Source organism: Sorangium sp. So ce295, assembly GCF_051527405.1.
GTDB lineage: Bacteria > Myxococcota_A > Polyangia > Polyangiales > Polyangiaceae > Sorangium > Sorangium cellulosum_B.
In genome coordinates this window covers 4,983,602-5,098,944 of the sequence record NZ_CP150324.1, presented here as the reverse complement: position 1 = coordinate 5,098,944, position 115,343 = coordinate 4,983,602, and the positions used below count along the sequence as shown (strand labels likewise).

The following is a 115,343-nucleotide window of genomic DNA, read 5'->3' as shown; positions in this document are numbered from 1 at the left end:
GCGCTGCGATGAGCGGCTGGACTGGTGGGCGCGCAAGGTGCTCGAGGACGCGGACGTGGATCTGGTGGTGCGCGGGCGCGAGCACGCCTCGGGCACACGGCCGTTCGTCGTGATGTCGAACCACCAGAGCCTCTTCGACATCCCGGTGGTGTTCCGCGCGATCCCCGGCCGGCTCCGGATGATCGCCAAGAAGGAGCTGTTCAACGTGCCGATCTTCGGCCAGGCGATGAAGGCGGCGGGGTTCATCCGGATCAACCGGAGCGATCATGTCCAGGCCAGCGCGAGCCTGCAGGTCGGCGCGTCCATGCTGCAGGACGGGACCCGGGTCTGGATCGCGCCGGAGGGGACGCGGAGCAAGACCGGCGCGCTCCTCCCGTTCAAGAGCGGCGGCTTCCGGATGGCGATCGAGACGAACACGCCCATCCTCCCGGTGGCGATCGACGGCACGCGGCACGTGCTCCGGGCCAAGGATTTCGTTGTGCAGGAGCACCACCGGGTGGTGGTCACGATCATGCCGCCGATCGATCCTGCGCCCTACGGCGCCGGGGGCCGCAACCGGCTGATGCGCGACGTGAGGGCGGCGATCGCAGGGGCGCTCGGCCACGATCCTGGGCTGATCCACCGCGGCGCGGGCGTGGCGACGTCGGCGGCGTAAGACGCCGGCCGGTCAGCTCGGAATCACTCCGCCCGCCGCTCGGATGCCTGCTCGCCTCGCTGGACGGCGCTCTCCGGGGCGTCCGCCCGGGAGCGGTGCTCCTCCGGCGGAGACGGCCGGAGCGCCCAGGGGCTGTGCGCCGGCGCCGCCTCGCCGGCCGGAAGGTGCTCCGCCGTGAGCCAGCTCCAGAAGGCCTCGGCCCAGCGCGCGCCGCCCACCTCGTTCGGGTGGATCTTGTCCTTCTGCCGCGGGAGGGGGCCCGGCACCAGCGCGTCGGAGTCGAAGAAGCGGCACGGGGCCGAGTTCGTCCGGATCACGTCGATGATGCCGGTGTCCTTGCGCCAGAGCGGCGGCGACACCCACACGCACGGGCGACCGCCGATCGCCTTGACGATGCGGCGGATCGCCCCGGCGTGGGCCGGCGGGTTGACGTTCTCCACCTCGTTGGCGCCCAGGCTGATGATCACGAGGTCCGGCTGGTAGTTCGCGACCAGGAGCTCCATCCTGGAAGCCCACGTCACCGTGTACGAGCTGGTCTCGGCCTTCACCGCGTAGCGCACGCGGTGCTCCTGCATCCGCGGGCGGAGCGCCTGCGCGAAGCCCGCCACCGCGAACGAGTCGCCGACGTGGAGGACCGCCGTGTTGGGCGGAACCTCGAACGCGGGCGGCGCGGCGGCCGTCGGCGCGGCAGCGGCCTCGGCCGGCGCGGAGGCCCCGGGCGGGCGGGCGGCGGCCGGCGCGGACGCCTCGGGCGGCGCCGCGGGCGCCGGCGCGGCCTCGGGGGATGGCGGGGGCGCCGGTGCGGCGCCGCACGCCATGCCCGCCGCGGCGACCCCGGCGAGCGCCCATCTCCTGACCCAGATCTCCCTGCCCATGCTCGCTCCCGACGCCGCGCGCGGCCTGGAAGAAGGGGCGCGGCGCGTCCTCTGGCGCTCCACGCGCGCCGCGCTCCTGCCTGGCCGCACGCAACGCCGCGCACTCTACGGCCGGCCGCGTCCGCACGGCAATCATTGAGCGAACGGCCCGCACGGCTTATTACATGCGCATGAGCTTCCGTCTGTTTGGAGTCTCGGTCGACGTCCAGCTCTGGTTCTGGCTCTCCGCCGCCCTGCTCGGGTACGGGATCCTGGCCAGTCAGCAGTACCAGCTGTTCCTCGTCTGGATCCTCGTGGTCTTCCTGTCGGTCCTGATGCACGAGTTCGGCCACGCGCTCGCCATCAAGCGGTACCGGATCGAGCCGGAGATCACGCTCCACTTCATGGGTGGGACCACGACCTGGCGCTCGCTCCTGCCCCTCGGGCGGCTCCAGCACGTGCTGATCAGCCTGGCAGGCCCCTTCGCCGGCTTCCTCGTCGCCGGGGTCCTTCACCTCGTGCTCAGCTATGTTCCGGCGCTCTACGCCCTCCCGACCCTGGTGCTGAGCGGGATGGAGATGCTCATCAAGGTCAACGTGTGGTGGGGTCTCCTCAACCTGATCCCCGTGCTCCCGTTCGACGGCGGCCACGTCCTCGAGCACGCGCTCGGCCCGAAGCGGGCCCGGCTGACGGCGGCCATCTCGGGCATCACCGCCGTGCTCCTCGCCATCTTCTTCCTGAGGGCGGGGTTCTTCTTCTTCTCGTTCATCCTCGTCATGTCCGCGTTCCAGAGCCTGCAGCGGTTCCGCAGCGAGCCGGCGGCGCCGTCGCCCTCCATGAACCGCCGGCGAGCGGAGTTTCAGGAGGAGCCGATGCCGCCCGAGACGGCCGTCCTGCTCCAGCGGGCGCGCCGGGCCGTGGAGGACGAGCGGACGGGCGAAGCGATGGCGCTCTCGGCGGAGGTGCTCGCGCAGTCGCCGGCGCCGCCGAAGCGCGCGCTCCGGGAGGCGCACGAGCTCATCGGCTGGTCGCACCTGCTCCTCGGCGACGCGAAGCGCGCGGGGGAAGCGCTCGCGCAGGCGCGCAAGCAGGGCGAGCCTGACCCGGCGCTGGTCGGGGCGGTGCACCTCGCGCTCGGGGAGCTGAAGCAAGCGCGGAAGGTGCTCGAGGCGGCCCGGGAGGCCGGCGACGACCGGAAGGAGGTCGCGGGCCCGCTGATCCGGGTGCTCGTGGAGCAGGGCGAGGTGGCGCGGGCCGCGGCCGTGGCGCTGGACATCGTGGAGCAGCTCTCGGAGGACGACGCGCGGAGGATGGCGGAGATCGCGTTCGAGCGCGGCGCGTTCGACTGGTCGGCGCGGCTCTACGAGGCGATCTTCCGCCGCGTGGGCCTCGGCCAGGACGCGTACGACGCGGCGCGCGCGAGCGCCAAGGACGGGAACCTCGAGGGGGCGCTCGAGCTGCTCCGGCGCGCGGTGGAGGCCGGGTTCTCGGATCGGGCGCGGGCGTGGTCGGACTCGGCGCTCGAGGCGCTCCGGGGCTCGGCGCTCGAGGCGGTGCTGCCGCGCCCGTGACCGGCTAGGCTGCGCCGCGTGCGCATCCAGGTGCCTTTCCTTCGCGTGGGGCCGATCGAGGTCCCTCCCCCCGCCTACCAGTCCGAGGGAGCCGTCGGGCTCGATCTCTGCGCGGCCATCGAGGCGCCGGTCACGCTCGCGCCCGGGGAGCGGAAGCTCGTGCCCACGGGCTACGCGGTCGCCCTCCCCGATGGCCACGAGGGGCAGGTGCGGCCGCGCTCGGGGCTCGCGCTGCACCACGGCGTCACCGTGCTGAACAGCCCCGGGACGATCGATCCGGACTACCGCGGGGAGATCAAGGTCGTCCTGATCAACCTCGGCGCAGCGCCGTTCACGGTGCACCGCGGCGATCGGATCGCCCAGCTCGTGATCTGCCCGGTCGCCCTCGCCGACGTGGTCCTGGTCCCCGCGCTCGCGCCGACGGCGCGCGGCGCGGGCGGCTACGGATCGACGGGCGTGCGGCGCGAGGAGCCCTAAAGCGACAAACGGGTTGAAACCCCAAGAAAGAGCAGAAATTTCACAGGGAGGCGGGGAGCGAGAGACGGCACGAGGGAGAAATTCATTTTCTTCTTCCTCCCCGCCTCCCCGCCTCCCTGTGAAATTTCTCCGGGTTTCAACGTGATCGGTGCTAGCGGTCCGATGAGAACAGCCGGAACACCGCGATCCCGATGCCCAGGACCACGAGGCCCACCGCGACGTGGAAGAGCCCGATGGGGCCCACGCCGCCGATGGGGCCCACGCCGATGCGCTGGCCGCCGAAGAGCAGCGAGGCGGCCGCGAGATCGAGGAGGGTGATGACGACGCCCGCGCCGGCGAGCCGCACCGGCAACGCGAACATCGCCATGAGCTCCCCGGTGCTCAGGCTGGGGCGCGCTGGCGCGCGCTCCATCATCGGGGGCGGCATCCTCGACGGCGCATAGGACGGCCGCGCGAAGGGCGCGGGCGCGGGAGGAGACCAGTCCAGCGCGAGCGGCACGACCGGCTCGGTGGGGAGGCTGTGCGGCGGCAAGCGGCCGCCGCCGCGCTCCGGCAGGTGGAGCTCCCGGGCCGTCGCCTCCGCGAACGCCGTCGGCGCCGCGAGGGCGGTGCCCTGGAGGAGATCCTGCGACCGCGTCGATCCCGGTGACGAGGGCGATGCGGGCAACACCGAGGAGCGGCCGCGGGCGGCGGCCGGCGTGTGGCTCCGGCTGGGCACCGCGATCGGCGGAGCGCTCCGCGGCAGCCCGAGCGCCTGCTCGACCTCGTCCCAGAACGCCCCGATGTCCCGGAAGCGCTCGCGCGGATCCACGGCCAGCGCCCGCCGGAAGGCGGCCTCCAGCGCGTCGGGCACGAAGATGCCCTCGCTCCTCGGGGTGGGGCGGCGCTTCTCGTCGAGCACCGTGCCCATCATCGCCACGTGATCCCCGCCGATGATCTCGCGGCCGGCGAGCGCCTCGACGACGGTCACGGCGAGCCCCCAGACGTCGGTCCAGGGGCCCGTCTTGCCGAAGCGCTTCGGCGCCCACTGCTCGGGCGCCCCGTAGGCGGGCGTGAACGCCGTCGAGAGGCCGCCCGACGTGGTGGCGGTCTGGCCGGCCATGACCGTCGCGGCGTCGCGGGCGCGGGCGATGCCGAAGTCGAGGATCTTGACGACCTCCGCGCCGTGGATCTGGGCGAGGAAGATGTTCGCCGGCTTGAGATCGCGGTGCACCACGCACGTGGGGCCGCTCGGCCCGGGGAAGTGGTGCGCCGCCTCGAGCGCGCGCGCGACCGGCGCGAGCAGCCGGATCACCTCCCCCGGCGCGAGCAGCGGCGCTCCCATCGCCGCGCGGGAGGCGATGTGGCTCGCGAGCGTGCGGCCCTCGAGCCACTCCAGCGCGATGAACGGCACGAAGGCGCCGGTCGCGGTCGAGATCACGTCGTGGTGCAGCGGCCTGACGACGGCAGGGATCGCGGCCGACAGGCGGAACAACAGTTCCGCCTCCTCGCGAAATTTTTCAAGAAACTGCACGCGCAGCTGCTCGGGCAGCGTCGCCGGGACCTTGAGGCACTTCAGCGCGACCGGCGCTCGAAACGCCTCGTGGTACGCCCGATAGACGACGCCGAACCCCCCCTCGGCGACGACCCGCTCTACCTTGAACGCCCCCTGGGTCGTGCCGACGATCCCGAACACATCATCGGCCATCCGCCGGAGGGTACACGAGCTCGACGAGGCTTCGAAAGGGCGCGGATGAAGGGGCGATGCACGGACCGTGCTCGCACCCCCGCCCACCCGCCCAGGTCCCGAGGCGCGCCACCCGCCCCGGCGCCACCTCACCCCCGGCGCCACCGACCGTCCGCCCGGGCCACACTCGGTGGTCCGTTTTACGCCGCATCGCGCTAGGCTGGCGCCCATGCCGCCGCGTCGCCGCGAGGTCGATCGACCTCTTCGCAAAGAAGTTCGCCTGCTTGGACGCCTGCTCGGGGAAGTGTTGATCGAGCAGGAGGGAGAAGAGCTCTTCGCCATCGAGGAGCGCATCCGCACGCTCGCCATCCGCCGGCGGCGCGGCCCCAACGACGGCCGCGCGCACGCGGCCGCGGAGCTCAGCAAGCTGCTCGCGGAGCTGCCCCACGATCGCCTCGAGCCCGTCATCCGCGCGTTCACCGTCTACTTCCGGCTCGTCAACCTCGCGGAGCAGCACCACCGCATCCGCCGCGCGCGCGCGTACGCGACGGATCCCGGCGCGCGGCCGCAGCGCGGCTCGCTCGAGGCCGCGATGCACACGCTCAAGAAGGCCGGCGTGCCCGCGGAGCGCGTGCGGGCCGCGCTCAGGACGCTCGACGTCACGCTCACCTTCACCGCGCACCCGACCGAGGCGGCGCGGCGCACCGTCCTCGAGAAGCTCTACCGCATCGCGAAGAACCTCGAGCAGCACGATCGCTGCCAGCTGACGCCCGACGAGTCGGCGAGCAAGCTCGCCGAGATCCGCGAGGAGATCACCGCGCTCTGGCAGACCGACGAGGTGCGCCGCGATCGCCCCACCGTCGGCGACGAGGTGAAGAACGTCGCCTGGTACATCGAGGAGATCCTCTGGGATCTGCTCCCCGATCTGCCCGCGGCGATCGGGCGCGCGTTCGAGGCCGCGTACGGCGAGCCGCTGGACGCCGAGATCGTGCCGCTCCGGATCCACTCGTGGGTCGGCGCCGACATGGACGGCAACCCGTTCGTCGTGCCCGCCGTGCTCGAGGACGCGCTGTTCGCCTACCGCATCCGCGGGCTGCGCCGGCTCATCCGGGCGGCGCGCGACCTCGGCGGCGCGCTGTCGCAGTCGGTCCGGCACGTCACGCCGCCGCCCTGGCTGCTCGCCTCGATCGAGGAGGACGCCGCGGCGATGCCCGAGGTGTCCGCGCACTTCGGCCCGCGCACCGAGGGCGAGCCGTGGCGCCGCAAGCTGCACTTCATCGAGGCGCGCCTCACCGCGACGCTCGAGCACGCGGAGAACGGCCGCGCGGAGGCGCGCGCGCGCTCCGGGCAGGGCCCCACGCGCGAGGGGCGCGCCTTCGTGCGCCCCGAGGAGCCGACGCTCGCGATCCCCTACCGCGAGCCCGCGGAGCTCGAGCGCGATCTCGCGGTCGTCGCCGACAGCCTGCGCGCCGCGCGCTGCGCGAGCTCCGGCGAGCGGCGCGCCCGCGGGCTGCTCTCGCAGGTGCGCGCGCTGGGGTTCGCGCTCGCGGAGCTCGAGATGCGCGCGCCGGCCGAGGACGCGCGCGCTTCTGCCGCCTGCCTCGCGGAGGGCCGGGTCGAGCCGGCGCAGATGACGCCCGAGGCGCGCCGCGTGTTCGAGGCGCTCCAGCGCATCGCCGCGGCGCAGCGCGACGGCGGCGAGTCGTCCTGCCGCACCCTCATCCTGTCGATGACCCAGAGCGAGCACGACGTGCTCGCCGCGCTCGCGAGCGCGAAGGCCGCCGGGCTGTGGGACGAGGCGCGCTCGTGCGCGCGGATCGACGTCGTGCCGCTGTTCGAGTCGCTCGGCGCGCTGAACGACAGCGCGAGGATCCTGCGCGCGCTGCTCGCGCACCCGGAGTATCGCCCGCACGTCCTCGCCCGCGGCGTGCAGGAGGTGATGATCGGCTACAGCGACTCCGGCAAGGAGGTCGGCCTGCTCGCGGCGAGCGCGGCGCTCCGGCGCGTGCAGGAGACGCTGCCGAAGATCGCCGCCGAGGCGGAGCTGCCGCTCCGCGTCTTCCACGGCCGCGGCGAGTCGGTGGCGCGCGGCGGCGGACCGGCGCACCAGGCGCTGCTCGCCCTGCCGGCCGGCAGCGTCGGCGGCCGCTACAAGGCGACCGAGCAGGGAGAGGCGCTCGACCACAAGTACGCGCGCCCCGAGCTCGCGATGCGCACGCTGGAGATCATGCTGAGCGGCGTGCTCCTGCACACGCTGGGCGCGCAGCCGCGGCCGCCCGCCGCGTCCGAGCTGCGCTTCGCCGCGGCGTTCGACGAGCTCGCCGAGACGGGCCGGCGCGCCTACCGCGCGCTCGTCTGGGAGGAGCCCAAGTTCGTGGAGTTCTTCACGGCCGTGACCCCGATCGACGAGATCGCGCGCCTGCCGCTCGGCTCGCGCCCGAGCAAGCGGCGCGCGGGCGGCCTGGAGTCGCTGCGCGCGATCCCGTGGGTCTTCGCGTGGACCCAGAACCGGGCCATCCTCCCGGGGTGGTACGGCGTCGGCAGCGGCCTGGAGGCCATGGGCCAGCGCCCCGAGGGCGCGGAGCTGCTGAAGGAGATGATGGCGTCGTGGCCGTTCTTCCGGGCGGTCATCGACAACGTCGAGATGGTGCTCGCGAAGGCCGACATGACGATCTTCGCGGGCTACGCGGAGCTCGCGCCGGCCGCCGCGCGCAAGGCGGTCGCGCCGCGGATCATCGCGGAATACAAGCGGACGCGGTCGTGGCTCAAGCGGCTCACGGGCAACCGGCGGCTGCTCGAGGGCAACCCGACGCTCCAGCGGTCCATCTCGCTGCGCAATCCTTACGTCGACCCCCTTTCATTCCTGCAAGTCGAGCTCCTGCGGGCGAGCCGCGGCGGGGACACGGGGCGCGATCGCTCGCTCCTGCTCACGCTGAACGGCATCGCCGCCGGCATGCGCAACACGGGGTGAACGGCGCGCCTTCGGCGCCGCGCGCTCGCTCGACGCCGCGCGGCGCGGCGCGCTCGCTCGACGCCGCGCGGCGCTGTCGTCCAACGCCCGGCGTCGTCAAACAACGAGCGCGAACGCGTGACAATCGCTCAGCCAACCTCGTCGTCGCGTGGTAGAAGGCCGGCGCCATGACCAGCATCGTCGAGTTCGGACGTCCCGACACCCTCCCGGCATCGGACAAGCGCCTGCTGCTCGTCTTCGACGGCGGCAACGCCCCTGGCTACTCCTCGGTCGCCGTCGCGCTGACCGAGGAGGCGGCGCGGCGAGGCTACGAGGTGTGGGCCGCGACCGAGGGCTTCCGCTCGCTGACCGCGGACGCGCGCGCCCAGCCCCAGTTCGAGCGCCTCATCATGAGCCGCCGCCAGCGCTACGATCTGCTCGCGCAGGGCATCCCGGCGCGCTCGATGGGGCGGCGCGTGCTCGACGCGGGCAGCGATTTCCGCAGCGAGCGCTACTCCGGCTTCCTCGATCGCGAGAAGCGCAAGCAGGCCGCCGCGACCTTCAAGGCGCAGGGGTTCACGCACCTCATCTGCGTCGGCGGCAACGGCACGTTCGAGGGCATCAAGGCGTGGCTCGACGAGTTCGAGGTGCGGCCGCAGGCCGGCTTCGTGAACGTCTCCATCGACAACGATCTGGAGGGCGATCGGGCGATCGGCTTCCTGTCCGGCGTGGAGACGGGCGCGACCATCGCGCGCGGGCTCTACGAGGACGCTTATACGCACAAGCGCATCTACATCCTCGAGATGATGGGCAACCGCAGCGGGCGGCACGCGCTGCACTGCGCGGTGGCTGCCCGGGCGCACCTCATCGTGCTCCCCTTCTTCCGCTTCCCGCAGGACGTGCTGAGCGAGCTCGCCGACGGCCTCAAGCGCGCCGACTACGCGCTCGTGGTCGTGGCCGAGGGCTACGAGGCCGAGCGCCGCCGCAAGGAGCACCCCGGCATGTCGGCGAGCGAGTTCCTGAAGAAGCAGCTCGAGGGCGCGGGGCTCCGCGACTCGCCGGACAAGCGCGTGATCGCGGAGCCGTTCAGCCGGTATATCCGCGGCATCCGCCCCGCCTTCCTCGACGTCTCGGCCGCCTTCCTCAAGGGGTCGCTGCTGCTCGCGGCGTTCGACGAGGGGCGCACCGAGGTGATGCCGTACGTGCTCGCCGCGAACGACGTCGGCGTGCTCGACTTCGCCTCGATACGCCGCGAGGACGGGGTGGAGCGGGCGTTCCTGCCGCTGCTCGACCGGCTCGACCTGAACCGCTTCAAGACCTGGATCCTCGACCACTTCATCAGCCTCGGGGCGGCCCGACCGAGCCGCGCGCCGTCGCACGTCGGATGAGCGCCGCGCCCGCGCGGGCCGGGTGAGCCCGGCGCGCGGGGCAGGTGGACCGGCGGACCGCGCGCCGGATCGACGCGACGCCCTCGCAGGCTCACGCGACGGCTCGGGTCAGCGCGCCCGCGAGGTGCTCGCGCGCCCAGTCCTCGAAGCGCCGCCACCCGACCTCCGGGTAGGCGGCGCGGAGCGCCCCGAGGTCCACGCCGTGACCTTCGCGCGTGAGCCAGCGGAACATGGCCGCGAGGTCCTCGCTGCGCGCGCGCACCTCGGCGAGCGGCACCTCGGCGTAGCGGATCTCGCGGCCGGCCACGCGGGAAAGCGCCGACACGGCCTCGGCGCCGGTGAGCTCGTCGGACGCGAGCTCGATCCGGTGCCCGAGGAAGTCGCGCTGGCGCTCGAGCACGAGCGCCGCGAACCGCCCCACGTCGTCGGCCGCGATCTGCTGCAGCGGGCAGCCCGCCGGGAGCGGGGCGGCGTACACGCCGCGCCGGAGGCCGAGGCGCGCCGCGGGCGTGAGCAGGCTCTCCATCAGGCACACCGGGGCGAGGATCGTGCAAGGCACGCCGAGCGCGGTGATGTGCCGCTCGACGGTCGCCTTGCTCTCGAAATGGGGGACGCCCGTGCCCCGGTCGGCGCTCGCGACCGAGGTGTACACGAGGTGCGCGCCGCCCGCGGCCCTCGCGCCCTCGGCGGCGGCGAGGCCGAGCCGCAGCTCCGCCTCGACGGCCGCGAGCCCGCCCTCAATGGGCGAGCCCATGGCGAAGACCGCGTCGACGCCGGCCGCCGCGCGCGCGATCGAGCGGGGCTCGTCGGCGCTGCCCTGGACGACCTCGACGCCGAGCTCGATGAGCCGCGCCGCGGTCGGATCGCCAGGCCTGGCGGAGAACGCCCGCACGCGGTGCCCGCGGGCGAGCAGGGCCCGCGCGACCGCCCCTCCCGGCGCCACCGTCGCCCCCGTCACGAGCGCCCGCATGGTCGCGCTATGGAGATCGGCGGCGCGCTTCGTAAGTCCCAGGGCGGGCCGCGCGAGCGAGGCGCCTGCTCGCCTGCGTGGCGTCATGCGGCGCGGCGCCGCGCTCGCCCGCGCGATCAGGGCTGGCCGCTGATGACGTTCGCGATGGTGTAGGCGATCGCGGCGAGGACGGCCGAGGCGGGGATCGTGAAGATCCAGGCCCAGACGATGCGTCCGGCGACGCCCCAGCGGACCGCGGAGAGGCGCCCGCTCGTGGCGCCGACGCCGACGATCGCGCCCGTGATCGTGTGGGTCGTGCTCACGGGGATGCCGAGCGCCGTGGCGCTGAACAGCGTCGCCGCGCCGGCCGTCTCGGCCGCGAAGCCGCCCACCGGCTTCAGCTTCGTGATCTTCATCCCCATGGTCTTCACGATGCGCCAGCCGCCGGAGAGCGTGCCGAGGCCCATCGCCGCGTGGCAGACGAGCACGACCCAGAGCATCGGCTCCGGCTCCTTGCCGCCCTCCTGGAGCCCCGCGGAGATGAGGAGCGCCGTGATGATGCCCATCGTCTTCTGAGCGTCGTTGCCGCCGTGCCCGAGCGAGTAGGCGGCCGCGGAGAGCAGCTGCAGCCGCCGGAACCGGGTGCTCACCTTCTTGGGCGTCCAGCCCCGCGCGAGCCACCGGATGGCGTGCATGAGCGAGAACCCGATGACCGCGCCGAGCAAGGGCGACACCAGGATGAACGCCGCCGTCTTGCCGAAGACCGTCGCGTCGAGCACCGACAGCCGCCCTGCGCTCTTCACCGCGGCCCCGGCGAACGCGCCCATGAGCGCGTGCGACGACGACGACGGCAGCCCCCACCACCACGTGAGCAGGTTCCAGATGATCGCGCCGAGCAGGCCGCCCAGGATGACGTTCGGCGTGATGAACCCCGGCTCGACGCCCTTCGCGATGTTCCGCGCCACCGTGGGCTCGAACAGCGCGAACGCGATGAAATTGAAGGCGGCCGCCCAGAGCACCGCGGTGCGCGGCGACAGGACGCGCGTCGAGACGACCGTGGCGATCGAGTTCGCGGCGTCGTGAAAGCCGTTGATGTAATCAAACACCAGCGCGATGATGAGGATGGCGAGGATGTAGGTCGTCATGCGTGCTCGAGCACGATGCCCTCGATGATGTTCGCGACGTCCTCGCAGCGGTCGGTCGCGTGCTCCAAGAGGTCATAGATGTCACGCCACTTCATCACGAGGAGCGGGTCGTTCCCCTTCTTGAAGAGCGCCGCCAACCCGTTGCGGTAGTGCGCGTCCGCCGCGTTCTCGATCTTGTTGATCTCGACGCAGAGCTCGAGGAGATTCGGCTGTTTCTTCAGATCCCTGAGGGACTGGATGGCGGAGCTCATGACGGTGCACGCGTCGACGACATCCTGCGCGAGCAGCCGCGCGTCCGGCAGGGCGCTCGTGATCTCGAAGAGCACGAGCCTCACGCTCGCCGCCTCGATGCAGTCGAGCACGTCGTCGAGGCGGGTGATGAGCGCGTGGATCTCCTCGCGATCCAGCGGCGTGATCCACGTCTGGTGGAGGGCGGCCAGGCACTCGTGGGTGATCTTGTCGGCCTCGTCCTCGAGGTCGGAGATCCGCTGCACCAGGGCCGGGGCGTCGTCGAGCCGGTCGAGCATCTCCAGGAGGAGCTCGCTCGCTGCGACGCTCTTTCGCGCATGGTTGGCCAGAGCGTCGAAGAAGACTGCGTCACGGGTCAATCCCATGGGGCCGGGCGTTTACCCCGTTTCCCCACATCACGTCAACGAGTCGTCATGGAACGGACAAAACCAGGTAACGTAAGGATCTTCGCCCACGTCGCGCGCGGCGTGAGCCCGGCGCGCTGGTGACATGGGTATACGAAGCAAGCTCATCGCGTTCGCGGTGGGGATCGCGATCCTCGCGGCGCTGGTGTTCGACGGCTATGTCCTGAGGACGCTCGGGGCAGAGCTCTCGGCGCACACGGAGGACGACCTGGCGACGCGGACGGCGCTCGTCACCGAGGTCGCCGCGAGGTCACGAGACCTCGCGGCCGAGGCGCCCGCCCTCGCGACGGCGCTGTCGAAGCTCGCAGGAGGGCGCGTCACGTTCATCGATCCGCAGGGCGCGGTGCGGGGCGACTCGTCGGTCGCGCCGGAGGGGCTCGGCCAGCTCGACACGCACGCGACGCGCGACGAGGTCGCCGACGCGCGGCACCAGGGCACGGGGCGCAGCGAGCGCGTGAGCAAGACGACGCGGATGCGGATGCTCTACGCCGCGCAGCGGCTCGATCGCCCGGACGGGCCGTGGGTGGTGCGGGTCGCGTTCGAGCCGGTCGCGATCGACCGCAGCCTGTCCGCCGCCCGCACGCGCGTTGTGGAGGGCACCCTCCTGGCCCTCGCGCTCGCCGTCGCCGCGGCGCTCGCCGGGGCGCGCGCCCTCTCCGGGCGGCTCGTCTACCTGACGGGCGTCGCGCGGGAGATGCGGGCCGATCTCGGCCGGCGCGCGCGCATGCAGGGGCACGACGAGATCGCCACGCTGGGCGGCGCGCTGGACGATCTCGCCGAGAGCCTGGAGCTGTCGCGGCGCGAGCTCGGGGGCGAGGGAGAGCGCTTCGGCGCGGTGCTCGAGTCGATGCGCGAGGGCGTGCTGGTCACGGACGAGAAGGGCGACATCACGCTGGTCAACCCGGCGCTCTCGCAGCTGCTCGGCATCCGCAGGGACCCGGTCGGTCGCCCGCCGCTCGAGGTGCTGCGCTCGTCGAGCCTGCACGAGCTGCTCGAGGAGGTCGCGCTCGCGCGCGCGGCGGCGACGCGCGAGATCGAGATCGCGCCCGCGGCGCCAGGCGTGGCCGGGCCTCCGGGGCGCCGCGTCCTGCTCGTGAACGCCGCGCCGCTCGCGCTGCCGGCGCAGAGCCGCGGGGCGGCGGGGGTCGTCGCCGTCTTCTTCGACGTGACGGAGCTCCGGCGCATCGAGGGCCTGCAGCGCAACTTCATCGCCAACGCGTCGCACGAGCTGCGCACGCCGGTCGCGTCGATCCGCGCGAGCAGCGAGACGCTGCTCGGCGGCGCGCTCGACGACCCGGAGGCGGCGCGCGATTTCGTCGAGGTGATCGATCGGAACGCGACCCGGCTGCACCGGCTCGTGGACGATCTGCTCGACCTGTCGCGCATCGAGGGCGGCGAGCGGCCGCTCTCGCCGGGCACGCTCGACCTCTCGGTGCAGGCGGAGGCAGCGGTGGCGCTCCTGCGCGGGCGCGCGATGGAGAGGCACACCGACGTGAAGATCGACGTGGCGCCAGGCACGCTCGTCGCGGCGGATCCGCGCGCGCTGGACCAGATCTTGACCAACCTCGTCGACAACGCGATCCATCACACGCCGAACGGCTCGCACGTGGTGGTGCGCGCGCGGGCCGCGAACGGGCGCGTCGTCCTGGAGGTCGAGGACGACGGTCCGGGCATCCCTGCGGTGCACCAGGCCCGCGTCTTCGATCGGTTCTACCGGGTGGATCCGGGCCGCTCCCGCGCGTCGGGCGGCACCGGGCTCGGCCTGTCCATCGCGAAGCACCTCGTCGAGGCGATGAGCGGCGACATCACGGTGACGACCGGCGCGGCCGGCGGCGCGCTCTTCCGGATCACGCTGCCGAGCGCGCCGGCCGGCGCCCAGAAGAAGTAGGCCCGGCGGCGCTGGAGCCGGCCTCGCCGAGGCGGGGCGGGAGCTACGGCGCGCAGGCGGTGCGGCAGGAGTCGAACGAGCCCTGGCACGCCGCCGGATCGGCGAGCGCGGGCAGGCCGCCGTCCGCGGGGAACTTCGGCGTCAGGCAGGTCTGGAGGATCGACTGGCACTTCGCGGCGCACGCCGCGAGCTTGGTCGAGAGCGCCCCCGCGTCGGCCGTGGTGGCGGTGCCGCCGTCCTTCGGCGCGCCTGCGTCCACCGGCGCGCCCGCGTCCGGCTTCGGGGTCGCCGGGGCGGCTGGGGTCGGGGCGGCGGTCGTGGTCGCTGGAGGCGCGGCCGGGGTCGGCGTCGCGGCCGGCACGGTGCCGGTCGCAGCGGGCGGCGGCGCCGTCGCGGTCGGCGCGGTGACGGCGCCCGGCGCCGGGGCGACCTCCTCCGGCTCATCGCTGGATTTGCATGCCGCGATCAGCAGCGCTGGCGAGGCGATCATCACGGCGAAGGCGGCGAGGAGCTTGTGAGCGCGCATGGGTGCTTCATGCTGCGCCTCCGCCGGGAACGCAACCCTTGCGCGCGCGGCCCGCGAGGCGCCGTGACGATGCGAGGCCCGAGAGGCGAGGTCTCGCGCGGGCAGGCAGAGAGGTCTCCGGCGGGAGGCTCGCTCTGGGCAGGAGGGCTATTCCGTCCTGAAGATCACGTGGAAGCCATAGCGGGTCTCCACGACGTCGCTGAGCTGCTGGACATCGAGCTCGAACGCCGCATCGGCGAAGGGCGGCAGGACGTCGGCGCGCTCCACGGTGCCGAGCGAGCCGCCGCGCGACGCCGCGCCGGCCTCCTCGCTGTACTGCGCGACCACCTCGCCGAAGTCGGCGCCGCCGCGGATCTTGTCGCGCGCCTCCATCGCGCGCAGGCACGCTTCCTCGCGAGTGCGCGTCGTGCCCTCGGCGCGATCGGCGCCGGCATGGCGGACGAGGATGTGCTTCACGCCGATCCGCGGCGGCTCGTCGGGGCGGGCCTGCCGCGGTGCGCTGGCGGCCGCGAGGCACGCTGCGGCGATCGAGGCGCTCCCCTCGGCAGGGCCGGCGCTGTGCGGAGGGGCGTGCGGCGCCGGCTGAGGCGCGCTGCACGCGGCGGCGAGCGCCGCGCCGAGGAAGGTGAGGAAGCCGAGAGGAGCGGATCGCTCGATCGGGCGCATCGACCGCGAAGCATATCCAGGCGTTCACGAGATCGGAACGCTGGATGGGGCGGTGGATGGGACAGTGGCAGGGGGGTGTGGCGGCCCGGTGACGGGCACGGCGTCAGGAGCCGATCCACCCGCGAGCAACCTGCGAGAGGCGGCGTGCCGCCGGGTCGGCTGGCGTCCCTGGCGCACGTCGGCTGCGTCCATGATGCACGGGGTTTGCATCGCGCGTCGCATCGCTGGTAAGAAGGCAGCATGCAGCGCCTCCTCCTCTCGGCGGCCCTGGGTGCCGCGCTGATCGCCGGTTGCAGCACTCCTTTCCGAGACAAACGCACGCCTTCGGGCGAGTTCTGCAGCGACATGCACGTCGTGCCGGCGGGCCAGCTGCCCGATCGCGAGTACCATCGCCTCCAGCCGATCGCGAGCGATCCGACGGCCCGCACGGAGGCGGAGCGCCTCGAGTCGCTCCGCAAGGCCGCGTGCGCTGTCGGCGGCGACGCGGTCATCGAGGCGGTCAACGAGGAGGTCCGCACCGAGGACGGCCGCTATGCCAGCGTGGCGAGCGGGACGGCGGTGATCTGGGTCCGCCGCACCGAGGGAGAGGCGAAGCCGTTGACGTTGCACCCGGCGACGCCGCCCGCCGACTCGGCGGCGCCTGTCGAGCCGGAGGCGCCGCCGGCGGACCAGCCTGCTGCTCCTCCGGCTGCATCCGACGAGCCGTACGAGGACTCGCCCGCTCCCGCGACCTCGGCCAAGCCAGGCAAGCCGGGGGCGAAGCCCGCGTCGCCCACGCCGCTGTCGTCGGCCAAGCCGGCCTCCTCTGCCCCGCCGTCGTCGCTCCCCCCGTCGTCGTCGGCCAAGCCCGCCACGTCATCGGCGCCCGTGAAGCCGGCGCCGAAGAAGTAAGCGCAGCAGAAGACGTAGAAGACGTCAGCGTCGCGCGGTTCCTACCGCTGTGACGCTGACGTCCGGTTGTCCTCTCCTCCCCTCGCAACGCGCGCTCGACCGCCAGCGCGCCCCTTCCATCCACCCCTCGGGCCGGGCCCCCGGATCGACGCCCTCCTAGCGACTCCCCCCGCCTCCCGGAGCAGGCGGCTGGCTCGACGAGGACGGCGCCGGTGCCGGCGGCGCGGGCGCGGGGGTACCGGATCGCGGCAGCACGCCCGTGTTGCTCGGGAGGCCGCCCGCGTTGCCGCGGTTCGGCAGGGGGGCCGCGCCGCCGGGCGCCCCGCCCGCAGGCGGGAGAGAGGATCCGCCGCTCGGCAGCACGTTCGACTTGAGGACCCCCTGCCCCGGCAGCGTGCCCTGATTGGGCAGCGTGCCCTGGGTCTTTTGCGGCAGAACCCCGCCGGACGGCAGGAGCTGCTCGCCCCCGTCGGGCGCGCCGGTGAGCGGCTTCGCCCCCGCGGCGCCGTAGCGCAGGATGCGGAAGACGACGCGCCGGTTCTTCGACGTCATGAACTGGCAATCGGGCGACAGCTGATCGTCGGGCCCCTGGCAGCCGGTGTCGTCGTAGATCGGCTGCGTGTGCCCGTAGCCGACCGCCTGGAGCCGCGAGGATTCGACGCCCTTCGCGATCAGGTACGCCATGACGCTCGCCACGCGGCGCTGGGACAGCGCCATGTTGTACAGGTCGGTCGCGCGCACGTCGGTGTGGCCCTCGATCCGCACCTCGCGGATGTCGGGGTTGTCGATCAGCACCTGCGCGACCGCTTCGAGGGTCGAGTTCGAGTCCTCGAGGATGATGTCCCTGTCGGTCGCGAAGTGGACCTGCTCGGTGATCACGATCTCGTCGCCCCGGATGAAGGCGAGCGGACAGCCGTCCTTCCCGTGCGGACCGGCGGGCTTGTCGGGGCACTTGTCGTCGCGATCGAAGATGCCGTCGCCGTCGGTGTCCAGGTCCGGACAGCCGAAGTTCTCGGGGCTCCCGGGCACGTCGGGGCAGCGGTCCGCGGCGCCGATGAGGCCGTCGCGATCCGGATCATCTTGTTCGCGCTGCTGCAGGCGGTTGATCTCCTCCTGTTCCTGGGAGGTCTTCGGCTGCCACGTGATGACGTTGAAGAACCGGATCGAGGGCGCGCCAAAGCCGCACGCCGCGCCGAAGCTCCCGCCGAAGGTGATCGTGATGCCGTGCTTGGTCTGCCAGCGCAGCCCGAGGAGCGCCTCCGCGGGGATCTGCCCCGGGTCGTCGGGGTAGCTCGTGAGCGAGGGGTACCCGTACACCTCGCCGATGACCGACAGGCCCCAGCTCTGAACGACGTACTGCTCGGCCGCCACGCCGAACTGCGCCATGTCGCCGACGCGCACGCCCGCGAACTGGTTGTCGGGCCGCAGCCAGATGCCAGCGTTCGCGGCGAGGAGCAGCCCGAAGTTGAACCGGTAGTCGCCGATGAGCGTCGCGCCGCCGCTCAGCGCGCCGTCGCTGGTGAACGCGTTCTGATCGCCCGTGGGGAAGTTGAGGTTGCCCGCGATGGCCATCCCGAACCCCTCCTTGACCTGCTCCTTCCGGTTCAGGTACGGGAGCGAGATCTTCGTGGACAGGCGGAGATCGCCGACGGAGGAGCTCTTGACCGACCCCTCGGTGCCAAAGCGGCGGAGGTTGCCGCCCTCCTGGAAGAGGACGAGCGGCATGGCCATCGTGACGTCGAACACGTCGAAGAAGCCGATGCCCGCGAGGAGGGCGAGCTCGAGCCGCCCGGAGATGGCGTCGACGGCCTGCCTCGTGTCGTCGCCCGCGACGAGCAGCACGAGCGGGTCGGCCGCGATGTCGCTGTAGAGGCCGACGGTCGGCGAGAGGTTCCCGATGACCTCCGACTTCTGGACCATCACGAGATCGCGCGGGGCCGCGGCCGGGCGGAAGACCTGGGCATCGAAGCGCCCCTCCTCGGCGAGCGCGGGGCGCCCGGCGAGGAGCGCGGACAGCGCGAGGAGCGGGGCGAGGAGCGGGCGCGTTCTCACGAGGCACCTCCGGTGCGCCGGCGGCGTGTTCGCTCGATCAGGGCCAGCGCCGCGAGGGCGACGAGCCCGGCGGCCCGCGGATCGGCGCCCTTCTGGCCGACGACCGAGACGCTGCAGATCTCGGCGAGCGTGCCGCCGCACGCGACGTTGTCGGGCATCGGGCCGAGCGCGCACTCCTTGGCGTCCGCCTCGTCGGTCCAGCGGCAGTGCTCGTTGCCGAGGCAGTCGAGGTTCGTCTTGCAGGAGATGTCGCAGGTGTTCGTCGCGAGGTCGCAGGTGTTGCCGCACGGACACTGCGTGTCGGCGTAGCACTCGACGCACTTCTTGCCGTCGCAGTGCGGGGTGTCCTCGGCGCAGGTCGCCATGCACCCCGGGTCGCACTCGTGGGTCTCGCGGTTGCACGTCGTGCCGGCGCATTGCTCGTCCGACGTGCAGCGCACGCAGACCGCGAGCTCGGAGAAATCGCCGAGGCAGAACGGCGTGTCGCCGCCGCAGCTCTCGCAGCGCGGCCCGCAGCGCCGATCCTTGACGCACTCCTTGCACTCGCCGCTCAGACAGTACTGCCCGTCGGCGCAATCCATGTCGTTGCGGCACGCGGCGCACGCCGTCCCGACGGGCCCGGGGAGGCAGAACGGCACCGGGGGCGACTGCGGGTCGTTCGGATCCTCGGGGTGCATGCAGTCGACGCAGCCCTCGCCGCAGCAGTTCGGCTGCGCGTTGCTCGGGATCTCGTCGACGCAGTGGCCCGTCGGGGTGTGGCACTTCTTGCCGTCGGGGCACTCGTCGTCGACGAGGCACTCGACGCACATCGCGACGCCGCCCGGCTCGACCGCGGCGCAGTTCATCTGGGCGCCGCTGATGCCGTTCGGACAGCAGTTGCAGGAGTTGCCGGCGCACCGATCGGCCGTGTCGCACGGGACGCAGGAGTGCTCGACGCAGATCTCGCCCCGCGGGCAGTCCGGGTCGATGTTGCACTCGTACTCCTCCTTGCACTCGTGCGTCTCAGGGTCGCAGACGAAGCCGTCCTGGCAGTCCTCGCTGGTGCGGCACTCGGCGCACGCGCGGTTGCCGTTGAGATCGATGCAGAACGGCGTGTCGTTCAGGCAGCGCGAGCACGACTCGCCGCAGTGGAGCGCCGTGTCGCACGGGGCGCAGAGGGCGGCCTCGTTGCAGTAGTAGCTCCCGGGACAGCCATTGTTGTTGGGCTGGCCGACGAACCTGCGCTCGCACTGCTGGCACTGGTCCAGATCCGGGAACGACGGCGAGCCGGCCAGCGTCTGGAAGAACTGCGCCGGCCGGAAGAGGGTGAAGCCGTTCTCGCTCAGCTTCACGACGGGCGGCGTCTCCGCGGCGCGGTGGAAGTCCTCGAACTCCCCCACGAGATACGACATCTCGAGCGCCGCGTGCTCGGCGATCTCCGCGTAGTTGATCTCGAGCGGGTACAGGCCCGGCTTCTCGAAGGTGACGCTGTTCGTGAGGCGCCAGACCGGCAGGCCGAGCTCCGGCGCCTGGAGCAGGGTCACCTTCTCGGTCGTGACGCCATCAAAAAACGCGAGGCTCACGGCATCGTCGGCGTACAGGCCGAAATGGACCGGCCTGCCGGCGAGCTCCTCCGTGACAGCCAGGAAGCCGCGAACACGGGAGCCAAAGATGATATCCGTGTAGTCGTCACGATCGTCCCACGGGAAGCTGCAGCCGCCGATCTTGCAGTCCGGCGACGACTGCCTGAAGTCGCCGTAACTCCGCGGCTCGCGATTCTGGCCGGCGGCGGCGTTGTTGTTGCTCAGATCCAGGAGCGTTCGAATGGTGTACTCGAGGCGATCGTCCTTGCGGCTGTCGATAAGTTCGTTGGTCTTTCCGATGAAATTCGGCAGGAAGGTGTCGATCGGCGGCTTGTCCGGGATGACCGACGCGGCGCAGAGACCGGTGCCCTCGACCGCCGGCAGCTCCTCGAGGGCGGGCGCTGAAACGACGATCGGTTGCGGCGTCGGCTTCTCCGCCTGCGCGTGCAAGGGCAACGGCAACAGCGCACACAGGGCGGCCGTGGCCAACGCGACGCCTCGAATGCGCATGGCTCGCTCGCGGGTCCGCTGCGTCACCCGCGGGTCATCAGCACCCGAAGTCGAAAGCACGCTTCACAGGCTACCCGCTGCGCGCAGCGTTCTGCAAGAGGAAGGCGGCAAAACGCCCGCTCCTGATGTAGGGGACGGTCCTCTACCACCCGATGCTTCGACGTCGCCTGCGCGCGGGACGGCCGGCGAACCGCGCGGGCGATCGACCGCGCCGCGGTGGGCGGCATGAGCCCATTGTGACGAGAACGCCACGAGATCGACCTCTCACATGGCATCGGGGCGCCGCCCGTGCTGGATGATGCACGCATGGCGTTATCTTCGTCGTGGCGCGGTGCGGCGAGCCGTCCGCCGGTAACGGCCATGGCGCGTCCGTACGCCAGGGCCAACAGCCCGCTCGCGATCGAGGGCGGCGCGGCGTAAAGGATAGCGCCCATGATCATGACCTCGGGCCTCGCCATCGTCACAGGCGCCTCGTCCGGCATCGGCGCGGAGCTCGCGCGCCAGCTCTCGGCGCGCGGGCAGCCGGTGCTCGCCATCGGCCGGCGGGCGCACCGTCTTGAGGAGCTCTCCGCGCGGGCGGGCGCCGCCGGGCACGCGCCCATCCACCCTCTCGAGCTCGACGTCGCCACCGAGGGCGCGGCCCTCCGCGTGCGGGATCGGGCGCGTGAGCTGGGCGGCGCGGCCTGGCTGGTCAACAACGCGGGAACGACGCGGCTCGGGCCCTTTCTGGGAGGCGACCCGGCGGCGCTGGCGATGCTGGTGCGGCTCAACTGCGAGAGCGTCGTCGCGCTCTGCGCGGCGATCGTCCCCGACCTGGTGGCCCGCGGCGGAGGGCGCGTGCTCAACGTCGCGTCGCTCGCCGCGTTCCAACCGACCCCGGGACATGCGGTATATGGAGCGACCAAGGCGTTCGTGCTTTCGCTCTCGGAAAGCCTGGCCGTGGAGCTCGAGGGGACAGGCGTCACGGTGACAGCGCTGTGCCCAGGGCCGGTGACCACGGAGATCTTCGACGTCGGCGCGCCCGGCGTGCCGCGCAGAAAGCTGCCGTTCGAGCTCACGGCCGAGGGCTGCGCGGCCTACGCCATCGCGGCAGCCGAGCGCGGCAACGTGGTCGCCGTCCCGACCGCATTGAGCAAGGCCACGGCCCAGCTCTCGCGCGTCCTCCCTCGCGCAGCGCTACGCCGGCTCTCGGCACGAATAGGGCTCTCGGTCCTCGGCTATGGCGCTCGGGCGCGAGGCGTCCGAGGCTAGGACGAGCGCCCGCATCGTCACGGCGACGATCGAAACCAGGCTCCTGCGCGCCGCGTCAGTGTGATATCCTCCGCGCTAGCGTCGGGAACCTCGCCTTGCGGCTTCCGGGCGCGCACGAGCCCATGCAACGACAAGCACGACCTTACGCGCTCGCTTCCCTCCTCGGTCTGGGCCTGTGCGCTAGCGGGTGCGCGCAGCTCCTCGGTCTCGACGAGTTCTCCGACCAGGCGTCGGGCGGCACGGGTGCCGGCGGTCTGGGGGGTGCTGACCCCATGGGCGCCGGCGGCGCGGGAGGCGCTGAGGAGGAGGCGCTCACGTGCACGCCGGACGCTTCGGAGGTGTGCTACGCCGGCCCACTGGGCACCAGGAACAGGGGCGCGTGCCGGGAAGGAACGCGTACCTGCGGCGCCGACGGGACATGGGGCGCCTGTGACGGCGAGGTCGTCCCCGCGGTGGAGCGCTGCGATGCCGCGGACGACGAGAACTGCGATGGATTCCAATGCATTGTGTGGGCGACCGGGTTCGAGCAAAATGGCAGCGCCGCGGCTTCCGCCATTGCGAGTGACGCTGAGGGAAACGTGTTCATCAGCGCAGGTTTTTCAGGGACGATCACGATCGCAGAGGAATCCTTCTCCTCTGCCAGTAGATCGAGCGATGTGCTGATCCTCAAGCTCAATCCGGCCGGCGTCCCTCTCTGGGCGAAGAAGTTCGGCGATTTCGGCGTGGACAGTGTCACGGACCTTGCCATCGACTCCAAGGGAAACCTAGTTCTGATCGGCCAGAGCCCTCAGGGGGGAGTTGACTTCGGCGGTGGACCGCTTCCGGAGGGTCCGTTCATCGTCCTACTGGACGCATCGGGCGAGCATGTTTGGAGCAAAGGCCTGGGAGGCCGCGGCACACTCACCGGACTCGCCATTGACTCGAGCGACGACATCATCGTCACGGGGAGATTCAGCCTGCCCATCGATCTTGGCGAGGGACCGATCACGCCTGACGGCGAGGACATCCTCGTGGCGAAGCTCGACGGTGCCAACGGGCGCGTGAGCGGACCGGGCCACTGGGCGCGCACGTTCAACGGCTCGTCATGGTATGAAGCTGCCACTGCTGTCGCGGTCGATAGCTCGAAGAACATCTTCTTTCTCGGCTGGTCGGATAAGACGATCAATTTCGGGACTGACGATGTGCCGCTCCGAGTCGATGGCAGCGAGTTTGTCGTCAAGCTGACGCCAGCCGGGAAGTCCGCGTGGGCCAGAGCGCTCAACGGACCTGGCTCAGGCTCCGTGCAGCCGATGGACATCACGGTGGATCTGTCAAGCCGTCCTGTGATAGTGGGCTCGTTCGCTCAGAAGATGCAGATTGGCGAGCACACAGTAACCGGAGGAACCGGAACCGACAGCAACGTCTTCGTGGTGCAGCTCGAGGCGACCGGGATGCCCCGATGGTTGCGCGGGTTCGGAGAGGCTGTCAGCGTTCAGCACGCGTTTGGAGTCACTCGCGATCCTTCTGGTAACCTCGTTGTTGTCGGCACTGCGGAGGGAGAGGTCGACTTCGGCAGCGGCCCATTGAAAGCGCAGGGATTTCAGAACGCCTTCGTCGCCAAGTTCACGCCCGATGCAGAGCTCGTATGGAATCACTTCACGGACAACACGGGCGAAGACACGCTGCGCGTGGTCGCCACCTCACCCGACGGCGAGACGCTCGTCGCGGGCACGACGACCGCTCCGTCCGCCGACTTCGGCACGGGACCGCTACCCGGCACCAGCGACGGGGATCGGACGCGCCTCGTCATCGCGAAGCTGGGCCGGTGACGTTACTCCGGCAGCAGGCAGGGCTCGGTACCTCGCGCGGCAGCGACTGGAACGCTTCGCGCAGCTCGCGCAGGTAGGTCGTCGCGAAACGCCCCACTGTGGCGCGTACGCCGCTGTGCTTGCCGCCCTGCAAGCCAAGTCATCGCCTCTCCACGGGAAGATCTCGCCCCGCCGGAGCCCGCAGGATGTGGCACCCACGTTGCTTCGCTCATCGAACACCCCGACACGGGGCCGGAGGTCATTCGATGAGCAAGATTCTGCGTGGGATCGCGGCAGGCTACGGCGCGAAGAAGCTCGGCGGCGGGTGCTTCAGCACCATCCTCATCTTCGTCCTGCTCTGGTGGGCGCTCGGCCACTTCGGCATCTTCCGCTGAGAGCCGCCCGCGCGGCGCTCAGCGCGACCGGCCCTTCTTCCGCTGCGCCTTGCGGGCGAAGAACGCCCTCCGCGCGTCCGAGGACTTCGCGCTCTGCCGCTTCTTCACCTTCGGCGGCAGCTTCGCGAGCGGCACATCGCTCACGACGTCGCTCGCGCCGCGCGGCCCCCCGAGGAGGCCGCGCGACGTGAGCGACGCGCGCTGGTACGTGATGAGCTCGCCCGCCTTCTCGAACGAGTCCTCGCGCACGCAGACAAGGCCCGCCCGCACCAGCCCGCCGAGGAGGTGCTCGAAGTCGCGCCGCTCGAGCGACCCATCGGCGAACGCCTCGCGGTAGAGCCGGCCCGTCGGCTGCTCGCTCTCGCGAAGCGCCGCCAGGATCTTCGCGATCGCCTGCGCCTCGTCGCGGCTCGGCGCCCGGAACTCCCGCGCGGCGCACGCGGCCGGCGCGCAGACGTCGCACAGGCCGCAGGGCTCGCCCGTGTCCTCCTGGTCGCCGAAATGGCGGACCAGGTGGAGCATGCGGCAGCCGTGGCCCTCGGTGAACCGCGCCATCTGCACGAGCTCGGCGAGCTTGTGGCGCCGCTGCGCCTCGTAAGGCCCGCGCCAGCCCGGCTCGCCCAGGGCGACACCCCCGTCCGGATCCACGCGCGCGCCGCCGTGGATCCAGAGCTTCTCGAGGGCCTTGTCCGCCACCTCGGGATCGATGCCGAGATCGCCCAGGATCGCCTCCTTCGGGCGGGGCTCTTCCGACAGGACCTCTTCGATCCGCTGGAGCATCGCCGGATCAGGGTAGTCGCGCTCGTGGAAGAACTCGTGCATTCGCCGGTCGACATACGAGTGCATCAGCACGGCCCGCGAGGGGAGCCCGTCGCGGCCAGCCCGGCCGATCTCCTGGTAATACCCCTCGACGCTCCCGGGCAGCCCGGCGTGGATGACCGTGCGGACATCGGGCTTGTCGATGCCCATGCCGAAGGCGATCGTGGCGACGATGATCTCGGTGCTGCCGTCCAGAAAGGCCGCCTGGATCCGGTCGCGCACCGGGGGGGCGAGGCCCGCGTGGTACGCCTCGGCCGGGAGATCCTCCGAGAGGCCGGCGGCGAGCGCCTCGGCGTCCTTCCGCGTCCCGGCGTAGACGATGGCCGGCGTCCGGCCCTCCTGCCCGAGCAGCGCGCGCACCCGGGCGAGGCGCTCTCCCGGGCTGACCTCGAGGATCTCGATACCCAGGTTGCTCCGCCTGAAGCCGTGAATGAACCGCGCCGCGGACGCGAGGCCGAGCTGCTCGACGATATCGTCCTGCACGACCGGCGTGGCGGTGGCGGTCAGCGCGATGACCGGCGCCGGCCGGAGCGCCGGGAGGCGCTGACCGAGCATCCGGTAATCAGGGCGGAAGTCGTGGCCCCATTTCGAGATGCAATGGGCCTCGTCGACGGCGACGAGCACGGGCTTCCGGCGGGCGAGCATCTCGGGGAACCCGGGCACGCGGAGCCGCTCGGGGGCGATGAAGAGGAAGTCGAGCGCGCCTTCGAGGTAATCGATGCAGGCCTTCCGCGACTCGGCCCGGCTCCGGCCGGAGTGGATCCGCTCGGCGGCAAAGCCGCACGCCCGGAGCTTGGAGGCCTGATCCTCCATGAGGGCGATGAGCGGGCTCACGACGAGCGTCGTGCCGCCTCGGGCGATGCCGGGGAGCTGGTAACAGAGCGATTTGCCGGCGCCAGTGGGCATGACGAGCAGCACGTCGCTCCCCGCGGCCGCCGTCCGGCAAACGGCCTCCTGGTAGGGGCGGAACGCGCTGAAGCCGAAGCATTGGTGGAGCAGCTCGACGAGATCCTCCGGCCGGCGCGCTGGAGACAGGGCGACCGCCGGCGAGGACGCCGTGCCCGCCCCACGCGCCGGAGAGGACCCGATGGCCGCCGCACGCGCGGGCGACAGCGCTGCCGCCGCGGATCGCGCCGGCGGCGACGCCGCTGCCGGCGGTCGCGCGGGCGTCGGCGCTACGGTCGCGGATCGCGCCGGCGGCGACGCCGCTGCCGGCGGCCGCGCGGGCGTCGGCGCTACGGCCACACGTCGCGCCGTCCCTGCCGCCGCGGGTCGCGCTGGCGCCGTCACCGCCGCACGCGACCGCGCCTGCGCCCGAGCCGGCGGCGATGCTGCAGCCGCCGCCACCGCATGCAGCGCGCCAGCCGGTGCATCGCCCGGCTCGGCCCCTGCGCTGCTGCCCGGAGCGCGGCGAGGCGTCGCCTCGCGGCCTCGACCGGTCGCCGGCGCTGCGGCCGCGCCGCGGCCACCCTTCGCGCGCGACCGCGCTTCGCCGCGCTCCTGAAACGGCGACGCCCCAGCCTCCGGGGAAAGCGCACCGTCCCCGGCCGCGCGCCGCCCCGCGCTCACCTCCGCCACCACCTGGCGCACGTACGACTCGATGCCCGCCATGAACGACGGCAGATCGCCCCCGCCCCGGGCCATCCGGGCGAGCTTCGCCTCCCAGGCGCCCGTCATCGCGGGGCTCTTCACGTCCGCGTGGACGACCTCGATCAACCCGACGCCCTTGTCGGTCGCGTGCAGCAGCTTGCCCTGGCGCACGATGTACTCGCGCCGGAGGAGCGTCTCGATGATCGCGGCCCGCGTGGCCGGCGTGCCGAGGCCCGAGTCCTTCATCGCCTCGGAGAGCTCCTTCTCTTCGAGGCTGCTGCCCGCGGTCTCCATGGCGGTGAGCAGCGTGGCCTCGGTGAAGCGGGGCGGCGGACGCGTCTTCTTGGCCTGCGCCTCCGCGTCGAGCACGAGCTGCACCTGCCCCCTCGCGAGGCCCGGCGGGAGCCGCTGATCGGCGGTCTCGCGCTCGCCCTCCCCGCCCTCCCCGTCGCGCGCGTCGCGCGCATCGCGTCCGTCACCGTCCGATTCGCCCTTCTTGCGCGGCTTCGCAGGCGCCTTGCCGAAGCCGATGTCGAGCACCTTCCACCCGACCTTCTCCACGACGCTGCCCGCGCTGTGGTAGCGGTCCACGATCGGCTCGCCGCCGCGCGCGCCCGCGCCGCCGCGCGTGGTGATAGCGGTGATGACGGTGGTGATCGACGTGACGTGATCCTCGTGCCACGCCGAGAGGAGGCGCCGGCAGATGAGATCGAAGATCTTCTGCTCGTCGGTCGAGAGCTCCGCGCGCGAGGACCGAGCCCCCGTGGGGATGATGGCGTGGTGATCCCCGACCTTGCCGTCGTCGACGAAGCGCTTGCCGAGCGGCCGAGCCCCCGTCCCCTGGGCGAGCATCCCCCGATACGAGCCCTCGATCGCCTGCACCACCGCGCCGAGCGTGGCCGCCACGTCCGTCGAGAGGTGCCGGCTGTCGGTGCGCGGATAGCTGATGAGCTTCCTGCGCTCGTACAGCGCCTGGGCCACCTCCAGCGTCTTCTGCGCAGAGAAGCCGTAAAGGCGGTTGGCGTGCCGCTGGAGCTCGGTCAGGTCGTAGAGCAGCGGCGGCGGGAGGCGGCGAGACTCCGACCGGACCGCCTCGATGCGCGCCTCGCCGCGCCGGGCCCGCTCGACGATGCGCCGCGCCTCCTCGCCGTCCGGGGGCAGGCGCCTCCGCGACGGCGCGGTCTCGGGCCGCTCGCCGGCATTCGGCCGCTCGCCGGCATTCGGCCGCTCGCCGGCGCCCGGCGGCTGGCCCGGGAGCGGTTTGTCGTTGAAATACGTGCCCTTGTAGGACTCGTCGGCCGCGCCCGAGCCGTCCTCCCGGAGCGGGCAGAAGGTCGCGACGACCTCGAGGTACGGCTCGGGGACGAACCGCCGGATCGCGAGCTCGCGCTCGACGACCATGGACAGCGTTGGCGTCTGCACGCGGCCGACCGAGAGATCCTGGTCGAAGACCAGGCTGTAGGCGCGCGAGAGGTTCATGCCGACGAGCCAGTCCGCCCGGCTGCGCCCGCGCGCCGCGTCGGCGAGGCCGTCGTAGCTGCGCGCGTCCCGCAGCCGCCGGAGCCCGTCGCGGATGGCGTCGGGCGTGAGGGACGAGATCCAGAGCCGCTCGACCGGCTTCTTGCACCCTGCCGCCTCGTAGAGGTACCGGAAGATGAGCTCGCCCTCGCGGCCGGCGTCCGTGGCGCAGACGACACGCTCGACGTCCCTCCGGCCCAGGACTTTGCGGACGATCTCGAACTGGGCCCGCGTCCCGGGGAGGACGACGAGCGGAAACTGCCCGGGCAGCATCGGGAGGAGGTCGAGGCGCCAGCGCTTCCAGGCGGGGTCGATCTGGTGCGGCTCGGCGATGGCGACGAGGTGCCCGATCGCCCACGTGACGACGTAGCCGCCGCCCTCGAGGAAGCCCTCGGCGCGCTTCGAGGCCCCGAGCACCGCGGCGATGTCACGGGCGACGGCGGGCTTCTCTGCGACCACGGCGATCATGCGGCGATCCTGTGAACCATGCGAAACGCGCGAACCATGCGAAACGCGCGAGAACCGAGGGCGGCGGGCGTCGCCCGCGCCTCGCGCAGGTGCGTTGATAGCGCGAGCCGCGGGCGGGCGGTATGGGGAAGCGAGCGGGCAGCGAGGCCCGCGCCCGACCGGCGCCTTGACACGCTGGCGCCGAGCGGGTTCACGTAGTGCCTGGACGCTCGCCGCCGCGCGAGGGCGCGACGGCTCAGGGAGAGGGGCATCGAGATGCGAGACCTGAAGGGGATCGTCGAGGTGGAGCTGCTCGTCGAGGAGAGCGGCGCGCTCGCGCCGACGCGGGAGTACGTCCATCGGGATACGACCTATGTCGAGGGGCGGTCAGGCCAGCGCTATGCGCTGCGCGTGCGGAACCTGACGGGCGCGCGCGTCGAGGTGGTGCCCACCGTCGATGGCCTCGACGTGCAGAGCGGCAAGGACGCTTCCTTCGATGCCCGCGGCATGGTGATCAGGGCGCACGAGTCGTTCGATTTCACCGGATTCCGGATCAGCCAGGAAGATGTCGCGACGTTCCGGTTCGGGAGCATCGAGCAGTCGTACGCCGCGCAGATCGGCAAGCCCCGCAACGTTGGTGTCATCGGCCTGGCGGTGTTCGAGGAGCTCGCGCCCCCGCCGCCGCCACCCCCGCCTCCCTTCATGCCGCCCCCGCCGGCGTTCGGCGGGCCGCAAGGCGGCGGGCTGCCGCCGCCGGCGCCGGGGTTTGGACCGCCCGCGCCCGCGCCCGCTGTTCCGCCGCCAGCCCCCGCGCCGGGCGCCGCGCCGGCCCCCGCGGCGCCGAAGGGGCTGGGCACGACCTTCGGCGAGCGGCGCGAGTCCCGCGTCACGTCGACGCAGTTCACCCGGGCGACACCGAAGCCCGCCGCCGTGCTGGTGATCCGCTACGAGCAGCGCGACGGGCTGAGGGCGCTCGGCATCGACGTGGACGGGCTGCACCAGCGCGAGACAGCCAGCCCCTTCCCCGCCGAGACCGGCTTCGCCAAACCGCCGCCCGGCTGGAAGGGCTGAGCGCCGGCGGAGCTCGCGGCAGACGGCTGCCGGTCAACGCGCGGTTGACACGGGAGCCGTCCTTGCTGTCAAGCACGTCAACCCGTGGTTGACGTCGCGGCGGCACGACGCGCCGCGACGAGGACATCCACGCCACGAGCGCTGCGCAGCCCCCCGGCCACACACGTGAGCCGCCGGCATGCGGGTCGGGGCAAACGGCATTGTCGTTGCTTGTCTCGCGGGGCGCGGAGGAGGCGCGGCGCCGGCCTGGTTCGGCGGCCGCCACCTCACGCGCGACCCGGACTGCGCGACGGCCTGGGCTCGAGTCGCCTCGTGCGTGCATCCAACGCAACGACGGTGAGCCGCGCCATGCGTCGTTGTCGCCCGCGGGAGCTCGGCGCCTTCAGCGCCCACGCGAGTTCTCTCGATTCGAAAGGAATCATCTGATGAAGGCCGCTGTCCTCTCGTTCGTCCTCCTCGGTTGCACGGGGTGCACGTTCCTGGCCGGTTGCTCCGGCGCAGCGAGCTCGCCCGGGCCGAGCGATGAGGCGGCCGGACAGGGCGCCGCCGGAGGTAGCACTCCGGGCGCGGGCGGCCACGGCGGAGGGACTGCAGGCGCCCAGACCGGAGCCGGCGGCTCCGCCACCACAGGCTCCGCGGGCAGCACCGGCTCCGCCACCACCGGCTCCGCGGGCGGCGCCGGGGCCGCCACCGCCGGCTCCGCGAGCGCCGCCACCACCGGCTCCGCGGGCGGCGCCGGCGGCTCGGGGCCCGTCGATGGCGTGGGTACGATCCTCAAGGTGACGAACCTCGACGCCGACGGCCCGGGATCGTTGCGCCAGGCGATCGAGACGCGGGGGCCGCGCACGATCGTGTTCGAGGTCGGCGGGATCATCGACCTGAACAAGACGCGCCTCGACATCACCGAGCCGTTCGTCACGATCGCCGGCCAGACAGCGCCCTCGCCGGGCGTCACGCTGATCCGCGGCGGGATGAAGATCCGCACGCACGACGTACGGATCCGGCACCTCCGCTTCCGGATGGGCGACGCCGGGGCTGCGCCGGCGTCGGGGTTCGAGCCCGACGTCACGACGGACGGCGCCTCGGCGTACAACATCGTGATCGACCATTGCTCCGTGGCGTGGGGCGTCGACGAGAACCTGTCCGTCTCGGGCCCTCGCTTCGACGGTCCCGACGGCACCTCGCGCCGCGTCACCCTCAGCAACAACATCATCGCCGAAGGGCTCCTCGAATCCATCCACGAGAAGGGCTCTCATTCGATGGGCACCCTCGTGCACGACCGCTGCACCGACGTCACCGTCGTCGGCAACCTCTACGCCCACAACAACGAACGAAACCCCTGGTACAAGGGGTTCGCGACCGGGGCGATCGTGAACAACGTCGTCTACAACCCCGGCAAATGGGCGATGCGCCTCGGCCCCGTCCTCAAGGAGTGGGAGAGCTCGGGCGTCACGCCGGAGCCGCCGAGGGTCAGCATCGTCGGCAACTACATGCGGCACGGCGCCAACACCTTGCCGGGCCTCCCCATGATCGGCACCAACTCGCTGGGATCCGCCTACCTCGAGGACAACATCGCCGTGGACGCCCTCGGCGCAGCGGCGCCCATCGCCTCCCCGGACATCATCGTCCTCGCCGAGAAGCCCGCGTGGCCCGACGGCCTCGTGGCGCTCCCCGCAGCGTCGGTCCTCGACGCGGTGCTCGCGCACGCGGGCGCGAGGCCAAGAGACCGCGACGAGGTCGATCTACGCATCGTCGAAGACGTCCTGTCCGGCGATGGAATGTTCGTGAACAGCCAAGACGAGGTAGGGGGCTACCCGACGGCAGCGCCGACCTCGCGACCGCTCGACGCCCCGACCGAGGACATCGAGGGCTGGCTCGATCGCCTCGCCGACGAGATCGAGTAGCGACCGTCGCCCGCGCCGTCGCCGAGCCCCGCTGCTCGTGGCCGCTGTTCGTGGCCCCTGTTCGTGGATCGAGCGCAGGCCCCGGAGCGGTGCTCGCGATGACGTCGCCAGGATTCAGCTTACAGGAGGCATCATGTTGAGAGCATCATCGATCTGTTCCGTCGTCGTGCTGGCAGCGCTATCGGGCTGTACGTCGAGCGATGAAGCCGGCAGCGGAGCGCCGGGCGCCGGCGATCCCCCCGGGTACGGCGACGTCGGCGGTGGGGCCGGAGAGCCGGGCAGCGTGCCCGGAGACCTCGGCTCCGACGGCAGCGCCAGCAGCGCCGGCGACGGCGTGGACTGCGGGCGGCAGAACTTCGACGTCGAGCGCAAGCCGGCCAGCATCCTGCTGGTCCTCGATCGCTCGGCGTCTATGCAGGACGATCCGAACGGAGACGAGGGCACGCCGTCGAAATGGGATATCGTCGTGCCCGCCTTGCAGGAGGTGATCGCGGCGACGAACGAGGCGGCCTCCTGGGGCCTGAAGGTGTTCCCCCAGGGCGACAGGACGGGGAGCTGCACCGAGGAGAGCTTCCCGCGCGACATCCTGATCCCGATCGCGGCGAGCAACGCGCCCACGGTGAACCAGGCGATCTCGAGCACGACCCCCGAGGGCGACGGCACGCCGACCGGCGACGCCATCAACAAGGCGGTCGACTACCTGCAGACGATCCAGAACGACGACCCCAAGTACATCCTGCTCGCGACCGACGGAGATCCGTCGTGCCCCAAGAGCGACTCGGACGAGCTCGCCGTACAGGCGGTGACGGACGCGGCCGCCGCCGGCTTCCATACGTTCGTGGTCGGGATCGCCGCGCAGGCGAGCAAGATCAAGGCGCTCAACGGCCTCGCGGTCGCAGGGCTCGAGCCGCGCCAGGACCCGGATCCGCTCGCGCCGAGGTTCTACCTCGCGGCGACGCAGGACCAGCTCGTGACATCGCTGCTGGCGATCACGGGAAAGGTCTCGACCTGCCTGTTCCCGCTCAGCGAGCCGCCGCCAAACCCGGACCACGTCGGCGTGTTCGTCGGGGAACAATCGATCATGCAAGACACAACAGGCACGGATGGATGGAATTACACGGGGCCCGACATGATGACCATCCAGCTGCACGGCGCTGCGTGTGAGCAGGTCGCGAGCAGCGGCGCCGGCGCCGTCAAGGTCATCTTCGGCTGCAAGGACGACCCGATCTTCTGAGCTGCGGGGCGCAGCCTGCCGAACGCTGCGCTCGGCAGGCTCGCGACGCCGATCGCGGGGTCGCCGCCGCCCAGGGCACGCCCTCCCCCCGGAGCACCTGCGCGTCAACCCGTTCGTCAACCGGTGTCGACCGCGCGTTGACACGAAGGCCCCAGCGCGCCTCCACGCGATGCGCGATGTCCCGCCGCGCACCCTGGATCGCCGCTTGCATTCACCTCGACGAGCTCGACGTAGAAGCCAGCTGAACGGCGCGAAGCGCGAGTTCGTGGTTGCCCCCTCGACGGGTCGCGTCGAGGAGTCGACAGCGCCGTGCACGCGCTTCCGGGCCGCGGGTCGCCCATCATGATGCCGGAACGAGAGGTAATGAGATGAGATCTGGAATGAAGTCAGCCTTCACTTTGCTGTTCGTGATCGGCGCCGTCGGAGCCATCCAGCTCGGCTGTTCAGACGACGCGGCGACGCCGGACGACGGCCAGGGAGGCAGCAGCTCGAGCAGCAGCGCCGCCGCGACCGGGGGGAGCACCAGCAGCACGGGCGGCGCCGGCGGCGGCAGCACCGCCACGAGCAGCTCAAGCACCACGGCCGCGAGCACCACGAGCAGCTCAAGCACCACGAGCAGCGCGACCACGAGCAGCTCCAGCACGACGGCCGCGAGCGCCACGAGCAGCGGCACGGGCGGAGAGGAGCCGCTCGGCGACGAGCTCCCGATGGTGATCCCGACGCCCACGAACGGCAACGGCGAGATCAGGAACCAGACGACGGTGCTCAAGAACGCCGCCCACGGCGGGCAGGACGTTTACGACTTCAACAACCAGAAGATCGGCGTGAACAACACGGAGGACTGCGACGACGGCGAGGGCCAGAAGACCGTGTTCGAGGTCGAGGACGGCGTCACCGTGAAGAACCTCATCATCGCCGGCGGCCTCCCCGGCGGCAACGGCATCGTCTGCAAGGGCGACTGCACGCTCGATCACGTCTACTGGGAGGACGTCTGCGAGGACGCGGCGACGAACAGCGCCGACGGGGCGACGATGCACATCAACAGCTCCATCGCCTTGCACTCGGCCGACAAGATCTTCCAGCACAACGCCAAGGGCGGCTCCACGACCATCGTCACGAACTCGTACATCGCCGACTTCGGGAAGCTCTGGCGCTCGTGCGGCGACTGCACCGCGAACGGCGGGCCGCGTCACCTGATCATCGACAACGTCAGGGTGGACCGCGTGAAGACCACGGTCGCGGGCGCGAACCAGAACTACGGGGACACGGTCACGATCACGAACCTCTACGTCAAGGGGGGCTACGACGCGGACGACGACAAGCCGAAGATCTGCCAGGAGTACAGGGCCGTCACCGATCACATGGGCGAGTCCGAGAAGCTCCACGGCGGCGCGAGCCAGTGGGACACCGCCACGTGCCGCGTGAGCAAGAGCGACGTGAAGAGCTGGTGATCGCGCGAGGGGCAGCGCGCGCCAGCGTCGCTGCCCCCCTTGCTCCTCGGCGCGGGCCGGGGGCGCGGACCGCCGCGCCCGTGACGATCGCGCCGTCCACCGACGACCCCCGTCCCCGACGACCCCCGCGCAGCGCCGCTACGCGCCCGCGTCGAGCTTCCGGCGCAGGTTGTCGCGGGCGCTCGCCTCGAGGCGGGCGTGGAAGTACGGCGAGAGGAAGATCCGCTCCGCCGCGAGCAGCTTCTCGAAGAAGCGCCGCCGGCCCGCGGCGTAGAGCTCGGGCGGCACGGCGCTGTACTCCGCGGCGATCGCCCGGTCGTACGCGTCGAACGCCGCCTCGTCGCTGCCCAGGATGGCCATGTCGCAATCGAGGAAGAGGGCCTCTTCCTCGCCGACGTCCGCCGGCCCGAGGGCCCCGTGGCGCGCCGTGAGCAGGATGAGCCGCTCGATGAGGCCCTCGTCGAGCCCCTCGCCGGGCAGCCAGCGGGCCACCGCCTCGCGCGCGAGCTCCGCGCTGCGCGCCTCGTTGTCGTGGCGGCCAGGCACGTACACGGCGTCGTGGAAGAGCGCGGCCAGGAACACCTCCCGCGGCCTCCGCCAGCCGACGTCGCGGGCGACCTCGCCCACCCGGCGGAGCACCTCGCGCACGTGCGCCAGGTCGTGGTACGCGCGCCCGGGCTCGCCGTAGGCCGCGCGCACCGCGCCCCACAGCGGCTCGGGCAGGACCAGGCCGTCCGGGGCCTCCGGCGGCGCCTCGCCCGCCGCGATCCCGCCGTCCGGCCTCACGCGAGCACCAGATCCTCGGGGCGGAACAGCTCCCCGTCGTACGTGGCGACGCGTCCCTTCTCCGTGGCCTTCGCGTGGTTCTTCGCGAGGTTGGCGCGCCCCTGGATCTCGCGATCCGTCAGGAAGCAGTCGACGTCGGCGACGCACAGCCCGGCCGAGATCGTCGGCGACCGCTCGACGCGGCGGTAGCGGCGGCGGGCGAGCCGCTCCTGGAGCGCGCGCAGGAAGTCCACCGCCCAGGCGCGCGTCGCGTTGGGCAGCGTGATCATGTACTCGTCGCCGCCGAACCGGTACGCGTGCCCGTGCGCGAAGACGTGCGCCTCGATGCTCTCCATGAGCGGCGGGAGCACGTGGAGATCGACCGCTGTCTCGGTGTGCTGGACGTTGAACGCCTTGAAGTCGTCGATGTCGATGAACGCCACGGCGATCGAGGCGCCGCGCAGCGCGCAGCGCGCCCGGTAGTGCGCCAGATCCGGCAGGAAGAGCCCGGGCGCCTCGAGGATGTGGAACTTCTCGTCGTACTCGCGCGGGCGGAGCGGCGGCGCCTCCGGCGTCACGGCCTCGGCGTGCCGGATCGACATGTAGTCGGTGAGCTGAGGCACCTTGAGCGCGCGCGTGGCCGCGAACCAGGGCGCGGCCATCAGCTGCTCCAGCCCGTGGACCTCGCGCCGGAGGTGCCGGATCGTCTCGGCGTTCACGGCCTTCTGCAGCGGCTCCTCGATCGCCGTGGCGCTGTCGCGCCGGAGATCGATCAGGATGCGCTTGAGCAGCGGGCCCTGCGTGTCGTGGATCTGCGCGTGCGGCGGGCGCAGCTCGAGCTGCCGCCCGAGGAGGCTCAGCTGTCCGATCAGCTCCGTCACCTCCGGCGGCTCGTAGCCGCGGAACTCCTGCCGGATCACGTCCGCCACGTCGCGCCGGAACGCCTCCGTGAAGCGGGTGACGCACTGGGACAGGATCTTGGCCTCGGACTGCGTGAACTCGAGCACCTCACGAGGATATCCTGACGGCGTGCGTCCAGCGCCCCGGACGCACCGCGCGCTGGAAATCCGCCGGAAATTCGGAGATGCTGCCCCGTCCCCCTCCCGCGCGATCCATGCACGACCCCACCCGGACGATCACGACCCTCCGAAGCGACGCGGTCGAGCTCCCGGACCTGCGCATCCTCGTCACCCCGCAGAAGAGCCCGCCGATCGAGGCCGCCCTCGGCGTCGCGCCGCTCGTGCTGGGAACGAGCGGCGAGTGCGACGTCATCATCCCCGACTCGCGCGTCTCGCGCCGCCACTGCCAGCTCCGGTTCTCGCCGCGCGGGGTCGTCCTCACCGATCTCGGCAGCAAGAACGGCACGTTCATCAACGACGTCCTGATCGTCGAGGGCTTCCTCACCCCGGGCGCCGTCGCCTCCCTGGGCGGCGTGCCCCTCACCGTGCGCGTCGGCGGCGCCCCGGTCGTCGTCCCGCTCTCCACCTCGGCCCGCTTCGGCGAGGCCCTCGGCGGCAGCGTCCCCATGCGCGCGCTCTTCGCCCGCCTCGAGCGCGCCGCGGCCACCTCGGAGACGATCCTCCTGCTCGGCGAGTCCGGCACCGGCAAGGAGGTCCTCGCCCGCGCCATCCACGCGGCGAGCCCGCGCAGCGGCGGCCCCTTCGTCGTGTTCGACTGCAGCGCCGTCGCCCCGAACCTCATCGAGGCCGAGCTCTTCGGCTACACGAAGGGCGCGTTCACGGGCGCCCAGGGCGCGCGCGCCGGCCTGCTCGAGGAGGCGAGCGGCGGCACGCTCTTCCTCGACGAGATCGGCGAGCTCCCGCTCGATCTCCAGCCGAAGCTCCTGCGCGCGCTCGAGGCCCGCCAGGTGCGGCGCATCGGCGCCGCGGCGTACACGTCCTTCGACGCCCGCGTGATCGCCGCCACGCACCGCGATCTCCAGGGCCGCGTGGCGTCGGGGGCGTTCCGCGAGGATCTCTATTACCGGCTCGCCGTCGTCGAGACCGTCGTGCCGCCGCTGCGCGAGCGCAAGGAGGACATCCCGTTGCTCGTCGAGCGCTTCCTCGCGGCGCAGGTGCCGCCGCGCTCGCTCGCCGACCTGCCGCCGAACGCGCTGGAGCTGCTCCGCGGGCACCACTGGCCGGGCAACGTGCGCGAGCTCCGCAACACCGTCGCGCGGCTCATGCTGTTCCCGCACCTCGCCGAGGAGGCGATCGTCAAGGTGGCGCCGCGGCCCGCCGACATGGGCGTCGGCCAGCTCGTCGCGCTGCCGCTCCGCGAGGCGCGCGACATGGTCGTCGAGCAGTTCGAGCGCACGTACATCGCGATGAAGCTCCGGGAGAGCGGCGGCAACGTGGCGCGGGCCGCCGCGTCGATGGGCGTCTCCCGGCAGCTCGTCCACCGGCTGATGGAGCGCTACGGGATCCGAAGCAAGGGCTGACGGGGCGCGCGCAGCGCGCGGCTGGATCCGTTCACATGTTGGACCATTCGTAGTTACAATTTCGCGACAACCACATACCCACCACCATCATCGCCACTCAGCGCCTTGACGGCGGCGCGGAACGCGCTGGACGGGATCTCCCGGTTCGCACCCGTCGCGGCCTTCGAACACAACGGGTCGTGAATGCGCCACATCGACCGCGACTGAGAATACCCCACGATAACGACCGAATGACCTGCGTTCCAGCTCGTTGAACAGCGATGATCGCCCAGCGCGGAATAGCCAATCATCACGTGAACCGGCTTGTTGTTCGATACGAGCATCTTGATCGTCTCGTAGGGCACCAGTCCCCACCACGAACGTGGAGCGGACCCAATATCACGAGCGGCATGAGCGTATTGTTCGGGGCTCGACGTCGACTTCGGGCACGTGGCCCCGGTCTCCGCCTTGGCCATGTCCTGCATGTATTGAAGGGTCGGCGTCTTCCCATGGAGGAACGACGTCATCATGTTCGTCGAGGCGTACCCGCAGAGGTAATTCGGACTACACGACGCACTCAGTTGGCTTTGAAATGGCACGCCGATGCCCGCGACCTCCCCTTTGATGGTTGTGCTGACGATACTGTTGTACGCCGCCTCTATTGATCCTTTGTTCCACCACTTTCCGTTATAATAGGCCTCGAACGTCCCGTTGTTGTCGCGAAGCTGACGGCCGCCAGGATACGATCGGTAGTAGAGCGCGCCTGAGGCGACGCTGTTGACATGCGGCGGAAACGTCGTTGGATAGATGTCCTCCCAGTAGTCGAAAACGAGGTCTGCGTGACGCAGCGAAGTGACCAGCGCGCCTGCTGCCGCGCCGACGGCTTCGTCCTTCGGCGTAGCGGGAGCGTCGTCGCCCATGGTATCGCCTGGGCCGCCGTCCGAGCAACCTGATAGACCTGCGATAGCGAGAAAGAACACGCGTGAGAATCTCATGGTTACCTCCTTCGATGCGAATTCGACGAGCGACGCTCGCGGGATGGGAAAAACTACTTACGCATCAGCTTGCATCGGAACCACGCCAGGAGCTCGAGACTCGCACACGGATCCGGCGACGGCTCGGTCCTGGGACGCAGATCATCGGCCGAATGCCCAGGCGCATGCGGCTGGCCCGATCTTCTTTGACAATTCACACGTAAAAAGCCGGTGAGATGCGCGCACGGGGCTGAAGCGGCTTCGCCCTTGAATTGCGGTTCAGGTGCAGCACGTGCAGGAACACGCCGTTCACGGAGTCTCGCCTCGCATTGCATGCGTGCCAGAAACTTATACCCCGCGCATGGGTCCGGCGCGGCGCCGGTCTTGGAGGGCGGCTCGTCAACCGGTCGTGCAGGCCTACGGGAAGTCGCGGGCTCACGGGAAGTCGCGGGCTCACGGGATGTGGCGGGCTCACGGGAAGTCGCGGGCTCACGGGAAGTCGCGGGCTCACGGGACGCCGCGGCTGTTTGCGATGGGTTCGCGGACGCGAACGCGGCGGCTGACGATGACGACTTCGGCGCCCCCTGAGGCATGCGCTCGTGCTGCGGTTGTGCCGGCTCGATCAACTCGTCCGGTTTCACGCTGATCGACGGCGCCGGCGCGCCCAGTCCCGAGATCGCGACGAGCGTGCCTCGGCTCACGAAGATGAGTACGAAGACGAGCGCGAACCCAAGGCCAAGCGCAGCGGTCCGAACGATATCCCACCTGACACGCTCCGGCGCCTCGGCCGCCGTGGAAGAAGCGTGTTCGTGCACCGCGGCCACGACGCGCGACTTCCAGCCGGCGGGCGGGTTGACCGGTTGTCGCGCGGCTGGCAGCGCCGCGACGATGCTCAAGTACGCGAGATGTGCCTCTCGGCATGGCGTGCAGGACTCGACGTGCTCGTCCAGCTCCACACCCCGCTCGAGCAACAAAATGAGGTCTCTCTCGAAGCGATCACATCGCGTCACAACCGAACTCCTTTCGCCTCGAGGCACCGGCGCAGGGTGGGCATGGCTCGCGCTACGCGAGCCTGGAGCGTCGCAGGACGCTCCTGACACACCTTCGCCATTTCCTCATAGGTGAACCCCTCCTGGTACCGCAGAAGGATCGCGATGCGCACATGGGGCTCCAGCTTGCCCAGACAGGCATTGAGCTCCGACGCGAGCGAGTAGCGAACAAGCCTCTCTTCGCTATTCGGCCCTGGATCCGGCTCTTCCGGTAAAGGGTCGCAGAAGGAAAATCGCTTGAACCATCGCCGACTTGCCTTGAGGGCATCGAGGCACCGGTGGTGAGCGATCGCATAGAGCCATGGACGAAACGACCTCCCGGAGAATGTCTCGAAGTCCTGGAATACCTGAACAAAGACGGACTGATGAACATCGTCGGCCATCGTTGCGCTGCGGAGCACGTTGTAACAGTATCGATAAAGCGAATCGCCGTACCCCTCCATCAGAATCGCCAAAGCCGTCGCCTTGTCGCGACGCTCGAGCGCAAGGAGCACCCGCCGATCGACCGCAAGCTGGTCAGAGTCCAGGCCAATGCGGCCCGTGTCCAACGTTGCGCTGCCCAGTTCTCTGCTGCGCGCCATTCTTCGCGGACTAAGGCGACGCAGGCGCGGCGACCACAACAAGAATTTGGATCGCGCCTCGCAAGTGTCCGAAATTCAACATGGAAATGAAGAGCCGGAGTTCCCGGTAGCGCAGGAACCAGATGGGGCACTTCGACGGATGCGGGGTTTCAGAGGCCAGCCCGGTGCTCTACAGAGCTCCGGACCAACCGAGGAGATCACCCACACATTCTGTCGACAAAACAAGGCCTAGTCGCGTCATCATTCCGTCGTGGGCATCTGGGCCACTGGCAATCAGCTCCCCGCGACCTGAGGAGCGAGGGGGGCCACTACCCGGGTGACGTGCCCCGCGCCGGCGCTCAGAACGAGCCGCGCAGCGAGAGCGCTGCGCCGTCCGGAAGCAGGGCGGAGCCCGCGGCCGGCGTCGCGGGGACGATCGGATCGAGCTGGAAGTACAGCACCGTGCCCAGCCCCGCAGCGACGAGCCCCGCTCCAGCGCTGATGGCACCGACCTTCCAGACGGTGTCGATCGCGTCTACCTCGTCCGCCCGACACCCGGGCGCGCACCTGCTGCGGAGCTCGCTCCGGTCGAGGTGCCCCTTGATGCCGAGGAACGCGCCCACACCGAGCCCAACCACGCCGGCGCCGGCGAGCACGAGCGGCCAGCGCTGCCGCACGGGCGGCGCATCGGCGCCGAACGCAGGGCGCGACGGCGCCGACGCAGGGAAGCGCACCGCGATCGGCAGCGCCTTGTCGCCCTGCGCCACCGTGACCACGGTGACGACGCGCGTCCCCGCCGCGTCCTCGAAGGTGAGCGTATGGCGCCCGGGATCGAGCTCGATCGGATCCTTCGGGAGCGCGTCGACCAGCGGCGCGCCGTCGAGGAGCACCCTGACCCGGCCCGGTGCGCGGCCGTCCGCGGACGTGGCCGACAGCGCGACGCTGGGCACGTCGCGTTCGACCTGCTCGCTCCAGCTCTGGCAATCGCGGGCGAGCGTCGCCGGGCACGAGCTCACGCAGACGCGAAGCTCGGCCCGCGCGCGCAGCAGCGCCCGGTCGCGAACGAGCTGCTGCGCTTGCTCGTACGAGGCCGCGCACGTCTCACCCACACCCTGAGCACGGGCGCGCGAGCTGGCGACGAGCGTGACGGCCGCGCCCAGGGCGGCGAGGAGGCCTCGTTTCATCGCGGCGTAGGCTACACGCTTCCACCGTTCACAGGCACTCACGCTTGATCCGCCGGATGCCGCTGGCATCGACGTAGTACGGAGGCACGCAGCGGGATCGCGGCCGCGCGGTGCGCGCGGGGGCCGCGGCGCGCTCCTGCGCGGTGGCGGGCGCGACCGGTTCCGGCGCCCCCGCGGTGCTCGCAGGCGCCGCAGCGGCGCTCGCAGCGGCCGCAGGCGCGCTCGTGGCGGGCGCCGCAGGCGCGGCCTCGGACGCCGCCGGAGCGGCCGCGCTCGAGGCGAGCGCCGCAACCCCCGGCGCCGGGGCGACGGCCAGCGGAGGCGGCTCGCCGGCTCCGGCGCGCTCGGCCTGCGACGCATCGGGCTCTGGACGCACGCTACAGCTCCTGCCGAGGGCCACGGCGAGCACGAGCGCGCTGGCCCCGAGCGCGAGCGTGGAGGCGCGGACGAGCTGCGCGCTCGCCAGCCGCGGCGGCGCCGCCGCGGCGACCGGCGTCGCGAGCGCCGACGCCACGGGCCGCGCCATGTCCTCGACCGTCCTCGTCATCGTCGGAACCGTCACCGAGGTCCGCATCGCGCGCCCGCGGCCGCCCGACGGCTGCGCGAGGCGCGCCTCGAGGTCCCGCGGCGGCGCGTCGTCCGCGGCGGCAGATCTCGGCGGCGGCGGCGCTGGGGCCGCGCTCCGCTGCGACGTCTCGATCGCGGCGAGGCTCTTCGCCCGCGCCTCGAGGAGCGTCCCCGCCGTCGCCTCGACCCACGCCCCGACCGCCCGCGGGCTCGCCGGCGGCAGCGCCTCCTCCAGCGCGGCCGCCATCTCCAGCGCGGTCGCGTAACGCCGGGAGGGATCCCTGTCGAGGCCGCGGAGCACCACCTCGTCGAGCGCCTTCGGCACGTCGCCGTAGACGCTCGGCGGCTGGACGACGCCCTCGAGGATCCGCCCGAAGATCTCCGCGTCGCACTCCCCCGTGAACAGCCGCCGTCCGGTGAGCACCTCCCAGAGGACCACGGAAGCGGCGTAGATGTCGGCGCGGCGGCTCAGCGGGGCTCCGCGCAGCTGCTCGGGCGCCATGTAGCTGAGCTTGCCCTTGAGCTGCCCGACGCGGCTCACCTGGCTCCGCACCGCCGCCCGCGCGATCCCGAAATCGAGCACGCGCGGGATGCCGTCCTCGCCGACGAGGATGTTCTGCGGCGAGACGTCGCGGTGGACGATCTCGAGCGCGGCGCCCTCCTCGTCGGTCGCCTCGTGCGCCGCGTGCAGGCCCGCGAGGGCGCCGGCGATGATGGCCGAGCCGATCGGCTGCGGGACCTGGGCCCCTCGCCGGCCGGCCTCGCGCAGCAGGCTCGAGAGCGACTCCCCCGCGATGTACTCCATGACCACGAAGAGCTCGTCGTCGGCCTGCACGCTGTCGAGCGTGGTGACGACGTTCGGGTGGCGGATGCGCACCGCGAGCCGCGCCTCGTCGAGGAGCATCGACGAGAACTCGGGGTCCCTGGCGAACTGCGGGTGCAGGCGCTTGATCGCGACCGTGCGGGCAAAGCCATGGGCACCCACGAGCCGCCCGAAATGGACGGACGCCATCCCCCCGGAGGCGATCACGCCATGGAGCGTGTACCGATCGAGGGTCCGCCGCTCGCGCTCCTGGGCAGGTGCCATGGTGGCTCTGTTCTACAACATCTCGGCAGCGTTGCCGGACGGTAACCTGCGCGCCGCGCTCGCGTCAGGCGGCCAATGACGCCGGGCAGCGGTGAGGGCGCTCGACGCGGCAGATGGGTGTCTGACCGCCCCTGCCGAGGTGGGACCGATGGAGAAGCAACTGCGTGTGTCCACAGTGTCAACTCACGGTTGACATGGATAGGGCTGGCGGCCCGCGCCGGTTACTTCAGATAGGAGCCGCAGCGCCCGTCGCCGGTCTCGACGTCCTTCGCTGTCGCCTTTCCTGGAGGGAACGCCCCGCGATCGCAGAGGGCCGCCAGGATATCGAGGAGCTCCTGCGCCATCTCCTTGCCTGTGCTCCCGCGGACCTGACGGCCCATGGGCGAGCCCGGCTGCCCGTTCAGGATCTTGTGCCAGTCCTCGTACGCCTTCTGCCGCGCGTGGGAGCCGAGAGAGTAGGCGCCATCGTCGAAGAGCACCTTCGTCCCATCGTCCCCATGGCACGACGAACAGCGCTCCTTGATGTGCGCCTTCCCGCGGGCGGCGTCGCCGCCTGGGAGGAGCGCGTAATGTCCCTGAGCCGGCGGCTTGATCGTGAAGCTCTGGTCAGGATGCGGGAGCGCGCCGTCACGGACGCCTATCACGAACGCGGCCACGGCCTCGATCTGAGGGGGCGTGAGCACGTCGCCGTACGAGGGGATCTCGCGATCCCCCTTCGTGAGCAGAAGGACGAGATCCTCTTGCGTCTCGCGGCCCCCGAGGAGGCTCCGCGAGACGGCGTACCCCTTCGCCATCGCGCCTGGTCCATAGATGCCCTCGCGCCCCTTGAGATCCCAGCCGAAGAGATTCTTGAGACGATAATCATGGCCGGCGTCGTTGCTCATCGCCTCCCCGGATCCGAGCCTGAGCGTCCCATTGCCCGAGGGACCGCCTTGACCATCCAGGGCCCCTTTGGTCTTCGAGCTATCGGGGACAAAGGCCGAGAACGGGGGCTCTTTCCCATAAAACTTGTCGAAGAGCCGGCCGCCGAGCGCCGTGTCGATAACGGGCGTCGCCGGCGCGGGCAGCGCAGGGGCGGGACTTGCGGGAACTGCGGATGGCGTGGGCGGCACCTCTGCCGGCGTGGCAGGGCCGCAGGCCGCTGCGGCGGCGAGGAGCGCAGGGAACGCGGCCGAGAGGGGAGCGCGACCTACAGCGAGCGAGCGGGATCGGGCACAGCGGAGCAAGAAAGCCTCCTGGCGATGGGGGGCACGCGGCCACTGTATTCAACTCTGACCCGGCGCCGCAACCACGACCCGTCGACCACGCCGAACACCCGATCTTCGCGCTCGCGGTGCGCGGCCATGAGCCAGACGAAGTTGAGCTGTTGCGCGCGCCGCGCGCAGGCGGAGCCGCGCAGCGGGAGCGGCGAGGCACGCCCGCCGCGGTGGTGGTCGTCGAGCCTCCGGCTCACGCGTGCGGGCCGCGCGCTGCCTGGCGCGAGCACTTGGGGGGGCGGCGCGGGAGGTCAACGTCTTGCGTTGCCATGGCCTTCGCGGTAAGGGGGCGGCAATGAGTGGTCCCGAACTCGGCCGCCTCATCGACGAGGTCGATCGCACGGTGGACGTCCAGTTCGCCGCTGCCGGCGATCTCGATGAGCTGAACCGCCTGTATGCCAGCCTGCTCGGGCGCCGCGGGTCGCTCAATGCGCTGATGAAGCAGCTGCCCGGCGCGGCGCCCGAGGAGCGCAAGGCGCTCGGCCAGCGCCTCAACGCCGTCAAGGGCCGCGTGGAGCGCGCCCGCGAGGAGGCGACGGCGAGGATCAAGCGCGCTGCGCGCGATCGCGAGCTCTCCGCGCCGCCCCTCGATATCACCCTGCCCGGCCGCTGGCGCGCGCCCGGGCGGTCGCACCCGATCATGCGGACCCTCGACGAGATCGTCGATATCTTCGTCGGGCTCGGGTTCGACGTGGCCGAAGGGCCGCAGATCGAGCTCGCGCGCTACAACTTCGATCTCCTCGGGTTCCCGGCGGATCACCCCGCCATGGACATGCACGACACGTTCTACATGGCCGGCGATCCTGGCCAGAACGTGCTCCTCCGGACGCACACGAGCCCGGTCCAGGTGCGCGAGATGCTCTCCCACCCTCCGCCGGTGATGATCGTCGCGCCCGGGGTCGTGTACCGCCGCGACGACGACGCGAGCCACAGCCCCATGTTCGTGCAGATCGAGGGGCTCGTGGTCGACCGCGACGTGTCGCTCGCCGATCTGAAGGGCCTGCTCGAGGTCTACAGCCGCCGGATGTTCGGCGAGGCCACGAGGACGCGCTTCCGGCCGAGCTACTTCCCCTTCACCGAGCCCAGCGCGGAGCTCGACGTGTCCTGCCTCGTCTGCTTCGGCGAGAACCGCGCCTGCCCGCAGTGCAAGGGGACGGGCTGGCTGGAGGTGCTCGGGTGCGGCATGGTCCACCCGACGGTGCTCCGGAACGTCGGGATCGACCCGGAGGAATACACGGGGCTGGCGTTCGGCATCGGCGTGGATCGCACGGCCAACATGAAGTTCGCCGTCGACGATATCCGCGCCTTCTACGAGAACGACGTCCGCTTCCTCGGAAGCCTCTAGGCCACTGCCCCTCGCCCGCAGGCCCGATTCCCCATGTTGATATCCTACAAGTGGCTTCAAGAGATCCTCGGCGCCGATCCCGGCGTCGACGCGGTGACCTCGGCGCTCGGCCGCGGCGGGCTCGAGGTCGACCGCGTGACGCACGTCGGCGCCGCGCTGCGCTCGGTGGTCCTCGCGAGCGTCGTCGCGACGCGGCCGCACCCGGCGGGCAAGAAGGGCCTGACGGTGGTCCGCGTGGACGCGGGCGGAGGCGGAGAAGGCGTCGAGGTGGCGTGCGGCGCGCCGGTCATCCCGGCGGCTCCGGCGCTCGTCTGTTATGCGCCCGTGGGGGCGCAGGTGCTCGACCGCACCGGGGCGCTCGTCACGCTGACCGAGAAGGCGGTCGCCGGCTTCACGTCGCCCGGCATGCTCTGCGCCGAGGACGAGCTCGGGCTCGGGTCGAGCCACGAGGGTCTCCTGACCGTGGAGGGCGGGCGTCCGGGGCAATCGCTGCTCGACTGGGAGCCTCGCCTCGAGGACTGGATCATCGAGCTGAGCGTCACCCCGAACCGGCCCGACGCGCTGGGACACCTGGGCGTGGCGCGGGACGTTGCCGCGGTGCTCGGCCTACCGTTCCGCCCGCCCGCCGTCGCCGCGGCTCGAGCGAACGGCGCCGGAGCGCCCGCGGCCGTGGAGGTGCGCGACGGGGACCGCTGCCCCCGGTATGACGGGCAGGTGATCGAGGGCGTCGGCGTGGGCCCGTCGCCGCTCTGGGCGCGGGTGCGGCTCGGCCGCCTCGGCGTCCGGCCGATCACCAACATCGTCGACGCGACCAACCTGGTGATGCTCGAGCGGGGGCAGCCGCTCCACGCCTTCGATCTCGACACGCTGCGGCTCCCGATCGAGATCCGGAGGGCCAAGGCGGGCGAGGCGTTCGTCGCGCTCGACGGGCAGAAGCTGTCCCTGGACGAGGACGATCTGGTCATCGCCGACGCGGACCGCGTGGTGGCCCTGGCGGGCGTCATCGGCGGCGCGGACAGCGGCGTCACCGCGACGACGCGGCGGGTGTTCCTGGAGTCGGCGTACTTCGAGCCGCGCGGGATCCGCAGGTCGGCGCGCCGGTACGGCTTCCACACCGAGGCGTCGCACCGCTTCGAGCGGGAGGTGGACCTCTCGGGGGTCCCCCTGTCGCGCGACCGCGGTAGCGCGCTCATCTGCGAGCTCGCCGGCGGCGAGGCGGCGGGCGAGCCGATCGACGCGTACGTGGCGCCGCGCGCGCCGCGCCGCCTGACGCTCCGGCTCCCGCGGTACCAGCGGATCATCGGGGCCGAGGTGCCGGCGCGGGCGCGCGAGATCCTGGAGACGCTGGGGCTCTCGGTGCTGGAGCAGAAGGCGGACCGGCTCCTCGTCGAGGTGCCGGAGCACCGGCCCGACATCGCGGAGGAGATCGACCTCATCGAGGAGGTCGCGCGCATCGCTGGCTACGACCAGATCCCGAGCCGGCTGCCGCGCGTCGGGGCCGCGCCGGCGGGCGCCCGCGGCGATTACCGGCTGCGGCGCAGGGTGCGGCAGATCTGCACGGGGATCGGGCTGCACGAGGCGGTGACGTACTCGTTCCTGTCGCCCCAGGAGCTGAAGGCGGCGCGCTACGACGACGGGTCGCTCCTGCGGCTGCTCAACCCGCTCTCCGAGGAGAAGTCGGTGATGCGGCCGTCGCTGGTCCCTGGGCTGCTCACGGTGGTGCAGCGCTCGCAGCGGTACAACGTGCCGCGGGTGCGGCTGTTCGAGGTGAGCCAGGTGTTCCTGCCGTGGCAGGGCGAGGCGGGCGGCGCGAGCCAGCTGGCGCGGGTCGAGCGGCCGCCGGTGAACGAGCCGACGCGGCTCACGATCTTCCTCGCGGGGCCGCGCGACAGCTACCTGACGCGGCCCGAGGACGTCGATTTCTACGACGGCAAGGGCGCGGTCGAGGCGGTGATCGCGGAGCTCGCGGGCAGCGTGACGCCGGCGTTCGACCTCTCGGGCGAGCCGCCGCCGTGGGCGCACCCGAAGAAGGGCGCCCGCGTCCTGCTCGACGGCCGCGAGGTCGGGTACGTGGCGGAGCTGCACCCGGACGTGCGCGAGGCGCTGGAGATCACGAGCGGGGCCGTCGTGGCGGAGCTGGACCTCGCGGCGGTGGCGGCGGCGTACAAGGCGCCGGTGGCCGCGAAGCCGAGCCGGTTCCCGGCGATGCGGCACGACGTGGCGCTGCTCTTGCCGCTCGACGTGCCGGCGGGAGAGGTGCTCGAGGTGCTGCGGACCACCGCGGGGGAGCGCTGCGAGAAGGTCGAGATGTTCGATCGGTACCGCGGCGAGGAGCTGCCGGCGGGGACGCACTCGCTGGGGTTCGCGCTGTGGTTCCGGTCGGCCGAGCGGACGTTGACGGACGACGAGGTCGACAAGTGGACGAAGGCCGCGGTGGACGCGGCGAAGGCGCGGTTCGGGGCGCAGCAGCGCTGAGGGCCGGCGGCGCGCTTGCTCCGCAGCGCCGCCTCGGCCGCTTACCTCGCCTTCTGCTCCTGCTGGGTGGCCTTGACGGCGTGGCGCGCGTCGGCCTCGGGCCGCTGCGCGGTGTCCCGCGCCGTCCTCGGCTCGCCCGCCGCCACGCGTGCCCGCCCGGCCTCGGCCTCCGCGCGCTCGCGGGCCTCCTCCGCCTCGTGCTGCATCCGCTCGGCCCGCCTCCGCTGCGCCTCGCTCTCCTGCTGCGCCCGCTCCGCCGCGCTCCGCTGCGCCTCCTCGCTCGCCAGCGCCTTCTTGAGCGTGTCCTCCGTCCTCCGGATCTCCTCGAGCTGCTCCGTGATCACCGTGTTCTGGCGGGTCAGCTTCACGATCCCCGCCCCCGCCGCGACCACCAGCAGCGACAGCGCCGCGATGATCCCGGACACGAGGCGCCGCCTCCCGCGCTGCAGCTGGTCGGCGAACCGGAGCACCTCCTCCAGATAGAGCCTCTCCCGCTCCGGCAGCGCGCCCCGGTAGCGCTCGCGAAAGCCGCGCGCCTCCTCGGCGACCTTGCCCCGCCAGAGCGTGTCCGCGGCGCGGCCGCTCGCGTCCCAGAGCCTCGCCGCCGCGCGCAGCCGGTCCAGGAACGCGGCGTCTTCCTGGTTCTCGTCCAGCCAGCGCCGCAGCGTCGGCCATCGCTCGATGAGCGACTCGTGCACGATCTCCACCGTGCTGCCCGCGCGATCGCTCGCCGTCTCGATCGCGAGGAGCCGCGCGTCGGCGAGCAGCTCCACCACCCGCTCGATCTCGCCCCGCTCCCCGGGCAGCTCGCAGAGCTCACCCAGGCTGGCCACCGCCCGTGTCCGCTCCGGCGTCACAAGGCGCTCCAGGACGGCCCGCGCGAGCTTCGCCCGGCGCTCGCTCATCCCGGCCAGCACCGTGTCGGCGTGGCTCGCCAGCGCGCCCGCCACGCCTCCGAGCGCCTCGTAGCTCGCGATGGTGAGCATCCGGCGCTCCCGATCGCGCATCTCCCACAGCCTGGCCGCCGTGAACTGCAGGAGCGGCAGCGCGCCGCGCGTCGTCGCCAGCGCGTCGAGGATGCCCTCGATCATCGCCGTGTCCTCGATCTCGTGCCGCGCCGCCTCGATCGGCCTCATCAAGGCCTCGCGCAGCCCCTCGCGCCCCATCGGCCGCAGGAACACGAGGCCCCGGATCATCGCCGCCATGAACTGCTCGTGCTCGGCCATCCGCTCGAGGAAATCCGACCGGACCGACAGGACGACGCGGAGCGGCGAGGAAGCATCGTCGGCGATCCCCTCGAGGCACGCGAGGAACGCCGCGCGCTCACCGGCCGGGGCGCCGAGCGTGAAGAGCTCCTCGAACTGATCGATGAACAGCACGAGGCGCCGCTTCGCGCGGCCCGCCCCCCCGCGCAGCGCGGCGCCGAGCAGGCCGGGCTCGGCGCGCAGCCGCTCGACAAGGGCCCCGCGCATCGCCGCGCCGCCCTGCGGGGAGAGCGCCTTCACGTCGGTGTTGAGGGTCACGGCGGGGTGGTCGAACAGGTCCGCCATCACCGCCATCGGCTCGCGCCCGGGCCGCACGACGAGCGCCTCCCAGCCCTCGCCAGAGCGCTTGAGCGCCGGGATCACCCCTGCCCTCACGAGCGACGACTTCCCCACGCCCGAGGCGCCGGCAATCGTGAGCAGCGGCTGGCTCCGGAGGCGCGCCACCGCGCCCGCGAGGTCCTGCGCGCGGCCGAAGAAGCGGTCGGCGTCGGCCTCCTGGAACGACGACAGGCCGGCGAACGGGCTCTCGTCGCTGCCGAGGAGGATCTCCCGGCGCCCAGGCAGCAGCGGCAAGAGCTCGGTCAAGAGCTCCTGCGCGGAGGCGAACCGGTCGGCCTTCCGCTTGCAGAGGCAGCGATCGATGATCGCGCCGAGCGCGCCGGCCTCCGGATGGCGCGCGCCGACGGTGGGCATCGGCTCGTCGAGGATCGGCACGGCGAGGAGATCCATCTTGCCGCACGGCGCCAGCGGGTGCGCGCCCATCACGAGCTCGTGCAGAATGATGCCGACGGCCCAGACATCGCTCGACGGATCGATGTCGATCCCTCTCCACTGCTCGGGGGACATATACGCCAGCGTGCCGATGATCCCGCCGTCGCGGGTCAAGCCCGTGTCCCCGGCGACGGCGCGACCGGCCGAGAGGACCGCCTCGTCCTCGCGCAGCTTGGCGATGCCGAAATCGACCACCTTGATCGCCCCGGACGCCTCCAGCATGATGTTCTCCGGCTTGAGGTCGCGGTGGACGATGCCGGACGCGTGCGCGCTCGCGAGCGCGCGCACGACGGGGACCACCATGTCGACCGCCAGGCCGGGCGGCACCGGCGCCGTCGACACCTCCTCCCCCGCGTCCACGGGCCTGCGCCGATTCATCCAGGCGCGCAGGCTCTGCCCCTCGATGTACTCGAGCACCATGTACGGGAATCCGTCGTGCTCGTTCACCTCGTGGATCGTCACGATGTGCTCGTGCTTGCAGCGCGCGGTGGCCTGCGCTTCGACAAGGAAGCGCTGGACCCCGGCGCTGCTCAGCATGTTGAGGAGCTTGATGGCGACGAGGCGAGCGAGGCGGGTGTCGCGGGCCAGGAAGACAACGCCCATGCCGCCCCGGCCGAGCTCGCGCAGGAGCTCGTAATGGCCGATGCGGGTGCCGGCCGCAGGCGCCGGCCTGGCCTGCGCCAGCAACGAGGGCGGCGGGTCGAGCGTCTCGGGCTCCTCGTCGCGCTGCGCCTCGCGGGCGCCCGTGACCAAGCGGTCGGCCCCGGCCCGCAGCGTGGGGGTGGGGGGCGCTGCGCCGGCGATCGCCGTGTTTGCGTAGCCCGCGTCCTCCGGCGAACTGCCGCTCATCGCAGGACGCTTCTCGTCATCATGAGGTGCCGCACCGGCCTGGAAGCATAGCCGTGTCCGAGTTCACCAGCACAGCCTTTGCGCGCGGCGGCTCAGGGCCCCCTGCACCGCGACCTCCTCGTGCGGAGTGAAGATCGAGATCCTCCCCGCTGCCTTGCTCGACGCTGCGATGCTGTGGGCCCGTTGAGACCCGGCGCGGGGCCTTCCCAAGAGGAGGTGCCCCGCCGTACGCTCGCGCCGCGGGCGCCAGGCGCTCCGCGGCGACCTGGGCGAACGGTGGGTTGGACGGTAGGTTGGTCGGACGAGCTGAGGAGCGAGCAGAGGATGCGCGGATTCACCCGGAGATGGGGCGTCGAGCGGAACGGGGACGCCGCGGGTCGCCGGCACGGCGTCAGAGCGCTTTGCCATGCGGCTGCGCTGGCGTCCCTCATCGCGCTGACGGCCCCCCTCGGCGCGTGCTTCGACACCGGATCCGCGTGCGGCGCGAGCTTCTGCCCGACCGGCTATGTGTGCGACCCCGACCGCGAAGGCAACCCGACGTGCTTCGCACAAGCCACGGGCGAGCGCTGCGACGTCCCGATCACACCGGACGGCAATTCCTGCTTGAAGGAGGACCTGCAGAGCGTGTGGGGGAGCGGACCGAACAACATATTCGCCGTTGGCAAGGAGGGCACGATCCTTCACTACAACGGCAGCAGCTGGAAAGTCATGCCGCTCGACCCGATCCCACGGAATCCGCTGAACGCCGTGTGGGGGAGCGGGCCCAAAGACGTGTTCGCGGTGGGCGAAGAAGGCGCCATCCTGCATTTCGACGGCGAACGCTGGAGAATCGTGGAGCACGAGTCGATCCCACGAATCACATTGAACTTCGTGTGGGGAAGCGGGCCGGATGACGTGATCGCCGTCGGCGACAAGGGCACCATCCTGCGCTTCAAAGACGGACAATGGAAGGCCGCGACCCACGAGTCGGCCTCGCAAGCGTCGTTGAACGCCGTGTGGGGAAGCGGGCCGCAAGACATGTTCGCAGTCGGCGAAAACGGCACCATCCTGCGCTTCGAGGGCGAGCGCTGGGAAGCCGTGAAACACGGGTCGATTCCGCCGAGATCATTGAACTCCGTATGGGGAAGCGGGCCGCAGGACGTATTCGTCGTCGGCGAGGGCGGCACCATCCTGCACTTCGACGGCGCCGACTGGACGGCCATGACATCGGCGCCGACAGCACAGAGAACGTTGAACTTCGTATGGGGAACCAGGTGGGACCTCAGCCAACATATCGTCTACGTCGTCGGAGACGATGGCATGCTCTTGCGTTACGGCAGCCTCGGCTGGAGTCACCGCCTTCCAGCGGACGCTTCGCTCAATGCCATATGGGGCGACACCCTGAAATTCCATATCGTCGGCGACAACGGCGTAGCCATCTCCGAGAGCGTATCCGTGTCACCGTGGTAGCAACAGCGCACCTCCCGTTCAGCAGAAGCGCCCGGGCCACGCGCGGCGCCTCGACGAGGTGCGCCGCCGCATCGGGCTCCGCGCGCGCCTGGGCAAGCGGAAGCCACATCCGTGACCTGACGCGGCGACCAGCGCGCTCCTCCCCGCGGCGCGCTTCCCATGGAGCCTCCGCTACTTCAACGTCGCGTCGATCTTCCCCACGGCGCGCTCGACGAGCAGCTCCAGCTCGCTCTTGCTCCGCAGCTCCGCCTCGACGGCCCTGGCCTTCTGCTCCTCCGCGGTGGCCTTGACCTCGGCCTTTCGCGCCTCGGCCTCGGCCTTCTGCGTCTCATCCCGCGCCATCCGCGCCTGGTTGGCCGCGACGCGGGCCCTCTCGGCCTCGGCCTCCGCCCTGTCCCGGGCCTCCTCGGCGTCGCGCTGGAGCCGCTCGGCCCGCCGCCGCTGCGCCTCGCTGTCCTGCCGCGCCGCCTCGCTCTCCTGTCGCGCCCGCTCCGCCACGCTCCGGGCCGTCTCCTCGCGCGCGAGCGCCTCCTTCAACGTGATCTCCGCGGTCCGGATCTCGTCGAACTGCTCCATGATCACCTGGTACTGGCGGGTCACCTTCACGTATCCGCCCCCCGCCGCGAAGGCCAGCAGCGACAGCGCCGCGATGATCCCGGACGCGAGGCGCCGCCTCCCGCGTTGCTGCTGATCGGCGAACCGGAGCACCTCCTCCAGATAGAGCCTCTCCCGCTCCGGCAGCGCGCCCCGGTAGCGCTCGCGAAAGCCGCGCGCCTCCTCGGCGACCTTGCCCCGCCAGAGCGTGTCCGCGGCGCGGCCGCTCGCGTCCCAGAGCCTCGCCGCCGCGCGCAGCCGGTCCAGGAACGCGGCGTCTTCCTGGTTCTCGTCCAGCCAGCGCCGCAGCGTCGGCCACCGCTCGATGAGCGACTCATGCACGATCTCCACCGTGCTGCCCGCGCGATCGCTCGCCGTCTCGATCGCGAGGAGCCGCGCGTCGGCGAGCAGCTCCACCACCCGCTCGATCTCGCCCCGCTCCCCGGGCAGCTCGCAGAGCTCACCCAGGCTGGCCACCGCCCGCGTCCGCTCCGGCGTCACAAGGCGCTCCAGGACGGCCCGCGCGAGCTTCGCCCGGCGCTCGCTCATCCCGGCCAGCACCGTGTCGGCGTGGCTCGCCAGCGCGCCCGCCACGCCCCCGAGCGCCTCGTAGCTCGCGATGGTGAGCATCCGGCGCTCCCGATCGCGCATCTCCCACAGCCGGGCCGCGGTGAACTGCAGGAGCGGCAGCGCGCCGCGCGTCATCGCCAGCGCGTCGAGGAAGCCCTCGATCATCGCCGTGTCCTCGATCTCGTGCCGCGCCGCCTCGATCGGCTTCATCAAGGCCTCACGCAGCCCCTCGCGCCCCATCGGCCGCAGGAACACGAGGCCCCGGATCATCGCCGCCATGAACTGCTCGTGTTCGGCCATCCGCTCCAGGAAGTCGGCTCGGACCGCGAGGACCACCCGGAGCCGTGAAGAGGCGTCGTCGGCGACCCCCGCGAGGCACGCGAGGAACGCCTCGCGCTCGCCGGCCGGGGCGCCGAGCGTGAAGAGCTCCTCGAACTGATCGATGAACAGCACGAGGCGCCGCTTCGCTCGGTCCGACCACGCGCGCAGCCACGCGCCCAGGAGGCCGGGCTCGGCGCGCAGCCGCGGGGCCAGGGCCGAGCCCGCCGCGCCGCCCTCCGGGACGGGCGTCGGCGGAGCTGCGCCCAGCATCGCGGCGGCATGGCTGGACAGATCCGCGAGCGCTGCCATCGGCTCACGCCCGGGCCGCACGACGAGCGCTTCCCAGCCCTCGCCGGAGCGCTTGAGCGCGGGGATCACCCCGGCCCGCACGAGCGATGACTTCCCCACGCCCGACGCCCCGGCGATCGCGAGCAGCGGCTGGTTCCGGAGCCGCGCAACCACGCCCGCGAGGTCCTGCGCGCGGCCGAAGAAGCGGTCGGCGTCGGCCTCCTGGAACGACGACAGGCCCGCGAACGGGCTCTCGTCGGCGCCGAGGAGGATCTCCCGGCGCCCAGGCAGCAGCGGCAAGAGCTCGGTCAAGAGCTCCTGCGCGGAGGCGAACCGCTCGGATTTCCGCTTGCAGAGGCAGCGATCGATGATCGCGCCGAGCGCGCCGAGCTCCGGGTGGCGCGCGCTGACCTGGGGCATGGGCTCGTCGAGGACCGCCACGCCGAGGAGCGTCCCCTGGTTGACGGGCGCGAGCGGGTGCGCGCCGATCACGAGCTCGTGGAGCATGATGCCGACCGCCCAGATATCGCTGGCTTGGTCGATGCCCGTTCCCCTCCACTGCTCGGGGGACATATAAGGCATCGTTCCGATGAGCGCGCCTTCGCCGGTGAGGCGCGTATTCTTGTGCTCGGCGGCCTCGCGCTCGACCGCGAGCGCGAGGCTCGCCTCGTCCTCGCGCAGCTCCGCGATGCCGAAATCGACCACCTTGATCGCCCCCGACGCCTCCAGCATGATGTTCTCGGGCTTGAGGTCACGGTGGATGATGCCGGACGCGTGCGCTCGCGAGAGCGCGCGCACGACAGGGACCATCATGTCGACGGCCAGGCCGGGCGGCACCGGCGCCGTCGACACCTCCTCACCGGCGTCCGCGGGCCTGCGCTGCCTCATCCAGGCGCGGAGGCTCTGCCCCTCGATGTACTCGAGCACCATGTACGGGTATCCATCGTGCTCGTTCACCTCATGGATCGTCACGATGTGCTCGTGCTTGCAGCGCGCGGTGGCCTGCGCCTCGATCAGGAAGCGCTGTAGTCCGCTCCTGCTGAGCCTTGTGAGGAGCTTGATCGCGACGAGGCGAGCGAGCCGGATGTCGCGCGCAAGGAAGACGGTGCCCATGCCACCCCGGCCGAGCTCGCGCAGGAGCTCGTAGTGGCCGATGCGGGTGCCGGCTCGGGGCGGATCGGTCCGGGGAATCGACGAGGACGGCGGAGCGCTCGCGTCGCTCACCGCGTCGCGCCTCGCCCCATGAACGCCGGCCGGCACGACGCTGACCGTCGCCCCGGAGACGGCGAGCACAGCCCGCGGGAGCGCTCTGCCCGCGAGCGCCGCGCCGGCGCAGGCGACGTCCACGAGGCTCTCGGTGCTCATGCCAGAGCGCCCTTCAGGCTCGACCGGCGCCACGCCGGACGATCGACGGACCGATTCCAGGGTGATCCGCTCGGTGGGCACCGTCCCTCCTGTCTGTAAAAAGACACGTCTATCGAAACCGTCGCCTCCGCGACGGCTGGAGCCATGGCGAGAGCATAGGCGCCCAGCGGAGCCGTGTACACACAGACCCGCCGCCAGCGCGCTTCACACAGGACATGCGCGCGCATATCCTGGCCCGCGGAGCTCGCTCATCGGCCCGGCGAGCCCGGCGAACGCTCGATGTGGCATGACGGGCGAGCCGGAGGCGAGCGCTTGGCTTTCATGACGACGACCCGTAGACGACCTGTTCACGCCTCCCTTCCGCTGGCGAAGCTCCTCCTGCCCATCACCCTCACAGCCGTCTGCGCCGCTCCTGCGCTCGCCCAGGCGCCGCCGCCGTCATCGTCCTCATCGCCGCATCCTCCGGCGACAGCGGAGTCGCCGTCGCCCCCGGCAGCGTCGGCGCCCCCATGGCATCAGGGCATCTCCGAAGATCGAAAGCAGATGGCCCGCGCGCTCTTCGAGGAGGCCCGGAATTTTCACCGGCGCATGATGTTCGCCGAGGCGCGGGCCAAGTACGAAGAGGCGCTGGCTTCGTGGGAGCACCCCGAGCTCCGGCTCTATCTCGGGCGGGTGTTGAGGAGCCTCGGCCTGCCGGTGCTGGCCTATGACAACCTGCGCCTCTCCCTGCGATGGGGGCCCGGCTCGCTCGACGCCGAGAAGGAGCAGGAGGCGCGCGCGACGCTGCGAGCGCTCGTGGAGCAGGAGCTCGCCGTCATCGATATCCGCTGCGACGAGCCGGGGGCCACCGTGCTGATGGATGGCAAGCCCTGGTTCGTCGGACCCGGCGCCCGGCGCCAGATGGTCACGCCCGGAGAGCATGTCCTCACAGCGAGAAAGGACGGCTACTTCACCGTCGCCAAGACCATCTTCATGGTCGCGGGCAAAGAGGCCTCCGGCCAGCTCGTCCTGAGCGCCGATACCGTCGTCGCCAGGCAGCGCTGGCCCGCCTGGCTCCCCTGGGCCACGCTCGGGGCTGGGGCGGCCATCGCCCTCATGGGCGGCCGGTTGATGTGGCAGGCCGACGACCTTCATGGATATGCGCAGGAGCGGAGCGTGCGCGAGTGCGGTCGGTCGTGCGCTCCTTCCCCCGGCTTCCAGTACGACGCCAGCGTCAACGAGAGCTGGCTGGCCGCCGGCACCCTCCTCGCCGGCAGCGCGACGGTGATCACGGCGACGGCCATGCTCTTCACGAACAGGCCACAGATCTACCGCACCCAGGACCGAGGTGGCGTGAAGGTCGAGATCCGGCCCGCCGCGGCGCCCGATGCCGCGATGGTGTCAACCTGGCTCGTGTTCTGATCCGGTGGAGGGGCGCCCGACGCCGGCAGGATCGAGCGGCGCGCTCACCCGCAGATGTCGATCGCCGTCTTGCACTTGCCAGACTGGCAATAGCCGTGCCTCCCGAGCGCCGGGTCCGGACACTCGACATCTGGACAATCGTCGCTCGTCGTGCACGCCTTGCCCGTCGCGGGGGTCGTCGCGAGCTCCATGGCCCTCTCATAGAAGAAGACGCACAGGGCCCCTGTGTCGGGCTCGTGACGCTGATCCCCCACCTCCTGCAAGGCCCTCTTGTAGCTCTCGTTCTCCTCGAAGCACGGGTGATCCTGCGGGAGATCGGCGGCCGCCATACCGACGTCGCTTTCGCAACCCTCCTGCTGCGCCGCACAGGCGATGAGGCTCTCGATCCGTTGGAAGACCGGCGTGCAGACGTCCAGCTCCTTGACTGCCTGGTCGTGGAGTAGCCCCATCGTGACCGCGCACTGCTCGGCCTCCACGCCCTCGCTCAGCTTCCCGCACTCGGCCAGCTTGTCGCAGCGGATCTCCTCGGGCTTCGCCGGCGCTGCGGGCTCGCTCAAACAACCCGCCAGGGCCACCACGACGACGGAGACGAAGGGACCGCAGAGGAGGATGTTCTGGATCGTTTTCATGATATTTTTACCTTTCGCTGTCATCTCCGGCGAGCCGGGTCGGCAGAGCGTCATCGCATCCGGCGTGCCGCCCCTGCGCACGAGGGGCATCGGCGGGAGATCGGCCGCGTGATCGAAGAGGATCAGCCGCGGAATCGATCGATCAGCCCGCGGCGGCGCTCGCGCCCTGGGCCAGCGCGAGGGAGGCAAACTTTGCCGTCGTGGCAAAGCTTGCCAGCCCTCGGGGGAAGACGCGGCAAGGATTGCCATCGCTCTCCGCCCCCGCGCTCCGGAGGCGCCGAGCCCCGGGTGGCATGCCTCCAGGGTGCGAAGAGGGCTCGGCTCGTGTCCTGAGCCCGAGCCTCACGGACTCCGCTTCCCCTCGCGCGCCGAGATACCGAATTGCTTGAGCTTGAAGGTGAAGGTGCGGACAGGCATCCCGAGGAGCGCCGCCGCCCGCTTCTGGACTCCATCCGCGGCGTCGAGCGCCTGACGCATGCGCGTGCGCTCGATTTCCCGGAGCTCCTCGGCGATGGGCTTGAAGCGGGCGGGCGTCGCGGCGGGCGGGGCCGAGGTGTCCACCGCGGCCCGCGGCGGGACATCGAGCCCGGCGATGCGCTCGGGCAGCCCCCAGGGCTCGAGCGTCGGGCCGTCCGCCGTGGCGGCCGCGTACTCCATCGCGTTCTTGAGCTCGCGCACGTTGCCGGGAAACGGGTGCGCGAAGAGCGCGGCGAGCGCGGCTTCCGAGAGCTCGAGCGCGGGCCGCCCGGTCCGAGCGCACGCCTCGGCGAGGAACAGACGGGCCAGGATCGGCAGCTCACGCCGCCTGTGCCGGAGCGGGGGCAGCTCGACGACGGCGGCGCTCAGGCGGAAGAGCAGGTCTTGACGGAAGCGGCCGGCGTGGACCTCGGCCTCGAGATCGCGGTTCGTGGCAGCGACGATGCGGATGTCCACCTCGCGATCGCGGACGTCGCCGAGGCGGGTGATCCGCTTCGCCTCGAGCGCCCGGAGCAGCTTGGCCTGCGCGCCGAGGGGCAGCTCGCCGATCTCGTCGAGGAAGACGGTGCCGCCGTGCGCCCGCTCCAGCAGGCCGGGCTTGGGCGCCCGCGCCTCCGAGAACGCGCCCTTCTCGTAGCCGAAGAGCTCGCTCTCCACGAGCGCCTCCGGGAGCGCGGCGCAGTTGAGCGTGATCAGCGTCTTCTGCGCCCGCGCAGACCAGTGGTGCACGGCCGCGGCGGCGTTCTCCTTGCCCGCCCCCGTCTCGCCGAGGACGAGGACCGGCAGATCGCTCGCTGCGAGGCGCCGGATCAGCTCGAACAGCCGGATCATGGCCGAGTCGGCCACAACGATGGTGCGATCGCCGATGACGTGCCGGACGGCGGTCTGCGAGGCGAAGGCGATCGCCCCCGGAGCCGCGATCGACGCAGCGGTCCGCGCGCCCGCGAGGAGCGTCTCGGTGTCGCCGCCGTCGAACGGGTAGGAGGCCAGTCCGCCGCGCGCCTCGGGGGCCAGCGGCGCGATGGCCTCGAGCACCTGGAGCACCGCGGCGCGCGCCGCCTCTCCGCCGAGCTCGGGAAACCCGATCGCCAGGTGAGAGGCGCCGTCCCAGGCGACGATGTCCACGAGCCGGAGCGCCGAGAGCGCCCGATGCGCGAGCATCGTGCGCATCTGCACGGACCCGAGGGACACGACCGCCAGGCCGAACGGCCGCGCCGAGTCGGCGGCGCGCTCGATCTCCTCCTCCACGCGCCGGCGCAGCCGGCCCATCTCGATGAGGGCGCTGCCCCGGGGCGGCGACTCGCGCCGGAGGATCAGCGTCGTATCCCCCATGGTGATGACATCGCCGGAGCCGAGCGCGCGCGAGCCCTCGATGCGCTCGCCGTTGACGAGCGTCCCATTGTGGCTGCCGAGATCGGTGATCCGGATCTCTCCTCTGGAGAAGACGAGCTCGGCGTGCCGCCGGGAGACCGCCGCGGTGTCGAGCCTCACGTCGGCCTCGTCGCTGCGCCCCACGACGAGCACGCCGTCGTCGGGCAGGACGCGCCTGTACGATGAAGAAGCGCCGATGACGAGGAGGTAGGAGTAGATTCCCGGGCTGTCCGGGGACTGCCGCAGATCGAAGGTCTGCGTCGTCAACGGCGAGCTCTCGGGGCCGCTCATCAGCCCGAGGCTATAGTCGAAGCCCGCGCGCATGCAAGCAGCGAGCCTCTCGGGTCAGCGACGCGCCACAGCGCTTTTCGCGGCTCAAGCGTAGATGGTGAGTCGCTCGACAACGCGGCTAGGCGCGATGCGCGGCAGCGAGCGCGACGCGCCGCTCGATCCCGAGGAACAGCAGCGGCAGCGCGATCGTGAACGCGATCGACAGCCCCGCGACGACCGGCATGCCTTCAAGACGGTGGTCCGGCAGCTCGTGGAGCATCCTGGCCGCCGCGAACGCCGCGATCGCGGACGCCATGTGCTGCACGGCCGACTGCATCGAGGTGAAGCGCGCCCGCTCGGCGGGGCGCGGCACCTTCGACGTCAGCGTGTTGTACGAGACGTTGCGGAACGTCATGCCCAGCATGAAGACGATGAAGATGGCGAGCACCGGCAGCCCCGGCGTATACGAGACGAACCCCGCGTAGAGGACGCTCGCGAGCACCGCCGCCCCCACCGAGCCCGTCTGGAACGCGCCGAAGCGGTCCACCAACGGTCCCACGGCCCGCATCGCGGCGAAGCTCACCAGGCCTCCCACGAAGTAGAGCAGCCCGAGCCGCTCGCGCGGATACCCGAGGTTGTACTGCACGTAAGCCGAGATGTTGGGGATCACCAGGAACGACGCCACCGTCAGGATCGCCGTCGTCGCGTACGAGAGCAGCACGATCGGCCGGCCAAGGAGCGCGCCGAGCTCGCCGAGCGCGCTGCCCGACGGCGGCGCGCCGGTCAGGTGATCTCGCATCGGCGGCAGGAGGAAGATCGCGAGCCCGGCGACGAGCAGCCCGAGCGCCGCGACCGCGAAGAACGGCAGCGGAAAGCCGCCGCGGCGGGCGAGCTCCAGCCCGGCGGGGACGCCGAGCACCGAGGCGACCGAGAACGAGCCCATCACGACGCCCATCGCCTTGCCGCGCCGCTCGGGCGGGATGACGTCGGCGACGATCGAGAACGCGACCGAGGTCGCGGGCCCGCCGAACGCCCCGGCGAGCACGCGCGCCGCCATGAGGCTCGGGAGCCCCGTGGCGAAGCCCCCGGCCGCCGTGCCGGCGACGAGGCCGAGCATCGCCACGGCGAGCGCGCTGCGCCGGTCGAAGCGGTCGAGGAAGAACGCGCCCGCGAGGCCCGAGACCGCGGCCGCCGCCGTGTAGCTGCCGCCGATGAAGCCGATGCTGGACATCGGGATGCCCAGCGCGACCGCGAAGTCGGGCCCGAGCGGCATCACCATCACGAAGTCGAGGATGTTGATGAACTGGACCGCAGCGACAAGGAAGATGATGCTCGATTCGGAGCGCCGTTTGGACACGAGGGTCGACTCTAGTCGACTCCAGGCGCGCCCGCCCCGCCTCCGCACGAAAAAGCGCCGCGACGCGGCGCGCTCACGCCCGGACGCGCGCCCTCACCGCTCCCCTGCTCTACGCAGCCCGCGCGGCGGCTCGCACGTCGCGCGCGTTGCTCCCGGCGCAACGCCACGTTGCGCGCTCGCACCGTTGTCCCTCCATGAGGTCCATCTTACGATGAGACGATGAGCCCCATGGATCGCCGCACCGCCCTCGGCGCCCTCGCCGCAACGCCCGTCGTCGCCGCGTGCGACCCCGCCGCGCCCCCGCCCGGTCGCACCGACGAGGCCGCGCTCGCCGCGGAGGACGTCGTCCGCGACGTCGCGCCGCTCGGGTTCCCCTGGGAGACGCTCGATCCCTTCCTGTTCTGCGTCCACCACGACGACGCGTACCCGGCCGGCGACGAGCGGATGGGGCCGGCCGCCTCGCTCGCGGGCCGCGCCATCGGGCGCGACTTCGCCGGCAAGGACGGCTGGCGCATGTACCACGGCGACGTCGTCCCCGGCTTCCCGCAGCACCCGCACCGCGGCTTCGAGACGGTGACCGTCGTGCGGCGCGGGCTCGTCGATCACGCGGACTCGCTCGGCGCGGCCGCGCGCTACGGCCGCGGCGACGTCCAGTGGCTCACGGCGGGGGGCGGCATCGTCCACGCGGAGATGTTCCCGCTCGTCGAGAAGGACGGGCCCAACCCGCTCGAGCTCTTCCAGATCTGGCTCAACCTCCCGCGCGCGGACAAGCTCGCCGAGCCGCGCTTCGTGATGATGTGGGGCGACACGATCCCCAGGCAGATCGCGCGCGACGCCGCGGGCAGGACGACCGAGATCACGATCGTCGCCGGCCGCCTCGGCGAGCTCCGCGCGCCGGCCCCGCCGCCGAGGTCGTGGGCGGCGCGCGCCGCGTCCGACGTGGCGATCTGGACGCTCAAGATGGCCCCGGGCGCGCGGTTCACGCTGCCGGCCGCCTCCCCCGGCACGAACCGCGCGCTCTACTTCTTCCGCGGCGCCGAGCTGCGCGTCGGCGCTCGCCGCGTCCCCGCGGCCCAGAGGATCACGCTCCGCGACGGCGTAGCCGCGCTGCTCGAGAACGGCCCCGACGAGGCCGAGCTCCTGCTCCTCCAGGGCAAGCCGATCGGCGAGCCCGTCGCGCAGCAGGGCCCCTTCGTGATGACCTCGATGGCGGAGGTCCAGCAGGCCTTCCTCGACTACCGGCGGACGGGCTTCGGCGGATGGCCGTGGCCGAGCGACGGCCCGGTCCACGGGCGCGCGGAAGGCCGATTCGCGCGCTACCCCGACGGCCGCATCGACAAGGCGGGCTGAGCCCCTCACCTCGCGTCGAGCTCGGGCTCCTCGCTCCAGCAGTCGTTCGCGCTCGCCCGGTGCCGCGCGCGGTACTCCGAGGGGCTGACGCCCTCGGAGCGCCGGAACTGCTCGGCGAAGCGCGACGCCGAGTCGTAGCCGCAGGCCGTCGCGACCTCCAGCACGCCGTGGCGCCCCGAGCGCAGGAGCCCCTTGGCGAGCTCGAGGCGCTCCTTCCACAGGAGGGCCCTGAACGAGACCCCCTTCGCGCCGAGCCGGCGGCGCAGCGTCGCGTCGCTCACCCCGAGCGCGCGCGCGACCTCCGGGGCCGCCCACGGGCGCGCCGGATCGCGGCGCACCAGCGCCCGCACCGCGAGCGTCGGATCGAGCGCCAGCGTCGAGGACGCGGCGCGCGCCTCGTCGAGCTGCTCCCGGTGCTGCAGGAGCAGGGTCAGGATGAGATCCTCCAGCCGGTGCTCGATGAGCAGCGCGTGCGCGCCGGGCAGGAGGAGCGTGTTCACGAGGTGGATCAGCGCCTGGATCGACGGCATCGCGGAGCGCAGCAGGTGCGGCCGATCCGCCTCGAAGCCGCCGAGCCCCCGCTGGACGCAGAGCGTTGGATACCGGCGCTGGAGCCGCTCGTCGACCTCGCTCAGGAGCTCGATCGTGAACGAGCGGTAGGCGCCGCGCTCGGGATCGGGCTCGTTCACGAGCTCGAGGGGGATGCCCTGCGGCACGAGCAGGATCTGCCCCTCCCGGGCGACGAGGCGCGTGTTGCCGTCCGGGCCGTCGAGGAAGATCCGCTTCGCGCCGTCGAGGATGAGCACGACGAGCGGCCGGGAGAGCCGCTGAATCGTTATCCGATCGCGCGTGCGGGTGAAGACGCCGACCCATCGGGCCAGGCCGGCGCCGCTCGCCGAGGACGAGCGCTCCAGGCGGGAGATGGCCTGCCTGAGCGCGCCCCAGGCCTGGGCTTGATCGGTGGGTTCGAGCAGTCGGGTGAGCTGGGTCTTCATCGTCGCTCCTGATGGAAAGGGCGCTTCTCTCGCGACGCGGACACAGCGCAGGTCCGGCCGGGGCCGCGCAGCGTAACCGCGCCGCCCCTGGGCCCAAAGCGCTGTTCCGCCGGCTCATTTCACGTCGAGCAGGACGATCTCGCCGTCGTTGAAGAGCGGGACGAGCAGGCGATTCCTCGCGCGGTCCCAGCCGAGATCGGCGGGGCTCGGGAGATCCACCGCGAGCGTGGAGACGCGCGGCGCCGCGTCCCCGGCGGGGTCGATCTCGAAGACGGCGCCCGCGTCCCAGCTCGACACGAGGAGCCGGCCGTCGTCGAGGCGCACGAGGCCGTCCAGCGTGCCAGCGGGCAGGGTGATCTCGCGCCGCGGCTGCGCGGAAACGTCGAGCACGTCGAGCACGTCGAGCGCGTCGACCCGCGCCGCGCCGAGGTAAGCCACCCAGATCTCGCCTTCCGCGCACGCCACGCCGTTCGGGTGCGGCAGCGCGGGATCCGCGATCAACCGGGAGACCTCCCCGCCCGGATCGACCGCGACGAGCGCGTCGGTGCCGATCGAGGTGAACCCGCCCTCCCCGATGGCCACGCCGGAGTCCGAGACCACGATCGACCCGTCGGGCATGGCCGCGACGTCGTTGAGCAGGCCGGCGCCGGCGACCTCGATGTCCTCGATGGGCGCGCCGTCGCTCGCGTCGAAGACGCGGATCACGTCGATATCGGCCACATAGAGCCTGCCGCCCGCGATGGCCATGCCCTTCGGGGCGCTCAGCGTCACGCCCTCCGACGCGCCGTCGATCCAGGTCAGGTCGAGGATCTCGCCGTCCGGCGAGACGCGCGAGATGAACGCGCGGTCGTCCTTCTCGACGGGTGAACCGACGATGTTCGAGACGAGGTAAACGTCGCGCTCCTCGTCGTGGAGCACCGACTCGGGCGTGCTGAAGCCGCCGACGCGGCGGAGCTCCGGCGCGGCCGGGGCCTCGCTCTCGGCGCAGGCCGGGAGGACGGCGGCGAGGCAGGCGAGGACCGCGGCGAGGCGTTTCGGTTGCGTTTTCATGGTGCGCTCTCTCGTGGTAACGGGCCGGCGACGCGCCGGCTGGTGCGCCTACCCTGCGCCCGCTCGCCGCGCGGCGCGCGCCCGCGGCGCTCATTGGTACGCCCGAAACGCTCACGCGCCGCGGTTAGCGCCGCTGCCGGCCGAGACGCAACGCCTCGCGCAGGCCGCTGGGCCGCCCCCGGCCACGGCGCGTCTCGACCAGGGAAGAGCCGATCGCTCAAGGCGCCTCCGTCGTTCCACCCGACCAGGAATCGAGATGCGCGAGACAACGAATCTCACGTCCACGCCGCTTTATCGGCCACGCGCAACGCACAACCATCGTCCGCGTTGTACGAGGCAGATTCCCGCCCTCCGCAGATCCTGTCCTGACAAACGAGCACGGGTCCAGCTTGAACGGCGGGTAAACGGCGGGTAAACGGCGCGTAACGGCGGGTAAACGGCGCGCTCGCCCTCCGCACGGGCGAGGAACGTCTTGGTCGACATCCACGGGACCTGCCGGCCCTACCGGCGACACGCCGTGAGTCGACAACGGACATCGAGCGCTTGACAAGTGTTGCGCCCCCGACAATCATGCGGTCACCGTGGCCCGGCCAACACGTGGTACCCTGTAATGCAGTGTCTTTCAGACCCAGAGAGCGAGACGTCGCTGCACGAGCAGGTCGCGGCGCTCCGCAGGCGCGTCGCGGACCTGGAGCAGGCTCTGGCCGAGGCGCAGCGGCCGAGCTTGGCCGTGCGCGAGGCGCGGCCCGTTCCCCAGGAGCATGAGCTCCTGGCCAGCTTCTTCGCGGCGGAGGCCTCGGGGTACGCCGCGATGCTCGACGCGATCCCGGCGATGGTGTTCTTCAAGGCTCGGGACCACCGGTACCTCGCCGTCAACAAGGCCTATGCGGAGCACTATCGCCTCTCGAGCGACAGGATCGTCGGGAAGCGCGACGAGGAGATATTCGTCGACGAGGTCGCGCGCAGCTACCGCGAGAACGACGAGACCATCATGTCCGAGGGGATCCCGCGGCTCAACGTGGAGCTCCGGTGGAAGCTCGAGGACGGGAGCGACGGCTGGACGCTGGAGAACAACGTCCCGTTCCGCGACGCGAGCGGGCGCGTGATGGGGATGGTCGGGGTCGTGGTCGACATGACCGCACGAAAGAGGACGGAAGAGGCGCTGCGGAGCACCGAGGCCGATCTCCTCGCCATCCAGTCGCGCCTCCTCGAGACGATAGCCGCGCTCTCGACGCCGGTCCTGCCCATCGCCCACGGGGTCATCGTCGTGCCGCTCATCGGCCATCTCGACACGATGCGGGGCACCCAGCTCATGGAGGCGCTCCTGCAAGGCGTGGAGCGCCACGACGCGGAGTTCGCGATCGTCGATCTCACCGGCGTCCCGATGATCGACAGCGCCGTCGCGCTCCACCTCCTGCGCGCGGTGCAGGCCGTGGGCCTGCTCGGCGCCGAGAGCGTCCTCGTGGGGATGTCGGCCAGCACCGCCGCGGCGCTCGCGGCCTTCGGCGAGACGCTGGAGGGGATCGTCCTCCTGAGAGATCTCCGGGCCGGCGTGCGTTACGCGATGACGCGGCGGAAAAGGAGATGACCGGCGTGCAGCGGAGGGCGCCGCCGTAGACGTCAGGCGGCGCCGAGCGGCGCCGAGAGACCTCTCCCTTTCTCGCACCTTGTTCCACGCAGCGGGCGACCTCACGCCCTCTCGAAGTGCTCACGCATCCAGGTCTCGCTTGACCCTCCGGCGAGGCACCGGCTAAATTCCGTTCAGCCTTTTAACGCTGCATTCCCGGCTGATGTAGAGACGGTCGGTTCACCACTTCACCCCACCTCAGCGAGCTCGACGCGCCCGGTGCCCCCTGCGCGCCGAACGTCCAGACCAGCGATGACGCCGCGTATCCGCCCGTTGCCCCTCGACCAGGTCCGCCCCGCCAGCACCGCCCTCCTCGTCATCGACATGCAGAGGGACTTCGTCGAGGAGGGCGCGCCCTGCGAGGCGCGCGGGGCGCTCGATATCGTACAGCGCGTCAACGCGCTCGCCGCGTGGGCGAGAGGGCAAGGCCTGCCGGTCATCTTCAGCCAGGAGATGCACAGGGCCGATGGGTGCGACTTCGGCATCGAGCTGGAGTTCGAGCCGCCGCACTGCCTCGAGGGATCCCGCGGCGCCGAGCTGGTCGATGGGCTGCGGATCGAGCCGCAGGATCATCGGATCTTCACCAAGCGGCGCTACGACTGTTTTCTGGGCACCGACCTCGACCTGCTGCTCCGGAGCAAGCGGGTGGAGAACCTCATCTGCTGCGGCGTGTGCACCAACATCTGCGTGCTCAGCACCGTGCTCACCGCGAGGAACCTGGATTACCGCGTGCTGCTCCCGGTCGACGCCCTGGCCGGGACCTCACGGGAGCTCCACGACGCCGCGATCCTCTGCATGAGCAACGCGTTCGCCTACGTCACCGAGAGCGCCGCGGTGATGCAGCTCTTCGGCTGACGGATGCCCGGCGACCGAGAGCCGCGGGCCACGTCGCGACAGTGCGAGCGACCGCCGCCGCGCTGGCTCGCGCTCGGCCGCCCCATTTCCGCCCGGGTCCGTCTCGCGCTCGGCGCGGCGAGCTTCCTCGCCACCCTCGCGGCGTACGCCTGGCTCGCGGGCCGCGACGGGGTGAACAGCGCCCTCGCTCCCGCGCTCGCGAGCATCGGGCGGGCGACGGCCGAAGCGCTCGGCTCGGCGGAGCTCTGGCTCGACGTCCGCTACAGCTTCCTTCGGGTCACGGCCGGGTTCGTGGCCGCCGCGCTCCTCGCGGTCCCGCTCGGCGTGCTCGCCGGCGCGTTCCGATCGCTCGCCGCGCTGATCGAGCCGCCGACCGAGTTCCTCCGCTATGTCCCCGTGCCGGCGCTGATCCCGCTCGTCATGATCGTGGCGGGCATCGGTGAGGGCGCGAAGGTCCTCCTCGTCTTCCTGGGGACCTTCTTCCAGCTGCTGCTCATGACCGCGGACGAGGTACGGCGGGTCCCGGCGCCGCTGCTCCAGGTCAGCCAGAGCCTCGGGGCCACCCGGCGGGAGATCGTCTGGCGCGTGCTGGCCCCGGCCGCCCTCCCCGGCATCTGGAGCGCGCTGCGCATGTGCAACGGGTGGGCGTGGAGCTACGTCGTCGTCGCGGAGCTCGTGGCCGCCACCGAGGGCCTCGGCTTCCGCGTCCTCAGGTTCTATCGCTTCATCCAGACGCCCAGCATCTACGCGTACCTGGCGGTGCTGGGCGCGATCGGCCTGGGGCTCGACTGGGCGTTCGGCGCAGCGCACCGCCGGCTCTTCCGCTGGGCCAGGGGGCGCGACGCGTGACGCTCTCCGTGCGCGGCGTCAGCAAGGCGTACGGCGGCCGCCGCGGCGAGACGAGCGCCCTCTGCCCGCTCGACCTCGACGTCGGCGAGGGCGAGTTCGTGAGCCTCGTGGGCCCCTCCGGGTGCGGGAAATCGACGCTGCTGCACATCGTCGCGGGGCTCGAGCCGGCGACCACCGGGACCGTCACGCTCGGCGGCGAACGCGTCCTCGGCCCCGGCGCCGAGCTCGGCGTCGTGTTCCAGCAACAGACGCTCTTCCCGTGGCTCAGCGTGCGGGAGAACGTCCGCTTCCCGCTGACGCTGGCCCGCCACCGCGGCCTGGCGCTGCAGGCCGGCTCCGAGCGAGAGGCGGCCCGCGTCGAGCGCCTGCTGCGCCTCGTCGATCTGTGGGACTTCCGCGACAGCGCGCCCGCGGAGCTGAGCGGCGGCATGCAGCAGCGCGCCGCGCTGGCGCGGGCGCTCGCCGCGCAGCCGGAGGTGCTGCTGATGGATGAGCCGTTCGGCGCCCTCGACGCCCAGACACGTGAGGAGATGCAGGGGCTCCTGCTCCATGTGATCCGACATCACCGGATCACGACGCTCTTCGTCACGCACGACGTGGAGGAGGCCCTGATCCTGTCCGATCGCGTGGTGGTCTTCTCCGAGCGCCCCGGCCGCGTCGTGACCACCATCGACGTGCCGGTACCCCGGGCGGATCGCTCGCCCGACCTCAAGCTCGACGAGGCGTTGCTGCGCCTCAAACGGGATATTCTCTCGCTCCTGCGGGGGAAGGCCCGCCCCGAGGAGCAGCGCCGCCGCTTGCTCCTCGGGCTCACGAATACGCCGAGGGGAGAGGATCCATGAACCGAAGGACCGTCGTGCTAGAGCTCGGGGCAGCGCTCGCCTGCCTCCTCCTGTCGCCAGGCTGCTCGAAGAAGGACGAGCCAGCGCGCGAGATGCCCGCCGCCGCCGCGCCGGGCGAGAAGCCCGGGGCCGCGGCGAACGCGCCGGTGAAGCTGACCGTGGGACACGACCTGTGGATCGGCTATGCGGGCGTGTTCATCGCGAACGAGCTCGGGCTGTTCAAGCAGGCTGGCCTCGACGTCGAGCTCAAGCCGTTCTCGAACCCCGGGGACACGCTGCCGGCGCTGGCCGCGGGCAAGCTCGATATCGGCCTGACGACCCTGCAGAACCTGGCCGTGCTGAGCGGCAACGGCGACACGGACGTCGTGGCCATCGCGCTCATCGACAGCTCGAACGGGGCGGACGCGGTGGTGGCGAAGGAGGGGGTCGCGTCCATGGCCGATCTCAAGGGCAAGACGGTCGCGCTCACCCTCGGCGAGGTCAATCACATGCTGTTCCTCGCCGGCCTGAAGAAGTCCGGGCTCTCCACGGACGACGTGAAGGTCACGAGCATGAGCGCAGACGACGCCGGGGCCGCGTTCGTGGCTGGGAAGGTCGACGCCGCGGTCACCTGGGAGCCGTGGATCACCAAGGCGACCAAGGGCGGCGGTCGCGTGATCTTCTCGAGCGCCAGCGTCCCCGACACCATCATGGACGCGGTGGCGGTGCGCCGATCGCGGCTCGCCGAGTCCGGTGACGCCTGCTCGAGGTTCATCGGCGCCATCGATCAAGGGGTGCGCGTCCTGCGCGGCGAGCCCGACAAGGCGATTCCCATCGTCGGCAAGTACTTGAACGCTCCGCCCGAGGACGTGAAGGGCATGCTGAGCGGCGACAAGATCTACGACCTGGCCGACAACAAGCAGCTCTTCGGCACGGCGGAGAAGGCCGGCCCCGTGTACGCCTCGATGAAGGCGGTCGTCGACTTCGCTGTCGAGTCCAAGCTCGTCAAGAAGGCGCCCGCGCCGGAGTCGCTGCTCGACCCGAGGCTCGTCCGATGAGCCGCGACGAGGCGCTCATGGGGCGCGCTTTGGAGCTCGCGCGCGGCGCGCAGCGCGCGGGCGAGCCGCCGTTCGGCGCCCTCGTCGCCGCCCCCGACGGCGCCGTCATCGCCGAGGCGACCGACGAGGTGAACGGCCAGCGCGACTTCACGTACCACGCCGAGGTCGGCGCCGTGCGCCGCGCCTGCGCGGCCGCCGGGCCGGACTTGCAGGGATACACGCTGTACACGACCGTGGAGCCCTGCCCGATGTGCTTCACCGCGGCCTGGCTCGCCCGGATCAGCCGCATCGTCTATGGCTGCACGATGCGGGAGGTCACGGAGGCGACCGGCGGCGCGCAGCGCGAGCTGGCCGTCCCGGCGAAGTGGATGAACGAGCGCTCCGGCGCGCCCCTCGATCTCGTCGGCGGCGTCCTCGACGCGCAGTGCCTCGCGCTGTTCGGCCCGGCGTGACGCGCTCGCCGGCGCTCCGCTGCCATGACCCGCCCGCGGCGCAGGTCGAGCGAAATCCCGTCACAGATCTCGGCTGTCCCATCACAGCCTGAAAGAGGCCAGAGCGCCCCGGCCTTCCGGTGGCGGTCGGGGCGCCAGCAAGACTTGCTTACCTGAGCAAGCCCTGCGTTCTCCACTCGCCCCTTCTACGCAGCCGTTGCGTACCCGAGGTCGAGGCGCCGCTCGCGCGGCCCGAGGGGCGCCGCGGATGTCTGGCATGCGGGGTGCTCATGGCACGTGACGGGACGCGGACCGCGCGGCGGGGCTTGAAGGGAGACGGCCCTTCCCCGCTCCGGGGCGGAGCTGCCCCGGCGAGACGCTCGGCGCCTTCCCTGGCCGCACGTGGCGGCTCGTTGGGTGAGCTCTGCGCACCGAGCGCGGTCCTCTCTGCGCTGCATTCCGAGAAGGAGACACTTGCAATGAAACGATTCTTTTATCCGTTGGTCCTCGTGGCGATTCCGGCAGCTCTCTCTGCGTGTGGCGCCGGCCATTCGTCGGAGTCGGACGAGCTCGCCGCGCCAGACGAGCTCACCGGGACGGCCGAGGGCGCCCTCGCGTGCGGCGGGCTCGCCCCGGGGGAGTCTCTCGATCGAAGCCAGTCGATCCGGTCGTGCAATGGCCGGGTGAAGCTCGTGCATCAGACGGACGGCAACGTCGTCGCCTACGACGAGACCGGCGCGTCCTGGGCCACGCACACGGCGCCCCGGTCGGACACGACCAGGTTCATCATGCAGACCGACGGGAACCTGGTCCTCTACGCCGGCACCCGCGCGATCTGGAACTCCAGGACGGCGGGAAACCCAGGCGCACGTTTCGTCCTCCAGGACGACTGCAACCTCGTCATCTACAACACCGCCGGCAGGCCCATCTGGACGACCTCGACGTCCTGCCGGGCCTCCAGCGTCGTCGACCTCTTCGACTACATGACGCCGGGATGCAGCGCGAGCGGCCCCCAGTACACAACGCAGGTGACCGGAGCTCGATGGTACGTCCCGCAGGGCAAGGACCCCTCGGGCCGCAGGCAGTTCGTGTACGTGAAGGGCAGGAACGGGGCCGATTACGAGTCCTACACGGCTGACGACCAGTGGATCCGGCTGTGGAAGGACACCTCGTGGGCGTACTTCGACACCGGCATCCAGACGTACTGCGATGAGCAGTGCGGCGCGCTGAACAGCCCGACCGACTGCAGGCACCAGTGGCGCGGAGACCCTGTTGCGGGCGGCTACGCCTACCAGGCCCCGAAGGACACCACCGACTGGGGAGGAGCGAAGGTGCTGCCGCGCTATTTCGACAAGTCGCGCGGCGTCCAGACCTACACGTTCGACATCTACGTCGACGCGCAGAGCGAGACCACCTGCGGCGCCTGCGACTCGTGGCACGAGGGCTCGACGTGGCAGCGGTACACGGTCGAGCACCTGTCCTCCGTCACCGCTCCGAACGGTCAAGTCTACGCGGACGTGATCAAGAAGGTCATCATCGACGGCGCCGGGAAAGATGAGGTGTACTACTTCGCCAAGGGGACCGGCTGGATCGGCTACGAGGTGCAGCACTCGACCTACAAGGACTGGATCAACGGGACCACCACCGGCGTCAGCCTCCCGACCATCTGCCCCGGCGGTGGCCCGGCGAGCAGCTGCTAGCTCGCGGGTCGAGGAGAAGCTGAAGCGGAAGCAGGCGGCGAGCAGCGCCGGCGACGAGCGGCGCGGCCCGCAGCCGGGCGCGAGGGGTGAGGGTCTACCCGGCAAGCCGGTCGAAATACGCGCGTAGCGCCGCCCCGTCGAGCCCCGCCCCGAGCGCGAACATCAGCGCTAGCCTCGCCTTGGGCCCCGAGAGCGCGCCCGCGGCGATCACCCCGAGATCCCGGAGCCGCCGCCCGCCGCCGGGCGCGCCGTACGTCGGCGTGACCCGCCCGCCGGGGCAGCGCGAGCTCAGCACCACCGGCGTGCCCGCCTGCACCAGCGCGCCGATCGCCCCCTCCCAGCTCCCGCAGACGTTCCCCGCGCCCGAGCCCTCGATCACCACCCCGCGCGCGCCGGCCTCGAGGATCGCGCGCAGCAGGAGATCGTCCATCCCGGACGCCATCTTGACGAGGTACACCCGCGGCTCGGGCGGCGCGAGCGGCAGCGTCGGCGTCCTCGCGGGGCGCGCGTGGACGCGGACTCCCTCGCCATCGACCCAGCCGACCGGCCCCACGCCCGGCGAGGCGAACGTGCCGAGCGCGGTCGTATGGGTCTTCATCACGCATCGGGCCGCGTGGAGCTCGTCGTTCAGCGCGACGAGCACGCCGAGCCCCCGCGCTGACGGCTCGACGGCGATCCGCGCGGCCGAGACGAGGTTGCGCGGGCCGTCGGTCCCCGCGGTGCTCGCGTCCCGCATCGCGCCGGTGAGCACCACCGGGGTGTCCCCGTCGAGCAGCACATCCAGCGCGAACGCCGTCTCCTCGAGGGTGTCCGTGCCGTGGGTGACGATAATGCCGGTCACCTCGGGATCGGCCTGGAGATCGCGCACGGCGCGCGCGAGCGCCGCGACCCTGTCCGGGCCGAGGTTCCAGCTGCTCTCGAGGCAGAACTCGCTGACCGCGATCTCGGCGACGCGGGCGAGCGCGGGCACGTCGGCGACGAGCTCCTCCGCGCGGACGGCGGGCACGGCGGCGCCCGTCTTCGGGTCGACGCGGCTCGCGATGGTGCCGCCGGTGGTGACGAGGTGAACGCGAGGCATGGATGGTTGTTGGCGTGAAGCCGATCAGCGCATGTGCGAGAGCGGGAGCCCCGCGACGGGCGCCCGGAACGTGAGGAGGTGGGGCATCGCCAGCGACCCCATGTAACACGTGCGGAGATCGGGGCCGCCGAACGCGATGCTCGTGGGCAGCTGCAGGGTGTTTCCCGCGCAGGCGCCGAGATCGGCCGGCTCGATGGCGCCGTTCCTCTGCTTCAGGGTCATCGTCTCGAGGACGGCGGGGCGCGGATCCTCGAAGACGGTCTGGTAGCTGCCGTCGGGGAAGATCACCCCGAGGCCGTTGCGACAGACGGCCACCACCCAGAGGTTGCCCTCGGCGTCGAAGGCGAAGCCATCCATGTACCCGCCGATGCCGAGGCTATCGGGCCCGAACTGCTCGGGATCGCCGAGGCTGCCGTCGTCGCGCACCGGGAACCGGAGGAGGCGGCCGGGGACGGTCTCGACGGCGTACAGGAACCGCTCGGCGGCGTCGAGGCGCACCTCGTTCGTCAAGCTGAGGCCGTCGGCCACGATGCGGGCGCCCTTCTCGTCGACGAGCACGATGTACCCGTCGCGGATGCCGCCCGCGACCGCGGGCCACCACGGGAGTTGCCGTGTCGTGACGGAGATCCAGAGGCGATCCCGCGAGTCGATGAAGCAGAAGTTCACGGCGCCGAGCGGCTTGCCGTCGACGGAGTCGAGGAGGACCTCGGACCGGCCGTCGCGGTGGAGCTTGTGGATCTTGCCGCCGGACATGCTGGCGACGATGAGGTTGCCCTGCCGATCCATCGCCATGCCGTTCGGCTCGGGCACCTCCGGGCCGAGGGTCGCCTGCCTGCCATCCGGCTCGATGCGCGTCGCGATGCCGCGAGCGTCCGAGGTCCAGAGCGTGCCGCCTGGCTCGACGATCACGCACTCCGGCCTGACAAGGCCTTGCCCGACGTACTCGATCCGAGACAGCTCGAGGGTGAAACCCCTGACAGATGACATCCAGCGACCTCCCGGCACGGCGCCGCGCCGCGCATTCTCGACGCGCGCGAGCATAACACCCCCCTCGCCGACGGGGACATCTCGAGCAGCCGCGCCGCCCGCGGCCGGCGGCCCGGGAGCGAGATCGCTCAGGAGTTCGCCTTGAGCGCGGTGAACTCGCCTGGATCGTGGATGGTGGGGGGATTGACCCCGCCGCCGATGAAGTCCTCGGTCCTGTCGTACCTGCCGAAGTGGGTCACCGGCCCCGAACCGCCCGGCGCCGGGAAACCATCCGCGCCTGCCTTGACCCCCAGGGCGTTCATCAAGCTGCAGAAGTACTTGTTGATCGGCGCGTTGGCGAGCGACGGATCGGTCCCCGTCTCCTGGGAGATCGCGTCGACTTGGTTCGAGGTGCCTTCGGTGCACGTGAACTCGCTGTTGCCGGTCGTGAGATCGGGCGAGCCGTCTTCGACGTTCACGGCCCAGCCGGTCTTGAAATAGCCGCCGGCGCTGCCGGCCTGGATGATCGGCAGGTTGTTGAGGTTGCGGGCGCAGCCGTCCGACACGTCCTGGAACCAGACGGCCGCGCAGCTGTCGAGGAGCGTCCCGTCGCCCTCCTCGACGCGGCTCAGCTGCTCGACCAGGTGGGCGAACTTCCTTGCATAGTAGTCGTCGATCGTGAGGAGCATGTCGATCGCCCCCGGAACGCAGGTGCCCGTCATGTTCGCGCTGTCCAGGCGGCGCGAGAGGCTGGCGCTCTCATGGTTCACGCCGAGCCCCTTGAAGATGTAGTTCCCGGGGTATTTCAGGAAGATGACGGGGTTCGCGTTGCACGCCGCCGCGAGCACGGCGAGGTTCGAACAGAGGTCCGCGCCGTCCAGAGTGTCCGAGATTCGCCGCGTCAGCCTGTCGTCGCCGGTCGGGGACGTGCCCAACAGGCTGATGTTTTCTTGCGTCGCGCCGAGCGCCGTGGCGAGGGCCGTGTTGCACTGCGCAGAAGCCATCCCATTCCCTGTCGCGTGGATGAGCTCCTTCCAGGATGCGAGCTTCTGCTTGTCGGCGCGGCTCATGTCGAACCGCTCGAGCCTCTGCAGATCATCCTTCACGATGTCGAGGACGCTCTTGCCGCGCATCGCCGCGTAGGTGTCCGGAGACGTCGGCTTCCCCGGCTCGAAGATGCCCGTGAGGCTGCTGAAGACCTGCGACGCGTTGAGGCCCCTGAAGAGGGTCTCGGCGGCGGAGTAGGAGATCGCCGACTGAGGGCTTTCATTCTGACCCGCCATGTTCAAGAGCAACGGAGTGCCTTGCGGGCTGAGCTGTCGTGCGATGACGTGGTCCAGCGAGGGACCGGTCGGCTTGGCGTTGAACTTCGTCGCGGAGTCGAAGCTGAACGGGTCGTCGCTGTTGGGAGTCACCGGCTGGCAGGTGAAGTACGACCCGAACACCTGCGTGTGGGGATCGTTCCCTTGCCCCCGCGCCAGCGTCGCCGTCCACTCGTTCATCGCGCGGATGCCGCGGGGCATGAGGAGCTTGTCGGCGTGAGGCGCCAGGTGCTTGAGCGTCGTCGACTGGAGGTCCGCGGCGGTGAGCGGGCCGTGCGACTTCTTCGGGAACCACCTTGTCGTGATGCAGCCATAGGGCGTGAACATCACGATCAGCCGCTTCGGCGGCGTGGCCGGCTGCGCCATCACGGATCGGTCGAGGATCGAGCCGAGGAACGGCGCCGCGACGCAAGCTCCGCCCAGCCCCCGGAGGAAAATTCTTCGGTTCATGTGCTTTGACATGGTCGTATTTTTCCCGCCTCAATGAAGACAAACGCCCGGCTGCCCCTCGGATGCCCGAGTTTGCCGCGGCTCCATCCCCCCTAATCTCCGCGGGTCCGTGAACGTATTTGGAATTCGCTCGGCCGGGCGCGTTGGTCGACCGAACGGTCACGTCGGGCTGCGCGAGCGGTTCACGCAGCGCCGCGGATCCTCGGGGAGCGCCGGCGCACGCGCAGGGCAGCGAGCCCTCCGGCGAGGACGAGCCATGTGGGGGTCCCCTGGATTCCGGGCCCCATCTGGCAATGCCAACCACCGCTGCCGCTGCTGGGCGAGCCGCCGCCAGCGCCGCTCTGCGCGCCGGTGTCACCGGCGCTACCCCCCTCGCCCGTCCCGCTGTTGGCGCCGGCGCTCGTGCTCGTGGTGCCGTCGCTACCGCCAGCACCGCTGGCATCGCCCCCGCTGCCGCCAGCACCGGTGGCAGCGCCGCCGGTGCCGCTCACGCCACCTCCGCCGCCACTCGCGCCACTTCCGCTGGCATCGCCTCCACTGCCGCCAGCACCGCTGGTAGCGTCGCCGCTGCCGCCGTTGCCGCTGACGCCACCGCCACTGGCAGCATCGCCGTTGCCGCCGGCGCCACTCGCGCCACCTCCGCTGCCATTCGCGCCACTTCCGCTGGCATCGCCCCCGCTGCCGCCGGTGCCAGCCGCGCCACCGCCGCTGCCTCCGGCGCCGTTCAGCGCGCCCCCGCTGCCGCCGGTGCCAGCCGCGTCACCGCCGCTGCCGCCAGCGCCGCCCTCTCCGCCACCGCTGCCGCTCGCGTCACCGCCGCCGCCTCCAGCGCCGCCCTCTCCACCTGCGCTCTGCAAGCACACGCCAGCCTGGCACACCCCTCTGCTGGGGCGCTGCCCAGGAACATAGAGGTGAACGAGGGGGGACGGGTAGGAGATACTGCCGAGCTCGCCGCCCACCATCAGAACGCGTCCGTCATCCAGCCGCACGGGCACGTATTCCGTGATCGGGAGGTCCATCGCAGGCCCCAGCGACCAGATGTCCGTCGCCGGATCGTAAAGCTCGACAGTATAATCGAGCGAATACTGAACACCCAGGTTGCCCGCCAGGAGCACCCTCCCGTCGGCAAGGAGCACGGTCTTGGTTGCATACCGCCGGGCGACCATCTCCGCCGCTGGCGTCCAGATGTCGCTCGCCGGATCGTAGAGCTCGGCCGTCGCGAGGGCGATGCCCTCGGAGTTGCCCCCCACCACGAGCACCCTGCCGTCGGGGAGCAGCGTGGCCTTATGACTCCCGCGTGCCTGGCTCATCGAAGCCACAGGCGTCCAGACGCCGGCCGACGGGTCATACACCTCCGCGCCCGCCACTTCGTCGCCGCCCGCCACGAGCACTCTGCCGTCCTGGAGCAGCGTCGCTGAGTGATGGTATCGCTGCGTATTCGTGGGAGCGACCCAGGTCCAGGCGTCCGCGGCGGGGTCATACACCTCCGCGGACGCGTCGCTGCCGCCCGTGACGAGCACCCTCCCGTCCTGGAGCAGCGTCGCGGTGCCGAGCCCGTGAGTCCGGAGCATGGGCGCGGCGCCCTCCCATTCGCCTGTGGCCGGGTTGAACCGGTCCACGCGATCGTGGCTGGTCACGAGGACCGTGCCGTCGTGCAGCCGTGTGACGTGGAGGGTGACGCTCGACCGCACCTGTGGAATCCCCCCGACGAGCTGCCATCGGTCCATGCTCGGGTCGTAGCGCATCGCCCTCAAGGGCGCGGCGGAGCTGTTCTCCACCCCGATGACCAGCACCGTGCCGTCCTCCAGCAACGTGGCCCTGAGCGCCCGCTTCATCTCGCTCGGCATCCGCGCCGCGGCCTGCCAGGCATCCGGCGTCCCGGCGACATCGCAGAGCGCGCCGTCCGGCTTCTCCGGCGCGGGCCCCGAGCACCCGAGCGCAGGATCGCAGGCGGGAGCCTCGTGACAGCCGTCCGGCGCCTGGCAGCTCGCCGGGCTCGCTCCGACGCAAGCGCCCCCCTCGCATGTGCTCGTCGCGGAGCACATCTCGGCGTCGTCGCACGGGGTTCCGTCGGGCGCAGGGGTGCCACCGGCGCAGGTCCCCGCCTCGCAGACGCCCCCCTTGAGGCACGCGCCCGTGTCGTCGCAGGGCGTGCCCGAGATCGGCGTGCAGGCGCCGTCCTTCGTGGCCCCCGCCGAGGCCGCGCACGCGTCGCACGGACCGGCACAGGCCGCATCGCAGCAGACCGAATCCGCGCAGAAGCCGCTCGCGCAGTCGCCGCCGGCCTCGCAGGCCGCGCCGAGCGGGGCGCGCTCGTGGAAGAGCAAGGCAGAGGCCGTCGGCGCCGGCGCACCGCGGGGCGAGCCGGACGCGACGAGCCCGCCGGCGATCAGCACGCTGCCGTCGTCGAGGCGCGTCGATGTGTGGTACGCGCGCGCCATCGTCTCCGGCGGCTCGACGTCGAGGGGCCGCCAGACAGCCCAGGCCGGATCATACAGCTCCAGCGCGCCGCCGAACTCGCTGTAGCGCCACTCGTTCAAGATCTGGCCATTTTCGTCGGGGTACCCGCAGATGTACGTCACCATGCCTCCTGTCAGGAGGACCCTTCCGCTGAGGAGCCGCGAGACGCCCAGGCCCATGTCGTAGTCCCACTCCGGGAAGCAGTCGGGATACGGGTCGTAGAAGGGGTCATGCCCCGAGATCGCCACCCAGAGGTTCTCCTCGGGGAGGTAAAGCTGCGAGGGATGCGTGCTCATGAACGGATATCCGCCCACGAAGAGGACGTCGCCGCTGGCGAGCCGCGTCGTGGCGTACGAAGTGGACCCAAGGACGACCCTGGCGGTCGGTGTCCAGGAATCGGTCTCCGGATCGTAGATGTTGGCGCGGCCGTTGCCCGTCACGAGCACGCGGCTGTCGCGGAGCACCGTCGCGCTCCTGGCGATCGCGCCGCTCAGCGATCGGATGGGCGTCCATGCGCCCGCGGCGTCATCATAGATGCTGCCGGCGAGGGAGCCCGACGCCTGGCCGAGCATCATCAGCTTGCCGCTCGGGAGGGCCACGGCGCGGGGAGCCGTGAGGGCCGGCGTCAGGGGCGCCGCCGCTTGCCACTGATCGAGATCCGGCGAATAGACCTCGACATGCTCGCCGTCCGTCGAGAGGGCCAGCCCGCTCGGCAGGATGGCCGTCGCGGCGACCTCGCGGAGCGGGCTGCGGAGCGGCGCGGCAGGCGCCCACGTCTTGCTCGCCGGGCCGTAGATCTCGACCTCCCGGAGGGGCGTTATCCTGTCGCTGCCGTAGCCCCCCGCCACGAGCACCCGGCCATCCTGGAGCAACGTGGCCGTATGCCCGCTGCGCGGGGTGATCATCGCAGGCAACTGCTCCCAGGACGGCGTTCCGTCGGCCCAGACCTCTCCCGCTGGCAACACCAGCGCCGCGCAGGCCAGGGCAACGCCCAGGTACGAGCTCGTTTGCATTCAATTTCTCCTTCGCCGCCGTCTGATGCCTCCCGGTCACGCGACGTTCAGCACCTGGAGCACCGTCGGGGCCAGGGGGCGCAAGCACGCTTCCAGCATCTTGAATTCTGTTGACGAAGCACTCCGCGCGGCCCGGCGGTGTGCCTTCGCGCGCGTCCACGACCACGACCCGGGTACCGCGGGCCTCCCGGGCACGGCGAGCGGGCCGCCGGGGCGGACCGCGTGGCGGCCTGCCTCTCGCGCGGCGCCCGGGCGGCCCAGGCGCCCCTGCGCGCGCTCGGCGTCCACCGGCCGCTCGAGCTCGTCATGCTCCCAGCGCAGCACGCTACGAGGCCCATTCCTTCGAGCCATGATCTTTTTCCATGAGATGTTCTCCAACCCTTTCGATCAGAGGTTTCAAACAAATTCTGGCAATTCGCAGCCATCACACGCAATGGGCTAAACCCGCGGTTCAGCGGGAGCGCTCCCGTCCGGACCATCGCTTTTTTGGCTCACGACGCGGGAAGCCCCCCTTTTCGCCGTCGCCGGCTGTGCAATGGATCTGCGCGTCGATGCCGCTCGTCTTTCTGCCAGGCGATCTCCGCTTCTTCCTCTGGGAGGACACGGCCGTGGATCAGCTCGCGGCCCGGTCGCTCGGCGCGACGACCTCGGCGGAGGCGGTCGTGGTCTCCAGGGCGGGCCGCGCCGTGAGGAGGGCTGGGCAGGCCGCGCCGCTCCTCGACGGCCTGTCCGCGCTCGCGAGCATGGCCCAGGATGACCTCGGGCGAGCGCCGCCGTCCGTCGCCGCGTGGAGCGTGGCGAGCAAGCTCGCGCTCGATCTCGTGGTGCGTGAGCGGGTCGTGCCCCGTGTGGTGCCGGTCGGCGGCGGAACGGAGGCGCGCTGGGCGGTGTCGCTCGCCGCCCCGGAGGACGCCGCGCGCGTCGCGGCGCTCGGCCGGGCCATGCCGCCAGCCGCGCATGCGGTGCCGGCGGGCGCGCAGCAAGCCAGCGGCGACGGGGAGCCCCCCCGCGGGCCACGCGCGGCGGAGGTCTGGTCCGCGGAGGCCCTGCTGCGCGCCTTCCTGGACGCCGCGGCCGACGCGCTCGCGCGCGGGGGCGCCACGGATCGCCCGGCGCGCCCGCCGCACGCCCCGTGGGAGCGCCGGCTGGTGCTCGCCCTGACGGGCCCGCGGCGTGCCTTCGCCGCGGAAGGGCTCGCCGAGCGCGCGCTCGTGGCCGATCTCGACGCGTGGGTCCGGCCCGCGCTCGGCGCGTGCGACGCGCTGCGCGCCTGCTTCCGGCTGGAGCTGCCCCAGGGCGACCGCGGCTTCGTGCTCCGCTTCCTGCTGCAGGCGACCGACGATCCCAGCCTGCTCGTGCCCGCCGCCGACGTGTGGAAGACCCAGGGACGCACGCTGAAGGCGCTCGGGCGCGCGTTCTCCGGCGCCGAGGAGGTCCTGCTCGGCGCGCTCGGCGCAGCCGCGCGGCTCTTCGCGCCGATCGCCCGGGCCCTCGGCGAGGCGCGGCCGGAGCACGTGGACCTCGCTCCCGCGGAGGCGTGGGACTTCCTCGCGCAGGCCGCGCCGGCGCTGGGCGAGGCCGGGTTCGGCGTGGTCGTGCCCGGCGAGCTCCTGGCCTCGGGGCAGCGCCGCCTGCGCCTCCGCATGCGCGTCGGCGCGGCGCACCCCGCCGCGGGCGTCGTCGCGGGCAGCGCCAGGCTCGGCCTCGACGAGGCGCTCGATTTCGCGTGGGAGGCGGCGCTCGGCGACGAGGCGCTCTCGGCGCGCGAGCTCGCCGCCCTCGCGCGGCAGAAATCGCCGCTCGTCCGGCACCGCGGGGCGTGGGTGGTCGTGGTCCCCGAGGAGCTCGCCGAGATAGCCCGGCGCCTCGAGGCCGGCGGCGGCCGCATCTCGGCGCGCGAGGCGCTGGAGGGCGCGCTCGCGGGCGAGACCCGCGTCGACGGCCTGGCCGTCCCCGTGGTCGCCGAGGGCGCGCTCGCGCGCGCGATGGAGCGGCTCCGCTCGGGCGCCGAGCGCGCCGCCGCGCCGCCCGCGGGGTTCGTGGGGACGCTGCGCCCGTACCAGGCGCGCGGCGTCGCCTGGCTGCAGACGATGGCGAGCCTCGGCCTGGGCGCCTGCCTGGCCGACGACATGGGCCTCGGCAAGACCGTCCAGCTGCTCGCGTTCCTCGTCGGCCGGCGGGCGGCGGCGCCCGGGGACACGCGCCCGACGCTGCTCGTCGCCCCGACGTCGGTCGTCGGCAACTGGGAGCGGGAAGCGGCGCGCTTCGCCCCTGCCCTGCCCCTCGTGCGGCACTACGGCGAGGGGCGCGCCCGCTCGGCCGAGGAGCTCGCGTCGCGGGCGTCCGCCGCGAGCGAGCGGCCCGCCGAGGGCGGCGACGGCGTCGCGCGCCGCGCGGGCGGCGGGCTCGTCCTGACCACGTACGGCCTGCTCCGCCGCGACGCCGCGGCGCTCGCCGGCGTGGACTGGGCCGCGGTCGTGCTGGACGAGGCGCAGAACATCAAGAACGCCTCGTCGCGCACCGCCCGCGCCGCGCGCGCGCTCCGCGCCCCGCACCGCGTCGCGCTGACCGGAACGCCCGTCGAGAACCGCCTCGCCGAGCTCTGGTCGATCCTCGAGTTCGCGAACCCCGGCCTGCTCGGCCCGCTCGAGGCGTTCCGGCGCGCCTACGCGGTGCCCATCGAGCGTTACGGCGACCGGAAGGCCGCGGAGCGGCTCCGGCGCGTCGCCGGGCCGTTCTTGCTGCGACGCATCAAGAACGATCCCGCCGTGCTTCAGGACCTTCCGCCGAAGGACGAGGCCAGGGTCTTCTGCACGCTCACGCGCGAGCAGGTGACGCTCTACCAGGCGGCGCTCGACGAGGCGATGCGCCGCATCGAGGAGGCCGAGGGCATCGAGCGGCGCGGGCTCGTGCTCTCGCTGCTGACGGTGCTCAAGCAGATCTGCAACCACCCGGCGCAGTGCCTCGGGGAGGCGGGGCCGCTCGCGGGCCGGTCGGGCAAGCTCGCGCGGCTCACCGAGATGCTCGAGGAGGCGCTCGCGGTCGGCGATCGCGCGCTCGTGTTCACGCAGTTCCGCGAGATGGGCGACCGGCTGGTCCGGCACCTCGCGCCTTCGCTCGACACGGAGGTCCTCTTCCTGCACGGCGGCACGCCGAGGCTCGCGCGCGACGCGATGGTGCGGCGGTTCCAGGACGATCCGCGGGGGCCGCGCGTGTTCGTCCTCTCGCTGAAGGCCGGCGGCGCGGGGCTCAACCTGACGGCGGCGAGCCACGTGTTCCACTTCGATCGCTGGTGGAACCCCGCGGTCGAGGACCAGGCGACGGACCGCGCGCACCGGATCGGGCAGCGGCGCGCGGTGCAGGTCCACAAGCTCGTCTGCGCGGGCACGGTGGAGGAGAAGGTCGACCGGATGCTGGAGCAGAAGCGCGATCTGGCGGCGCAGGTGGTGGGCGAGGGCGAGGCGTGGATCACCGAGCTCGACGACCCGGCGCTGCGCGAGCTGTTCGCGCTGTCGAGGGACGCCGTGACCGGCGCGGGCGAGCTCGACGATCGCGAGGAGCCGGAATGAGCCCGCCGGCGCGATGGGCGCCGTTCCCCCGGGAGGCCGGGCCGAAGCCGCCGCCGCCGGCGCGAGGGATCCGGATGAAGCGGGCCGGCGCGACCTGGTGGGGCAAGCGCTGGGTGGAGGCGCTGGAGCGGATGGCGCCCGACGACGCGGGCCGCCTCGCGCGCGGGCGCACGTACGCGCGCACCGGGAGGACGCACGATCTCACGGTGAAGCCCGGCCTCGTGACCGCGCGCGTGACCGGCTCGCAGCCGAGGCCGTACAAGGTGATCCTCACGATCGCGCGGCTCGACGACGCCACCTGGGCGAAGGTGATCGCCGCCATGGCGAAGCGGGCGAGCTTCGCGGCGGAGCTCCTCGCCGGCCAGATGCCGGAGGACATCGAGACCGCGTTCCAGAGCGCCGGGACGAGCTTGTTCCCGGAGCGGCCGGAGGACCTCACCACGGCCTGCTCGTGCCCCGACATGGCGAACCCCTGCAAGCACGTCGCGGCGACGCACTACGTGCTCGGGGAGGCGTTCGACAAGGACCCCTTCCTGCTGTTCGAGCTGCGCGGGCGCACGCGCGAGCAGGTGATCGAGGCGATCCGCGCCGCGCGTGGCGCCCCCTCGCGCGCGCAGGCCAAGCGAGCGGGCGCCGGCAAAGGCGCCCCCTGCGCCGGAGACGCGCCGGCGATCGCGACGGTGACGCCCGGCAAGATGGCGGCGAAGGACTACGACGCCTGGCGCGAGGCGCCGCCGGCGCTCGACGTGACGCTCGAGCCGCCTGCGACCCACGCGGCGCTCCTGTCCCAGCTCGGCGAGCCGCCGGGCTGGACCGAGGAGCGCTCTCCGGCGGATCTCTTCGGCCCACTCCTCCGGGCGGCGTCGGAGCGGGCGCGGGAGATCGCGATGGCGGAGGGCGCGCCGCGGGGGCGAGGGCGCGGCTGAGCCGCGCGTCAGCAGTTCCGCGCGGCGGCGGCGCCCGTCCGGGACGCGGCGGCGGCGCGCACGGCCGCCCGCTCCGACTCGGAGAGCACGACGTTCAGCTCGAGCACGTCGCAATCGCCGCTCCGCTCCACGTTCACGCTCACCTGGTCCAGGTCGATCCGCTCGTACTTCGAGATGACCTGGAGCAGCTCCTGCTTGAGCCGCGGCAGGTAGTCCGGCTCGCCCGTCGGGCGCACGCGCTCGCGCGCCACGATGATCTGCAGACGCTCCTTCGCCACGGACGCCGACTTCGGCTGCGACTTACGGAAATAATCCATGATCGACATGGCAGAACTCCCTCAGACGGTCGCCGCCTGGCCGCCAAAGATTCGGCTGAAGAACCCCTTCTTGGCTGGCTCCAGGAAGCGGTGGGGGCGCTCCGCGCCAAGGAAGCGCTGGACCACGTCGAGGTAGGCCTGCGCCGCGTCGCTCGTCGGATCGAGCACCACGGGCGTCCCGGCGTTCGACGCCTGGAGCACCGCCGGCGACTCCGGGATCACGCCGAGCAGCGGGATGCCGAGGAGCTCCAGCACGTCCTGGTGCGCCAGCATCTCGCCCTTGGCGACGCGCGCCGGCGCGTACCGCGTGAGCAGGAGGTGCGTCTTCACCGGCGGCTCGCCGAGCTCCGCCCTGCGGGTCTTCGCGTCCAGGAGGCCGAGCACGCGATCCGAGTCCCGCACCGAGGAGACCTCGGGGTTCGTCACGACGATCGCCTCGTCGGCGAAATACATCGCCATCTGCGCGCCCCACTCGATGCCCGCCGGCGAGTCGCAGAAGATGTACTCGAAGCCCGCGCCCCGCAGCTCGTCAAGGATGCGCCCGACGCCGTCGAGCGTGAGGGCGTCCTTGTCCCGCGTCTGCGACGCGGGGAGCACGTAGAGCGAATCGAGCCTCTTGTCGCGGATCACCGCCTGGCGGAGCGTCGCCTCTCCGCGGATCACGTTGACGAGATCGTAGACCACGCGCCGCTCGCACCCCATCACGAGATCGAGGTTGCGGAGCCCCACGTCGAAGTCGATGGCGATCGTCTTGCAACCGACGGCCGCGATGCCGGACGCGAGGTTTGCGGTCGTGGTGGTCTTGCCGACTCCGCCTTTGCCCGAGGTGACGACGACTACCTTTGACACCAGAAACCTCCTTAAGATGGTTCGAGAGACGTGGCCTGTCCTACGGCCGAGCCCGCGCGGATGCCCGCCTCCCGGCGTTGAGGGGGCGGCGTCGACGTGATGGGAGCTCGGCGCCCACCCGATTCCATTGAGGCCGGGGACGCGCTCGACTGGGTACGTCATCGCGAACCGAACGAACAACTTTTTCGCGACGAAACTTGCAGCGTAACCCGGCCGGCGATCTGGATCCAAATTACCTACATGTAGGTGCGTCCCGCCGGCGGCAGGTTCGCGCCGAGCGCGGGGCGATTCGAGGCGCTGGCACACGTCGTGGCGTTCTTCCTTGTTCATCGCCTCGAGCACGAAGTCGTCGAGGAGGAGCACGAAGTCGTCGAGGAGGAGCAGATCGACGGTCGTGAGAGCGATCACCTCGGCGTCGCGTGAATTGATAGGCGGTTGCAGCCAGGAGCGCCTGAGCGCATAAAATGAACCATGGGTCGATTACTTGGTTATCATTCTTACGGGATCATGCTGGCGACCACGCTGGCAGCGGTCGCCGGATGCACGGGAGACGTGGGAGATCCCGACGCCTCCGGGTCGGGCGGAGGCGGCGTCACGCTGCCCGATGGGACGGAGAGCGCGAGCCTCCTCCCAGCGCGCATCCGCCGGCTCACCAACGCCGAATATGCCGCCTCGGTGCGCGCGCTGACGGGGACCACCAAGAACCCGAGCGAGGGGTTCGCGCCGGATTCGCGGCAAGACGGCTTCACGGTGAACGACGCGCAGCGCGTCGATCCGGTGCTGGCGAAGCAGCTCGCCGCCGCGGCGGAGGCGCTCGCGGCCGAGGTGAAGGGCAAGGTCTCGGAGCTCGCCCCCTGCGCCGATCCGGCGACGCTGGCGGAGAGCTGCGCCAGGACGTTCATCACGTCGTTCGGCGGGCGCGCCTACCGCCGCCCGCTCGACGCGGCGGAGGCCGACGCGCTGCTCGCGGTCTATCGGATCGGCGCGAAGGGCGCGACCTACGCGGACGGCATCGAGCTCGTCGCGCGCGCGGTCCTGCAGTCGCCGGGCTTCCTCTACCTGACGGAGATCGGCGATGGATCCGGCGGAGACGCGCTGGCGCTGACTCCGCATGAGCTGGCGAGCTCCCTCTCCTACCTCATCACCGCTGGCCCGCCCGATGATGCGCTGATGGAGGCCGCCGCCGCGGGCGCGCTGTCGACCCCCGAGGGCCGGGAGGCCGAGGTGCGCCGGCTGCTCCAGACGTCGGCGGCGCGCGAGCGCATCGTGCGTGTCGTCCGCGAGTGGCTCGGCGTCGACAGGATCGCGATGACGGCGAAGGACTCGAACGTCTACAAGCAGTTCGCCGACGCCAGGGCGTCGATGGAGCACGAGACGGAGGACTTCGTGACGGAGGTCCTGATGAACTCCACCGGGACGGTCGGCGAGCTCCTGGGCGCCGACTGGAGCATCATCGATGAGCCGCTCTCGAAGGTGTATGGCGTCACCGGCACAGGGCGCGTGTCGCTCTCCGACCGGCGGGGGCTCCTCAACCAGGGCGCGTTCCTCTCCGTGTATGCGCACGCCACGGAGACCGCGCCCGTGCTGCGCGGGGTGACCGTCCTGCGCCGCGTCGCCTGCGTCAGCATCCCGTCGCCCACCGAGCTGAACATCAACGTCGTCCCGCCGGTGCCCGATTCGAGCAAGACGACGCGGCAGCGCTTCGAGGTCCACTCCACTGACGCGGCGTGCAAGGGGTGCCACAACAGCATCGATCCGATCGGGTTCTCGTTCGAGCGGTTCGACGGCATGGGCATGCTCCGTGAGCTCGACAACGACCAGAGGGTCGACAGCGCGGTCACCGTCGCGATCGGCGCCGACTTCGACGGGGCGTACGCCGACAGCAACGCCCTCGCGCAGGCCCTGTCCACGAGCCCGACGGTGCGCTCGTGCTTCGCCCGCAACGTGCTCCGCGCCTCGGTTGGCCGCAGCGGCAAGGCCGCAGCGGAGAGCGAGGAGGCGTTCTTGAAGGCATGGAAGGCCGTCCCCGAGGCAGAGCAGGGCAAGCTCGTCGAAACGCTGATCACCTACGTCAAGAGCAGTCTCTTCAGCCATCGGAGGCCCCAGTGATGCGCCGGTCGACCCGCCGTACCTTCCTTCGCGCCGTGGGGGCGAGCCTCGCGACGCTCCCTTTCGTCAACATGCTCGCGGACTCCGTCGCCCGGGCGGGCGGCGAGGACCTGCCGCTCAAGCTCGTCGCCGTCTACCACCCCCACGGCGTCGCCGCCGAGTACTGGGCCATGCGCGCGGGGGACACCGAGACGAGCTTCGACATCGCGTACGAGAACTGCTCTCTCCAGCCGTTCGATGACGCGGCGACCTACGGCCGGAGCTTCAAGGACAAGATCCTCGTCGTCGAGGGCATCGACCACCTGTCGAACGCCAACGGGCACGACTCGGCCGGCACGATGCTGACCGGCAGCCGCATCGACGGGAAGATGCCGCTCAACCTCTCGCTCGACCAGTACCTCGCCGTGGAGAAGGGGTTCGGCGCGGACACGCGCATCACGAGCGTCGCGCTCGGGGTGGGCATGGATGGGACGGAGTCCGGGCAGACGCTGTCCTTCGGCGCGGGCGGCGCGCCGCTGCCGAAGATCATCCACCCGGTGGAGGCGTTCAACCTGCTGTTCGCTGGCCTCGTCGTGGGCGACGACCCCGAGGCCCAGGCCCGCGCGGCCCGGCAGCGCGAGCTCGGCCAGAGCGTGATCGACTTCGTGAACGGCGACATCAACCGCCTGCGCACGCGCCTCGCGCCCGCCGAGCAGCTGAAGCTCGACCAGCACCTGACGTCGCTCCGCGAGCTGGAGAAGCAGTACGCCGCGCCTTCGGCCGGCGGGCCGTCGTGTGTCGTGCCGCCTCAGCCCGACGCATCGAGGTTCCCGTCGGTGAAGCAGTACAACGGCGGCGAGCCCTACTTCGACGCCATCACCGACGCGCACGTCGACCTTTTGGCGCAGGCGCTCGCCTGCGGCGTCACGCGCTTCGCCACGCTGTTCATGAACGACCTGTCCTACGCGGACAACCCGCTCGGGTTGCCGACGGACAACCACGGCTCGGTCGCGCACACGTACGACGCCTCGCCGGTCGGCAACAACGGTCGCCCCGGCGCCGGCAAGCCCGAAACCTGGGTGCCGCTCGCGAAGTTCAACCGGTACAGCTACTCGAAGATCGCGCGCCTCATGCAGCGGCTCGACGAGCTCGGCGCCCTCGACAGCACGCTGATCTACGCGTCGAGCGACATGGGGAACCCCGCCCTGCACAGCACGCGCAACGTGCCGACGCTGCTGGCGGGCGGGGCCAACGGGAAGTTCAGGATGGGCCGGCGCATCAAGCTCAAGGCGGATTGCCCTGCCGACGCGCCGTGGTGCGGCGAGACGGACACCACGTTCACGCCCGTCACGAACAGCCGGATCCTCGTGTCGATCGCCCAGGCGTTCGGCGTCGAGATCGAGTCGTTCGGCTCCCAGCCCGACCCGGCGCTCACAACGGGCGCGCTCAGCGAGCTCACGTAAGCCCTTGCACCCGCGCTCCGCCCGCTGACGGCGCCTCGCCCATGACGCGCCGTCGGCGACGCGTGGAATCGTGCTTCCATGGCGCCCCTGCGCGTGGTGCCTTCGGCCGAGAGCTCCCACCTCGCCTTCACGCCATTCCTCATCGGCGATTTTCCGTGCCTATTGACAGTCACTTCGTCGACGTCGTATCTCAAAATTGCAAACATGGGTTTCAGGACGCCCACGACGTTGCAATGCGCCCGTCGAACCGACATGGTGCTCGCTTATCGCCGATGTCGGCTGCGCTGTATGGAAACCAGGATGCTTGTGGGACTCGCGTCCCAGAACTCGGCATCGTGCTCGCCGGCCGCCGAGGAGGGAATGTCATGAAGATGACAGGACGATGCTGGACGACGGCCCTCGGGCTCATGCTGATGACGGCGGCGTGCGCGGCAGAGGACGCCCCCTGGTCGGACAAGCCGACCGAGGAGGTCCTGCAGATCAGGCGAGAACGGCTCCCGGTTACCGAGTTCATACCACAGGAGATCGAGGCGACGGTCGACCACCTCATCGGCGCGATCAACCAGAACGGGCTCAAGCCGATTCAGATGGTGGTCCTGCTGAAGCACCTCTCCACCTTCTTCGAGCCGATCGCCACCGGCGCGAACCGAGCCATGGGGGAGCTCGAGGCCGTGGGGAACGTGCTCGGCCCCAGCAACCAGACGGGCACGGACAGCGGCACGGAGTCGCAGAACCTCCAGAATCAACAGATCGCGAACGCGATAGAGGATGGCGCCCAGGGCATCGGCGTGTCGCCCTACGATTCTTTCAACGAGGCCTCCATCAAGTTAGCCGTGGCGGCGCAGCTCAACGTGGTGACGTTCGACACCGACCTGAAGGACTCGGGGCGCACGCTCTACGTCGGGGCCACACCGAAATCCGCCGGCAAGTTGACGGCGGAGACCCTGATAAAGATGATACCGAGAGGGCCAGGCACGGTGCTGGTCCACGGCGACGCGTCGACGCAGTGGTACGACGGGTCCCAGCGAACGTTCGGCGCCCTGGAGGCGCTCGGGGCGGCCGGCCTCACGACGCAGGTGGTCCAGGCCGTCTTCATCAACGGCCAGGAAGGCGTTGACGTCGATCAGTTGAAGAGCCTGATCCTGAACGCGGACCCGCCCGTCGTGGGCATGATCGGCGTCTTCAACATCTCGTATCGCTGCGTGCTGGCCGCAGAGGCCGCCGGCAGGCCGGAGATCCCCATCGTCGCGTTCGACTTCGATCCGAAGACCGCCGAATACATGCAGAAGAAACTCATCAAGGCGACGGTCGTCCAGCGGCAGTACTACGAGGGTTACCTCGTGCCCTACATTCTCTATGGCATCCAGCACCTCGGCCTCGAAGCGACGAAGCAGATCCTCAGTCCGCTGATGATCGACGAGAACCAGATGCCCGACGAGCACCGGGTCAACCTCGGCGTCGACGTGGTCCCCGCGGATCGGGTCGACGCCTACAACGACTTCCTCGACCGGATCGGCTCGATCCAGTAGCGGCGCGGTGGACCGTGACGGCGACGGGCTCGCGGCGAGGTTCCACCCCGGCGCCGCGGGGGCCGTGGGGTAGACTGGGCTCATGACCGTCATCCGCTTCTATCGCTCCGGCGACGCTCACGGGTGCTTCTCCAACTTCTCGCGCCACCCGGTCACGCTCAAAGGCAAGCTGTGGCCCACGAGCGAGCACTACTTCCAGGCCCAGAAGTTCCCCGGCACCGAGCACGAGGAGGCGATCCGCAACGCCCCCGGCCCCGGCGAGGCGGCCCGCATGGGCCGGCAACGGAGCCGCCCCCTGCGCCCCGACTGGGAGCAGGTCAAAGACGATGTCATGCGCGAGGTGGTGCTGGCGAAGTTCACCCAGCACGAGGATCTCCGGCGCGCCCTGCTCGACACCGGGGACGCGGAGCTTGTCGAGCACACAGCGAACGACGCCTACTGGGCCGACGGCGGCGACGGGAGCGGGCGGAACATGCTGGGCATCATCCTGATGGAAGTCCGCGCACAGCTGCGCCGCTGACGCGTCAGGGCGGCCCTCTCTCCTGGGACGGCCCTGGATCGCCGGCGATTGGCAGGGCGCGCGTGGCCACCGGGGCACGCGCTTCCCGGCCGCTCAGGCGCTTTGGCGGAGACGCCTGCGCCGGTCGGGTGTACCACAGCGCACATCCATGAGGAGAACCCCCCTGTCCATGCGCCTGGCGTTTCCCAGACTTGTCACCGTGGCCGGGCTGGTCGCGCTCGCGTCCTGCGGAGGGCCCCCCGCGGCGACGCCGCCGCGCTCGGCCGCGGCCCCGGCGCTCGCGGCAACGGCGCCGCCGGCCGGCCCCGAGCTGCCGCGAAGCGTGGAGTCGCTCGTCGACGTCATCCCCGGCGACGCGGTGCTTGTAGCGAGCGTCCCGCAGGCCGGCGAGCTCCTCGCCGGCGCTGCGCCGGTCCTCCGGGAGGAGCTCCTCGCGGAGATCACGGGGGTCCTGGCGCGCCAGCCCGGCCTGAGCCCTGAGCTCGCCCGAGATCTGATGGCATCGTTCGACGGCGCCACGGTGTTCGTCGGGGGCGAGGCGGCTCCGCGCGATTCCCTGGGGGCGCTCGTCGAGCGCGGCTGCGTGGCGGCGCGATTCCGCGACGGAGCCCCGGTCGAGCGGCTGCTGAAGGAGCTGCCGCGCGAGGCCGGCGAGGGCAGGTTCGCGCTCCGAGGCGACGAGGACGACGTGATCGCCCACGGCGCGTGGCTCGCCGAGGCACGGGTCGCCGTCGTCTGCGCCCGGCCGGAGCCGCTGTCGAGGGCCCTGCGTGTCGCGGGGCAGCGCGAGCCGTCGTTCAAGACGTCCGCGCTCTTCCAGGCCGAGCGCGCGAAGGATCCCTGGCTCGCGATCGACCTCCACAGGCTGCAAGGCGGCGGCGCGACCGGCCCCGAGCCCGGCTCGCGGCTCCTCATCGCCCTTCCCATCAGCCAGGACGCGCCCGGGCTCCGCGTGGAGCTCGAGCTTTACGGACCGGACGTTCCCGCGCTCGGCACGGTGCTCGCGGCGACGGACCATGCCGCCGTGGCGAAGCTGCCCCAGGGGGCGATTGTGACGTTCGGGCTGTCCCTTCAGCGGTCGCCCGGAAAGACGGTGAGCGACGTCCTCGGCGCCTTCGACCGGCTCGCCGGCGAGCCCACCGCGGCGTCGGCCGCGGCCGCGCTCGCCGAGGTAGGGCTCGAGCTCGGCGATGTGGACAGGGCGCTCGGCGGCGCGGCCGCGGTCGGGATCTACCGCGATCCGAAGCACAAGCTCGGCCTCGCAGGCGAAAGGCGCGCCGAGGCGCTCAGGCACAGCGCCGTGCTGATCGCGCTGGCGACCGCGGATGAGGCAGCGCAAAAGAAGGTGTTCGGCGCGGTCGCCGCGCACATGAAGGGGACATCGAAGAAGCTCAGGGCCAAGCCTGGGTCGCTCGCGCAAGATCTCGAGGACGGCAACGAGCTGAGGGCCGAGACCCGGCCCGGGTTCATCCTGATCGGCGCGGGCGACCGCAGGTACCTCGCCCAGGTCGCCGCGCGCTTCGGGAAGGACAAGGAATCGCTGGCCGCGACCCCGTCGTTCGCCGAGGCCCGGGCGCTCGCGAAGGGCGCCTCGCATCTGCAGCTGTACATCGACCGTCAGGCGTTCGCAGGAATGCTCGAGGGCCCTGTGGCGGCGAGCTTCGGCGCGCTCGGCAGTTCGCCGACGCTTGTCTCGCTCGCGCTCGCGCCGAGCGACCGCGGGCTGGATCTCACGCTGAGCGGCCATGGCGGGGTCGAGATCCTCGGCGCGAGCGCCGCGCTCGCCGTCGCCGGCGTCAGGCGTTACATCAACTCCGCGAAGGCAGCGGCGGGGGACGAGCTGGAGTAACGCGCCGCGGCCGCGCCTGATGCACATGATCAGGGACAGCCATGCTCCACCGCAGGTGGCTGCCCGCGACCGTGGCTTCGCGCTCAGAACTCTGCCACGTCGAACAGCTCCGTGTAGCCCGAGTAGATCGAGCCTTCCGGCCTGCCACCGATCGGGTAGCCGTCGCCCCTCCCGCTGATCGAGCCCTCGATCGCGCCGGGGCTCAGCTTGCCGTACAGGTGGACGCTGACCTTCTGGAACTCCGCAGGATCGATCTCGGTGACCTCGTACGAGCCCTGGAGCGCGGCGAGGTCGAACCAGTGCACGAAGTCGGCAACGTCGGGCTCAAAGGCGCGGAGCTCGACCACGAGCGACTCGTCGAACACGCCGTCCTCGGTCGAGAAGGCCAGCGTAACATCCACCTGGACGTAATCGGAGCAGGCCGAGGGGTACAGCTCCGTGCTGCCGCTCGATTCGCCCAGATCGGGCTCCGTGGATCGCACGAGACGCGCGGCGACGAGCTCGCCCACGGAGAACGTCGCGGTCGTGCTTTCATCTCCCCTCCACAGGAGCGAAACGGAGCGCTCTCCGGAGACGGCGGAGGCGACGTCCCGCGCCGAGAAGCCCAGCGGCGAGACGTCGTCGGCGCCGATGTCCTCCGCCTCCTTCTCGCACCCCCGGAAGACCCCCCCGATCTGGCCGCCCTGTGGCGTGTTGTCCGATGGACCTCGATCTACTTCGTCGACGCAGCCGAAGAGCCCGACGCTCGTCACCGCCGCGACGACCCAAGAAAGCCAACGCCGCTCGCGCATGTTCACGACCTCCTGTGGCCTACCTTGCGTTCGTCGCCGGCGCGATGCCAGGTCAGCTTCGCACATTCCATAGGGCAAAATGGCCTATCTATGTGCGAATCTGCGATACATGGACCATGGATCCCGAGGCTTCGCGCTCAGAACTGCGCCACGCCGAACGGCTTCCCGGAGACCGACCCGTCCGGCCCGCTCCCGGTCGGGTGGCTCTCGGCCATCCCGCTGATCGTGCCGGAGACCGCGCCGCTGCTCAGCGCGCCGCTCAGGTGCACGGTGACGGCCTTGAACTCCGCGGGATCGACCTCGGTGACCTCGTACGAGCCCTGGAGCGCGGAGACATCGATCTTGTAAAAGAAGCTGGCAGCGTCGACCTGCGGCACCCTGAGCGTGACCGCGAACGACTCGTCAAACGCGCCGTCCTCGGTCGAGAAGGCCAGCGGGACGTCGATCTGCAGGTGATCCGCGCAATCCACGGCGAGCGCCGGCTCCTCGCCGCTCGAATCGCCCTCTGCCACCGTCGATCGCACGAAGCGCGCGGCGACGAGCTCGCCCACGGAGACGGTCGCCGTCGTGCTGCCGCCCTTCGCCCATGTGAGCGGGACGGAGCGCTCTCCGGAGATCGCCGTGAGCGCCGCTCGCGCCGAGAAGCCCAGCGGGGAGACGTCGTCTTCGCCGATGTCCTCTTTCTCCTCGTCGCACCCGCCCTCCGCGACGTGGACTCCGCCGATCTGGCCGCCCTGCGGCCCGCCGCCCGCGCCATCGACGCACCCGAAGAGCCCGACGCTCGTCGCCGACACGATCACCCAAGTAAGCCAACGCCGCTCGCGCATGTTCACGACCTCCTGCGGCGTACCTTGCGTTCGCGGTCGGCGCGACGCCAGGTCAGCTTCGCACATTCCATAGGGCAAAATGGCCTTCACATGTGCGAATCTGCGGTACGTGGACCATGAATCCCTTGCAAAAGAGCTGATCCGCGCCCTGCGCGGCCGGCGCTCGCAGCTCGCCTTCAGCCGCCGGCTCGGCTTCCGCACCAACGTCGTCTACACGTGGGAGTCCGGAAGGCGCTGGCCGACGGCGGCCACCTTCCTCGTCGCCGCGCGGCGCGCGGGGGTCGACGTCGCGGGGGCGGTGAAGCGCTTCTTCCCGTCGCTGCCCGCATGGCTCGCGCGCACCGATCCTGCGTCGGCGGAGGGCGTCGCGGCGCTCCTCTCGGAGATGCGCTCCATGTCGCCCATCGTCGACGTGGCGCGGCGCGCGGGCAGGAGCCGCTACGCGGTCGCGCGCTGGCTCTCGGGCGAGGCCGAGCCGCGGCTCCCGGACTTCCTGCGGATGGTCGAGGCCTGCTCGCTGCGCCTGCTCGATTTCGTGGCGCTCTTCACCGACCCGGCGGCGCTCCCGGCGGCGAGCGCGGCGTGGCGCACGCTCGAGGCCCAGCGCCGCGCCGTCTACGAGGAGCCGCTGCTCCCCGCCGTCCTGCTCGCGCTGGAGCTGCCGGCCTACCGGGCGCTACGGCGCCACGAGCCGGGGTGGATCGCGCGGCGGCTCGGGTTCCCCGTCGAGGACGAGGCGCGCTGCCTGGATCGGCTCGCGGAGGCCGGCCAGATCCGGAGGAGCCGCGGGCGGTGGATCGTCGCGCCGATCCGGACGGTGGACACGCGCCCGGACCCGGACGCGGAGCACCGGCTCAAGTGCTTCTGGGCCGGCGTCGGGCTGGCGCGGCTCACGCGCAAGGCCGAGGGGCGCTTCTCGTTCAACGTCTTCACGGTCTCCGCGGCCGACCTCGAGAAGCTCTCCGAGCTCCACGTGAGCTATTTCCAGAACATGCGCGCGGTGATCGCGGAGTCGCGGCCGCCCGAGCGCGTCGTCGCCGTGAACCTGCAGCTCTTCCCGCTCGACGGAGCCTGAGCCGGCTGCGGACACCGCGGCGCCGCGCCGCCGCGCCCGGCAAGCCAAGCCCGCGACTCACCGCGCTTCCGCCAAGCGGCCTGCGCGGCTCACAGGATGGCGAACGCCCGGACCGGGAACGTGCCGAAGGCGCGGACCTTCACCGGGACGGCGAAGAGGCGGGCCCCGGCGGCGGGGAGCTTGTCGAGCCCCGTCATGTGCTCGCAGATGGGGATATCCGCTCCGAGCAGGAGGGAGTGGACTGGCCGCGCGGGATCGGCCGTGTCGTCGATATTGTAGGTGTCGACGCCGACGAACACGGCGCCTGCGCCGGCCAGGAGCCGCGCCGCGTCCCGCGTGAGGTACGGGTGTCCTTCGAAATAGCGGTCTGTGCGCCAGTGTTCGCTCCAGCCCGTCCGCACGAGGACGGCCTTCCCGGCGAGATCGAGCCCGTCGAAGGCGTCGGCGTCGATCGCCCTCCCGGACCGGCCCCGCGCCTCGACCACCACGCTCTCCAGATCGGCCAGCGATTCGAGCGGCAAGCCGGCGAGATCCTTGCCGTTCGCATAGCGATGAAACGGGCTGTCCACGTAGGTGCCCGTGTTGGCGACCATGTCGATTCGGCCGATGTGGAATTCGACGCCTTCCGCGTAAACGCCGCGGGACTGCTCGCGCGAGAGGAAATCGCAGACGACGGGCGCCGGAATCCCCTTGTACGTCGTCATGCCGTGCTCGACGTCGTGGCTCAGGTCGACGAAGGTTCGTGAGGCGGGGGTGGTCACGGTCGGCTCCTTGGAAGGGGCTCCGGGCGGCGGAGCCTCCTCTTGCGCCCGGTCGGGGCCCCGAGCCGCCGCCAGTTTCGCGGGAGGGCGCGAGGAGATCCAGAAATCGGGCGCGGGCCGGTCGAGTTGACATGTGCTCACATGCGCCGATACAGTGCGAGCGCGGCGACACCTGGTCCGATGGTTCACGGGGGCGAGCGTCGTGCATGGGTGCCTCGGCGAGGGCCGGGCGTCGTCGCTGGAGTGGTCACGGGAACGGAGCGTCGCGGGGGGTCGAGATCGCCCGCGTGGAGAGGTGGATGTCTGGGATGAGTCGAACCATGCCGCGCCGCGCGTTCGTCCTGTCGGCGCTGCTGCTGTCCACCTTCGCCGCGGCGGGCTGTCGTTCGAAGAATGGCACCGAGAACCCGTCCGCCGCGCCGGAGCGGGCGGCGGCGCCGGGGGGGTCGGCGCAGGCGGCGGCGGCCGCCTCCGCGCAGCAGCCCCCGACGAAGCGGGCCGCGATGGTCACGATCGCGAGGGAGCAGCAGGCCACCTGGGTGCGCAACTTCAACCCCCTGCTCCCCGAGGGCAGCGTGCGCTTCCCGACGGTCGCCGGCATCTACGAGCCGCTGCTCGTCTACAACACGATGCGGAGCGACTACACGCCGTGGCTCGCGACGAGCTACGCGTGGAGCGACGCGAACAAGAAGCTCACCTTCACGACCCGCTCCGGCGTCAAGTGGTCGGACGGACAGGCGTTCACGGCGAGGGACGTCGCGTTCACGTTCGCGCTCATCAAGAAGCACGCGGCGCTCGATCTCGCCGGGGTGTGGCGGTTCCTCGGCGCCGTGACGGCGATCGACGACACCACCGTCGAGTTCACGCTGCGGCGGCCCTATGTCCCCGGGCTCAGCTACATCGGCCACCAGCCGATCGTGCCGGAGCACGTGTGGAAGGACGTCGTCGATCCGGTCACGTTCGCGAACGAGAACCCCGTGGCGACAGGGCCCTTCACCGAGGTGAAGGTCTTCCAGAACCAGGTGTACGAGCTCGGCAAGAACCCGCACTACTGGCAGGAGGGCAAGCCGGCGGTCGACGGGCTGCGCTTCCCGGCGTATCCGAGCAACGACCAGGTCACCCTGGCGCTCGTCAACGGCGAGATCGACTGGGCGGGCGCGTTCGTGCCGGACATCGAGCGGGTCTTCGTCGCCAGGGATCCGGCCAATCATCATTACTGGTTCCCGCTCGTCGGGGGCACCGCCACGCTGTACCCGAACGCCACGAAGAAGCCGTTCGACGACGTGCGCGTGCGCAAGGCCATCAGCATGGCGATCGACCGCGACCAGATCGTCAAGCTCGCCGCGGACAACTACACCCATGGCGCGGACGCGACGGGGCTGGACGACTCCTACGAGCGGTTTCGCAGCGAGAAGGCGGTGGAGGCGGGCGACTGGGTGAAGTTCGATCCGCAGCGGGCGAACCAGATCCTCGACGAGGCGGGCTATCCGAGGGGCGCGGACGGCATCCGGACGAGGCTCGGCAAGCCGATGCGCTTCGAGATCAACGTCGTCAGCGGCTGGTCCGACTGGGTCCGCGCGGTCCAGATCATCACGCAGAACCTGGAGAGCGTGGGCATCGCCGCGTCGATGAAGACCTACGACTTCAGCGCGTTTTACGCGGCGCTGCAGAAGGGCCTGTTCGATCTGTCGATGGGCTGGACCAGCGTCGAGCCCACGCCGTACAATTTCTACCGCGATCTGATGAGCGCAGATCTCGTGAAGCCGCTCGGCGAGGTGGCGCCGCGCAACTGGCACCGTTTCGGCGCCAGGGAGGCCGACGTGCTGTTCCACGCGTTCGAGTCCGCGACGTCCCCTGCCGATCAGAAGCGCATCCTGGACGGGCTGCAGATGATCTTCGTCCAGGCCGCGCCGGTGATCCCGCTCTTCAACAACCCGTCGTGGGGCGAATACAGCACGAAGCGGTTCACCGGCTTCCCGACGATGGAGAACCCGTACGCGAAGCTGACGCCGAACAACCCGCCGGAGTACCTGCTCGTCCTGACCGAGCTCCGGCCCAGGTGACGCGCCTTACAGCGGTTTCCGCACACCTCTGCACCGTGCAGAGCAGAGCGGCGGTCTCCCGCACAGGAGACGGGCCCAGATCGGCGTTTTCGGCGCACAAGCGCACTCCGGTGCGCTGAGCACCGAAAACGCCGAGGTGGGCCCGTCTCCGAAGCGGGTGACCGTCGCTCTAGAGACGTGTGATCACGAGCCCATCGTTCTGCACCGAGATGCGGGCGGGCTTGCCGCGGTGCTCGTCGGGGATCTCGTCGGCCATGAGGTAGCGGCCGGCGATCGAGACGAACTCCGCCTCGAGGCTCATGCAGAAGATGCTCGCGTCCGCGTTGTTGTGGGCGCCGGCCATGGCGCGGCCGCGGAGCGGCGCATAGACATGGATGTTGTCGTTCGCGATGAGCTCCGCGCCCGAGCTGACCGGCGACAGGACCACGAGGTCGCCGTGCGGCACGTAGATGACCTGCCCGCTGCGCACCGGCTGCCGCACGGTGAGCCCCGCCGGCGGCGGCTCCCCGGCCGCGTCCGGCGGCGGCGCAGCGTCCCTCGGGCGGCGGGCGGGCGCCGCCGCGGCGGCCCCTGGCGCGCCGCGGTCCGGCGCGGGCCCCACCGCCACGGGCCCCGGCGTGGGGGTGCTCCCCTCGGCCGGCCCGGCCTGGCGTGACGATCGCGTGAGCGGCGTCCGCAGCACGCCGAGGCCGGCGGCGACGGCCCGCTCGCGCTGGGCGTCCGTCGGGTTGCGCACGGCGATGGGCACGAGGTTGTGCTTCCTCAGCAGCCCGGCGAGGGCGCCGAGATCGACGGGCTCGTCGCCGAGCTCCGCGAGGTCGAGCAGGATCGGCAGGTGCAGGAAGAAGTGCGGCATCTGCGAGATGTGGTCGGCGAGCTGACGCTCGACGGCCGAGACATTCGCCGTCTTCAGACAGAGCATCGTGATCGCAGGCATCGTGCCCTTGAGCGCAAACGCCTGCTGCTCCTGCCGCTTCTCCCCTCGCCTGCCCGACACCATCGCTGTCCTCGCTCGCAAAAAGGTGCTTCCGCGGCGGCACTCTACCCCGGATCCGGGGGCTCGCGCGGGAAAAACCGCTGGGGTTCCGGGCCTCGCCGCGCGGCCGGCGCGTCGCCGCCTGCGGCCGGCGCGCCGCTGCTTGGCTGGCCGCCTCGCGCGGTGCTAACGGTGGTTTGGCCATGCCGACCGCGCGCCGCGCCTCCGTACTGCGGCTCGATCCCCCTCCCGCATCGTCCTCTCCCTCTCCCGCGTCCCCGCGCGCGACGCCCCGGCCGGTCGACGCGCTCGATCGCCACTTCGCGCTGGAGGTCCCGCGCGTGTTCTCCGAGGCGGAGCGCGCCGCGCTCGTCGCGGGCGTCCACGCGGCCCGCGCCGAGTGGACTGCCGACTTCGGAGGCGAGCAGTTCTCGCTCGGGCGCGCCTTCTACACGCACCTGGAGCAGGGGCGCTCCCGGGTCTATTTCGCCGACGCGGCGGCCTCCGACGCCCGCGTCGAGCGCCACCTCCCCGGGCTCCAGCGCCGGATGCGGGAGCTCGTCGCGGCGCTCACCGGCGGGCTCGCGCAGCCCCGGCGCGGCTTCTGCGGGCCAGGCGTCCACATCTTCCCTGCGGGGGAGAAGGTCGCGCGTGAAGGCGGCGTCATCCACTTCGATACGGAGGGGCTCTCGGACTACCACCTTGCCCGCCGGCTCCGCGCGATCACGGTCGTCGTGATGCTTGAGCTCCCCGACGCGGACGGCGGGCTCAAGCTGTGGGACGTCCTCTACGACGGGCGAGACGACCCGGGCGACGAGGCGCTCTCCGCGAGGAGCCTCGTCGCCGGCTACAGCTCTGGCGGCGCGCTGGTCATCGACAGCTACCGCCTGCACCAGATACAGCCGTTCCCGGGCGAGCGCGACCGCATCTCCGCGACGGTGCACGCGGCCGAGATCGACAGCGGCCGCTGGGAGACGTGGTTCTAGCACCACGGTGTCACAGCCGGAGGGACTGGAGCCTGGAGCCCTCGGCGGGTCGACGACGGCAGCTGGTCACCCAGTCACCCAGGTCGGGCCACGAGCCCCGGGCTCTGCGGGCGTTCAGGCGGCGCGGGGGCGCACGTCGTAACCGGCCCCGCGCACGGCCTCGACGAGGGCGTCCACGGGCGCGCTCGCCGGATCGTGCTGCACCACGACGATGCCCTCGCGCAGGCGCACGTCGACCCTGGCCACGCCGCCGCCGAGCTCGCGAAGCGCGCTGTCGATGTGGCGAATGCAGGACGGGCAGCTCATCTCGTCCACCTGGAGCAGGGTCTCTTTCATGACGTCTTCCTTTCGGCGACCCACGGGCCGCTCATCCCCGAAGACGCGGCCATCATTGGTTCATTACACCGCAGGAGCCGCCACGTTCGTCGGGGGCGCCGAGCGAAGCCCTCGGTGCCCCGGACATGCCGGCCGCGCAGCCAGCTGCGCAGCGAGCTCCAGCGCTCTCGCCGTAATCCGCGGGGTGGCCCCGCGTCTGCGCCGGTCGACAAAGAGGTGATCATGTCGACCGCATCCGTCTCCATTCCCGCCCCCCAGGACACCGACGAGGGCGCCATCTGCCACGTCGATCTGCCCGTGGAGGGCATGACCTGCGCCGCCTGCGTCCGGCGCATCGAGCGGGCCTTGCTCGCGATCCCAGGCGTCAGCGACGCGAAGATCAACCTTGTGACCCGCACGGCCACAGCCACGTTCGATCCGTCGGCCGCGTCCACCAGGACCCTCGTCGCCGCCATCGAGGGCGCGGGCTACAGCGTCCCGGAGCGCAGCGCCGCGCCCGGCAGCACCCCCCTTGCTCCTGCCGGCCGGGCAGCCGCCGCCGAGGAGAGCCTCGACGGCGAGCGGCGCGTCCTCCGGCGGGACTTCGTGATCTCGCTCGTCCTGTCCGTACCGCTGCTCGTCCTCGGGATGTCGCACGGCCGCATCCCGGGCGCGGACGGCACGATCGGCCGGTTCGTCCAGCTCGCCCTCGCGACCGCGGTGGTCGTCTGTCCCGGCCGCAGGTTCTTCCGGCTCGCCTGGGCCGCGCTGCGGCACCGGGCGGCCGACATGAACACGCTCGTGGCCCTCGGGACCGGCGCCGCATGGGTCTACTCCGCGATCGCCGTCGTCGCCCCGCAGCTCTTTCCCCACGCCGAGCACGGCATGCGGCCCCATGTCTACTTCGAGGCCGCCGGGGCCATCATCAGCTTCGTCCTGCTCGGCAAGCTCCTCGAGACGCGCGCCCGCAAGCGCCTCACCGACGCGGTGCGTGGGCTCATCGCGCTCCAGCCCAGGACGGCGCGGCGCCTGCGCGGCGACGTGGAGGAGGAGATCCCGGCCGCGGATCTCTCGCCCGGCGACCTCGTCCGCGTTCGGCCGGGAGAGCGGATGCCGAGCGACGGCGAGGTCGTCTCCGGCACCTCGGCCATCGATGAGTCGATGCTCACGGGCGAGAGCCTCCCCGTCGACAAGAGCGCCGGAGCGCCTGTGTTCGGCGGCACGCTGAACCAGAGCGGGCAGCTCACGGTGCGGATCACGAAGACCGGCGCCGACACCGCGCTCGCCCACATCGTCGAGGCGGTCGAGCAGGCGCAGGGCTCGAAGGCGCCGATCGCGCGCCTCGCCGATACCGTGAGCGGCATCTTCGTCCCGGTGGTCCTCGGCATCGCCACGCTCGCGTTCGTCGCCTGGGTCGCGATGGATCCGAGCGCGGCGGGGTTCGCTGCCGCGGTCGAGCGGTTCGTCGCCGTCCTCGTGATCGCCTGCCCTTGCGCCCTGGGCCTCGCGACGCCTGCAGCCGTGGCCGTGGGCACCGGGCGCGGCGCCGAGCTCGGCGTGCTCGTGAAGGGCGGTACGGCGCTCGAGGCGGCCAGCCGCGTCGATACCGTCCTCGTCGACAAGACGGGCACGCTCACGGCGGGGCGGCCGCAGCTCGCGGCCGTGAAGGCGCTGGCCGCGGTCTCCGAGGACGAGCTCCTGCGCCTCGTCGGGTCAGCGGAGCTCGGCAGCGAGCACCCGGTCGCGAAGGCGCTGGTCGAGGGCGCGCGCGCCCGCAACCTCCCGCTCTCCGCGCCCGAGGACTTCCGCGCCGACGCCGGACGCGGCGTGGTCGCCCGCATCGACGGCCGGGAAGTGCGCATCGGCACGGCCCGGTACCTCGCCGAGCTCGGGATCGACGCCACGCCGCTCGAGGAGCTCGCCCAGGGCCTCGCCCGGCACGGAAACACCCCGTCGTTCGTCGCCGTCGAGGGTCGCCTCGCCGGCCTGGTCGCCGTCGCCGACCTGCCGACCCCCGAAGCCAAGGAGGCCGTCGCCGCGCTGCACCAGCTCGGCGTGCGCGTCGCCATGGTGACTGGGGACCGCGAGGCGACGGCGCGCGCGGTGGCGCAGCAGCTGGGGATTGACGAGGTCTTCGCCGAGGTCCGCCCCGAGGACAAGGCGCGCATCGTGCGCGAGGAGCGGGAGCGCGGGCGCATCGTCGCCATGGTCGGCGACGGCATCAACGACGCGCCCGCCCTCGCCGGCGCCCACGTGGGGATCGCGGTCGCGAGCGGCACGGACATCGCGGTCGCCGCGGCCGACGTGGCGCTGCTCCGTGGCGGCATCGCCTCCCTGCCCACGGCGCTCGGGCTCTCGCGCGCGACGCTGCGGACCATCCGCCAGAACCTCTTCTGGGCGTTCATCTACAACGTGGTCGGCATCCCGATCGCCGCCGGCGCGCTCTACCCGCTGACCGGCTGGCTCCTGTCGCCGGTCCTGGCGAGCGCGGCCATGAGCCTGTCGAGCGTCTCGGTGCTCCTCAGCTCCCTCCGGCTCCGCCGGTTCCGGCACGCGAGCTGAAATCGGCGCTCGACCGTAATGCGGCGGAGGCCCGCGCGTCTTCCACCCAGAACCTCACAGGAGATCCTCTCATGAAGATCACGCACGCAATTCTCTCGATCGCGCTCGGCATCACCTCGGTCGCCTCCGTGCTCGGCAGCTCGCAGCCCGCGAGCGCCGAGCCACAGAAGGCCCCGCGCGTGGTCGAGATCATGGTCCACGGCGCCTTCGTGCCCGACAAGATCGCCGCGGTCGAGGGGGAGCGCCTGCAGCTCAGGCTCGTCCGTCACGACAGCGGCGGCTGCACCAGGGAGGTCGTCTTCCCGAGCCTCGGCATCCGCAAGGAGCTGCCGACCGGACAGCCGGTGACCATCGACCTCCCCGAGCTGAAGGCAGGTGAGCTGCAGTTCGAGTGCGGCATGGGGATGATCAAGGGCACCATCGCCGTCGCACCGAAGAAGTGAGCAGCGGACGGAAGCGGTCCCTGGCTCACGGCGAGCGAGCCCCTCCAGCGGGCGCGAGCCGCGTGCTCGCGCCAGCGCACCGGCCGCGGATGGCGACAGCCTGGTCGTTCGGATAGATGAAAGTGACCGTGCAGGTCACATCGATCCCATCACCCCTCTCGAATCCCATCCGCCCAGATCTGTTCCAAGCATCGCCCTGTGAGCAGCCCAGACGCATGGGCGAGCGGAATGGCACGACGCACGCGCCGCGCCGGCGCTGGTTCAGCCTCCATCCGAGCCGCGAATGCGGAGCGCTCCGACATGACGAGCCTGGTGAATTCGACAAGTCTCTCGCCCTGCCCGTCGGACTCATCCCGTGCGCGCGCGAGACGAGCTCACGAGGCATCGAGAAACATCATCGGAACAAGGGAGGGACACATGGCCCACAAGGGGTTCACTCTGAGCACGGCTTTCGTGAGCACGGCCAGCCACGCCCAGAGCTGCGAGTCGATCTGCGTCCAGACGATCCAGCACTGCCTCCATATGGGAGGCTCGCACGCGGAGCCTTCCCACATGCAGCTCATGCAGGATTGCGCCAAGATCTGCGAGACGACCGCGACGTTCCTGATGCGCGGCTCGCACCAACACAGCCAGGTCACGGCCGCGTGCGCGAGCATCTGCGAGCTCTGCGCCCAGAGCTGTGACAAGTTCGCGGGTGACGCGCAGATGAAGGCCTGCGCCGACGAATGCCGCCGCTGCGCCGCCGCGTGTCAGCAGGTCGCGCAGATGCGGCCGGGCGGGGCAGCCGGCGCGGGGCACCAGAGCGTGCCCTGAGACCGGCCTGGGCGCCGCGCGGGGCGGCGCTGAATGGAACGATTTTACGCAGCGCTGTCGGCCCTGCACGGCTCGCTTGGGTGCTCGTCGGTGGCTTCCTCGACGCCCACCTGGTCCACCGCCTCGTCTACTTCCCGGCCGACACGCTGGCCGATCACCGGAGCCGCGCTTCGATGGACGAGAACTGATGCCGCACGAGGAGCGTCTGTGGCCCTGGAACGCACAACGAGGCGGCCGCTTCGCTCCTTCACCGGGGCGATCGAGCCTGGCGCGGGAACTTCCGTCCTCCCGGCGGCCTTGAAGCCCTGGCATGGCGCTTGCGCAGTCATGGGGTGTTGACTCGGATCGGCCCGCGTAAGGAGCCCACCATGTTCATCCCTCCATCCATTCACGGCTCTCTCCTCCTTTTGTTCGTCTCCTCCGTCCTCGCGGCGGGTTGCGTCGTCGACCCGTCGTCCGATGCGGGCGAGCCCGTCGGTGATACTTACCAGAGCTTCGATGAATGGAAGGCCAGCCTCCCGCGCGATCCGAACGACGGCGCTTATCTCGTCGACGGCGACATCGGCGTTCACGACGACGTGACCCTGAAGGATCTCTCCGCCGAGCGCCGGCAACCGGGGGCGCTCATCGTCAACAAGCGCGGCGACGGGAGCGATGACCGCTGGAGCGACGAGCAGAAGATGAACCTGACGTATTGCGTCTCTCCGCGCTTCGGCGACGATCATGACGCGGTGGTCGCCGCGACGCTGTCGGCCGGGTCCGCCTGGGCGAGCGCCGCCGCCGTCCGCTTCGTCTACGAGCCCGACCACGACGAGGCCTGCGAGTACTACGAGGAGCATCCCGCGCTGTTCGAGGTGGTCCCCGCCAGCGGCACCACGTACAACGGGAGAGCTTTCCTTCCGAGCATGGTCGCGCGGGGGTATCACCAGGTCTTCATCGATCTAGAGAACATCGCTCGCTCCGCCTCGAAGACCCTGACCGGGGTCCTCCGGCACGAGCTCGGGCACGTCCTCGGCTTCCGGCACGAGCACGCCCGGCCGGAGGGCAACGGCGCCTGCACAGAGCGTCCCGGCTGGCGGGCGCTCACGCCTTATGATCCGCGGTCGGTGATGCACTACAACGCGGAGAGCCGGTGCGAGGGCACCAACGGGGGAGACTACGTGCTGACCTGGCTCGACGAGGCCGGGGCGGCGACGCTGTATGGCGAGCCTTGATGAGCTCCGCCGCGACGGGTGACGTTCGATGCGTCCGCTCACCGGCAAGGCGACGTGCTGGCGCGGTCGCGCCTCACTCCTTCCGCGTCCGTCCGCTCGCCGCGGCCCGCTCGTCCGCGAGGACCCGCTGCAGCAGCGCCATGCTCTCCTCCGCCATCCGCTCCGGTGAGCACGGCATTCCCTTGTGGACCCAGCTCGTCATCAGCCGCACCAGCGCCGCCGCCGCCGCCTCGCAGCGGAGCATGAACAGGGCCCCCTCCTCCGGCGCCATCCGCGGAGCGTACAGACGGCAGATGCTGCCCTGCAGGATGTCCTCCAGGGAGCGCGTCAGCACCCGCTCGCTCTTCTCCGCGGACAGGAGCTTGCGCACCAGCTCGTGCATCTCGGCGAGGTGGCGGTAAAACGGCAGCAAGTCGAGCGGACGTCCCGCATCCCGCAGGAACAGCGCCCGCAGGTGCTCGTGTCCGAACAGCAGCAGCTGCTCCTTGTTCTCGTAGTGCGCGTAGAACGTGGACCGCCCGACGTTGGCCCGATCGATGATGTCCTGGATCGACACCTCGTCATAGCCCTTCTCCAGGATCAGCGCGACCAGGGCGTCCGAGAGCAGCTTCCGGGTCTTCTGCACGCGCCGATCCTGCACGCGCCGATCCGCGATCTTGCCGGCGGCCCGCGCCCTGTCGCCGCCCCTGTCCCTGTCCTCGTTTCCGGACTTTTTCGAGCTCTTGTTCATTAACGTTCAATCCGCGGTCCGTGTCGCTGGGTAGAAGAGGCGCCCGACCTCAGCATCCATCCCATGCGAGGAACGCTGATCTGGATGACGAGCCGCCTGCTGTACCCGCTGCTGCTGGCGGTGACCTTGTACATCATCTACGCCGCCGTGACGCAGGGCTGGGACCTGAGCCGCGCCCTGTGGGGCTACCTCCTCGGCCTGATCGTCTTTCTCATCACCGTCGAGCGCCTGCTGCCGCTGTCGCCGGACTGGGGCATGACCCGCCAGAGCTTCTGGCGCGACCTCAAGTACCTGCTGGCCTCCGGCGTCACCATCGCGGTGGTGCGGACCGGCTTTGGCACGCTGGCCCTGTGGCTCAGCGAGCGGCATCAGGGCCCGCTCGCCAGCGCCTCCGTGCCCCTCAGCGTGGGTGTCTTCCTTGTGGTCTTCGAGCTGCTGCAGTACTGGTTCCATCGCCTCAGCCACGAAGGCAACGGAGCCCTGGGGCGCTTCTTGTGGAAGATCCACCTGGCGCATCACCTTCCGGATCGCGTCTACGTGGTGATGCACGGCGTGTTTCACCCCCTCAACGCGCTCATCTCGGCGGTGCTGATCCAGTCGACCCTGCTGTTCTTGGGGCTGTCGCCGCAGGCCGTCTTCGCGGTGATGTTGCTCATCGATCTGCAGACGATGATCTCGCACTTCAACGTCGACATCCGCGCCGGATTCCTGAATTACGTGTTCATCGGCACCGAGCTGCACCGCTATCATCACAGCGCCGACATCGACGAGGCCCGGAACTTCGGGACCGTACTTCCGCTGTGGGATCTGGTCTTCGGGACGTTCGTGTACCGGCCGGACGCGGCCCCGCGCCGCCTGGGGGTCGACCCCTCCGCGGGCTATCCGCCGTCGCAGCAGTTCTGGAAGGTGCTGGCCCTGCCGTTCCGACGCTGACCTCTTCGCGCCTTCGATCAGAGGTCGACCCGGCGCAGCCGGAGGGCGTTGCCGATGACGGACACCGAGCTCAGGCTCATCGCTGCGCTGGCGAGCATCGGGCTGAGCAGCAGCCCGAGGACGGGATAGAGGACGCCCGCCGCGACCGGCACGCCGAGCGCGTTGTAGACGAACGCAAAGAACAGGTTCTGTCGGATGTTGCGCATCGTCGCCCGGCTCAGCTTCCGCGCGCGCAGCAGCCCGCGGAGGTCGCCGCGCACGAGCGTGATCCCGGCGCTCTCGATGGCGACGTCGGTCCCGGTGCCCATGGCGACGCCGACGTGCGCCTGCGCGAGCGCGGGCGCGTCGTTGATACCGTCGCCCGTCATCGCCACGATACGGCGTTCGGCCTGGAGGCGCTTCACGACCGCGGCCTTCTGATCGGGCAACACCTCGGCCTCGACGTGCTCGATGCCGAGCTTCCGGGCGACCGCCTCCGCCGTCGTGCGGCTGTCGCCGGTGAGCATGATCAGGTGGATGCCCTCCTCGCGGAGGAGACGGACGGCCTCGCCGGTCGAGGCGCGCACCGGGTCGGCCACGCCGACGATGCCGGCCGCCTTGCCGTCCACCGCCACGAGCATCGCCGTCTGGCCTTCTTGACGGCGCTCCTCGGCTCGGCGCGGGAGATCATCCGGCGGGATACCGAGCTCCTCGAAGAGCTTGAGGTTGCCGAGCGCGACCGAGCGCCCGGCCACCGTGCCCACCACGCCCTTGCCCGTGATCGACCGGAACCCTTCTGCCGGCAGGAGCTCGAGCTCCTGCTCGAGGGCCCCGGCGACGATCGCGCTCGCGAGCGGGTGCTCGCTCCCGCGCTCCAGGCTCGCCGCGAGCCTGAGGATCTCGTTCGTCGGGAGGTCGCCCAGCGTCGCCACGGAGGCGAGCTTCGGCTTGCCCTCGGTGAGGGTGCCAGTCTTGTCGACCACGAGGGTGTCGACCTTCTCGAAGGTCTCGAGCGCCTCGGCGTTCTTGATCAGGATACCGGCCGTCGCGCCGCGCCCCGTCCCGACCATGATCGAGATGGGCGTGGCGAGGCCGAGCGCGCACGGGCACGCGATGATGAGCACGGCCACCGCGTTGACGAGCGCGTGGGAGAGCCTGGGCTCCGGCCCGACGAGCAGCCAGACCACGAAGGTCAGCGCCGCGATCGCGATCACGGCGGGCACGAAGTACGCGGCGACGGCATCCGCGAGGCGCTGGATGGGGGCGCGGCTGCGCTGGGCCTCGCCCACCATCTGGACGATCCGGGCGAGCAGGGTGTCGCGCCCGACACGATCGGCCCGCATCACGAAGCCGCCCGTGCCGTTGACGGTGCCGCCGACCACGCGGGCGCCGGGCGTCTTCTCGACCGGGATGGGCTCGCCCGTGACCATCGACTCGTCGACCGCGCTGCTCCCCTCGAGGACCTCGCCGTCGACAGGCACCTTCTCCCCCGGCCGCACGCGCAGCCGGTCGCCTGGCTGCACGAGCTCGAGAGAGACGTCCTCTTCGCGGCCGCCCGCGCCGATGCGCCTGGCGGTCTTGGGGGCGAGGCCGAGGAGCGCCTTGAGCGCGCTGCTCGTCCGGCTGCGGGCGCGGAGCTCGAGGACCTGGCCGAGCAGCACGAGCGAGACGATGACGCTGGCCGCCTCGAAGTAGACCGGGACCGCTCCGCCGTGGCGGACCGAGTGGGGGAAGACGCCGGGCGCCAGCGTGGCCACGACGCTGTACGCGTAGGCGGTGCCCGTGCCGAGGGCGATCAGGGTGAACATGTTGAGGTGCCGAGTCCTGATCGAGGCCCAGCCGCGCTCGAAGAACGGAGCGCCGCACCAGAGCACCACGGGCGTGGCGAGGGCGAGCTCGATCCAGACGAGCCATCGGTCGAGGAGCAGCTGCACCGGCTGGCCCGGGATCATCTCGGACATCCCCAGCACGAGGACAACGAGGCTCGGCGGGACGCTGATCCAGAAGCGCCGGGACATGTCCGCCAGCTCCGGGCTCGGCGCGTCCTCGAGCGTCACCGTGCGCGGCTCGAGGGCCATCCCGCAGATCGGGCAGGAGCCCGGCTCCGTGCGGACGACCTCGGGGTGCATCGGGCAGACGTACTCGACGCGCGTCGCCTGAGCCGGATCGTGCGGCTCCAGGGCCATCCCGCGGACCGGATCCTTCGTCTGCGCTCGGTCCAGGTCGGCAGGAGCAGGGCGGCCGTGCTCGTGAGGGTGGCCGTGGTCGTGGTGATGCCCGTGGTTCATGTCGTCTCCCTCCCCCGCCGACGTTCGCGGTTCGGACTTCTTACATCCCGAGCACCCCGCGGGCGCCGCTCGTCGCTTCGCGCGGCCGCCCGGCGCTCCCGCAGCAGGCGGTGCCCAATGACGCCCGCGATGGCGGGCGAGCACGTCAATGGGTCTCCGGCGTTCGAGGCGCCGGCTCGCCCATGTTTTCGCGGTGAATGCCCCGCTCAGTTCTTCGAACCGTCCGTGCCCCGGCGCTCCTCGCGGAAGTCGTCGGCGGAGAGGCCGCAGCGGCGGAGGAGCCGGTAGAAGCTCTCCCGCTCGACGCCCGCGTGGGCCGCGGCCTTCAGCACGTCGCCGCGAAAGCGGCGCATCACGGCCTCCAGGTAGCGCCGGTTCATCTCCTCGCGCGACGCGTCGACCGCCTCCCGGTACGAGAGCTGAGCGAGGTCCACGTCGCTCGAGCTCGTGAGCCGGAGCGGGCTCGCCCCCTGCACCTCGGACGGCAGCGACTCGAGGCGGATCTCGCTCGTCGTCTCGATGACCAGCGCCCGCTCGACGGCGCTCTTGAGCTCCCGCACGTTGCCAGGCCACCGGTACATCTGGAGCGCGCTCATCGCCGCCGCCGAGAACCCGGTCGCGGACGAGCGCGACTGCGGCGCTCGCTCGGCGAGAAACCGCTGCGCCAGGTGCGGGATGTCCTCCGCGCGCTCGCGCAGCGGGGGCAGCTCGACGACGCAGACGTTGAGCCGGAACCACAGGTCCTCGCGGAGGGCGCCCGTCTTGACCATGGCCCGGAGGTCGCGGTGCGTTGCGCTGATGAGCCGCACATCCACCTTGCGCTCGCGCGACTCGCCGATGCGCCGCACCGCCCGCTCCTCGAGCACGCGCGTGAGCTTCGCCTGGACCGTCGGCCTGAGCTCGCCGATCTCGTCGAGGAACAGCGTGCTCCCGTGCGCCTCCTCGAAGAGCCCCGCTCGATCCGTGGCCGCGCCCGTGAACGAGCCGCGCGCGTGGCCGAAGAGCTCGCTCTCGATGAGCGAACGGGGGATGGCCGCGCAATTGACGGCGATGGGGCGGTGCGACGCGCGGGACGAGTGCTCATGGATGGCGCGCGCCACGAGCTCCTTCCCGGTGCCTGTCTCGCCGAGGATGAGCACTGTCGCGTCCGTCGGCGCCACGCGCTCGATGAGCTGGTAGAGCGCCCGCATCGCGGGCGAACGCCCCGTCATGCCCGCAAAGCCCTGTGCGTCCGGCGTCTCCTGCTCGCCCTTCAGCACCACGGCCTGCGCCATGGCCCGCTCGACCAGCGCGCGCAGCTCGTCCGGGTCGAACGGCTTCGTCACGTAATCATAGGCGCCCTCGCGCATGGCCTGGACCGCGGTCGGGACCGACGCATACGCGGTCATCAGGATGAAGGGCACTCCGGGCCAGCGCGCGCGCACTGCCCGGAGCACCTCCAGCCCGTCCCCGTCGTTCATGCGCAGATCGCAGACGACGGTTGTGACCGGCTCGGTTTCAAGGATCTGGAGCGCCGTTCGCACGCCCCGCGCCGTCAGGACCTTGGCGCTCTTGCCGAGCACCTTGGAGAGCAGCGCCAGCATGTTCGCCTTGTCGTCGACGACGAGCACTGTCGGCTTCATGCGCGCTCCTGGCTCTCCCTTGCTTCCTCGATGAGGACGCCCGGCAAGTCGATCACGAACTGGGACCCGCCTCCCGGCCTGGGCTCCGCCCGGATGGTCCCGCCGTGCGCGGTCACCAGACCATAGCAGACCGCGAGGCCGAGGCCGGTGCCGTCGCGGCGGGTCGTGAAGAACGGCTCGAAGAGCCGCTCGCGCGCCTCCTCGGGAACACCGGCTCCCCGGTCCAGGACCTCGATCCGGTAGCCATCGTCCTGCCGCCTTCCGCGCACGAGGATCTCATCACGTTCCGAGGGTCCAGAGGTCGCCTCGCGCGCGTTGGTCACGAGGTTGACGATGACCTGCCGGATGCGGAGCGGATCCACGTTGATGAAGGACGGCTCGGCGTCCACGAGCGGGCCTTCGTCGCGCCGCCCCGGCCCGCCGTCGCAGTGCGAGGCAGCGTCCCTGAGGAGCTCCTCGGCCTGCACAGGGCGCGGCGAGAGGATCGGAGAGCGCGCGTACGTGAGCAGCTCCTCCGCGATCCGCTGGCAGGCCGCCGCTTCCTCGTCGAGGATCGAGAGCTCCTCGCGGAGCTCGGGCTTCTCCGCCTCCTTCGCCATCGTCTTCACGTAGCCGCGGATCACGGCGATGGGGTTGTTGATCTCGTGCGCGACGCCCGCGGCGACGCGGCCGACCGCCGCCAGCCGCTCCGAGGCGACCAGCTCGGCTTCGGTGCGCGACAGCGCGTCCAGCATGCGGTTGAACGCGTCGGCGACCGCCACGAGCTCCACGGCCGCCACCGGCTCGACGCGGGCGCTGCGATCTCCAGCGGTGACGCGCCCGGCGACGCGCTCGAGCGAGGAGAGCGGGGTGGAGAAAGAGCGCCAGAGCCTGCGCCCGGCGATCAAGGCGAGCGCCGCGGCGAGCGCGCAGACGGCCGTCGCGAGGATCAAAGCGAACCGGATGAACTGCTCAGCCCGGCGCTCAGCGGCCACGGCGCGCTCGTCGAAGTGACGCGCCAGGCTGTCCGCATGTTGCGTCATCCGGTCGACGAGGGCGTTCGCGCGGTCGTGCGCGTGGTGGACCTCGTGCGAGTCCTGCCGATCGATGGCGGGGAGGATGGTTGTGGAGAAGAGCTGGCTGAGCTCGCGGCTCGCCTTCTCGATGTCGTCCAGCTTCGTGGCCGCCTCGGCGTCGAGGCCGGGCCGCAGCTCGGCGAGCTTCGCGCCGAGCTCGCTCACCCAGACGTCGTGGTGCGCGACGTGGGAGCGGTCGCGCAGGATGATCGTGTGGGCCTCGTGGATGTACTGCTCGCGCGCGGTGACGCTGAGGAGCGCAGCCCGGCGGGAGGCCACCTCGAGGTCGTGGGCCTCCAGGATCGCGCTGCGGGACGCGAGGCCCGTGAGCACGGTGGCGACGCCGCTCACGACGACCAGGGCGACGAGGAGGCTGATGACCAGGAGCAGCCGGCGGCGGAGTCGATACGGGCGCTGCGGAGCGGGAGGCGGAGCCATCGAGGGGCGCATCCTCGCAAGCGGCGTACCGGGACCGCAATCCAGCGCTGACGGGGCGCTGACCGGCGCGCTGAGCCGCCGATCAGGCCCGGCCGACGCGGTCCCCGCCCCGGCGGGGGAACGGTTTGTGACCGATGCGGTCACAGGATCGTGACCGTCGAGGTCACCGCGAGGACCGGACGCCGCGCAGAAGCCCTGGATCCCGGCGCGCGACCGCCTGGCGCGCTCGTTGCTCAGGCCTGTGCTCGCCAGGGCAACAACCTCGGCTCCAGGAAAGCACGATGCGCCAAATCCTTCTCTCTCTGCTCGTCTCGATCCCGCTTGTGGCCTGCTCCACGAAGGAGACAACTGGCCACCACCACGAAAGCGCCGCCTCGACACAAGCTCCCGCCGCGGCGCCGCCCCCCACGAATGCGCCCCAGGACCGCGCCGCGAGCACGCGCCCCCACGCGGATCACAACGCTCGTCACGGAGGCCTGGTCACCATGGAGGGCGACAACCACGTCGAGGTCGTGGTCGGGGCGGACGGCGCCATCGACCTCTACGTCAGCGACGCGATCCGGACGCCGATCCCGCCGAAGGACGTCTCCGGCACCATCACGATCGAGCCCAAGGGCAAGGGCGAGAAGCAGACCCTGACGCTCGCGCCGAACGAGGCGAAGGGCTCGCTCTCGGCCAAGGGCCCGGCGCCGGACAACGGGGATTACACCTGGGATCTGAAGGTCCGCGGCGCGCCGATGAAGATGACGCTCACGGTGCCAGCCAAAGGGACGGCGGCCTTCGCCGACGCGGCCGCCGACCACCACCCGGCGGGCGACCACGCCCACGGCTCGCCCCACGGCGGCGTCGTCCAGTCGCTCGCAGGGGGTCATGTCGAGGTGAAGCTCGAGAAGACCGGCGACATCACGGTCTGGATGCTGGATTCGGCCGAGAAGCCTCGCTCCGCGAAGGGCGTCACGGCGAGCCTCCGGCCCGTCGTCGCGGGGGCGAAGGAGACCCAGCTCGCTTACGACGAGAAGGCCGATGTGCTGCGGGGCAAGATCGACCCGCTCAAGCAGGATCACGTGGACGGGGTGCTCAGCATCACGCCGGCCGGAGGGACCGCGACCTCGCTCCGGTTCGCGTTCCATCTCGAAGGCCACGCGGGGCACGACCACGCAGGGCACGACCACGCGGGGCACTGAGATGACGACCCGGCGGCCGCACCGGACCCGATACGCGATGTTCGCGGCCCTCGCTGCAACGCTGACGCTCGTGCCCGCGCCGGGCGCCCGCGGCGAGACGCTGACGTGGGCCCAGGTGAAGGCACGCGCCGCCGCGCGGTCCCCCGCGACCGTGGAGGCGAGCCAGGGGGCGCGCGCTGCACGCGCGGAAGTGGCCGGCGCGGGGCGCTGGCCCCGCACGAACCCCGTGCTCACGGGGGGCGTCGATCTCGGCGCCCCGTTCGGACACCCGGAGGACCGGACCTTCTCGGTGGGCATCGAGCAAGAGCTCGATGTTGTCGGGGTCGCGGCCACAGCGGCGCGCGCCGGCCAGCAGAAGGTCGCCGTCGCGGAGCTGGAGGGGGCGGTGCTGAAGCTCGAAGGGCTCGCCGAGGCGGCCGAGGCGTTCATCGAGCTCGATCGAGCGCAGCGCGTGCTCGCCGTCTGGACCGAGCTCGACCGGGTCTTCGAGCGCATCGCCGCTGGCACCGCGGCGGCCTCCCGCGCCGGTGAGCGGTCGGATCTCGACGCGATCCTGGCCAGCGCCGAGAGCGCCGGCGCGACGACCGAGCTCGCCGGCGCGAAGGCCGAGCTCGCGCGCGCGCAGGCGCGGCTCGGGGTGCTCATCGCCGCCGCGGAGCCCTCGTCCCTCCGCGTCGCGGAGGCGCCGGTCCGGCCGCCAGACGCCCGCGGCCGCGACGTGCTCGTCGCCGCCGCGCTCCGCCGCCGGCCCGAGGTTGGGCTCTGGCGGGCCCGGATGGGAGAGGCCGAGGCACGGCGCGCGTTCGCCGCACGCGCCGCGCTCCCGGAGCCCACGCTGGGCCTCGGGGTCGAGGTGGGGCGGGAAGAGCGCGATGCCGCCCTGGCCGGCCCGGACGGGGCGACCGGCGTCCGGCACGAGCGCACGCAGCTTCAGATCACGCTGTCCGTGCCGCTGCCGTTCTTCGACCGGAACCAGGCCGAGCGAGCCCGCGCGCTCGCCGACGCGAGCTCCGCCAGCGAGCAGGGCGCGATCGCCGCCCGGCAGATCAGCGCAGCGGTCACACGCGCGAGGTCCGCGGTCGACGCGAGCTGGGCGGCCCTCGCGCGGTGGCAGGCCATCGCTCCCCGGCTCGACGAGGCGCAGGCGATGGTCGAGAAGGGCTACGCCGCAGGGCAGATCGATCTGTTCGACACCCTCACCCGCGCCGAGCGCGTCGCCCGCGCGCGCGTCCAGATCCTCGAGGCGCGCGCCGCCTACCTGAAAGCCCGCGCGGAGCTGTCCAGCGCGCTCGGAGAAGAACCATGATGCACAAGAAGCACCTCGCGTGTGCCGTGGCGCTCGCCATCGCCATCTACGCGTCGGCCCCGCGTGCCTCCGCGCACGGCGGCGAGGATCACGCTGCGCCCGCCGCGCCGACCGCCGCGAGCACCGGGACAGAGCACGTCGTGTCCGGGGAAACGGCGGTGTTCTCGGTCGTCATCAAGTACCCGGCCAAGAAGGCAGAAGGGCCGTTGCCCGCGCGCCTCTACGTCGCTCGGGCCGACTCCAGCGCGCCGGCCTCCGGCGCGCATGTCCGCCTCGAGCTGAAGGGCGGGCTGACGTTCGCCGCGGACGCGGGGAAAATGGCGGCCGCCGGCGTTTATGAGGTCGCGCTCCCCGCTGCCCCGGAAGGCGCAACGGCCAACGGGGTCGTGTCGGTCGAGGCCGGGGACGCCTTCGACCTCGTGCTCGTCGGGGACCTGCGCTTCGGCGCCATCGCGCCCGCCGCCGCGCCGACCGGGATGACGCCGGGCCGGGAGGTGCCCCTCGGCGGTCTGGCGGCGGCCGCGGGAGCGCTGGCCGTGCTCAGCGGCGGGATCGGGTATGCGCTCGGGCGTCGCTCGACGCGGAAGCCGCCTGCCGCTACCCGTCGCCCCGAGGATCCCTCCGCGCTCCCGCAGGGGGCCTCGTGAGCCGCGCCCGATCCCTGTCCATCACCGCCGCGCTCGCCATCGCCTCGGCCCTCGCGGTCACGGGCCTCGGGGAGCGCGCCGACGCGCACGGCGGCGAGGACCACAGCGTGCCCGCAAAGCCCGCAACCAGCGCCGCGGCGGACCCGAACGTGGCCCGGGTGCCGATCGAGACCCAGTTCCTGCTCGGGCTGCGCACCGGGCGCGCGAAGCGCGGCGCGCTGGCCACGAGCCTCGGGCAGATCGGCACCGTGGTCGCGCGCCCCGCGGGCGAGCTGGCCGTCGTGGCCCCGACGTCCGGACGGCTCTTCCCGCCCGAGGGCGGGTTCCTCCGGCTCGGCGACGACGTGAAGAAGGGGCAGCTCCTCGCGACGCTCCGGCCGAGCCTGGGCGGCGCGGAGAGCGCGCAGCTCGGGCTGTCGCGCAGCGACGCCGCGTCCCGGGTCGCCGCCGCCGAGGCGCGGCTCGGCCTGGCCGAACGCGAGCTCGCACGACGCCGCGAGCTCAAGGGGATCGTCGCCGAGAAGGACATCCAGGCCGCCGAGGCCGACGTGGAAATCGCCAGGGCCGAGGTCGCGCGCGCCCGGGCGGACGTCGGGGTGCTCGCGGGCGGTGCGGGCGCGCAGCGGCTCAGCGCGACGATCGACGGCACGGTGGTCTCCGGCCGCGTGAGCC

Annotated in this window: 86 protein-coding genes and 1 pseudogene (2 of these 87 running past the window's edge); 47 read left to right on the top strand and 40 right to left on the bottom strand. The window is 71.5% G+C overall.

The genetic code is table 11. From position 1 onward, the window contains the following. Window positions 1-655: the 3' portion of a lysophospholipid acyltransferase family protein gene (locus WMF11_RS19255; protein WP_437553615.1), read on the top strand. It extends 95 nt beyond the left edge of the window; only the last 655 of its 750 coding nucleotides appear in the window; the start codon falls outside the window, past its left edge; the stop codon is at window positions 653-655. A gap of 23 nt (window positions 656-678) precedes the next feature. Here WMF11_RS19255 and WMF11_RS19250 read toward each other — a convergent pair whose 3' ends face one another. Beyond that, window positions 679-1,530, bottom strand: a complete 852-nt coding sequence (locus WMF11_RS19250) for an SGNH/GDSL hydrolase family protein (protein WP_437978496.1) — start codon at window positions 1,528-1,530, stop codon at window positions 679-681. A gap of 170 nt (window positions 1,531-1,700) precedes the next feature. Here WMF11_RS19250 and WMF11_RS19245 point away from each other — a divergent pair, with 170 nt between their 5' ends. Further along, complete coding sequence (locus WMF11_RS19245) at window positions 1,701-3,080, top strand: M50 family metallopeptidase (protein ID WP_437553612.1); 1,380 nt, start codon at window positions 1,701-1,703, stop codon at window positions 3,078-3,080. 18 nt (window positions 3,081-3,098) lie between these two features. Continuing rightward, window positions 3,099-3,557 (top strand): dUTP diphosphatase, encoded by a 459-nt coding sequence (dut, locus tag WMF11_RS19240; RefSeq protein ID WP_437767805.1) that lies wholly within the window; start codon window positions 3,099-3,101, stop codon window positions 3,555-3,557. Between the two features lie 805 nt (window positions 3,558-4,362). Here dut and WMF11_RS19235 read toward each other — a convergent pair. Further along, window positions 4,363-5,244: pseudogene (locus WMF11_RS19235) on the bottom strand (serine/threonine-protein kinase); the annotation flags it as partial. 208 nt (window positions 5,245-5,452) lie between these two features. Here WMF11_RS19235 and WMF11_RS19230 point away from each other — a divergent pair. Further along, window positions 5,453-8,194 carry a phosphoenolpyruvate carboxylase gene (locus WMF11_RS19230; protein ID WP_437553608.1) on the top strand — a complete coding sequence of 914 codons (2,742 nt, stop codon included), beginning with the start codon at window positions 5,453-5,455 and terminating at the stop codon, window positions 8,192-8,194. 167 nt (window positions 8,195-8,361) lie between these two features. After that, window positions 8,362-9,561 (top strand): 6-phosphofructokinase, encoded by a 1,200-nt coding sequence (locus tag WMF11_RS19225; protein WP_437553606.1) that lies wholly within the window; start codon window positions 8,362-8,364, stop codon window positions 9,559-9,561. A gap of 91 nt (window positions 9,562-9,652) precedes the next feature. Here the strand turns inward: WMF11_RS19225 and WMF11_RS19220 are convergent, their stop codons facing one another. The 3 genes from WMF11_RS19220 to WMF11_RS19210 all read right to left on the bottom strand — a co-directional run bounded on the left by WMF11_RS19220 (window position 9,653) and on the right by WMF11_RS19210 (window position 12,269). Next, complete coding sequence (locus tag WMF11_RS19220) at window positions 9,653-10,531, bottom strand: NmrA family NAD(P)-binding protein (protein WP_437978495.1); 879 nt, start codon at window positions 10,529-10,531, stop codon at window positions 9,653-9,655. Between the two features lie 116 nt (window positions 10,532-10,647). Next, window positions 10,648-11,655, bottom strand: coding sequence for an anion permease (locus WMF11_RS19215; RefSeq protein WP_437909836.1), 1,008 nt, complete (start codon window positions 11,653-11,655; stop codon window positions 10,648-10,650). Further along, window positions 11,652-12,269 carry a DUF47 domain-containing protein gene (locus WMF11_RS19210; protein ID WP_437872830.1) on the bottom strand — a complete coding sequence of 206 codons (618 nt, stop codon included), beginning with the start codon at window positions 12,267-12,269 and terminating at the stop codon, window positions 11,652-11,654. The genes WMF11_RS19215 and WMF11_RS19210 overlap by 4 nt, the downstream gene beginning before the upstream one ends. Before the next feature lie 124 nt (window positions 12,270-12,393). Between WMF11_RS19210 and WMF11_RS19205 the strand changes: the two genes are divergently transcribed. Then, window positions 12,394-14,196: an ATP-binding protein gene (locus tag WMF11_RS19205; protein ID WP_437978494.1), complete on the top strand. Its 1,803-nt coding sequence runs from the start codon at window positions 12,394-12,396 to the stop codon at window positions 14,194-14,196. Between the two features lie 43 nt (window positions 14,197-14,239). Here WMF11_RS19205 and WMF11_RS19200 read toward each other — a convergent pair whose 3' ends face one another. Further along, on the bottom strand, window positions 14,240-14,722 hold the full coding sequence (locus WMF11_RS19200) for a hypothetical protein (protein ID WP_437978493.1): 483 nt from the start codon (window positions 14,720-14,722) through the stop codon (window positions 14,240-14,242). Between the two features lie 147 nt (window positions 14,723-14,869). Then, window positions 14,870-15,388 carry a peptidylprolyl isomerase gene (locus WMF11_RS19195; protein ID WP_437978492.1) on the bottom strand — a complete coding sequence of 173 codons (519 nt, stop codon included), beginning with the start codon at window positions 15,386-15,388 and terminating at the stop codon, window positions 14,870-14,872. A gap of 240 nt (window positions 15,389-15,628) precedes the next feature. Here WMF11_RS19195 and WMF11_RS19190 point away from each other — a divergent pair, with 240 nt between their 5' ends. Continuing rightward, window positions 15,629-16,279, top strand: coding sequence for a hypothetical protein (locus WMF11_RS19190; RefSeq protein ID WP_437909832.1), 651 nt, complete (start codon window positions 15,629-15,631; stop codon window positions 16,277-16,279). Window positions 16,280-16,435: 156 nt separating this feature from the next. On the opposite strand, the gene WMF11_RS19185 is transcribed toward WMF11_RS19190, so the two are convergent. Next, complete coding sequence (locus WMF11_RS19185) at window positions 16,436-18,331, bottom strand: OmpA family protein (protein ID WP_437909831.1); 1,896 nt, start codon at window positions 18,329-18,331, stop codon at window positions 16,436-16,438. Continuing rightward, on the bottom strand, window positions 18,328-20,403 hold the full coding sequence (traA, locus tag WMF11_RS19180) for an outer membrane exchange protein TraA family protein (protein WP_437978491.1): 2,076 nt from the start codon (window positions 20,401-20,403) through the stop codon (window positions 18,328-18,330). Before traA ends, WMF11_RS19185 begins: the two co-directional genes overlap by 4 nt. A 432-nt stretch (window positions 20,404-20,835) precedes the next feature. On the opposite strand from traA, the gene WMF11_RS19175 reads away from it, so the two are divergent. The 3 genes from WMF11_RS19175 (at window position 20,836) to WMF11_RS19165 (ending at window position 23,836) form a co-directional block, all read left to right on the top strand. Continuing rightward, complete coding sequence (locus WMF11_RS19175; RefSeq protein ID WP_437978490.1) at window positions 20,836-21,654, top strand: SDR family NAD(P)-dependent oxidoreductase; 819 nt, start codon at window positions 20,836-20,838, stop codon at window positions 21,652-21,654. Window positions 21,655-21,776: 122 nt separating this feature from the next. Continuing rightward, window positions 21,777-23,462 carry an SBBP repeat-containing protein gene (locus WMF11_RS19170; protein ID WP_437978489.1) on the top strand — a complete coding sequence of 562 codons (1,686 nt, stop codon included), beginning with the start codon at window positions 21,777-21,779 and terminating at the stop codon, window positions 23,460-23,462. 245 nt (window positions 23,463-23,707) lie between these two features. After that, complete coding sequence (locus WMF11_RS19165) at window positions 23,708-23,836, top strand: hypothetical protein (protein ID WP_437553583.1); 129 nt, start codon at window positions 23,708-23,710, stop codon at window positions 23,834-23,836. Window positions 23,837-23,854: 18 nt separating this feature from the next. On the opposite strand, the gene WMF11_RS19160 is transcribed toward WMF11_RS19165, so the two are convergent. Continuing rightward, window positions 23,855-28,231: a DNA topoisomerase 3 gene (locus tag WMF11_RS19160; RefSeq protein ID WP_437978488.1), complete on the bottom strand. Its 4,377-nt coding sequence runs from the start codon at window positions 28,229-28,231 to the stop codon at window positions 23,855-23,857. A gap of 255 nt (window positions 28,232-28,486) precedes the next feature. On the opposite strand from WMF11_RS19160, the gene WMF11_RS19155 reads away from it, so the two are divergent. The 3 genes from WMF11_RS19155 to WMF11_RS19145 all read left to right on the top strand — a co-directional run bounded on the left by WMF11_RS19155 (window position 28,487) and on the right by WMF11_RS19145 (window position 32,419). After that, a complete protein-coding gene (locus WMF11_RS19155) occupies window positions 28,487-29,281 on the top strand; it encodes a hypothetical protein (RefSeq protein ID WP_437978487.1) in 795 nt (264 codons plus the stop codon). A gap of 425 nt (window positions 29,282-29,706) precedes the next feature. Next, window positions 29,707-31,185, top strand: a complete 1,479-nt coding sequence (locus tag WMF11_RS19150) for a pectate lyase family protein (RefSeq protein WP_437978486.1) — start codon at window positions 29,707-29,709, stop codon at window positions 31,183-31,185. 133 nt (window positions 31,186-31,318) lie between these two features. Continuing rightward, window positions 31,319-32,419 (top strand): vWA domain-containing protein, encoded by a 1,101-nt coding sequence (locus WMF11_RS19145; RefSeq protein WP_437909824.1) that lies wholly within the window; start codon window positions 31,319-31,321, stop codon window positions 32,417-32,419. Window positions 32,420-32,759: 340 nt separating this feature from the next. On the opposite strand, the gene WMF11_RS19140 is transcribed toward WMF11_RS19145, so the two are convergent. Next, window positions 32,760-33,092, bottom strand: a complete 333-nt coding sequence (locus WMF11_RS19140) for a hypothetical protein (protein ID WP_437909823.1) — start codon at window positions 33,090-33,092, stop codon at window positions 32,760-32,762. A gap of 34 nt (window positions 33,093-33,126) precedes the next feature. On the opposite strand from WMF11_RS19140, the gene WMF11_RS19135 reads away from it, so the two are divergent. Beyond that, window positions 33,127-33,870: a pectate lyase gene (locus tag WMF11_RS19135; protein WP_437553576.1), complete on the top strand. Its 744-nt coding sequence runs from the start codon at window positions 33,127-33,129 to the stop codon at window positions 33,868-33,870. A 138-nt stretch (window positions 33,871-34,008) separates the two neighbouring features. On the opposite strand, the gene WMF11_RS19130 is transcribed toward WMF11_RS19135, so the two are convergent. Then, window positions 34,009-34,656 (bottom strand): HD domain-containing protein, encoded by a 648-nt coding sequence (locus WMF11_RS19130; RefSeq protein WP_437978485.1) that lies wholly within the window; start codon window positions 34,654-34,656, stop codon window positions 34,009-34,011. Beyond that, window positions 34,653-35,642 (bottom strand): diguanylate cyclase, encoded by a 990-nt coding sequence (locus tag WMF11_RS19125; RefSeq protein ID WP_437718366.1) that lies wholly within the window; start codon window positions 35,640-35,642, stop codon window positions 34,653-34,655. Before WMF11_RS19125 ends, WMF11_RS19130 begins: the two co-directional genes overlap by 4 nt. A gap of 107 nt (window positions 35,643-35,749) precedes the next feature. Between WMF11_RS19125 and WMF11_RS19120 the strand changes: the two genes are divergently transcribed. Continuing rightward, complete coding sequence (locus WMF11_RS19120) at window positions 35,750-37,075, top strand: sigma 54-interacting transcriptional regulator (RefSeq protein ID WP_437909821.1); 1,326 nt, start codon at window positions 35,750-35,752, stop codon at window positions 37,073-37,075. Window positions 37,076-37,128: 53 nt separating this feature from the next. Here WMF11_RS19120 and WMF11_RS19115 read toward each other — a convergent pair whose 3' ends face one another. The 5 genes from WMF11_RS19115 to WMF11_RS19095 all read right to left on the bottom strand — a co-directional run bounded on the left by WMF11_RS19115 (window position 37,129) and on the right by WMF11_RS19095 (window position 43,359). After that, the gene (locus tag WMF11_RS19115) at window positions 37,129-38,049 is read right to left on the bottom strand and encodes a C39 family peptidase (RefSeq protein ID WP_437978484.1); all 921 of its coding nucleotides are present in this window, start codon (window positions 38,047-38,049) and stop codon (window positions 37,129-37,131) included. A 985-nt stretch (window positions 38,050-39,034) separates the two neighbouring features. Next, window positions 39,035-39,658, bottom strand: coding sequence for an RNA polymerase sigma factor (locus WMF11_RS19110; protein ID WP_437978483.1), 624 nt, complete (start codon window positions 39,656-39,658; stop codon window positions 39,035-39,037). 338 nt (window positions 39,659-39,996) lie between these two features. Then, a complete protein-coding gene (locus WMF11_RS19105; protein ID WP_437909817.1) occupies window positions 39,997-40,821 on the bottom strand; it encodes a hypothetical protein in 825 nt (274 codons plus the stop codon). A gap of 28 nt (window positions 40,822-40,849) precedes the next feature. Further along, window positions 40,850-42,475, bottom strand: a complete 1,626-nt coding sequence (locus tag WMF11_RS19100) for a serine/threonine-protein kinase (RefSeq protein ID WP_437978482.1) — start codon at window positions 42,473-42,475, stop codon at window positions 40,850-40,852. Between the two features lie 221 nt (window positions 42,476-42,696). Then, complete coding sequence (locus tag WMF11_RS19095) at window positions 42,697-43,359, bottom strand: hypothetical protein (protein WP_437978481.1); 663 nt, start codon at window positions 43,357-43,359, stop codon at window positions 42,697-42,699. A gap of 667 nt (window positions 43,360-44,026) precedes the next feature. Here WMF11_RS19095 and pheS point away from each other — a divergent pair. After that, window positions 44,027-45,076, top strand: a complete 1,050-nt coding sequence (gene pheS / locus WMF11_RS19090) for a phenylalanine--tRNA ligase subunit alpha (protein WP_272098834.1) — start codon at window positions 44,027-44,029, stop codon at window positions 45,074-45,076. A gap of 33 nt (window positions 45,077-45,109) precedes the next feature. Next, window positions 45,110-47,551, top strand: coding sequence for a phenylalanine--tRNA ligase subunit beta (gene pheT / locus WMF11_RS19085; protein ID WP_437978480.1), 2,442 nt, complete (start codon window positions 45,110-45,112; stop codon window positions 47,549-47,551). Between the two features lie 41 nt (window positions 47,552-47,592). Here pheT and WMF11_RS19080 read toward each other — a convergent pair whose 3' ends face one another. Beyond that, on the bottom strand, window positions 47,593-50,436 hold the full coding sequence (locus tag WMF11_RS19080; RefSeq protein ID WP_437978479.1) for an nSTAND1 domain-containing NTPase: 2,844 nt from the start codon (window positions 50,434-50,436) through the stop codon (window positions 47,593-47,595). A 324-nt stretch (window positions 50,437-50,760) separates the two neighbouring features. On the opposite strand from WMF11_RS19080, the gene WMF11_RS19075 reads away from it, so the two are divergent. Next, window positions 50,761-51,885 carry a WD40/YVTN/BNR-like repeat-containing protein gene (locus WMF11_RS19075; protein WP_437978478.1) on the top strand — a complete coding sequence of 375 codons (1,125 nt, stop codon included), beginning with the start codon at window positions 50,761-50,763 and terminating at the stop codon, window positions 51,883-51,885. 171 nt (window positions 51,886-52,056) lie between these two features. On the opposite strand, the gene WMF11_RS19070 is transcribed toward WMF11_RS19075, so the two are convergent. Beyond that, a complete protein-coding gene (locus tag WMF11_RS19070) occupies window positions 52,057-55,023 on the bottom strand; it encodes an nSTAND1 domain-containing NTPase (protein ID WP_437978477.1) in 2,967 nt (988 codons plus the stop codon). 543 nt (window positions 55,024-55,566) lie between these two features. Here WMF11_RS19070 and WMF11_RS19065 point away from each other — a divergent pair. After that, complete coding sequence (locus WMF11_RS19065) at window positions 55,567-56,424, top strand: hypothetical protein (RefSeq protein WP_437909810.1); 858 nt, start codon at window positions 55,567-55,569, stop codon at window positions 56,422-56,424. 44 nt (window positions 56,425-56,468) lie between these two features. Here the strand turns inward: WMF11_RS19065 and WMF11_RS19060 are convergent, their stop codons facing one another. From WMF11_RS19060 to WMF11_RS19050, 3 genes are all read right to left on the bottom strand, one after another. Then, the gene (locus WMF11_RS19060; RefSeq protein ID WP_437978476.1) at window positions 56,469-57,053 is read right to left on the bottom strand and encodes a hypothetical protein; all 585 of its coding nucleotides are present in this window, start codon (window positions 57,051-57,053) and stop codon (window positions 56,469-56,471) included. A 342-nt stretch (window positions 57,054-57,395) separates the two neighbouring features. Next, complete coding sequence (locus tag WMF11_RS19055) at window positions 57,396-59,192, bottom strand: sigma 54-interacting transcriptional regulator (RefSeq protein ID WP_437978475.1); 1,797 nt, start codon at window positions 59,190-59,192, stop codon at window positions 57,396-57,398. 118 nt (window positions 59,193-59,310) lie between these two features. Continuing rightward, window positions 59,311-60,528 (bottom strand): MFS transporter, encoded by a 1,218-nt coding sequence (locus WMF11_RS19050; protein ID WP_437553540.1) that lies wholly within the window; start codon window positions 60,526-60,528, stop codon window positions 59,311-59,313. A gap of 219 nt (window positions 60,529-60,747) precedes the next feature. Between WMF11_RS19050 and WMF11_RS19045 the strand changes: the two genes are divergently transcribed. Further along, window positions 60,748-61,878, top strand: a complete 1,131-nt coding sequence (locus WMF11_RS19045; RefSeq protein WP_437978474.1) for a pirin family protein — start codon at window positions 60,748-60,750, stop codon at window positions 61,876-61,878. Between the two features lie 5 nt (window positions 61,879-61,883). On the opposite strand, the gene WMF11_RS19040 is transcribed toward WMF11_RS19045, so the two are convergent. Both WMF11_RS19040 and WMF11_RS19035 read right to left on the bottom strand, forming a co-directional pair. Further along, window positions 61,884-62,873, bottom strand: coding sequence for a helix-turn-helix transcriptional regulator (locus tag WMF11_RS19040; protein WP_437978473.1), 990 nt, complete (start codon window positions 62,871-62,873; stop codon window positions 61,884-61,886). Window positions 62,874-62,987: 114 nt separating this feature from the next. Next, the gene (locus WMF11_RS19035) at window positions 62,988-63,923 is read right to left on the bottom strand and encodes an SMP-30/gluconolactonase/LRE family protein (protein WP_437978472.1); all 936 of its coding nucleotides are present in this window, start codon (window positions 63,921-63,923) and stop codon (window positions 62,988-62,990) included. A gap of 610 nt (window positions 63,924-64,533) precedes the next feature. On the opposite strand from WMF11_RS19035, the gene WMF11_RS19030 reads away from it, so the two are divergent. From WMF11_RS19030 to WMF11_RS19000, 7 genes are all read left to right on the top strand, one after another. After that, on the top strand, window positions 64,534-65,511 hold the full coding sequence (locus tag WMF11_RS19030; RefSeq protein WP_437978471.1) for a PAS domain-containing protein: 978 nt from the start codon (window positions 64,534-64,536) through the stop codon (window positions 65,509-65,511). A gap of 291 nt (window positions 65,512-65,802) precedes the next feature. Beyond that, window positions 65,803-66,405 carry a cysteine hydrolase family protein gene (locus tag WMF11_RS19025; protein WP_437978470.1) on the top strand — a complete coding sequence of 201 codons (603 nt, stop codon included), beginning with the start codon at window positions 65,803-65,805 and terminating at the stop codon, window positions 66,403-66,405. Window positions 66,406-66,408: 3 nt separating this feature from the next. Then, window positions 66,409-67,254 carry an ABC transporter permease gene (locus WMF11_RS19020; protein WP_437978469.1) on the top strand — a complete coding sequence of 282 codons (846 nt, stop codon included), beginning with the start codon at window positions 66,409-66,411 and terminating at the stop codon, window positions 67,252-67,254. After that, entirely contained in the window at window positions 67,251-68,096 is an 846-nt protein-coding gene (locus tag WMF11_RS19015) for an ABC transporter ATP-binding protein (RefSeq protein WP_437978468.1), read from the top strand. The genes WMF11_RS19020 and WMF11_RS19015 overlap by 4 nt, the downstream gene beginning before the upstream one ends. Further along, window positions 68,093-69,133, top strand: coding sequence for an aliphatic sulfonate ABC transporter substrate-binding protein (locus tag WMF11_RS19010; protein ID WP_437978467.1), 1,041 nt, complete (start codon window positions 68,093-68,095; stop codon window positions 69,131-69,133). Before WMF11_RS19015 ends, WMF11_RS19010 begins: the two co-directional genes overlap by 4 nt. Further along, window positions 69,130-69,585: a nucleoside deaminase gene (locus tag WMF11_RS19005; RefSeq protein ID WP_437978466.1), complete on the top strand. Its 456-nt coding sequence runs from the start codon at window positions 69,130-69,132 to the stop codon at window positions 69,583-69,585. The genes WMF11_RS19010 and WMF11_RS19005 overlap by 4 nt, the downstream gene beginning before the upstream one ends. 458 nt (window positions 69,586-70,043) lie before the next feature. Then, complete coding sequence (locus tag WMF11_RS19000; RefSeq protein ID WP_437978465.1) at window positions 70,044-71,264, top strand: hypothetical protein; 1,221 nt, start codon at window positions 70,044-70,046, stop codon at window positions 71,262-71,264. A 94-nt stretch (window positions 71,265-71,358) separates the two neighbouring features. Here the strand turns inward: WMF11_RS19000 and WMF11_RS18995 are convergent, their stop codons facing one another. The 4 genes from WMF11_RS18995 to WMF11_RS18980 all read right to left on the bottom strand — a co-directional run bounded on the left by WMF11_RS18995 (window position 71,359) and on the right by WMF11_RS18980 (window position 78,553). Beyond that, a complete protein-coding gene (locus WMF11_RS18995; RefSeq protein WP_437978464.1) occupies window positions 71,359-72,342 on the bottom strand; it encodes an asparaginase in 984 nt (327 codons plus the stop codon). A gap of 24 nt (window positions 72,343-72,366) precedes the next feature. Beyond that, complete coding sequence (locus tag WMF11_RS18990; protein WP_437978463.1) at window positions 72,367-73,329, bottom strand: SMP-30/gluconolactonase/LRE family protein; 963 nt, start codon at window positions 73,327-73,329, stop codon at window positions 72,367-72,369. 128 nt (window positions 73,330-73,457) lie between these two features. Continuing rightward, the gene (locus tag WMF11_RS18985) at window positions 73,458-75,080 is read right to left on the bottom strand and encodes a DUF1552 domain-containing protein (protein WP_437978462.1); all 1,623 of its coding nucleotides are present in this window, start codon (window positions 75,078-75,080) and stop codon (window positions 73,458-73,460) included. 182 nt (window positions 75,081-75,262) lie between these two features. Further along, complete coding sequence (locus WMF11_RS18980; RefSeq protein WP_437978461.1) at window positions 75,263-78,553, bottom strand: kelch repeat-containing protein; 3,291 nt, start codon at window positions 78,551-78,553, stop codon at window positions 75,263-75,265. Between the two features lie 551 nt (window positions 78,554-79,104). Here WMF11_RS18980 and WMF11_RS18975 point away from each other — a divergent pair. Together WMF11_RS18975 and WMF11_RS18970 are read left to right on the top strand one after the other, a co-directional pair. Beyond that, window positions 79,105-82,122, top strand: coding sequence for a DEAD/DEAH box helicase (locus WMF11_RS18975; RefSeq protein ID WP_437978460.1), 3,018 nt, complete (start codon window positions 79,105-79,107; stop codon window positions 82,120-82,122). Further along, window positions 82,119-83,048 (top strand): SWIM zinc finger family protein, encoded by a 930-nt coding sequence (locus tag WMF11_RS18970; protein WP_437909794.1) that lies wholly within the window; start codon window positions 82,119-82,121, stop codon window positions 83,046-83,048. The genes WMF11_RS18975 and WMF11_RS18970 overlap by 4 nt, the downstream gene beginning before the upstream one ends. A gap of 8 nt (window positions 83,049-83,056) precedes the next feature. Here the strand turns inward: WMF11_RS18970 and minE are convergent, their stop codons facing one another. Together minE and minD are read right to left on the bottom strand one after the other, a co-directional pair. Then, a complete protein-coding gene (gene minE, locus WMF11_RS18965) occupies window positions 83,057-83,374 on the bottom strand; it encodes a cell division topological specificity factor MinE (protein WP_437553500.1) in 318 nt (105 codons plus the stop codon). A 12-nt stretch (window positions 83,375-83,386) separates the two neighbouring features. Then, entirely contained in the window at window positions 83,387-84,214 is an 828-nt protein-coding gene (gene minD / locus WMF11_RS18960) for a septum site-determining protein MinD (protein WP_437553498.1), read from the bottom strand. Window positions 84,215-84,460: 246 nt separating this feature from the next. Here minD and WMF11_RS18955 point away from each other — a divergent pair, with 246 nt between their 5' ends. The 6 genes from WMF11_RS18955 (at window position 84,461) to WMF11_RS18930 (ending at window position 91,663) form a co-directional block, all read left to right on the top strand. Further along, entirely contained in the window at window positions 84,461-84,637 is a 177-nt protein-coding gene (locus WMF11_RS18955; protein ID WP_437978459.1) for a hypothetical protein, read from the top strand. Between the two features lie 48 nt (window positions 84,638-84,685). Beyond that, window positions 84,686-86,323, top strand: a complete 1,638-nt coding sequence (locus WMF11_RS18950; protein WP_437978458.1) for a DUF1592 domain-containing protein — start codon at window positions 84,686-84,688, stop codon at window positions 86,321-86,323. 35 nt (window positions 86,324-86,358) lie between these two features. Next, on the top strand, window positions 86,359-87,765 hold the full coding sequence (locus WMF11_RS18945) for a DUF1552 domain-containing protein (RefSeq protein ID WP_437978457.1): 1,407 nt from the start codon (window positions 86,359-86,361) through the stop codon (window positions 87,763-87,765). Between the two features lie 365 nt (window positions 87,766-88,130). Continuing rightward, complete coding sequence (locus WMF11_RS18940) at window positions 88,131-89,294, top strand: sugar ABC transporter substrate-binding protein (protein WP_437978456.1); 1,164 nt, start codon at window positions 88,131-88,133, stop codon at window positions 89,292-89,294. Between the two features lie 82 nt (window positions 89,295-89,376). Beyond that, window positions 89,377-89,814: an NADAR family protein gene (locus WMF11_RS18935; RefSeq protein WP_437978455.1), complete on the top strand. Its 438-nt coding sequence runs from the start codon at window positions 89,377-89,379 to the stop codon at window positions 89,812-89,814. Between the two features lie 148 nt (window positions 89,815-89,962). Beyond that, window positions 89,963-91,663, top strand: coding sequence for a hypothetical protein (locus WMF11_RS18930; RefSeq protein ID WP_437978454.1), 1,701 nt, complete (start codon window positions 89,963-89,965; stop codon window positions 91,661-91,663). Window positions 91,664-91,746: 83 nt separating this feature from the next. Here the strand turns inward: WMF11_RS18930 and WMF11_RS18925 are convergent, their stop codons facing one another. Next, window positions 91,747-92,454 carry a hypothetical protein gene (locus WMF11_RS18925; protein ID WP_437978453.1) on the bottom strand — a complete coding sequence of 236 codons (708 nt, stop codon included), beginning with the start codon at window positions 92,452-92,454 and terminating at the stop codon, window positions 91,747-91,749. A 137-nt stretch (window positions 92,455-92,591) separates the two neighbouring features. Beyond that, the gene (locus WMF11_RS18920) at window positions 92,592-93,281 is read right to left on the bottom strand and encodes a hypothetical protein (RefSeq protein WP_437978452.1); all 690 of its coding nucleotides are present in this window, start codon (window positions 93,279-93,281) and stop codon (window positions 92,592-92,594) included. A gap of 109 nt (window positions 93,282-93,390) precedes the next feature. Here WMF11_RS18920 and WMF11_RS18915 point away from each other — a divergent pair, with 109 nt between their 5' ends. Next, window positions 93,391-94,356 (top strand): DUF4423 domain-containing protein, encoded by a 966-nt coding sequence (locus WMF11_RS18915; protein ID WP_437978451.1) that lies wholly within the window; start codon window positions 93,391-93,393, stop codon window positions 94,354-94,356. Window positions 94,357-94,445: 89 nt separating this feature from the next. Here WMF11_RS18915 and WMF11_RS18910 read toward each other — a convergent pair whose 3' ends face one another. Next, window positions 94,446-95,117: a cyclase family protein gene (locus WMF11_RS18910; protein ID WP_437978450.1), complete on the bottom strand. Its 672-nt coding sequence runs from the start codon at window positions 95,115-95,117 to the stop codon at window positions 94,446-94,448. A 320-nt stretch (window positions 95,118-95,437) separates the two neighbouring features. Between WMF11_RS18910 and WMF11_RS18905 the strand changes: the two genes are divergently transcribed. Further along, window positions 95,438-97,180, top strand: a complete 1,743-nt coding sequence (locus WMF11_RS18905) for an ABC transporter substrate-binding protein (RefSeq protein ID WP_437979322.1) — start codon at window positions 95,438-95,440, stop codon at window positions 97,178-97,180. 169 nt (window positions 97,181-97,349) lie between these two features. Here the strand turns inward: WMF11_RS18905 and minC are convergent, their stop codons facing one another. Next, window positions 97,350-98,180 (bottom strand): septum site-determining protein MinC, encoded by an 831-nt coding sequence (gene minC / locus WMF11_RS18900; RefSeq protein WP_437978449.1) that lies wholly within the window; start codon window positions 98,178-98,180, stop codon window positions 97,350-97,352. A gap of 179 nt (window positions 98,181-98,359) precedes the next feature. On the opposite strand from minC, the gene WMF11_RS18895 reads away from it, so the two are divergent. Next, window positions 98,360-99,142 carry a hypothetical protein gene (locus WMF11_RS18895; RefSeq protein WP_437909782.1) on the top strand — a complete coding sequence of 261 codons (783 nt, stop codon included), beginning with the start codon at window positions 98,360-98,362 and terminating at the stop codon, window positions 99,140-99,142. A 114-nt stretch (window positions 99,143-99,256) separates the two neighbouring features. Here the strand turns inward: WMF11_RS18895 and WMF11_RS18890 are convergent, their stop codons facing one another. Beyond that, window positions 99,257-99,478: a heavy-metal-associated domain-containing protein gene (locus WMF11_RS18890; RefSeq protein WP_437978448.1), complete on the bottom strand. Its 222-nt coding sequence runs from the start codon at window positions 99,476-99,478 to the stop codon at window positions 99,257-99,259. A 222-nt stretch (window positions 99,479-99,700) separates the two neighbouring features. Between WMF11_RS18890 and WMF11_RS18885 the strand changes: the two genes are divergently transcribed. The 4 genes from WMF11_RS18885 to WMF11_RS18870 all read left to right on the top strand — a co-directional run bounded on the left by WMF11_RS18885 (window position 99,701) and on the right by WMF11_RS18870 (window position 104,489). Continuing rightward, entirely contained in the window at window positions 99,701-102,019 is a 2,319-nt protein-coding gene (locus WMF11_RS18885) for a heavy metal translocating P-type ATPase (RefSeq protein ID WP_437978447.1), read from the top strand. 71 nt (window positions 102,020-102,090) lie between these two features. Beyond that, on the top strand, window positions 102,091-102,462 hold the full coding sequence (locus WMF11_RS18880) for a cupredoxin domain-containing protein (protein ID WP_437978446.1): 372 nt from the start codon (window positions 102,091-102,093) through the stop codon (window positions 102,460-102,462). 417 nt (window positions 102,463-102,879) lie between these two features. Further along, window positions 102,880-103,275, top strand: a complete 396-nt coding sequence (locus WMF11_RS18875; protein WP_437978445.1) for a four-helix bundle copper-binding protein — start codon at window positions 102,880-102,882, stop codon at window positions 103,273-103,275. Between the two features lie 368 nt (window positions 103,276-103,643). Further along, window positions 103,644-104,489 carry a hypothetical protein gene (locus WMF11_RS18870; RefSeq protein ID WP_437978444.1) on the top strand — a complete coding sequence of 282 codons (846 nt, stop codon included), beginning with the start codon at window positions 103,644-103,646 and terminating at the stop codon, window positions 104,487-104,489. A 73-nt stretch (window positions 104,490-104,562) separates the two neighbouring features. Here WMF11_RS18870 and WMF11_RS18865 read toward each other — a convergent pair whose 3' ends face one another. Beyond that, window positions 104,563-105,219 (bottom strand): TetR/AcrR family transcriptional regulator, encoded by a 657-nt coding sequence (locus WMF11_RS18865; protein WP_437978443.1) that lies wholly within the window; start codon window positions 105,217-105,219, stop codon window positions 104,563-104,565. A gap of 63 nt (window positions 105,220-105,282) precedes the next feature. On the opposite strand from WMF11_RS18865, the gene WMF11_RS18860 reads away from it, so the two are divergent. Then, window positions 105,283-106,152: a sterol desaturase family protein gene (locus WMF11_RS18860; protein WP_437909761.1), complete on the top strand. Its 870-nt coding sequence runs from the start codon at window positions 105,283-105,285 to the stop codon at window positions 106,150-106,152. A 17-nt stretch (window positions 106,153-106,169) separates the two neighbouring features. On the opposite strand, the gene WMF11_RS18855 is transcribed toward WMF11_RS18860, so the two are convergent. The 3 genes from WMF11_RS18855 to WMF11_RS18845 all read right to left on the bottom strand — a co-directional run bounded on the left by WMF11_RS18855 (window position 106,170) and on the right by WMF11_RS18845 (window position 111,534). Beyond that, window positions 106,170-108,419: a copper-transporting P-type ATPase gene (locus WMF11_RS18855; RefSeq protein ID WP_437978442.1), complete on the bottom strand. Its 2,250-nt coding sequence runs from the start codon at window positions 108,417-108,419 to the stop codon at window positions 106,170-106,172. 206 nt (window positions 108,420-108,625) lie between these two features. Continuing rightward, the gene (locus tag WMF11_RS18850) at window positions 108,626-110,041 is read right to left on the bottom strand and encodes a sigma-54-dependent transcriptional regulator (RefSeq protein WP_437909759.1); all 1,416 of its coding nucleotides are present in this window, start codon (window positions 110,039-110,041) and stop codon (window positions 108,626-108,628) included. After that, window positions 110,038-111,534: a sensor histidine kinase gene (locus WMF11_RS18845; RefSeq protein WP_437978441.1), complete on the bottom strand. Its 1,497-nt coding sequence runs from the start codon at window positions 111,532-111,534 to the stop codon at window positions 110,038-110,040. Before WMF11_RS18845 ends, WMF11_RS18850 begins: the two co-directional genes overlap by 4 nt. Before the next feature lie 485 nt (window positions 111,535-112,019). Between WMF11_RS18845 and WMF11_RS18840 the strand changes: the two genes are divergently transcribed. The 4 genes in view from WMF11_RS18840 to WMF11_RS18825 are tightly spaced (at most 1 nt apart) and all read left to right on the top strand, a layout consistent with a single transcriptional unit that may run on beyond the window. Next, window positions 112,020-112,718, top strand: coding sequence for a hypothetical protein (locus WMF11_RS18840; protein ID WP_437978440.1), 699 nt, complete (start codon window positions 112,020-112,022; stop codon window positions 112,716-112,718). Window position 112,719: 1 nt separating this feature from the next. Beyond that, complete coding sequence (locus tag WMF11_RS18835) at window positions 112,720-114,024, top strand: TolC family protein (protein ID WP_437978439.1); 1,305 nt, start codon at window positions 112,720-112,722, stop codon at window positions 114,022-114,024. Next, window positions 114,021-114,671, top strand: a complete 651-nt coding sequence (locus WMF11_RS18830) for a hypothetical protein (protein WP_437978438.1) — start codon at window positions 114,021-114,023, stop codon at window positions 114,669-114,671. Before WMF11_RS18835 ends, WMF11_RS18830 begins: the two co-directional genes overlap by 4 nt. Then, on the top strand, window positions 114,668-115,343 hold the 5' portion of the coding sequence (locus tag WMF11_RS18825) for an efflux RND transporter periplasmic adaptor subunit (protein ID WP_437978437.1). The gene runs 503 nt beyond the window's last position; the window shows 676 of its 1,179 coding nt (coding positions 1-676); the start codon lies at window positions 114,668-114,670; its stop codon lies off the right edge, out of view. Before WMF11_RS18830 ends, WMF11_RS18825 begins: the two co-directional genes overlap by 4 nt.

Bases quoted from the DNA above. Each gene is read 5' to 3' on its own strand.
- WMF11_RS19250 (WP_437978496.1), bottom strand. From the start codon at position 1,530: ATGGGCAGGGAGATCTGGGTCAGGAGATGGGCGCTCGCCGGGGTCGCC.
- WMF11_RS19245 (WP_437553612.1), top strand. From the start codon at position 1,701: ATGAGCTTCCGTCTGTTTGGAGTCTCGGTCGACGTCCAGCTCTGGTTC.
- WMF11_RS19230 (WP_437553608.1), top strand. From the start codon at position 5,453: ATGCCGCCGCGTCGCCGCGAGGTCGATCGACCTCTTCGCAAAGAAGTT.
- WMF11_RS19225 (WP_437553606.1), top strand. From the start codon at position 8,362: ATGACCAGCATCGTCGAGTTCGGACGTCCCGACACCCTCCCGGCATCG.
- WMF11_RS19220 (WP_437978495.1), bottom strand. From the start codon at position 10,531: ATGCGGGCGCTCGTGACGGGGGCGACGGTGGCGCCGGGAGGGGCGGTC.
- WMF11_RS19215 (WP_437909836.1), bottom strand. From the start codon at position 11,655: ATGACGACCTACATCCTCGCCATCCTCATCATCGCGCTGGTGTTTGAT.
- WMF11_RS19210 (WP_437872830.1), bottom strand. From the start codon at position 12,269: ATGGGATTGACCCGTGACGCAGTCTTCTTCGACGCTCTGGCCAACCAT.
- WMF11_RS19205 (WP_437978494.1), top strand. From the start codon at position 12,394: ATGGGTATACGAAGCAAGCTCATCGCGTTCGCGGTGGGGATCGCGATC.
- WMF11_RS19200 (WP_437978493.1), bottom strand. From the start codon at position 14,722: ATGCGCGCTCACAAGCTCCTCGCCGCCTTCGCCGTGATGATCGCCTCG.
- WMF11_RS19195 (WP_437978492.1), bottom strand. From the start codon at position 15,388: ATGCGCCCGATCGAGCGATCCGCTCCTCTCGGCTTCCTCACCTTCCTC.
- WMF11_RS19190 (WP_437909832.1), top strand. From the start codon at position 15,629: ATGCAGCGCCTCCTCCTCTCGGCGGCCCTGGGTGCCGCGCTGATCGCC.
- traA (WP_437978491.1), bottom strand. From the start codon at position 20,403: ATGCGCATTCGAGGCGTCGCGTTGGCCACGGCCGCCCTGTGTGCGCTG.
- WMF11_RS19175 (WP_437978490.1), top strand. From the start codon at position 20,836: ATGATCATGACCTCGGGCCTCGCCATCGTCACAGGCGCCTCGTCCGGC.
- WMF11_RS19170 (WP_437978489.1), top strand. From the start codon at position 21,777: ATGCAACGACAAGCACGACCTTACGCGCTCGCTTCCCTCCTCGGTCTG.
- WMF11_RS19165 (WP_437553583.1), top strand. From the start codon at position 23,708: ATGAGCAAGATTCTGCGTGGGATCGCGGCAGGCTACGGCGCGAAGAAG.
- WMF11_RS19160 (WP_437978488.1), bottom strand. From the start codon at position 28,231: ATGATCGCCGTGGTCGCAGAGAAGCCCGCCGTCGCCCGTGACATCGCC.
- WMF11_RS19155 (WP_437978487.1), top strand. From the start codon at position 28,487: ATGCGAGACCTGAAGGGGATCGTCGAGGTGGAGCTGCTCGTCGAGGAG.
- WMF11_RS19150 (WP_437978486.1), top strand. From the start codon at position 29,707: ATGAAGGCCGCTGTCCTCTCGTTCGTCCTCCTCGGTTGCACGGGGTGC.
- WMF11_RS19145 (WP_437909824.1), top strand. From the start codon at position 31,319: ATGTTGAGAGCATCATCGATCTGTTCCGTCGTCGTGCTGGCAGCGCTA.
- WMF11_RS19135 (WP_437553576.1), top strand. From the start codon at position 33,127: ATGGTGATCCCGACGCCCACGAACGGCAACGGCGAGATCAGGAACCAG.
- WMF11_RS19120 (WP_437909821.1), top strand. From the start codon at position 35,750: ATGCACGACCCCACCCGGACGATCACGACCCTCCGAAGCGACGCGGTC.
- WMF11_RS19115 (WP_437978484.1), bottom strand. From the start codon at position 38,049: ATGAGATTCTCACGCGTGTTCTTTCTCGCTATCGCAGGTCTATCAGGT.
- WMF11_RS19110 (WP_437978483.1), bottom strand. From the start codon at position 39,658: ATGGCGCGCAGCAGAGAACTGGGCAGCGCAACGTTGGACACGGGCCGC.
- WMF11_RS19105 (WP_437909817.1), bottom strand. From the start codon at position 40,821: ATGAAACGAGGCCTCCTCGCCGCCCTGGGCGCGGCCGTCACGCTCGTC.
- WMF11_RS19100 (WP_437978482.1), bottom strand. From the start codon at position 42,475: ATGGCACCTGCCCAGGAGCGCGAGCGGCGGACCCTCGATCGGTACACG.
- WMF11_RS19095 (WP_437978481.1), bottom strand. From the start codon at position 43,359: ATGAGCAACGACGCCGGCCATGATTATCGTCTCAAGAATCTCTTCGGC.
- pheS (WP_272098834.1), top strand. From the start codon at position 44,027: ATGAGTGGTCCCGAACTCGGCCGCCTCATCGACGAGGTCGATCGCACG.
- pheT (WP_437978480.1), top strand. From the start codon at position 45,110: ATGTTGATATCCTACAAGTGGCTTCAAGAGATCCTCGGCGCCGATCCC.
- WMF11_RS19080 (WP_437978479.1), bottom strand. From the start codon at position 50,436: ATGAGCGGCAGTTCGCCGGAGGACGCGGGCTACGCAAACACGGCGATC.
- WMF11_RS19075 (WP_437978478.1), top strand. From the start codon at position 50,761: ATGCGCGGATTCACCCGGAGATGGGGCGTCGAGCGGAACGGGGACGCC.
- WMF11_RS19070 (WP_437978477.1), bottom strand. From the start codon at position 55,023: ATGAGCACCGAGAGCCTCGTGGACGTCGCCTGCGCCGGCGCGGCGCTC.
- WMF11_RS19065 (WP_437909810.1), top strand. From the start codon at position 55,567: ATGGCCCGCGCGCTCTTCGAGGAGGCCCGGAATTTTCACCGGCGCATG.
- WMF11_RS19060 (WP_437978476.1), bottom strand. From the start codon at position 57,053: ATGAAAACGATCCAGAACATCCTCCTCTGCGGTCCCTTCGTCTCCGTC.
- WMF11_RS19055 (WP_437978475.1), bottom strand. From the start codon at position 59,192: ATGAGCGGCCCCGAGAGCTCGCCGTTGACGACGCAGACCTTCGATCTG.
- WMF11_RS19045 (WP_437978474.1), top strand. From the start codon at position 60,748: ATGAGCCCCATGGATCGCCGCACCGCCCTCGGCGCCCTCGCCGCAACG.
- WMF11_RS19040 (WP_437978473.1), bottom strand. From the start codon at position 62,873: ATGAAGACCCAGCTCACCCGACTGCTCGAACCCACCGATCAAGCCCAG.
- WMF11_RS19035 (WP_437978472.1), bottom strand. From the start codon at position 63,923: ATGAAAACGCAACCGAAACGCCTCGCCGCGGTCCTCGCCTGCCTCGCC.
- WMF11_RS19030 (WP_437978471.1), top strand. From the start codon at position 64,534: ATGCAGTGTCTTTCAGACCCAGAGAGCGAGACGTCGCTGCACGAGCAG.
- WMF11_RS19025 (WP_437978470.1), top strand. From the start codon at position 65,803: ATGACGCCGCGTATCCGCCCGTTGCCCCTCGACCAGGTCCGCCCCGCC.
- WMF11_RS19020 (WP_437978469.1), top strand. From the start codon at position 66,409: ATGCCCGGCGACCGAGAGCCGCGGGCCACGTCGCGACAGTGCGAGCGA.
- WMF11_RS19010 (WP_437978467.1), top strand. From the start codon at position 68,093: ATGAACCGAAGGACCGTCGTGCTAGAGCTCGGGGCAGCGCTCGCCTGC.
- WMF11_RS19005 (WP_437978466.1), top strand. From the start codon at position 69,130: ATGAGCCGCGACGAGGCGCTCATGGGGCGCGCTTTGGAGCTCGCGCGC.
- WMF11_RS19000 (WP_437978465.1), top strand. From the start codon at position 70,044: ATGAAACGATTCTTTTATCCGTTGGTCCTCGTGGCGATTCCGGCAGCT.
- WMF11_RS18995 (WP_437978464.1), bottom strand. From the start codon at position 72,342: ATGCCTCGCGTTCACCTCGTCACCACCGGCGGCACCATCGCGAGCCGC.
- WMF11_RS18990 (WP_437978463.1), bottom strand. From the start codon at position 73,329: ATGTCATCTGTCAGGGGTTTCACCCTCGAGCTGTCTCGGATCGAGTAC.
- WMF11_RS18985 (WP_437978462.1), bottom strand. From the start codon at position 75,080: ATGAACCGAAGAATTTTCCTCCGGGGGCTGGGCGGAGCTTGCGTCGCG.
- WMF11_RS18980 (WP_437978461.1), bottom strand. From the start codon at position 78,553: ATGCAAACGAGCTCGTACCTGGGCGTTGCCCTGGCCTGCGCGGCGCTG.
- WMF11_RS18975 (WP_437978460.1), top strand. From the start codon at position 79,105: ATGCCGCTCGTCTTTCTGCCAGGCGATCTCCGCTTCTTCCTCTGGGAG.
- WMF11_RS18970 (WP_437909794.1), top strand. From the start codon at position 82,119: ATGAGCCCGCCGGCGCGATGGGCGCCGTTCCCCCGGGAGGCCGGGCCG.
- minE (WP_437553500.1), bottom strand. From the start codon at position 83,374: ATGTCGATCATGGATTATTTCCGTAAGTCGCAGCCGAAGTCGGCGTCC.
- WMF11_RS18950 (WP_437978458.1), top strand. From the start codon at position 84,686: ATGGGTCGATTACTTGGTTATCATTCTTACGGGATCATGCTGGCGACC.
- WMF11_RS18940 (WP_437978456.1), top strand. From the start codon at position 88,131: ATGAAGATGACAGGACGATGCTGGACGACGGCCCTCGGGCTCATGCTG.
- WMF11_RS18935 (WP_437978455.1), top strand. From the start codon at position 89,377: ATGACCGTCATCCGCTTCTATCGCTCCGGCGACGCTCACGGGTGCTTC.
- WMF11_RS18930 (WP_437978454.1), top strand. From the start codon at position 89,963: ATGAGGAGAACCCCCCTGTCCATGCGCCTGGCGTTTCCCAGACTTGTC.
- WMF11_RS18925 (WP_437978453.1), bottom strand. From the start codon at position 92,454: ATGCGCGAGCGGCGTTGGCTTTCTTGGGTCGTCGCGGCGGTGACGAGC.
- WMF11_RS18920 (WP_437978452.1), bottom strand. From the start codon at position 93,281: ATGCGCGAGCGGCGTTGGCTTACTTGGGTGATCGTGTCGGCGACGAGC.
- WMF11_RS18905 (WP_437979322.1), top strand. From the start codon at position 95,438: ATGCCGCGCCGCGCGTTCGTCCTGTCGGCGCTGCTGCTGTCCACCTTC.
- minC (WP_437978449.1), bottom strand. From the start codon at position 98,180: ATGGTGTCGGGCAGGCGAGGGGAGAAGCGGCAGGAGCAGCAGGCGTTT.
- WMF11_RS18895 (WP_437909782.1), top strand. From the start codon at position 98,360: ATGCCGACCGCGCGCCGCGCCTCCGTACTGCGGCTCGATCCCCCTCCC.
- WMF11_RS18890 (WP_437978448.1), bottom strand. From the start codon at position 99,478: ATGAAAGAGACCCTGCTCCAGGTGGACGAGATGAGCTGCCCGTCCTGC.
- WMF11_RS18885 (WP_437978447.1), top strand. From the start codon at position 99,701: ATGTCGACCGCATCCGTCTCCATTCCCGCCCCCCAGGACACCGACGAG.
- WMF11_RS18880 (WP_437978446.1), top strand. From the start codon at position 102,091: ATGAAGATCACGCACGCAATTCTCTCGATCGCGCTCGGCATCACCTCG.
- WMF11_RS18875 (WP_437978445.1), top strand. From the start codon at position 102,880: ATGGCCCACAAGGGGTTCACTCTGAGCACGGCTTTCGTGAGCACGGCC.
- WMF11_RS18870 (WP_437978444.1), top strand. From the start codon at position 103,644: ATGTTCATCCCTCCATCCATTCACGGCTCTCTCCTCCTTTTGTTCGTC.
- WMF11_RS18865 (WP_437978443.1), bottom strand. From the start codon at position 105,219: ATGAACAAGAGCTCGAAAAAGTCCGGAAACGAGGACAGGGACAGGGGC.
- WMF11_RS18860 (WP_437909761.1), top strand. From the start codon at position 105,283: ATGCGAGGAACGCTGATCTGGATGACGAGCCGCCTGCTGTACCCGCTG.
- WMF11_RS18855 (WP_437978442.1), bottom strand. From the start codon at position 108,419: ATGAACCACGGGCATCACCACGACCACGGCCACCCTCACGAGCACGGC.
- WMF11_RS18850 (WP_437909759.1), bottom strand. From the start codon at position 110,041: ATGAAGCCGACAGTGCTCGTCGTCGACGACAAGGCGAACATGCTGGCG.
- WMF11_RS18845 (WP_437978441.1), bottom strand. From the start codon at position 111,534: ATGGCTCCGCCTCCCGCTCCGCAGCGCCCGTATCGACTCCGCCGCCGG.
- WMF11_RS18840 (WP_437978440.1), top strand. From the start codon at position 112,020: ATGGAGGGCGACAACCACGTCGAGGTCGTGGTCGGGGCGGACGGCGCC.
- WMF11_RS18835 (WP_437978439.1), top strand. From the start codon at position 112,720: ATGACGACCCGGCGGCCGCACCGGACCCGATACGCGATGTTCGCGGCC.
- WMF11_RS18830 (WP_437978438.1), top strand. From the start codon at position 114,021: ATGATGCACAAGAAGCACCTCGCGTGTGCCGTGGCGCTCGCCATCGCC.